102 protein-coding genes, 2 tRNA genes and 1 pseudogene (2 of these 105 running past the window's edge) are annotated in these 114,209 nt (G+C 57.3%); 53 read left to right on the forward strand and 52 right to left on the reverse strand.

Annotation, left to right across the window (positions count from 1 at the left end):
* From JTM80_RS20960 to JTM80_RS20970, 3 genes are all read right to left on the reverse strand, one after another.
* A protein-coding gene (locus JTM80_RS20960; protein ID WP_172354404.1) for a spermidine/putrescine ABC transporter substrate-binding protein crosses the window boundary here: on the reverse strand, positions 1–188 show its start. The gene continues 928 nt to the left of window position 1, outside the view; only the first 188 of its 1,116 coding nucleotides appear in the window; its start codon is at positions 186–188; its stop codon lies beyond the left edge, outside the window.
* A 136-nt stretch (positions 189–324) separates the two neighbouring features.
* Positions 325–411 (reverse strand) — tRNA-Ser (locus JTM80_RS20965).
* Positions 412–447: 36 nt separating this feature from the next.
* Entirely contained in the window at positions 448–1,671 is a 1,224-nt protein-coding gene (locus JTM80_RS20970; RefSeq protein WP_205370246.1) for a ComEC/Rec2 family competence protein, read from the reverse strand.
* Positions 1,672–1,875: 204 nt separating this feature from the next.
* Between JTM80_RS20970 and JTM80_RS20975 the strand changes: the two genes are divergently transcribed.
* From JTM80_RS20975 to JTM80_RS20990, 4 genes are all read left to right on the forward strand, one after another.
* A complete protein-coding gene (locus JTM80_RS20975) occupies positions 1,876–2,283 on the forward strand; it encodes a DUF3110 domain-containing protein (RefSeq protein WP_172353335.1) in 408 nt (135 codons plus the stop codon).
* Between the two features lie 130 nt (positions 2,284–2,413).
* The gene (gene murQ / locus JTM80_RS20980) at positions 2,414–3,394 is read left to right on the forward strand and encodes an N-acetylmuramic acid 6-phosphate etherase (RefSeq protein WP_172353336.1); all 981 of its coding nucleotides are present in this window, start codon (positions 2,414–2,416) and stop codon (positions 3,392–3,394) included.
* A 221-nt stretch (positions 3,395–3,615) separates the two neighbouring features.
* On the forward strand, positions 3,616–5,139 hold the full coding sequence (locus JTM80_RS20985; RefSeq protein WP_172353337.1) for a site-2 protease family protein: 1,524 nt from the start codon (positions 3,616–3,618) through the stop codon (positions 5,137–5,139).
* A gap of 3 nt (positions 5,140–5,142) precedes the next feature.
* Positions 5,143–5,970: a PIN domain-containing protein gene (locus JTM80_RS20990; RefSeq protein ID WP_205370247.1), complete on the forward strand. Its 828-nt coding sequence runs from the start codon at positions 5,143–5,145 to the stop codon at positions 5,968–5,970.
* A 125-nt stretch (positions 5,971–6,095) separates the two neighbouring features.
* On the opposite strand, the gene JTM80_RS20995 is transcribed toward JTM80_RS20990, so the two are convergent.
* Positions 6,096–8,372 (reverse strand): bifunctional (p)ppGpp synthetase/guanosine-3',5'-bis(diphosphate) 3'-pyrophosphohydrolase, encoded by a 2,277-nt coding sequence (locus JTM80_RS20995; RefSeq protein ID WP_205370248.1) that lies wholly within the window; start codon positions 8,370–8,372, stop codon positions 6,096–6,098.
* Positions 8,373–8,963: 591 nt separating this feature from the next.
* Between JTM80_RS20995 and patD the strand changes: the two genes are divergently transcribed.
* From patD to JTM80_RS21020, 5 genes are all read left to right on the forward strand, one after another.
* The gene (gene patD / locus JTM80_RS21000; protein WP_172353340.1) at positions 8,964–9,335 is read left to right on the forward strand and encodes a heterocyst frequency control protein PatD; all 372 of its coding nucleotides are present in this window, start codon (positions 8,964–8,966) and stop codon (positions 9,333–9,335) included.
* The gene (locus JTM80_RS21005; protein ID WP_172353341.1) at positions 9,335–9,910 is read left to right on the forward strand and encodes a zf-TFIIB domain-containing protein; all 576 of its coding nucleotides are present in this window, start codon (positions 9,335–9,337) and stop codon (positions 9,908–9,910) included. The genes patD and JTM80_RS21005 overlap by 1 nt, the downstream gene beginning before the upstream one ends.
* A 4-nt stretch (positions 9,911–9,914) precedes the next feature.
* A complete protein-coding gene (locus JTM80_RS21010; protein ID WP_205370249.1) occupies positions 9,915–11,285 on the forward strand; it encodes a GH1 family beta-glucosidase in 1,371 nt (456 codons plus the stop codon).
* Between the two features lie 108 nt (positions 11,286–11,393).
* Positions 11,394–12,830, forward strand: a complete 1,437-nt coding sequence (murD, locus tag JTM80_RS21015; RefSeq protein WP_172358705.1) for a UDP-N-acetylmuramoyl-L-alanine--D-glutamate ligase — start codon at positions 11,394–11,396, stop codon at positions 12,828–12,830.
* A gap of 194 nt (positions 12,831–13,024) precedes the next feature.
* Positions 13,025–13,606, forward strand: coding sequence for a Uma2 family endonuclease (locus JTM80_RS21020; protein ID WP_172353343.1), 582 nt, complete (start codon positions 13,025–13,027; stop codon positions 13,604–13,606).
* Positions 13,607–13,742: 136 nt separating this feature from the next.
* Here JTM80_RS21020 and JTM80_RS21025 read toward each other — a convergent pair whose 3' ends face one another.
* Positions 13,743–15,446 carry an MBL fold metallo-hydrolase gene (locus JTM80_RS21025; protein ID WP_205370250.1) on the reverse strand — a complete coding sequence of 568 codons (1,704 nt, stop codon included), beginning with the start codon at positions 15,444–15,446 and terminating at the stop codon, positions 13,743–13,745.
* 561 nt (positions 15,447–16,007) lie between these two features.
* Between JTM80_RS21025 and JTM80_RS21030 the strand changes: the two genes are divergently transcribed.
* Complete coding sequence (locus JTM80_RS21030; protein WP_172358707.1) at positions 16,008–16,607, forward strand: DNA-3-methyladenine glycosylase; 600 nt, start codon at positions 16,008–16,010, stop codon at positions 16,605–16,607.
* Positions 16,608–16,817: 210 nt separating this feature from the next.
* On the opposite strand, the gene JTM80_RS21035 is transcribed toward JTM80_RS21030, so the two are convergent.
* The 3 genes from JTM80_RS21035 to JTM80_RS21045 all read right to left on the reverse strand — a co-directional run bounded on the left by JTM80_RS21035 (position 16,818) and on the right by JTM80_RS21045 (position 20,531).
* Complete coding sequence (locus JTM80_RS21035) at positions 16,818–18,866, reverse strand: ELWxxDGT repeat protein (protein WP_205370251.1); 2,049 nt, start codon at positions 18,864–18,866, stop codon at positions 16,818–16,820.
* 373 nt (positions 18,867–19,239) lie between these two features.
* Positions 19,240–19,740: an ATP-binding protein gene (locus JTM80_RS21040; protein ID WP_172353345.1), complete on the reverse strand. Its 501-nt coding sequence runs from the start codon at positions 19,738–19,740 to the stop codon at positions 19,240–19,242.
* Positions 19,741–19,889: 149 nt separating this feature from the next.
* Complete coding sequence (locus JTM80_RS21045) at positions 19,890–20,531, reverse strand: hypothetical protein (RefSeq protein WP_172353346.1); 642 nt, start codon at positions 20,529–20,531, stop codon at positions 19,890–19,892.
* A gap of 253 nt (positions 20,532–20,784) precedes the next feature.
* Here JTM80_RS21045 and JTM80_RS21050 point away from each other — a divergent pair, with 253 nt between their 5' ends.
* Both JTM80_RS21050 and JTM80_RS21055 read left to right on the forward strand, forming a co-directional pair.
* Positions 20,785–21,069 (forward strand): DUF4089 domain-containing protein, encoded by a 285-nt coding sequence (locus tag JTM80_RS21050; RefSeq protein WP_172353347.1) that lies wholly within the window; start codon positions 20,785–20,787, stop codon positions 21,067–21,069.
* Positions 21,070–21,131: 62 nt separating this feature from the next.
* Positions 21,132–22,526 (forward strand): AtzE family amidohydrolase, encoded by a 1,395-nt coding sequence (locus JTM80_RS21055; RefSeq protein ID WP_205370252.1) that lies wholly within the window; start codon positions 21,132–21,134, stop codon positions 22,524–22,526.
* Here JTM80_RS21055 and JTM80_RS21060 read toward each other — a convergent pair.
* Positions 22,432–23,007 (reverse strand): hypothetical protein, encoded by a 576-nt coding sequence (locus tag JTM80_RS21060; protein ID WP_205370253.1) that lies wholly within the window; start codon positions 23,005–23,007, stop codon positions 22,432–22,434. The two genes, JTM80_RS21055 and JTM80_RS21060, sit on opposite strands and share 95 nt — an antisense overlap.
* Before the next feature lie 408 nt (positions 23,008–23,415).
* Positions 23,416–23,489, reverse strand: a tRNA-Pro gene (locus JTM80_RS21065).
* Positions 23,490–23,763: 274 nt separating this feature from the next.
* On the opposite strand from JTM80_RS21065, the gene glyA reads away from it, so the two are divergent.
* Positions 23,764–25,047, forward strand: a complete 1,284-nt coding sequence (gene glyA, locus JTM80_RS21070; RefSeq protein WP_172353350.1) for a serine hydroxymethyltransferase — start codon at positions 23,764–23,766, stop codon at positions 25,045–25,047.
* A gap of 270 nt (positions 25,048–25,317) precedes the next feature.
* Positions 25,318–25,740, forward strand: a complete 423-nt coding sequence (locus JTM80_RS21075; protein WP_225906698.1) for a hypothetical protein — start codon at positions 25,318–25,320, stop codon at positions 25,738–25,740.
* 544 nt (positions 25,741–26,284) lie between these two features.
* Here JTM80_RS21075 and JTM80_RS21080 read toward each other — a convergent pair.
* Positions 26,285–26,497, reverse strand: a complete 213-nt coding sequence (locus JTM80_RS21080) for a hypothetical protein (protein ID WP_172353351.1) — start codon at positions 26,495–26,497, stop codon at positions 26,285–26,287.
* A gap of 56 nt (positions 26,498–26,553) precedes the next feature.
* Positions 26,554–27,294: a Coq4 family protein gene (locus JTM80_RS21085; RefSeq protein ID WP_172353352.1), complete on the reverse strand. Its 741-nt coding sequence runs from the start codon at positions 27,292–27,294 to the stop codon at positions 26,554–26,556.
* A gap of 227 nt (positions 27,295–27,521) precedes the next feature.
* Here JTM80_RS21085 and JTM80_RS21090 point away from each other — a divergent pair, with 227 nt between their 5' ends.
* A complete protein-coding gene (locus JTM80_RS21090) occupies positions 27,522–28,199 on the forward strand; it encodes a TetR/AcrR family transcriptional regulator (protein ID WP_225906699.1) in 678 nt (225 codons plus the stop codon).
* 53 nt (positions 28,200–28,252) lie between these two features.
* Here JTM80_RS21090 and JTM80_RS21095 read toward each other — a convergent pair whose 3' ends face one another.
* Positions 28,253–29,941 carry an ATP-binding protein gene (locus tag JTM80_RS21095; RefSeq protein ID WP_172353353.1) on the reverse strand — a complete coding sequence of 563 codons (1,689 nt, stop codon included), beginning with the start codon at positions 29,939–29,941 and terminating at the stop codon, positions 28,253–28,255.
* Positions 29,942–30,666: 725 nt separating this feature from the next.
* Between JTM80_RS21095 and JTM80_RS21100 the strand changes: the two genes are divergently transcribed.
* Positions 30,667–32,712, forward strand: coding sequence for an ATP-binding protein (locus JTM80_RS21100; protein WP_205370254.1), 2,046 nt, complete (start codon positions 30,667–30,669; stop codon positions 32,710–32,712).
* 249 nt (positions 32,713–32,961) lie between these two features.
* Positions 32,962–33,531, forward strand: a complete 570-nt coding sequence (locus JTM80_RS21105; RefSeq protein WP_205370256.1) for an SRPBCC family protein — start codon at positions 32,962–32,964, stop codon at positions 33,529–33,531.
* 34 nt (positions 33,532–33,565) lie between these two features.
* Here the strand turns inward: JTM80_RS21105 and JTM80_RS21110 are convergent, their stop codons facing one another.
* From JTM80_RS21110 to JTM80_RS21120, 3 genes are all read right to left on the reverse strand, one after another.
* On the reverse strand, positions 33,566–34,180 hold the full coding sequence (locus JTM80_RS21110; protein ID WP_172353355.1) for a hypothetical protein: 615 nt from the start codon (positions 34,178–34,180) through the stop codon (positions 33,566–33,568).
* Positions 34,181–34,326: 146 nt separating this feature from the next.
* Positions 34,327–34,593, reverse strand: a complete 267-nt coding sequence (locus JTM80_RS21115; protein WP_255548829.1) for a DUF6737 family protein — start codon at positions 34,591–34,593, stop codon at positions 34,327–34,329.
* A 27-nt stretch (positions 34,594–34,620) separates the two neighbouring features.
* Entirely contained in the window at positions 34,621–35,046 is a 426-nt protein-coding gene (locus JTM80_RS21120) for a hypothetical protein (RefSeq protein WP_225906700.1), read from the reverse strand.
* Positions 35,047–35,424: 378 nt separating this feature from the next.
* On the opposite strand from JTM80_RS21120, the gene JTM80_RS21125 reads away from it, so the two are divergent.
* Both JTM80_RS21125 and JTM80_RS21130 read left to right on the forward strand, forming a co-directional pair.
* Positions 35,425–35,919, forward strand: a complete 495-nt coding sequence (locus JTM80_RS21125; protein ID WP_172353357.1) for a sterol desaturase family protein — start codon at positions 35,425–35,427, stop codon at positions 35,917–35,919.
* A 480-nt stretch (positions 35,920–36,399) separates the two neighbouring features.
* Positions 36,400–37,977: a B12-binding domain-containing radical SAM protein gene (locus tag JTM80_RS21130; protein ID WP_172353358.1), complete on the forward strand. Its 1,578-nt coding sequence runs from the start codon at positions 36,400–36,402 to the stop codon at positions 37,975–37,977.
* Between the two features lie 143 nt (positions 37,978–38,120).
* Here the strand turns inward: JTM80_RS21130 and JTM80_RS21135 are convergent, their stop codons facing one another.
* Positions 38,121–38,864: a DUF561 domain-containing protein gene (locus JTM80_RS21135; RefSeq protein ID WP_172353359.1), complete on the reverse strand. Its 744-nt coding sequence runs from the start codon at positions 38,862–38,864 to the stop codon at positions 38,121–38,123.
* Between the two features lie 97 nt (positions 38,865–38,961).
* Entirely contained in the window at positions 38,962–39,609 is a 648-nt protein-coding gene (locus JTM80_RS21140; RefSeq protein ID WP_205370257.1) for a phycobiliprotein lyase, read from the reverse strand.
* 718 nt (positions 39,610–40,327) lie between these two features.
* Here JTM80_RS21140 and JTM80_RS21145 point away from each other — a divergent pair.
* A complete protein-coding gene (locus tag JTM80_RS21145; protein ID WP_172353361.1) occupies positions 40,328–40,702 on the forward strand; it encodes a hypothetical protein in 375 nt (124 codons plus the stop codon).
* 93 nt (positions 40,703–40,795) lie between these two features.
* On the opposite strand, the gene JTM80_RS21150 is transcribed toward JTM80_RS21145, so the two are convergent.
* The gene (locus tag JTM80_RS21150; RefSeq protein ID WP_172353362.1) at positions 40,796–41,068 is read right to left on the reverse strand and encodes a hypothetical protein; all 273 of its coding nucleotides are present in this window, start codon (positions 41,066–41,068) and stop codon (positions 40,796–40,798) included.
* A complete protein-coding gene (locus JTM80_RS21155) occupies positions 41,031–41,483 on the reverse strand; it encodes a VOC family protein (protein ID WP_172353363.1) in 453 nt (150 codons plus the stop codon). Before JTM80_RS21155 ends, JTM80_RS21150 begins: the two co-directional genes overlap by 38 nt.
* A gap of 331 nt (positions 41,484–41,814) precedes the next feature.
* On the opposite strand from JTM80_RS21155, the gene JTM80_RS21160 reads away from it, so the two are divergent.
* Positions 41,815–43,035: an MFS transporter gene (locus JTM80_RS21160; RefSeq protein ID WP_172353364.1), complete on the forward strand. Its 1,221-nt coding sequence runs from the start codon at positions 41,815–41,817 to the stop codon at positions 43,033–43,035.
* A 189-nt stretch (positions 43,036–43,224) separates the two neighbouring features.
* On the forward strand, positions 43,225–43,440 hold the full coding sequence (locus JTM80_RS21165) for a DUF4278 domain-containing protein (RefSeq protein ID WP_172353365.1): 216 nt from the start codon (positions 43,225–43,227) through the stop codon (positions 43,438–43,440).
* 61 nt (positions 43,441–43,501) lie between these two features.
* Here JTM80_RS21165 and JTM80_RS21170 read toward each other — a convergent pair.
* From JTM80_RS21170 to JTM80_RS21180, 3 genes and pseudogenes are all read right to left on the reverse strand, one after another.
* Positions 43,502–44,206, reverse strand: a pseudogene (locus JTM80_RS21170) (Uma2 family endonuclease).
* Between the two features lie 284 nt (positions 44,207–44,490).
* Entirely contained in the window at positions 44,491–45,621 is a 1,131-nt protein-coding gene (gene cobT, locus JTM80_RS21175; protein ID WP_172353366.1) for a nicotinate mononucleotide-dependent phosphoribosyltransferase CobT, read from the reverse strand.
* Between the two features lie 229 nt (positions 45,622–45,850).
* A complete protein-coding gene (locus JTM80_RS21180; protein ID WP_172353367.1) occupies positions 45,851–46,645 on the reverse strand; it encodes a PD-(D/E)XK nuclease family protein in 795 nt (264 codons plus the stop codon).
* A gap of 146 nt (positions 46,646–46,791) precedes the next feature.
* Here JTM80_RS21180 and JTM80_RS21185 point away from each other — a divergent pair, with 146 nt between their 5' ends.
* Both JTM80_RS21185 and JTM80_RS21190 read left to right on the forward strand, forming a co-directional pair.
* Complete coding sequence (locus JTM80_RS21185; RefSeq protein ID WP_205370258.1) at positions 46,792–47,697, forward strand: DMT family transporter; 906 nt, start codon at positions 46,792–46,794, stop codon at positions 47,695–47,697.
* The gene (locus JTM80_RS21190) at positions 47,694–48,299 is read left to right on the forward strand and encodes an ACP phosphodiesterase (RefSeq protein ID WP_172353369.1); all 606 of its coding nucleotides are present in this window, start codon (positions 47,694–47,696) and stop codon (positions 48,297–48,299) included. The genes JTM80_RS21185 and JTM80_RS21190 overlap by 4 nt, the downstream gene beginning before the upstream one ends.
* A 71-nt stretch (positions 48,300–48,370) precedes the next feature.
* On the opposite strand, the gene JTM80_RS21195 is transcribed toward JTM80_RS21190, so the two are convergent.
* The gene (locus JTM80_RS21195; protein ID WP_205371491.1) at positions 48,371–50,692 is read right to left on the reverse strand and encodes a Tex family protein; all 2,322 of its coding nucleotides are present in this window, start codon (positions 50,690–50,692) and stop codon (positions 48,371–48,373) included.
* Positions 50,693–50,728: 36 nt separating this feature from the next.
* Positions 50,729–50,986 carry a hypothetical protein gene (locus tag JTM80_RS21200; RefSeq protein WP_205370259.1) on the reverse strand — a complete coding sequence of 86 codons (258 nt, stop codon included), beginning with the start codon at positions 50,984–50,986 and terminating at the stop codon, positions 50,729–50,731.
* Between the two features lie 124 nt (positions 50,987–51,110).
* On the opposite strand from JTM80_RS21200, the gene glmU reads away from it, so the two are divergent.
* On the forward strand, positions 51,111–52,439 hold the full coding sequence (glmU, locus tag JTM80_RS21205) for a bifunctional UDP-N-acetylglucosamine diphosphorylase/glucosamine-1-phosphate N-acetyltransferase GlmU (protein WP_390819790.1): 1,329 nt from the start codon (positions 51,111–51,113) through the stop codon (positions 52,437–52,439).
* A gap of 227 nt (positions 52,440–52,666) precedes the next feature.
* The gene (locus JTM80_RS21210) at positions 52,667–54,403 is read left to right on the forward strand and encodes a hypothetical protein (RefSeq protein ID WP_172353372.1); all 1,737 of its coding nucleotides are present in this window, start codon (positions 52,667–52,669) and stop codon (positions 54,401–54,403) included.
* 284 nt (positions 54,404–54,687) lie between these two features.
* Here JTM80_RS21210 and mnmE read toward each other — a convergent pair whose 3' ends face one another.
* From mnmE to JTM80_RS21230, 4 genes are all read right to left on the reverse strand, one after another.
* Positions 54,688–56,100 (reverse strand): tRNA uridine-5-carboxymethylaminomethyl(34) synthesis GTPase MnmE, encoded by a 1,413-nt coding sequence (mnmE, locus tag JTM80_RS21215; protein ID WP_172353373.1) that lies wholly within the window; start codon positions 56,098–56,100, stop codon positions 54,688–54,690.
* 244 nt (positions 56,101–56,344) lie between these two features.
* Positions 56,345–57,211, reverse strand: coding sequence for a DUF6671 family protein (locus JTM80_RS21220; RefSeq protein WP_172353374.1), 867 nt, complete (start codon positions 57,209–57,211; stop codon positions 56,345–56,347).
* 92 nt (positions 57,212–57,303) lie between these two features.
* Positions 57,304–57,774 (reverse strand): hypothetical protein, encoded by a 471-nt coding sequence (locus tag JTM80_RS21225; RefSeq protein WP_172353375.1) that lies wholly within the window; start codon positions 57,772–57,774, stop codon positions 57,304–57,306.
* On the reverse strand, positions 57,746–58,975 hold the full coding sequence (locus tag JTM80_RS21230; protein ID WP_172353376.1) for a sulfite exporter TauE/SafE family protein: 1,230 nt from the start codon (positions 58,973–58,975) through the stop codon (positions 57,746–57,748). The genes JTM80_RS21225 and JTM80_RS21230 overlap by 29 nt, the downstream gene beginning before the upstream one ends.
* A gap of 372 nt (positions 58,976–59,347) precedes the next feature.
* Between JTM80_RS21230 and grxC the strand changes: the two genes are divergently transcribed.
* From grxC to JTM80_RS21255, 5 genes are all read left to right on the forward strand, one after another.
* Positions 59,348–59,611 carry a glutaredoxin 3 gene (grxC, locus tag JTM80_RS21235; RefSeq protein ID WP_068509172.1) on the forward strand — a complete coding sequence of 88 codons (264 nt, stop codon included), beginning with the start codon at positions 59,348–59,350 and terminating at the stop codon, positions 59,609–59,611.
* A 164-nt stretch (positions 59,612–59,775) separates the two neighbouring features.
* A complete protein-coding gene (gene gshB, locus JTM80_RS21240; protein WP_172353378.1) occupies positions 59,776–60,750 on the forward strand; it encodes a glutathione synthase in 975 nt (324 codons plus the stop codon).
* A 487-nt stretch (positions 60,751–61,237) separates the two neighbouring features.
* Entirely contained in the window at positions 61,238–62,332 is a 1,095-nt protein-coding gene (locus tag JTM80_RS21245; protein ID WP_172353379.1) for an ABC transporter substrate-binding protein, read from the forward strand.
* A gap of 126 nt (positions 62,333–62,458) precedes the next feature.
* Positions 62,459–63,268 (forward strand): ABC transporter ATP-binding protein, encoded by an 810-nt coding sequence (locus JTM80_RS21250; RefSeq protein WP_205370260.1) that lies wholly within the window; start codon positions 62,459–62,461, stop codon positions 63,266–63,268.
* Between the two features lie 208 nt (positions 63,269–63,476).
* The gene (locus JTM80_RS21255; protein ID WP_225906896.1) at positions 63,477–64,232 is read left to right on the forward strand and encodes an ABC transporter permease; all 756 of its coding nucleotides are present in this window, start codon (positions 63,477–63,479) and stop codon (positions 64,230–64,232) included.
* Here JTM80_RS21255 and JTM80_RS21260 read toward each other — a convergent pair.
* Positions 64,229–64,516 carry a DUF2087 domain-containing protein gene (locus tag JTM80_RS21260; protein WP_172353382.1) on the reverse strand — a complete coding sequence of 96 codons (288 nt, stop codon included), beginning with the start codon at positions 64,514–64,516 and terminating at the stop codon, positions 64,229–64,231. The genes JTM80_RS21255 and JTM80_RS21260 overlap by 4 nt on opposite strands.
* A gap of 112 nt (positions 64,517–64,628) precedes the next feature.
* On the opposite strand from JTM80_RS21260, the gene JTM80_RS21265 reads away from it, so the two are divergent.
* On the forward strand, positions 64,629–66,047 hold the full coding sequence (locus tag JTM80_RS21265; protein WP_172353383.1) for a cytosine deaminase: 1,419 nt from the start codon (positions 64,629–64,631) through the stop codon (positions 66,045–66,047).
* Positions 66,048–66,339: 292 nt separating this feature from the next.
* The gene (locus JTM80_RS21270; protein WP_172353384.1) at positions 66,340–67,368 is read left to right on the forward strand and encodes an aromatic ring-hydroxylating dioxygenase subunit alpha; all 1,029 of its coding nucleotides are present in this window, start codon (positions 66,340–66,342) and stop codon (positions 67,366–67,368) included.
* Positions 67,369–67,399: 31 nt separating this feature from the next.
* Here JTM80_RS21270 and JTM80_RS21275 read toward each other — a convergent pair whose 3' ends face one another.
* Complete coding sequence (locus tag JTM80_RS21275; RefSeq protein ID WP_205371494.1) at positions 67,400–69,046, reverse strand: acetolactate synthase large subunit; 1,647 nt, start codon at positions 69,044–69,046, stop codon at positions 67,400–67,402.
* Between the two features lie 141 nt (positions 69,047–69,187).
* A complete protein-coding gene (locus JTM80_RS21280; protein ID WP_172353385.1) occupies positions 69,188–70,579 on the reverse strand; it encodes an NAD-dependent succinate-semialdehyde dehydrogenase in 1,392 nt (463 codons plus the stop codon).
* A 454-nt stretch (positions 70,580–71,033) separates the two neighbouring features.
* On the opposite strand from JTM80_RS21280, the gene JTM80_RS21285 reads away from it, so the two are divergent.
* The 4 genes from JTM80_RS21285 to JTM80_RS21300 all read left to right on the forward strand — a co-directional run bounded on the left by JTM80_RS21285 (position 71,034) and on the right by JTM80_RS21300 (position 74,723).
* Positions 71,034–71,960 (forward strand): LysR family transcriptional regulator, encoded by a 927-nt coding sequence (locus JTM80_RS21285; RefSeq protein WP_172353386.1) that lies wholly within the window; start codon positions 71,034–71,036, stop codon positions 71,958–71,960.
* Between the two features lie 275 nt (positions 71,961–72,235).
* Positions 72,236–73,099 carry a bifunctional methylenetetrahydrofolate dehydrogenase/methenyltetrahydrofolate cyclohydrolase FolD gene (folD, locus tag JTM80_RS21290; RefSeq protein WP_172353387.1) on the forward strand — a complete coding sequence of 288 codons (864 nt, stop codon included), beginning with the start codon at positions 72,236–72,238 and terminating at the stop codon, positions 73,097–73,099.
* Positions 73,100–73,357: 258 nt separating this feature from the next.
* Positions 73,358–74,257, forward strand: coding sequence for a geranylgeranyl diphosphate synthase CrtE (gene crtE / locus JTM80_RS21295; protein ID WP_172353388.1), 900 nt, complete (start codon positions 73,358–73,360; stop codon positions 74,255–74,257).
* Between the two features lie 13 nt (positions 74,258–74,270).
* Positions 74,271–74,723, forward strand: a complete 453-nt coding sequence (locus tag JTM80_RS21300; RefSeq protein WP_172353389.1) for a divergent PAP2 family protein — start codon at positions 74,271–74,273, stop codon at positions 74,721–74,723.
* A 250-nt stretch (positions 74,724–74,973) separates the two neighbouring features.
* On the opposite strand, the gene JTM80_RS21305 is transcribed toward JTM80_RS21300, so the two are convergent.
* Positions 74,974–75,624 (reverse strand): hypothetical protein, encoded by a 651-nt coding sequence (locus JTM80_RS21305; RefSeq protein ID WP_205370261.1) that lies wholly within the window; start codon positions 75,622–75,624, stop codon positions 74,974–74,976.
* A gap of 136 nt (positions 75,625–75,760) precedes the next feature.
* Between JTM80_RS21305 and JTM80_RS21310 the strand changes: the two genes are divergently transcribed.
* From JTM80_RS21310 to JTM80_RS21335, 6 genes are all read left to right on the forward strand, one after another.
* The gene (locus tag JTM80_RS21310; RefSeq protein WP_172353391.1) at positions 75,761–76,408 is read left to right on the forward strand and encodes a glutathione S-transferase family protein; all 648 of its coding nucleotides are present in this window, start codon (positions 75,761–75,763) and stop codon (positions 76,406–76,408) included.
* Positions 76,409–76,634: 226 nt separating this feature from the next.
* Positions 76,635–77,399, forward strand: a complete 765-nt coding sequence (locus JTM80_RS21315) for an HAD family hydrolase (RefSeq protein ID WP_225906701.1) — start codon at positions 76,635–76,637, stop codon at positions 77,397–77,399.
* Between the two features lie 149 nt (positions 77,400–77,548).
* Positions 77,549–78,043, forward strand: coding sequence for a Fe-S cluster assembly sulfur transfer protein SufU (gene sufU, locus JTM80_RS21320; RefSeq protein WP_172353393.1), 495 nt, complete (start codon positions 77,549–77,551; stop codon positions 78,041–78,043).
* 50 nt (positions 78,044–78,093) lie between these two features.
* Positions 78,094–78,534, forward strand: coding sequence for a peptidylprolyl isomerase (locus JTM80_RS21325; protein ID WP_172353394.1), 441 nt, complete (start codon positions 78,094–78,096; stop codon positions 78,532–78,534).
* A gap of 149 nt (positions 78,535–78,683) precedes the next feature.
* Positions 78,684–79,019: a hypothetical protein gene (locus JTM80_RS21330; protein ID WP_172353395.1), complete on the forward strand. Its 336-nt coding sequence runs from the start codon at positions 78,684–78,686 to the stop codon at positions 79,017–79,019.
* A 131-nt stretch (positions 79,020–79,150) separates the two neighbouring features.
* Entirely contained in the window at positions 79,151–80,269 is a 1,119-nt protein-coding gene (locus JTM80_RS21335) for a class I SAM-dependent methyltransferase (protein WP_172353396.1), read from the forward strand.
* Positions 80,270–80,568: 299 nt separating this feature from the next.
* Here JTM80_RS21335 and JTM80_RS23265 read toward each other — a convergent pair whose 3' ends face one another.
* Complete coding sequence (locus JTM80_RS23265; protein ID WP_255548835.1) at positions 80,569–80,691, reverse strand: hypothetical protein; 123 nt, start codon at positions 80,689–80,691, stop codon at positions 80,569–80,571.
* Positions 80,692–81,187: 496 nt separating this feature from the next.
* On the opposite strand from JTM80_RS23265, the gene JTM80_RS21340 reads away from it, so the two are divergent.
* Positions 81,188–82,900, forward strand: a complete 1,713-nt coding sequence (locus tag JTM80_RS21340; RefSeq protein ID WP_172353397.1) for a tetratricopeptide repeat protein — start codon at positions 81,188–81,190, stop codon at positions 82,898–82,900.
* A gap of 175 nt (positions 82,901–83,075) precedes the next feature.
* Here the strand turns inward: JTM80_RS21340 and JTM80_RS23370 are convergent, their stop codons facing one another.
* Entirely contained in the window at positions 83,076–83,609 is a 534-nt protein-coding gene (locus JTM80_RS23370) for a serine O-acetyltransferase (protein ID WP_172358714.1), read from the reverse strand.
* 1,261 nt (positions 83,610–84,870) lie between these two features.
* On the opposite strand from JTM80_RS23370, the gene JTM80_RS21350 reads away from it, so the two are divergent.
* Together JTM80_RS21350 and ftnA are read left to right on the forward strand one after the other, a co-directional pair.
* On the forward strand, positions 84,871–85,329 hold the full coding sequence (locus JTM80_RS21350; RefSeq protein ID WP_205370262.1) for a Crp/Fnr family transcriptional regulator: 459 nt from the start codon (positions 84,871–84,873) through the stop codon (positions 85,327–85,329).
* A 61-nt stretch (positions 85,330–85,390) separates the two neighbouring features.
* Positions 85,391–85,921 (forward strand): non-heme ferritin, encoded by a 531-nt coding sequence (ftnA, locus tag JTM80_RS21355; protein WP_172353399.1) that lies wholly within the window; start codon positions 85,391–85,393, stop codon positions 85,919–85,921.
* Between the two features lie 333 nt (positions 85,922–86,254).
* On the opposite strand, the gene JTM80_RS21360 is transcribed toward ftnA, so the two are convergent.
* Both JTM80_RS21360 and JTM80_RS21365 read right to left on the reverse strand, forming a co-directional pair.
* Positions 86,255–87,025 (reverse strand): hypothetical protein, encoded by a 771-nt coding sequence (locus JTM80_RS21360; protein WP_172353400.1) that lies wholly within the window; start codon positions 87,023–87,025, stop codon positions 86,255–86,257.
* Positions 87,026–87,085: 60 nt separating this feature from the next.
* On the reverse strand, positions 87,086–88,645 hold the full coding sequence (locus tag JTM80_RS21365) for an AMP-binding protein (protein ID WP_205370263.1): 1,560 nt from the start codon (positions 88,643–88,645) through the stop codon (positions 87,086–87,088).
* A gap of 209 nt (positions 88,646–88,854) precedes the next feature.
* Between JTM80_RS21365 and JTM80_RS21370 the strand changes: the two genes are divergently transcribed.
* The gene (locus JTM80_RS21370; RefSeq protein WP_172353402.1) at positions 88,855–89,067 is read left to right on the forward strand and encodes a hypothetical protein; all 213 of its coding nucleotides are present in this window, start codon (positions 88,855–88,857) and stop codon (positions 89,065–89,067) included.
* 382 nt (positions 89,068–89,449) lie between these two features.
* Here the strand turns inward: JTM80_RS21370 and JTM80_RS21375 are convergent, their stop codons facing one another.
* The 5 genes from JTM80_RS21375 to JTM80_RS21395 form a co-directional block, all read right to left on the reverse strand.
* On the reverse strand, positions 89,450–89,746 hold the full coding sequence (locus tag JTM80_RS21375) for a hypothetical protein (protein WP_225906703.1): 297 nt from the start codon (positions 89,744–89,746) through the stop codon (positions 89,450–89,452).
* Positions 89,747–90,201: 455 nt separating this feature from the next.
* Positions 90,202–90,834: a Crp/Fnr family transcriptional regulator gene (locus tag JTM80_RS21380; RefSeq protein ID WP_172353403.1), complete on the reverse strand. Its 633-nt coding sequence runs from the start codon at positions 90,832–90,834 to the stop codon at positions 90,202–90,204.
* 519 nt (positions 90,835–91,353) lie between these two features.
* On the reverse strand, positions 91,354–92,691 hold the full coding sequence (locus tag JTM80_RS21385) for an ATP-binding protein (RefSeq protein ID WP_172353404.1): 1,338 nt from the start codon (positions 92,689–92,691) through the stop codon (positions 91,354–91,356).
* A gap of 318 nt (positions 92,692–93,009) precedes the next feature.
* A complete protein-coding gene (locus tag JTM80_RS21390) occupies positions 93,010–93,963 on the reverse strand; it encodes an SPFH domain-containing protein (protein WP_172353405.1) in 954 nt (317 codons plus the stop codon).
* Positions 93,964–94,122: 159 nt separating this feature from the next.
* On the reverse strand, positions 94,123–94,554 hold the full coding sequence (locus JTM80_RS21395) for an NfeD family protein (RefSeq protein ID WP_172353406.1): 432 nt from the start codon (positions 94,552–94,554) through the stop codon (positions 94,123–94,125).
* A gap of 919 nt (positions 94,555–95,473) precedes the next feature.
* Between JTM80_RS21395 and JTM80_RS21400 the strand changes: the two genes are divergently transcribed.
* Together JTM80_RS21400 and JTM80_RS21405 are read left to right on the forward strand one after the other, a co-directional pair.
* The gene (locus tag JTM80_RS21400; protein ID WP_172353407.1) at positions 95,474–97,498 is read left to right on the forward strand and encodes a PP2C family serine/threonine-protein phosphatase; all 2,025 of its coding nucleotides are present in this window, start codon (positions 95,474–95,476) and stop codon (positions 97,496–97,498) included.
* A gap of 123 nt (positions 97,499–97,621) precedes the next feature.
* Positions 97,622–97,846: a ferredoxin-thioredoxin reductase variable chain gene (locus JTM80_RS21405; RefSeq protein ID WP_172353408.1), complete on the forward strand. Its 225-nt coding sequence runs from the start codon at positions 97,622–97,624 to the stop codon at positions 97,844–97,846.
* Here the strand turns inward: JTM80_RS21405 and JTM80_RS21410 are convergent.
* The 6 genes from JTM80_RS21410 to JTM80_RS21435 form a co-directional block, all read right to left on the reverse strand.
* The gene (locus JTM80_RS21410; protein WP_205370264.1) at positions 97,839–98,129 is read right to left on the reverse strand and encodes a hypothetical protein; all 291 of its coding nucleotides are present in this window, start codon (positions 98,127–98,129) and stop codon (positions 97,839–97,841) included. The two genes, JTM80_RS21405 and JTM80_RS21410, sit on opposite strands and share 8 nt — an antisense overlap.
* Positions 98,130–98,137: 8 nt before the next feature.
* Entirely contained in the window at positions 98,138–98,929 is a 792-nt protein-coding gene (locus JTM80_RS21415) for a YdcF family protein (RefSeq protein ID WP_172353409.1), read from the reverse strand.
* Between the two features lie 222 nt (positions 98,930–99,151).
* Positions 99,152–100,186: a glutaminase A gene (glsA, locus tag JTM80_RS21420; RefSeq protein ID WP_172353410.1), complete on the reverse strand. Its 1,035-nt coding sequence runs from the start codon at positions 100,184–100,186 to the stop codon at positions 99,152–99,154.
* Positions 100,187–100,354: 168 nt separating this feature from the next.
* Positions 100,355–101,116, reverse strand: a complete 762-nt coding sequence (locus JTM80_RS21425) for a MinD/ParA family protein (protein WP_205370266.1) — start codon at positions 101,114–101,116, stop codon at positions 100,355–100,357.
* A gap of 423 nt (positions 101,117–101,539) precedes the next feature.
* Positions 101,540–101,797, reverse strand: coding sequence for a hypothetical protein (locus tag JTM80_RS21430; protein ID WP_172353412.1), 258 nt, complete (start codon positions 101,795–101,797; stop codon positions 101,540–101,542).
* Positions 101,798–102,084: 287 nt separating this feature from the next.
* Entirely contained in the window at positions 102,085–103,761 is a 1,677-nt protein-coding gene (locus tag JTM80_RS21435) for a low-complexity tail membrane protein (RefSeq protein WP_205370267.1), read from the reverse strand.
* Positions 103,762–104,530: 769 nt separating this feature from the next.
* Between JTM80_RS21435 and moaA the strand changes: the two genes are divergently transcribed.
* Entirely contained in the window at positions 104,531–105,514 is a 984-nt protein-coding gene (gene moaA / locus JTM80_RS21440; RefSeq protein ID WP_172353413.1) for a GTP 3',8-cyclase MoaA, read from the forward strand.
* 64 nt (positions 105,515–105,578) lie between these two features.
* Here moaA and JTM80_RS21445 read toward each other — a convergent pair whose 3' ends face one another.
* Together JTM80_RS21445 and JTM80_RS21450 are read right to left on the reverse strand one after the other, a co-directional pair.
* Complete coding sequence (locus JTM80_RS21445; RefSeq protein ID WP_205370268.1) at positions 105,579–107,168, reverse strand: HEAT repeat domain-containing protein; 1,590 nt, start codon at positions 107,166–107,168, stop codon at positions 105,579–105,581.
* A gap of 530 nt (positions 107,169–107,698) precedes the next feature.
* A complete protein-coding gene (locus JTM80_RS21450) occupies positions 107,699–108,373 on the reverse strand; it encodes a YqiA/YcfP family alpha/beta fold hydrolase (RefSeq protein ID WP_172353415.1) in 675 nt (224 codons plus the stop codon).
* 181 nt (positions 108,374–108,554) lie between these two features.
* Between JTM80_RS21450 and JTM80_RS21455 the strand changes: the two genes are divergently transcribed.
* Both JTM80_RS21455 and JTM80_RS21460 read left to right on the forward strand, forming a co-directional pair.
* Complete coding sequence (locus tag JTM80_RS21455; RefSeq protein WP_172353416.1) at positions 108,555–109,778, forward strand: succinate--CoA ligase subunit beta; 1,224 nt, start codon at positions 108,555–108,557, stop codon at positions 109,776–109,778.
* A gap of 96 nt (positions 109,779–109,874) precedes the next feature.
* Complete coding sequence (locus tag JTM80_RS21460; protein WP_172353417.1) at positions 109,875–110,765, forward strand: CoA-binding protein; 891 nt, start codon at positions 109,875–109,877, stop codon at positions 110,763–110,765.
* Between the two features lie 193 nt (positions 110,766–110,958).
* On the opposite strand, the gene JTM80_RS21465 is transcribed toward JTM80_RS21460, so the two are convergent.
* Positions 110,959–111,312, reverse strand: coding sequence for a phenylpyruvate tautomerase MIF-related protein (locus JTM80_RS21465; protein ID WP_172353418.1), 354 nt, complete (start codon positions 111,310–111,312; stop codon positions 110,959–110,961).
* Between the two features lie 375 nt (positions 111,313–111,687).
* The gene (locus JTM80_RS21470; RefSeq protein ID WP_172353419.1) at positions 111,688–113,022 is read right to left on the reverse strand and encodes a lipopolysaccharide assembly protein LapB; all 1,335 of its coding nucleotides are present in this window, start codon (positions 113,020–113,022) and stop codon (positions 111,688–111,690) included.
* Positions 113,023–113,246: 224 nt separating this feature from the next.
* On the opposite strand from JTM80_RS21470, the gene purD reads away from it, so the two are divergent.
* On the forward strand, positions 113,247–114,209 hold the 5' portion of the coding sequence (gene purD / locus JTM80_RS21475; protein WP_172353420.1) for a phosphoribosylamine--glycine ligase. Its footprint extends 315 nt past the window's final position; the window shows 963 of its 1,278 coding nt (coding positions 1–963); the start codon lies at positions 113,247–113,249; the stop codon falls past the right edge of the window.

A 114,209-nucleotide genomic window follows, 5' to 3' on the forward strand; every position in this document is an offset into this window, starting at 1 on the left:
TCGTCAATATAGTTTGACCAGGTATAAATCCGCAGCGTATCACTGCCGCCCGCGCCGCCCTGCACGTTGCTATAGCCGCCCCGACAGCTTGCCAGCGCCACGGCTGACAGGGCCGCGCCTGCCCCCTGAAGAAACTGCCGACGGGTTTTGCGGCTAAACGGAGCGATTGGCCGATTGGGCTGAGTCATAGGTCTGGGATTGGGTTCTGGGATGGAGACGAGAACTTTCCCAATTATCCCCAGTTCTGACGCAAAAGCGACATTGTGTAGCCAGCGCTACATCTTGACCTGACAATCTGAATCGACCGGGCAACCTAAAGCAATACGGAGAGGGGGGGATTCGAACCCCCGTTGGGTGTGACCCCAAACTTGATTTCGAGTCAAGCGCATTCAACCACTCTGCCACCTCTCCAAAGGGGCATTATCGTATTTTACAGGACGAACGGCGCTAATCGACGGGGGCGATCGCCCGAAACCCTGTTTTTGGAGTCCACTGAATTGCGCCCTGCTGAGCGACCACATGCAGGGGAACGGTTTGGCTGCGGAACCAGGCTTCTGCGGCTTCGCTGGGCGGGCGAGTGGCGATCGCCTGCTGGGGGCGAATCGTGCTGAGCGCTTGGGCATCCAGCTTTATTCCGTCCCACCACAGCACGCTGGTCAGGGTCGCCAGTCGTGGCAGCACAAGTTCCAAAGGCACGGTTTTCGACTCGCGCAGCAGCAGCCAGATTTGGTCACCAATCTGAAATCGCAGCGCTAAGGGGTCTTGATTCACCTGCCGCACCGCCACATCGCCAAGCTGCACCGCCTGATCCAGCGGCAATGTGTAAATCCGGCCGCCCCCCGCCTGGAGTTGCTGAATGAGTTGCTGTTTGTCGGGGGGCTTTGGGGTTTCAGAGGGTTCACATGCTCCAGAAGAAAAATAGAAAGACTGAATCGGTAGATGTTGTGCAAGCTGCATCCAGCCTTCTGTGTGGCATTCGGTGAGGTCGGGGGCGATCGCCCAGGTCACCCGGTTCACCCCCTGCTGTCGCAAAAAGGGCAGCACGGTGAACTGCACGTCCTGGGGGCTGAAGCTGCCGATTAGCCCCACGCGGCTGCGGTGCTGCACGATCAGCATCGGCTCGTCGGCCGTGTCTAGCACGGTCACCGCCAGCCGCGACATCACCGCCGTCCCCGTCGGAATGGCCACCAGCCCAAGACACACGATCGCCGCCACCCACCAGCGCCGATGTAGCGCCGCCACGCCCCACACCAGCAGGTAGATGGCATACAGCGCGACCACCTGACTGGGCGCGATCGCCCCCGCTGCATAGGCATTGCCCGGAAGCTGGTTGGCAAATTCCACCAGCGCGATCAACAACTGGGTTGGCCACAGGAGCAACTGGGCGATCGCGCTGCCCACCGCAGGCACAACCAGCGCCGCCAGCGCACTGAGGCCGCTGCCCAGGCTGATGCCCGTAATCACCGGCGCAGTCAGGATATTGAGCGGCAGGCTGTAGGGCGACACCACGCCGAAGACGTGCAGTTGCAGCGGAAGCGTCCACACGAAGGCGGCGAGAGGCACGGCCACCAGCGGGGCGATCGCGCTGGGCAGCCAGTCCAGCCATTTCGTCAGCACGGGAGCCGTCACCAGCAGCCCCAGCGTCGCCAGCACGCTGAGCTGAAAGCCCAAATCCTAATATGCAAGGGCTGACATCATCGTGTCGGCTCTTTTTTTGCTTTTTTGTCGTTCGGCAAACAGAGTCTAGGGTCGGGAAAGCTGGGTAAATGAGTGCTGGACTGACCATCCGAGCATAGGATAGATCCAGGATTTACGCGCTGCGTCGATTCTGAACCCATCGTTTGTTTTTTCAGATCTCTGTTTTTTCAGATCTCCATGCAAGTTTACGTTTTGCTATTCAACGCCGGAACGGAGAATGAGGGTATCCACACGCTCAAAATCCAGGAGGGCGATCGCAACGTGGTGCTGATGTTTGAGTCGGAAGACGACGCGACGCGCTACGGGCTGATGTTAGAAGCGCAGGATTTCCTCAGTCCAGCGGTGGAATGCTTTGAGTCGGAAGAAATCGAGGAATTCTGCGAAGGGGCGCATTACGAATGTGTGCTAGTTCCCGAAGGGACGCTGGCGCTGCCGCCAGAGACGAATGTGGAAGAACTAGACTGGAATCCGGAAGACGATGGGCGATCGCCCCATCCCAAGTCCCCCGATTCCGAAACATCGTTAAGCACCCTCTCCGATGCTGAGCTAGAGCGGATTCGACGGCAGCTTGAGGGCCTGCTGTAAGAGGGAACATTGAGCGGCCCGAGATAAGCGGTTTACGAGCCTTGGTTAATTCGCCTCCGTCGATGAGGCTTGGCCAATTCGCCTCGGCGATCGCCCGTTATGTGCTGAACGTTTATTTGAGTTTGCTGATATGACCGATTCCCCACCCTCCCAAAGTATTCCATCTGGCGATAGTATTCCGTCTGACGATTCACAAAGCGATCCCTACGGAAATCGGGGCCACCTGCTGACCGAGCAGGCCAACCCCGCCAGCCACTCCCTCGATCAGCTCAGCACGGGCGAGATCGTAGACCTGTTTAACCAAGAAGATGCGCGGGCGATCGCCGCTGTAGCTGGGGCACGAGAAGCGCTAGCAGCAGCAATTGACTGTGCGGCGGCGCGGCTGCGACAGGGTGGGCGGCTGTTTTATGTGGGCGCGGGCACGAGTGGACGACTGGGCGTGCTGGATGCGGCGGAGTGTCCGCCCACGTTTTGCACCCCACCGGAGCTAGTTCAGGGCATCATCGCAGGGGGAGCAGGGGCGCTGATTCGTAGTTCCGAAGACCTGGAAGATCGGGCGGAAGATGGCGCAGCGGCAATCGCCCATCACCAGATTCACGCCCAGGATGTGGTCGTGGGCATTACCGCAGGCGGCACCACGCCCTACGTCCACGGCGCACTCCGAGCAGCACGACAGCGGGGCGCGGCCACGGTATTTTTGGCCTGCGTCCCTGCGGAACAGGTCAGCGCAGAAGTGGATATTGACATTCGCCTGATCACCGGGCCCGAAATTCTGGCTGGCTCAACCCGGCTGAAGGCGGGCACGGCCACCAAACTGGCGCTGAATATCCTCTCGACGGGCGTAATGGTGAAGCTGGGCAAGGTCTATGGCAACCGCATGGTGGACGTGGCAGTGACCAACAAAAAGCTGCACGACCGGGCCCTGCGGATTCTTACTGATCTCACGGGGCTGAGCCGTCCCGACGCGGCGCTGCTGCTAGAAAACAGCGGTCGTCGCGTGAAGTTGGCGCTGCTGATGCACTGGGCAGGCGTAGATGCTGAAACGGGCGATCGCCTGCTGATGGAGCATGGCGGGAATTTACGGATGGCGGTGGCGAGTGTAGCGGAGTGAACGTGAGTTGCAGGTCAGGAGGATGCCGCATGTTCTGAGAGGGTCAGAAACGCGCCGCCGTGAAGAGATCTGCCGTGAAGAGACAGGGGTTTCTTGCCAGTCCGCATCGCTCACTCGCTTCAAAAACGCTGTAGGGTGATTAAATAAGCAAAATCGCCTAGCAAAATTGCTTAGTAAAATCGCTAGTTGAGCGTTCTATCCCTCATTCCTAAAGTCTGAAAATGCCTCTCACTGCGCTTATTCTGACGGCGGCGATCGCCATCCTCGGCTGGGGCTTTTATCGCGCTCGTCCGATGGGACAGGTCGGCATTCTGGCCTGGCTGCAATCTCTGGTGCTGATGCTACCCTGGCTGCTGTTTTTTGGGCTATTTACTGTCGGCGTGTATCTCAATCTGGCGGCGGTGCTGCTGCTGATCGTAGCTTCTACAGGACTCTACATTTTCCTGGGACGACGGCTGCGAACCCTGGCAGCACAGCAAAAGCGGGCACAGGGCGAGGCAAATGCCGCCGCAGAAGCGCGATCGCCCCACCTCTCCTCGAACCCCGCAGAATCCTCCCGCACTGACGAGGATACCCAGGCCACAACCGCTGAACCCCAAGCGCCCCCTTCCGCAACGGACACTGCCGAACCCGCCAAACTCCCCCCAGAAGACCTGGCCGCCATCCGCGAGATTTTCGGCATCGACACGTTTTTTGCGACGGAAACCGTGCCCTATTTAGACGGCGCAATTTTTAAGGGAAACCTCCGGGGTGAGGTCGCAGAAAGCCATGCAAAGCTGTCGGAACGACTGAAGGCGCGAGTGGGCGATCGCTATCGGCTGTTTTTGCTGAGTGGGCCCGATGATCGCCCCACAGTGGTAGTTCTCCCGGCTACGGCCGATCCCAGCCCCACCACCCCGCTCCAGTTTGGGCTGGCGGGTGTGTTGGCGATCGCCACGGTTCTCACCTGTTTAGAAACCGCTGGACTGCTGCAAAGCTTTGACCTATTTGCAGACTGGTCAAAGTTTGGGCAAGCCCTCCCCATCGCGCTGGGGTTGCTGCTCATCCTTGGAGTTCACGAACTCGGTCATCGTGTTGTAGCCCGTCGTTTGGGAATCCGCCTCGGCCCGCCGTTCTTCATTCCCGCGCTCCAACTCGGCTCCTTTGGCAGCATCACCCGATTTGCGTCGCTGCTGCCCAATCGCAAAGCCCTGTTCGATATTGCTGTGGCTGGCCCGCTGGCAGGCGGTCTGCTCTCGTTTACAATCCTGATTCTTGGTCTATCATTATCCCATCAGGGTAGCGTCTTCCAAATTCCATCCGAGTTCTTCCAGGGTTCCATCCTGGTAGGCACGCTGGCACGAGTCGTTCTGGGCACAACCCTTCAGCAATCTCTGGTAGATGTACATCCGCTAGTGATTGTTGGATGGATCGGGCTGGTGATCACGGCAATTAACCTGATGCCTGCTGGGCAACTGGATGGCGGTCGCATTGTGCAGTCGATCTACGGGCGCAAAACGGCTGGACGCGCTACGGTAGCAACCTTAGTGTTGCTGGGCTTAGTGTCTCTCACAAACCCCCTGGCGCTGTATTGGGCCGTGCTGATTTTGTTTTTGCAGCGCGAGCTAGAGCGCCCCGCCCTCGAAGATCTATCGGAACCGGATGATGCGCGGGCGGCATTGGGTTTGCTGGTTTTGTTTTTAATGGCGGCAACATTGCTGCCCCTTACGCCAGGATTGGCAGGTCGTCTGGGCATTGGAGGCTAACGCATGTCATTGACCCCCCCAGTTTTGCTGGTTCTCGATATCAGTGCGCTAGCCAGCAGCACTCCCAAGGAGTGGATTGAGTTTTCGCGCATTGGCTCTACGTATATTCCTCAGGCCGTCTATGAGGAAATGAAGCTGCTGTTCGATCGCTCTCCTGATCCTGATCTGGAGGAGCTTTGCAAATCTTTCAATCATTTTTATCCCCATAGCGGCTGGACGATTACTGAAGCCCATGCACACCATCCATCACTGGCGGCGGCCGGGCAGGCGTTGACTCGACGGGCCCGCATTACGCTGTCCTCTGCCCGCTGCGCCTATGCTTTGGCGCTGTCTTCGCCGGGGCATTTGGCGGTGCTGGTCACAAATGATCAGTCATCGCTTCAGCGGATCTATCAGTTGCCTTCGACCAATTTATGCGCGATCCGCACATCGGAGTTGCTGCAGTGGTGTCGGGCGGGGCAACGCCCGGTGATGGTCAGCCAAAAGATGCAGCAGCTTCGGGCAACCAGTAGTGTCGCGGCCGCAGTGACCACCAACAGCGGTTCTATGCGAACCAGCCCGACCCGAGTTCACCCTGGCACTTTGAGTACCCCGCCGCGATCGCCCTCCATGACCGCCCGCCGCTACGCCCAGCCGCCCTCCCGCCCCTCTCGCAGCAGAGTTCGAGCCGACAACAGCCTGCCCGACTGGATTACGCAATTGCTCTCACTAGTCCTCGCCTTTGGCGGGCTTGCTCTGGCCGCCTGGATTATGTGGAGCGTCATCCACAATACCGAGTGGCTGGCTCCGCTGCGGCAGCCGCTCGACCCGACGCAGCCCACGCCTCAGTAAGCTGCTTAAGCTTGCAGAATCCGCAAAACCTGGCCGGTTTTAGAGCATCGTACCCCTGTCTGACCTCCTAGTCTGCTCCTTTCAATCTGCTCCTTTCAATCTGCTCCTGGAGCCTTAACCGAAAATCAGCCCGTCTCGGCATCGTTGACGCGGCGAAGTTGCACCACGTCGCTCATTTTGCGGATCTGGGTAAAGGTGCGCTCTAGCTGGTTGTGGTCGCGAATGTCGATACCGAGGTTGATCACCGCCGTCTGGCCAGGGAAGGTTTTCACCTGAGCATTGCGAACGTTGATGTTGTAGTCGCTGAGGCGCGAGAGGATATCCTTTAGCACGCCTACCCGGTCGATGACTTCTAGCTGAATTTGTACTGGATAGGTCTGGGCGCGGCTGCTGGTGGTTTCGGCTGCGTTCCAACTGACGGGAATGAGGCGATCGCCCGGTACGCTGTCTGTATTCGTGCAGCCCTGACGGTGAATCGAGATGCCCCGGCTGCCCTGCGTCACCACCCCAATAATCGGCTCCCCTGGAATCGGCGTACAGCAGCCCGCCAGATGATACAGCAGCCCTTCCACTCCTTGAATCGGAGAGTCATGCGTTTTGGGTGCGGGGCGCGGGGGCTGCGGCGGCGGATTGAGCAGCAACGCCTCTTCCTGCGCTGTCATAGCCACCGGAGCCACAGGCTGGAGTGCCTTGGTAGCATCCCGCAGCCGATTCAGCACATGATTAATCGTTACCTCGCCATAGCCCACGGCCGCCAGCAGGTCTTCCGGCGTTTGATAGTTGCAGCGCACGGCTGTCACCTGCATTTGCTCCGACTTCAGCAGCGCCTCAAACCCCTTCTTGCCCAGTTCCCGCTCCAGCATGTCGCGCCCGCGCTGCACGTTCTCCTCCCGATTCGACCGCTTATACCACTGGCGAATCTTGTTGCGGGCCCCCGGCGTTACTACAAAATTCAGCCAGTCCAGCGACGGATGGGCATTTTTCTGGGTAATGATTTCCACAATGTCGCCATTCCGCAGCACCGTATCCAGCGGCACTATACGACCGTTGATCTTCGACCCAGCGCAGCGATTGCCCACTTCGGTATGAATCCGATAAGCAAAGTCTACCGGCGTGGATCGCTGCGCCAGAGGAATCACGTCGCCCTGCGGCGTAAACACATACACATCATCGTCAAACAGGTTGGTGCGGACGCTTTCTAGGTATTCCTGCGCGTCCTTGAGGTCGTTTTGCCAATCCAGCAGTTGCCGCAGCCAGGTCAGCTTTTCGTCGTCGGGGCTGAAGCGCGTCGCCGTAGATTTGCCCGTTTCCTTATACTTCCAGTGGGCAGCAATCCCGTATTCCGCAATGTGGTGCATTTCTACGGTGCGGATTTGAACCTCGACGGGGCGGCCGCCATGACCAATTACAACGGTGTGCAATGACTGGTAGCGGTTGGGCTTGGGCAGGCCGATGTAGTCTTTGAAGCGACCAGGGATTGGACGAAACAGGTTGTGAACCACGGCCAGGCTGCGATAGCACTCGTCAATCGTGTTAACGATAATGCGAACCGCCGTGATATCAAAAATTTCGTGGAATTCCTTCTGCTGCCGCTGCATCTTTTGGTAGATGCCGTAGAGATGCTTGGGGCGACCTTTGAGTTCGACGCAGTGAATGCCCGACCGCGTTAGCTCTTGGCGCACGTCCTCTACTGTTGTTTCCAAATAAGACTCGCGATCGCCCCGTTTTTCGCTCACCAGCGCCTGCATGTCGCGATAGGCTTCCGGCTCCAGATACTTGAAGGCGAGATCTTCTAACTCCCACTTAAAGCGCCCGATCCCCAAGCGATTTGCCAGCGGCGCAAAGATTTCGCGGGTTTCCAGAGCAATCTGGCGGCGTTTGGCATCGGGCAAATGCTCCAGGGTTCGCATGTTGTGGAGGCGATCGGCCAGCTTCACCACGATCACCCGGATATCCTGTGCCATCGCCATGAACATGCGGCGAAAGTTTTCGGCCTGGCGCTCGGTTTTGCTCTCAAAGTTAAACTTCGACAGTTTGGTTACGCCCTCCACCAGGCGGCTCACTTCGCTGCCAAAGCGTTCCTCCAGTTCTTCAACCGTAACCTCTGTGTCTTCGACCACATCGTGCAGGAACCCGGCAGCGATGACAGCGCTACTGCCTCCCAGATCGCGCAACAGCCCTGCAACAGCGATGGGATGGGCAATGTAGGGTTCGCCGGAGGCCCGCTTCTGTCCCTCATGAAGCTGGTAGGCAAAATTGAACGCATCGCAGACGACCGACGCATCCGAGCGGGGATTGTCGGAACAGTCGCCTGTGACCGGGCAGGCATGAGAAATCAGGCATTCTCGGAGCCAGTCGGGCAGTTCAACGTCGGTGGGTAGCGTGAGGGTTGTGGCGTTCATGAGGCAACTCCTGACAGGAGAAAGGGAGTGTGGATACGATTCAATCGCCCTGGCTAGGGGAAAGTGCTGGAGGCTAGGAGCCTGAAAACTCCCTGTGCGATGCGATGGATTTTAGCTATTAAACTGTTCGAGGGGAACTTTTGGGAAGAGATCTGGCAATTGAAACCGTAAATGGGGTGTCTCTCGGTTGAACTTTCTGCTGAGCGCTTGAGATAAATTGCCAGAGAAGTTGTTAGAAGTCGTTAGAAGTGGTTCAGTCCTGATTTCCTAAGCTAGCCCCCTAAGTTGCACAAATACTTCACCAGCTAAGGTGTTTGCGAGGCGGCACTTACTTATTAGTTACGTTTATTAACGAGATAGACCGGACTAATAAAAGCGTTTCGGTGGAGATCAGGTGAAAGATTTATGAGAGATTCTAAAAGCTTGCAGATATGAGGAAAATACTGTCAGATTGAGGCGCAAGTTCGCTCAAGTGCACCACTTGGCTTAAGGTTGTGAGCAAAGGTGGTGAGTTTGAGTGGGCTATTTCTCTACTATATACAGAATTCTTAACATTCGTTTAAGAATTCTGGTAGGAGTTGCTACATTGTCATGGCTTTATCAGAATGGGAGTCTTGCCGTCCAGTTTACGAAACCCTGCGATCGCTCTCTTCCTCTATGCTGGCACAGGTTTCGGGCGCTGCGGAGTCCCCTGCGGGGGTGGCTGATTTGCGCTTGTTATTCCAACAATTACAGACGCAATTTCAGCAGCAGGTTTTGACGCTGGATACGAGCAGGCTAGATGGGGCGATTCCCTCCCTCCACACCGAAATGGCAAAGCAACTGCGGCTATTGAACATGGACCTGATGTTTTTGCAAACGGCGCGGCAGCCCGAAACCGCACGGCAGCGAACCGAGCAAATGGGCGATCGCCTGCGCCTGCTGATGCGCTATTGTGATGCTGTTTTGGGAGAGGAGGCGTGATGGACTGCCTGAAGGATCGGGGCGTGCAACTGGTAGATGTGGTGCTGCGGGGAAACCTGCCCGCTCAGCAATGCCCCGTGTGCGAGGGCTGCTGGATTGCGCCAGAGGATTATCACGACTGGAAGCAGGGTCAGCCCCAGCCCCTACCCGAAACCGTGAACCTGGAGGCCGCCGCCAACCATCCACCCGCCCCGCTGGACGTGCGGACTGCCCTCTGTCCCGACTGCGGCGGTTTTCTGTCGCGGGTGAAAACGGGCGCAACGATGAACCCGTTTTACGTCGAGCGGTGTCCCCAGTGTGGCGGCATCTGGTGCGATCGCGGCGAATGGGACGCACTCTCCGCAATGGGCATCAGCGCCATCATCGACCAGTTGTTTTCTAGCGATTGGCAAGGCCGAATGCGAACCCGCGAGATGCTGCACCGAGAGCGCCTGGCCATGATCGACAAACTGGGCGAAGACCTAGCGCTACAAGTCTTCGCTCTGGCCGAGCAGCTTGAGCATCACCCCAATGGAGATTTTGGAGTGGCGTATCTGATGCGGCGGATTGGGGGCAGCGAGGCGGGGCTGGAGTGAGCGCATGACCTACGCCTTTCCCAACTCCTTTTTCTGGGGCGCTGCGACCTCGTCTTATCAAATCGAAGGGGCGATCGCCGCTGAGGGCCGCAAGCCCAGCGTGTGGGATAGGTTCGCCGCAACGCCGGGGCGCGTGCTGAACGGGGATACGGGGGCGATCGCCTGCGACCATTACCACCGCTTTCGGGAAGACGTGGCGCTGATGGCAGACCTGGGAATCAGGCACTATCGCTTTAGCATCGCCTGGCCCAGAGTGATCCCCAATGGACGCGGCGCGGTAAACGAAGCAGGCGTGGACTTTTATCGGCGGCTGGTGGATTGTTTGCAGGAACAGGGGATCACGCCCTACGCAACCCTGTTTCATTGGGACAGCCCCCAGGCGCTAGAAGACCGCTACGGCTCTTGGCGCAGCCGCGAAATGGCACAGGACTTTGCAGAGTATGTGGCGGCGGTGGTGGAACGGCTGGGCGATCGCATTTCCCACTGGATCACCCTGAACGAAATTGCCTGCTTCACGCACCTGGGCTATGGCGTGGGCCAGATTCCTCCCCACGCGCCGGGAACCGTCGTCGCCACGCCAAAAGACGTGTGGCAGACCTCACACCATGCGCTGCTGGGGCACGGGCTGGCCTGTCAAGCCATCCGCGCCGCCTCGCCCATTCCCTGCACCGTTGCGCTAGTGGATAACTACGCCGTCACCGTGCCACTTGCCGAAACGCCAGAACACATCACCGCCGCCCAAGTCGCCTTTCACACCGCCTGGGCCAACGGCGGCATTCTTTTTCCAGCGCTCACCGGAGCCTATAGCCCCCTGCTTCTGGAGAAACTGGGAGCCGACGCGCCCGATATCCAGGACGGCGATTTGCAAACCATCTGCCAACCGCTAGATGTTCTGGGGCTGAATGTCTACTCCGGCAGCTACGTGCGGGCGGCGGATAACGCCGACGGGTTCGAGACGCTGCCCTTTCCCGCCAGCTATCCCCGGCTGCACATGCCCTGGCTATGGGTCGTGCCCGACGCGCTCTATTGGGGCGTGCGCCACGTCAGCGAGGTGCTGGGGCATCGCCAACTGTCCATGTGGGTGACGGAAAACGGCTGCGCGGTGGAAGACGTGCTGACAGAGCAGGGAGAGGTGCTGGACTGCGATCGCATTCTGTACCTGCGGCAACACCTGCAAGCCGCCCACCGCGCCGTGTCCGAGGGCTATCCCCTGGGCGGCTACTTTGTCTGGAGCCTGCTGGATAACTTTGAGTGGGCCTGGGGCTATGATCGCCGCTTTGGGCTGACCTATGTGGATTTTGACACCCAGCAGCGCATCCCCAAAGCCAGCGCCCGCTGGTATGCCGAGTGCATCCGGCAAAATCGGGTGGTCTAGGCAGGGTAAAATCATCTTTTGCAAATCTGCCTTGCAACCGGGCACAAGATTCGGGTAAAAGAGCCGAATGTCGCCCACCCACAAGCGCAGGATTCGGACACGCTGCCTATGCCGTCGGCTTATGTCATTGGGTTGGGGAAATCGGGCATTGCCGCCGCTCGGCTGCTGCATCGGCAGGGCTGGCAGGTGACAGTCAGCGACTCCGGCAGTTCCGATGCCCTCCGGTCGATGCAGCAAACCCTCCAGGCAGAGGGCATTGCCGTTCTGCTGGGGCATCGCCTAGAGCCAGACCCCATCCAGATGCAGCAGATCGTCGTCAGCCCCGGCGTGCGGTGGGATCTGCCCGCGCTGGAAACCGCCCGCGCCCTTGGCATCGAAACCATCGGGGAAATGGAACTGGCGTGGCGATCGCTCTCCAGCATTCCCTGGGTCGCCATCACAGGCACCAACGGCAAAACCACCACCACCGCCCTCACCGCCGCCATCTTCCAAACTGCTGGGCTAAACGCGCCCGCCTGTGGCAATATCGGCTACGCAGCCTGCGAGGTCGCGCTAAATCTCGCAGGGGAAACGGACAGCGCCCCCCTCGATCATCCCTCCAACCCAAGCTCCCAACATCCAATATCCAACATCCAAAATCCAAAATCCCCCGACTGGATCATCGCCGAAATCAGCAGCTACCAAATCGAGTCCTCCTCTACCCTCGCGCCGCGCATTGCCCTGTGGACAACCTTCACGCCCGACCACCTCAGCCGCCACTATACGCTAGAGAACTACTACAGCATCAAGGCTTCGCTGCTGGCGCGATCGCCTTTGCAAATTTTCAACGGCGATGATCCCTACCTCCGCAGCACCGCCGACCGCTGGCCCAACGCCTGCTGGACGAGCGCGGCAGGCAAGGCGCATCTGCTGGGCGATCCCACGCGGGGAGCCTATGTAGAAGACGGCTGGGCGATCGCCCTGGGAGAGCGCATCGTTCCCATAGACGCGCTGAACATGGTGGGCCCCCACAACACCCAAAACCTGCTGATGGCGGTGCTGGCGGCGCGGCTGGCGGGTATCGAGAAGGGGGCGATCGCCCACGCGGTTGAAACCTTTCCCGGTGTACCCCACCGCCTAGAACACATCTGCAACTGGCGGGGCATCGACTTTATCAACGACAGCAAGGCCACCAACTACGACGCGGCCCAAGTGGGACTGGCAGCCGTGCCCGCGCCCGCCATCCTGATTGCAGGCGGCGAAGCCAAAGACGGCGACGACACCGCATGGCTATCCACGATTCAGCAAAAAGCCGCCGCCGTTTTGCTCATCGGCAGCGCCGCCGAAGCCTTTGCAAAACGCCTGGACAGCATTGGCTACTCGGACTACGAAATCGTCGAAACGCTGGATCGCGCCGTAGAGCGCAGCGCCGAACTGGGTCAAGCGCTGAATGCCCAGACCGGACTCCGCACTGTCCTGTTTTCGCCCGCCTGCGCCAGCTTTGACCAATATCCCAACTTCGAGGCACGGGGCGACCACTTCCGCACGCTGTGTCTGGCGCTGTAGCTCTGGTTAGAGGATCACTAGATGACATGGGGGACGCTGACTTGATGATCGCGACTATATTTGAACGCTAAAAGCACGGTGGCTGGCTTGGCGATCGCCCCCCAGCCCCGTCGTCTATTCAAGAGAGTCCTGGCAGATCTAGACAGGGCCTAAAATGAAGCCAGGATCGATTTGCTCCCTGCCGCTTACAATCCATGATTCAGACCCGGCCCCGGTTTCTCAGCTTTGAAGAGTATCTGTCCTACGACGACGGAACGGAGAAGCTGTACGAGCTATTTAATGGAGAGCTAGTCGAAGTGCCGCCAGAGTCCGGAGAAAACGTTCAAATTGCGAATCGGCTTTTTCTCGCGTTTGCAATACTCCTAGGCACAGATCGAGTCCGCGGGCACGGGCTGGAACTGGAAGTGCGCGGGGAGCCTAAGAATCGCTATCCTGACTTGACCATTCTTCGAGAAGAACACATTCAGCTTCTCAAAATCCGCAACACGATTCGGCTGAACATGGCTCCGCCGCTGCTGGTGGTGGAAGTCGTCAGCCCCGGAGACTTGCAGCGCGATCGCGATTACGTTGCCAAGCGATCGCAATATCAGGACATCGGCATTCCTGAGTATTGGATTGTCGATCCACAGGACAACACGGTCACGGTTCTGACGCTGCTGGAGACTACCTATTCCCAGGTGGAACGCTTTCAGGGAGAAGAGGTTGTGCGATCGCCCCAATTCCCTGACCTGCAAATCACCAGTGCACAAATCTTTGGCTCTAGAGCCGATGGCTGAGCAATCTACCGATGGCTGAGTAACCTGGGAAATTAAGTAAAGCGCGAGTCAGGCACGAGTGAAGTGCGATCGCCCTAGGGAACCGATTCAGTGGATTCAGTGGACGCGCTGAACCGTTATCCCTCTGCAACCTCCTCTACTCATCGGGTTCTCGCTCGATGGGGTTCGTAGAAAAATCCATTGGTTCTGCATCGGGATCGGGCGGCACCGGGCTGAATGCAGGACAATAGCCTTCTGGTGTGACTTTGAAGCCAAAGAGGGATGAGGCCTGGCTCCAGCAGCGCTGCCCCCGATAGTGGATGCAGTTGCCGCAGCATTCGGTTCCTGGCAAAATGTCCGGCTCGTCGCCGCGATTCAACAACTCTCGCTGAGACACGCCCCGCAGCACCAGGCTGTCGCCCTGCCAGCGCACTTCCACGATGCCCGTGTCGGCAAAGGACTGCCAGCGCGGGTCGGTGAGCAGCACCGGGGGCAGCGTCACCAGTGCGCCGTCTTCGTACTCGGTTAGTTCGCCTTCATACTGCGTTTCGGGCGCGGCGGGCTGAAGGAAAGTTTCGCCCACAGGCAGATCGACGCGCATTCCGGCCAGCGGCGTGTGCAGGTGATAGCGGTTTTGCAGCTCCTCCAGGCTGGCCAGGTCAGCCAGATAGTTGGCCGGGCCATGCACCAGAACGACGTGCTGGGGCCGCAGGTTGTGGATCAGTTGGGTAGTGCCGATGCCGTCGCAGTGTTCGCCTAGCAGGTAGGTGTCGAGAGTAAGGCGACCCGATTTGAGGAGCGATCGCAGCGATTTGGAGGCTTGAATGCGCTGCTCGGTGAGCGTGTCGATCGCCCCTTCGCGGCCTGGCTGCTGGGGCACGAGCAATAGCCAGGGCAGCAGACTAGCGTGGACGTATTGGCTGAGTTCGGTGTCGTAGTGAGTCAGCACGATGGCAGGCGTGGGGCCCGACAGAGCGATTTGCCGCAGCCCCGGATCGAGCGGCAGCCGTCGCACATGGGGGCGAATGCGTTCATCCCAAAATAGGGACTGGTGTCGCGCAAAGTTTTGTACACTGCTGGGGAAGTGATGCAGCAGTTCCAAATAGGCATCGCATCCGGCGGCAATGCGCTCGTCTACCCAGATGTCGATCGCCTGTCCGGTGAAGTGGTGATGGCTGCGGAGGAGGATCAGCAGTTCCTGCCCCAGTCCCAGCGCAGGCACGGGAAACAGGACGGATTGCGAAGCGGCGATCGCCTGATGGATGCGCTCTGCAAGCTGGTTTTCCTGCTGGCGGCGGTGGGGAAAGCGGGCCGTGCCATAGCTGCCCTCGGCAATCAGCACATCGGGCTTGAGGCCGCGCAGTTCCTCCAGCGGCAGCCCCTCCGCCAGCCGCGAGTTGGACAGTAGAAAATCGCCCGTATAGAAGACGGTGTAAGTGCGCTCTGAGGTGGCGTAGGTGAGCAGGAGCGCTGCGGCCCCTGGCAGGTGTCCAGCAGGAATCAGTTCGGCGCTGAGGCCATCGGCAAATTCGACGGGCGATCGCCAGGGCAGCGCATGACAAAAGTCTGGCACGTCTGGTTCATCCAGCCAGTTCAGCGGCAGCAGTTGGGCCGTCACCTCGCTGGCATACACGGGCAAATGGGGAAACGCCCGATGCAGCGCTAGCAATCCCCGCGCATGGTCGCCGTGGGCGTGAGTACACAGCACCAAATCCGCAGGCGGCTCTGCTTCTGCCGTCAGCGCATCAATCTGTTCTAATCCACAGTCCAATAAAATCCGATGAGGCCCCATCCGAACCAGCAGACAGACCCCTTCATCGGTGTTTCCTACACCATAGGGCAAGCATTCAAGTTCAGTCACGGCTTCAGCGGGTCGCGTTTCTTGCTCATGAGGAAACCGCAACGCGGCCAGGCAACGTGCGGGGCTGGGGGGAGCCAAGAGAGCGGGAGCAGCGCTCCGAGAGTGCGGTCAGGGTGCGACTTAGTGTGCAGAGCCGTTGCCGTGATAGTTGTCTGAATCGTAGAAGCCGTTGCGGGTGCCGAAGAAGAGACAGGCCGCAATAAAGACCGGCGTAATTCCCAGAAGAATGAGTTTAACGTCCATTTTTTTTAAACCTCGTTTGCGGTCTAGTATAAGGCTGAGACGAATGAAATCAAGGGTTGTTAGAGTTTGTTTAAGGTTGCTGGCTGGGTTGGGGAGGCACGCCCGTTTGCCCCCAAACCCCCCATTTGCCCCAGATCCTCCGCTGAGCGGTGCAACCCTTAGCCAGATTCCGTGGGGTTTCGCCAGCCTATTTTCATCCTACTGTTTAGCACCTGTTTAGTGCGAGTTAGTGCTAGTGCGAGTTAGTGTTAGTGCGAGTTAGTGCGAGACAAACTGCCTGTGCGATCGCCCTCTTCTGCCCCTCTCAAATCGTCCCAGTTGCCCGCCGTGATCACCCCCGACTGGCTGAGCCGCTGCGCCACCCAGGTCGCGCCCGATCTGCTGGGCTGTGTGCTGGTGCGCCAGTTGCCCAGCGGGGAAATCCTGCGCGGCGTAATCGTGGAAACTGAAGCCTACACCCCCGGCGACCCCGCCTGCCACGCCTATCGCCGCCGCACGCCCCGCAATGCCGTCATGTTTGGCCCGGCGGGCTGGGCCTATGTGTATCTCATCTATGGCATGTATCACTGCTTCAATGTGGTTACCGATCTGGATGGCGTGCCCAGTGCGGTGCTGGTGCGGGCGCTGGAGCTAGACCGCCTGCCGCCCGGCCTCGACCTTGGTCGCCACAAACTGCACCGCGTGGCGGCGGGGCCGGGTAAGCTCTGCCGCGCTCTGCAAATCGACCTCAGCCTGACGGTAACGCCGCTGGCTCCGGGGCAGGGGCTATGGCTGGAGGGGCGATCGCCCACATTCCAGACCCAGCTTGATGCAGGACAAATCTCCTTCGTGCAAACCACGCGCATTGGGCTGACGCAAGGTGCAGACCGCCCCTGGCGCTGGTACGTTGCCGAAAGCAAAGCCGTATCGCGGCGATAGGAAGCTAATCCCAGAAAAACCCAAATACCCCAAATAAAAAATCCGCTGGAGATGTCTGAACAGAAATTTCCCCAGCGGCAAACCCTTAGCTAATTTTTAGATTTTGGATCGGCGATTTTGGATCGCCGGTTTTGGTGGGTCAATCCAGAGTTTTGCTAGGCTTTTGGCGATCGCAAGTCAAGCCTTATTCAAGAGAATTTAGCTCAGCCGTTAGGCAAAATCCGCCGCTGTAATTAGGCTTCTTTGCACCCCAACCAGAATCGCCAGCACGTCGTTTGTGCCCCGCTGCTGAATCAGCGTATTGCCCGCTTCGTCTCCCTTGCCCCGCACCATCCGCACCTGGCTAAAGTTAATCCCCCCTGCCAGCCGCAGCTTGTCGATGCCGTCTTCAAAGTCCATAATCCGGTCTACATCTGGCCCCCTCCGCAGCACGAAGACATCTGCACCGGAGCCGCCCACCAGCGTATCGTTCCCCTTGCTGCCATCCAGCAAATCCTTGCCGTCATTGCCGATCAGGAAATCGTTGCCGCCCTTGCCCAGCAGGGTATCGTCGCCCGCGCCGCCGATCAGCGTATCAGCAGTTCGCTTGCCGTTTAGGACTTGTCCAGGTGTAGGGCTGCCGGGGCCACCCGGACCGCCAGGACCACCCGAACCGCCGGGGCTGCCACTTGCAGGACGAACCAGAACGTAGACCATTGCTGTATCTGCTAGCCCTGTGCCGTCTGTCAGGGTGTAGGTGAATCGGGCCAGACCGCTAAAGCCCGCTGTCGGCGTAAAGACGACGGTTCCGGCAGTCGCGTTGAAGGCAGCCGTGCCATTCACCACGCCGCTGACCTGGGTAACGCTGAGGGAACTGTCGTCTGGGTCGGTGTCATTGGCCAGCAATTGGCTGACGTTGATCGTCAGCGGTGTGCCAAAATTCGTCTCAAAGCTGTCGCTCTGGGCCTTGGGTGGGTTGCCCTGCAACGCAAACAATTCAAAACCGAAGCCGCCGTTGGTTCCTCCAAAAACCAGCTTGCTCCCAAAAACCTCAAAGTCGCTATTGAAAGGATCCAAACCGCTACTTGCTCCCGGATTGAGATCGGTCACCAGTTTTGTGCCTGCTGCCGTGCCATCGGTCATCCACAGTTCCCGCCCGTGGGTTCCGTCGGTTGCGGAGAAAAACAGCTTGTTATCAAAAATCGTGAAGCTGAAGGGGGAGGAACTGCCAATACCAGGGTTAATATCCTTTAGCAACATCGTGCCCGCAGCCGTGCCGTCCGTAATCCATAGCTCATAGCCATTGGTGCCATCGTCTGCGGCAAAGACTAACTTGTTGTTAAAGACGATGAAGTTGTAAGGATCAGAGCTACCGCTGCCGGGGTTGATATCTCTGAGCAACGTGGTGCCCGCAGCCGTGCCGTCGGTGACCCAAAGCTCACGACCATTCGTGCTATTTCCTGCTGCAAAGAACAGCTTGTTATTGAAAACCGTAAAATTGTCAGGTAAGGAAGAACTAGCGCCAGGGTTAATATTTGCAAAAAGCTGGGTGCCCGTAGCTGTGCCATCTGTTACCCAAAGCTCATAGCCATTGATGCCATCCTCTGCCGTAAAGAACAGCTTGTTATTGAAAACCGTAAAATTGCCAGGTGAGGAAGAACTAGCGCCAGGGTTAATATTTGCAAAAAGCTGAGTCCCTGCGGTTGTGCCATCTGTTACCCAAAGCTCATAGCCATTGGTGCCATCCTCTGCCGTAAAAAACAGCTTGTTGTTGAAAACTGCGAAATTAGTAGGCGAGGAAGAACTAAGACCAGGGTTAATATTTGCAAAAAGCTGAGTCCCTGCGGTCGTGCCATCTGTTACCCAAAGCTCGTAGCCATTGATGCCATCCCCTGCCGTAAAAAACAGCTTGTTGTTGAAAACCGTGAAATTGTAGGGGAAGGAAGAATTAGCGCCAGGGTAAATGTCCTTCAGGAGCGTCGTGCCCGCAGCCGTGCCGTCGGTGATCCAAAGCTCACAACCATTGGTGTCATTATTTGCCGTAAACAGCAGCTTGTTGTTGAGGACGTTGAAATAGTAGGGGTAGGAATCGCCACTAATGTTGATGTTTGCAAAAAGCTGGGTGCCCGCAGTTGTGCCGTCAGTGACCCAAAGCTCACGACCACTGGTGCTGTTCTCCGCTGAAAAGAACAGCTTATTGTTGAAGACTGTGAATTCGTAGGGAAAGGAGTTGTTTGTCCCAAGGTAAATATCTTTCAGTAGAGAAACTGAGTAACTCATAATCTGTCCTCTCAGGCGCAGTAATTGGGGGGCTTGCCTGCGGTTTCCTGCAACTTTTAGAGATTGGCGTGTGTCGTAAATAACATCAGAGTCATCAGGACACACAGCCCTATCGCACAAGGCGCAGGAAGAGCCTTGCTCCAGTAACCGGGGGGGCATAACCTATCCGAATTTTCACGCAGCAGGTTTTTCCCTCCGGAGGAATTCCGGAGGGGTGATTGTATATTTTTGTGTTAGCCGTACTGACGATTTCCCGTATACTCAACGGGTTCTGGCAGGCAGTGAGGCGGTGATGGGTTCTCTCCTGCGTTTTATGCCTGATTCGGTGGGCGAGTATATCTACTGAGCAGTCTTGATACTAGAAAAACGTAAGCTACAAGACATCCCGATGGACAACCTCAATCCAGAAGCCCTCGTCAACTGATGGTGGCTGAAAAAAACTAGTTACATGGTGAAAAACGTCTTCTGTATCAAACTGTGACCGCTCTGGATTGGTTTCCCTCCGCTTCCTAATTCCCTCTAGGCAAGTCTCGTCATCAACATCAAGGTATATCAACTTATGAGGTATGTTTTCAGATAAAAGGATCTCTTTGAACCATGCTCTTTGATTGACTGTGTTTGCTGGGAAGTCCATTACTACAGAAATTCCAGCCTTAATTATGCTTCTTACATGATTCTTCAACACGGATCTTAGCCGCCTTGAGTATTTTACATAATCATCAAAAATTTTTATTTCTTCAGGATAAATAGTTGATAGCCACTCATCCTCCGACAACAAAATGGCGTTTAGTTCTTTAGCAATTTTGCAAGATAGGGTGGATTTACCAGACCCCATTTTTCCGCAGAAGAATATCAAAGTTCCCATCTGGTTCATTTCTTCTTCCTCGCATAACGGTGAAGGGTCGTCCTAATTTGGGCACCTCGAAAAATTCAATCTTGATTGAGAATGACAAGGATATTTCAACGATTTACGTCCCAAAGATTCGCAACAAGGCAATTAATTGAGGTGCCTACATCAACAGCCTAATTCGCAACAGAGTCCGGCGGACATAGCCCTCTGCCTTCCTCGATGGCGGTGTAGACGCAGCCTGCGTATTGACCGGCGGGCGTGCCCGATGGCGTGAACACCATAATCGCAGCGGAACCGGAAGCGTCGCCATGCTTCACTAGCAGGTCATTCCCCAAGTAGCCGATGTTGATCAAATCCCGCATCGGGTAGGTGGTGAACTCATCCTGCAACACCCGCTCGCCTGGAACCTGCACCCGGTAGAGGGCGTGGCCCCCGCCTTGCGGGTCAATCACAAACACAGCGCTGAGCTGCGTTTCGACGCATTCTTGCAGAATTACGCCGACGGCTACGTTGCCCGTTTGGGGGTCAATGCCAACAGAGGGATGGAATCGTTGCCCGTTCAGCGTTTGCTCTGGCTCAATTTGCAGCTTTTCGCAGTTCACGCCGTCCAGAACGCGCACGTTCATGCTGTTTGCCGAAATGGTTTGCGATCGCCCTTCCGAGGTGAGCCGGAGCTGAGTGCCGTCTTCGCTAATGCGAACGCGAGTGCCGCCGCGCTGCCCGCCTGCGATGGACATCTGGGGCAACGCCAGGGCGATCGCCCCTGCGCCAGCCACCAACCCCGCCGCCATCGTCATCCAAAAAACCTTTTTCATCAGGAACTTCCTTTTTCAGAAACACACCAGAGAAATAGACACAATCTGCCTGACGTAAGTTGCGGAAAATCCGAAATATTTTGTGGCGATATGTTTCAGCATCCGTTTCAACACCCATACAACTTCAGCATTCAGCATCCATACAACCTCGGACTTGCAGCGCTAATTTTGGGCAGCCAAGGCGCAAGGCTTGATTCTAGGGAACCTAGCCCCTAGACTGAGTGGGACTGCATCCCCTATCTGCCTCCCAGCCATGTCCTCTGCCGATTCTGCTAACTCTGCCGATTCTGCCAACTCTGCCGATTCTGCCAACTCTGCCGACTCTGCCAACTCTGTTGACCTGGAACGCTATGCCGAACAGGCAGCCGCCCTGATTGGCCTGCCCATTCCCCCCGACTGTAAACCTGGCGTGATCGCCAATCTAGAACGCACCGCAGCGATCGCCCAGTTGGTCTTAGAGTTTTCCCTACCGCCAGAGGCAGAGAGTGCGGCGGTGTTTGTGCCGATTGGAGGCGGGCCGGGTGGCGTGACGGGGTAATGGTGTGACGGAGCCACCTGGCAACCCCAACATCCTGTCCCCCAAGCCCTCTAAAATCACCTATGTTCGACCTTTTCGATGCTGATGCAACTGCGATCGCCGCTGCGGTTCGTGCCAAAAAAATCACTGCCGAGACTGTGGTGACGGCTGCGCTGGCGCAAATTGATGCGCTGGATGGCAAGCTGAATACTTTTACCAACGTGCTGCGGGAGCGGGCGCTGCAAGATGCGGCGGCGGTGGATCGGGCGATCGCCGCTGGGCAAGATCCGGGGCCCCTGGCAGGCGTGCCCTTTGCGGTCAAAAACCTGCTGGACATTGCGGGCGTAGTTACGCTGGCAGGCTCCAAAATCAACCGCGACAATCCCCCAGCCTCGACGGACGCGGCAACTGTGGCCGCCCTGCGAAAGGCAGGGGCCGTGCTGCTGGGCGGGCTGAATATGGACGAATACGCCTATGGGTTTGTGACGGAAAACAGCCACTACGGCGCAACGCACAATCCTCACGACCTGAGCCGGGTAGCAGGCGGATCGTCTGGCGGGTCGGCGGCGGCGGTGGCGGGCGGGCTCGTGCCCCTCGCGCTGGGGTCAGATACAAACGGATCAATCCGAGTTCCGGCAGCGTTTTGCGGCATTTTTGGGCTAAAGCCGACCTATGGACGAGTGTCCCGCGCTGGTTCTGCCCTATTCTGCGCCAGTCTCGACCACATCGGCCCGTTTGCTCGCTCGGTGCGCGATATTGCCCTCAGCTTTGATCTGATGCACGGGCCCGATTCCCGCGATCCGGTGTGCAGTCCTCGACCCCCTGAGCCAACCTTGCCGCAACTGGGCCAGGGCATCGACGGATTGCGGATTGCCGTTGCCGACGGCTATTTCGCCACGGGCGGACAGCCAGAAGTGTTTGCGGCGGTGGAAACGGTCGCCCAGGCTCTTGGCGCAACGAAGCGCGTTCTCTTACCTGAAGCTCATCGCGCCCGCGCCGCTGCCTATCTAATTACCACCTGCGAAGGCAGCAATCTGCACCTGCCGAACCTAAAGACGCGCCCCCACGACTTTGACCCTGCCACGCGCGATCGCTTTTTGTCCGGTGCGCTTATCCCTACCAGTTGGTATCTCCAGGCGCAGCGGTTTCGACGCTGGTATGGCGATCGCCTTGCGGAACTCTTTCAGCACGTCGATCTAATCCTTGCACCCAGCACTCCCTGTGCCGCGCCGCTCATTGGGCAAGAAACCATGACGATTGGCGGGCAAGAAATGCTCACCCGCCCCAACTTGGGATTGTATACACAACCGCTTTCTTTCATTGGGCTGCCGATCTTATCTGTTCCCGTGCAGCAGTCGGGCGGGCTGCCTCTCGGCGTGCAGATTATCGCCGCACCCTACAATGAATCACTGGTGCTCCGAGCAGGCGCGTTTTTGGAACAGGCTGGTGTGGTAGCGGCTCCGGTGGCACGGGTTTGAGGAAGCTTACCCAATCTGCAAAAAGTGGATCAAATCGGTTGTTGCCATTGCCGCCATCGAGTGTGGAGTTCGATAGCGCAATTCCTGTACTGCTGGGATTAGGAATGCGCTCTGTGATAAAACTCCGGGCAGCAATGGTGAAGGTGTCGTCGCCCTCGCCGCCGTGCAGCGAGCTAAAGCGCACCCCATTGGCTATCGAAAAAATCCCATTGGCAGCAGCGGACACCTCCAGGCGATCGCCCCCTGCACCGAGTAAAATTCCGCTATTCAGCACGCCACCTGCGGTAGGATTGCCCGCCGGGTTTGTGACGATCGTTTGTGCTGTTACCGTATCATTGCCGTCAAAGGTTTCGATCCGAGCGCGGGCGATCGCGGTTCCAGTCGTTTCGGTTTCACCTGGATCAACCGTCTCCAGCGCTACACCCGCCGCGAACACATCATCAAACGCCGTTCCCAGTAGCAGCCCCGTGAGCTGACCCATACCAGCACCTCAGGTAAGGATAAAAATAAGTGATCCGAGATTGCGAACTCTAGAAATAGGTTCGGTCTTGAGAATATGCGCCACAAAAACCGCCAGAGCGCAAGCTCCCCTATATTCTTTCCTAAACTGCTATTTTGGCTACAAAATCGTCGTATTTCTTTACCAGCCTGTGTTTCAGAACACAAGACGGGCAAAAACGCAGGTGGAGAAAATCTGAAGAGCGGCAAACTCATTCGCCTATTGCCCGCCTATTGCCGATTTAGCGACCCGTCATCGTTTCAGATAAGCCAGCATAGAGTCGCCTTCTATGCTCTTTATCCCAAGTAAGGACGTTAATGGTTTAGGGTAGAAGTTTAAAACAGAAATTTAAAACAATAAAACCCCGCATTGCTGCGAGGTTTCATCTGATCGGAGCGGCGGGATTCGAACCCACGACCCCTACTACCCCAAAGTAGTGCGCTACCAAGCTGCGCTACGCCCCGATACAGTTTGAGGGGATACGCGAAACGCGCTTAACAAATATAGCACGGGAAGTGGGGATGGGTGCAAAGGGCTTTTGGGGCAATTGGGTCAAAATTTTTGGGACAACCTTGGGCGCGACAGGCATCCCGCCTTGAAAATCGCCGCAGATCGGGTGAATCCGTCTCCTGCGGAACAGCGGTATGATCAAAACTCTGGGAAAGCAGGACGACCCTCTCACCCCCCGGCCTTCTTGACCGTGATGCAACAACCTAAAACAACCTTGGGAGCGTGCGTGTGACTCAAACAAACTGGGATCTTTTAGTAGAAACCGATCCGCTAGTGGCAGGCTTGATTCAAAAAGAGCTAAAGCGCCAGCAAGACCATCTAGAGCTAATCGCCAGCGAAAACTTCACTTCAGCGGCAGTGCTGGCGGCACAGGGGTCTGTATTGACAAATAAGTATGCCGAAGGGCTGCCGGGCAAGCGCTATTACGGCGGCTGCGAGTTTGTGGACGAAGTGGAGCAGTTGGCCATCGATCGGGCAAAGCAGCTTTTTGGCGCGGCCCATGCCAACGTGCAGCCGCACTCGGGCGCACAGGCGAATATGGCGGTGTTTCTGACGCTGCTGGAACCGGGCGACACGTTTATGGGCATGGATCTGTCTCACGGCGGACACCTGACCCACGGTTCGCCTGTGAACGTGTCGGGCAAGTGGTTTAAGGCGTGTCACTATGGCGTAAACCGCGACACCGAGCAGCTTGATTTTGACGAAATCCGGGAGGTGGCGCTGCACCATCGTCCCAAGCTAATTATTTGCGGCTATTCGGCCTATCCCCGCGTGATTGATTTTGAGAAATTCCGGGCGATCGCCGATGAAGTGGGAGCCTACCTCCTAGCCGATATTGCCCACATCGCCGGCCTCGTTGCCACGGGCCATCACCCCAGCCCCATTCCCTACTGCGATGTTGTCACCACTACAACACACAAAACCCTGCGCGGCCCCCGTGGCGGCCTCATCCTCACCCGAGACGCGGATCTGGGCAAAAAGCTGGACAAGTCTGTTTTTCCGGGAACCCAGGGCGGACCGCTGGAACATGTCATTGCGGGCAAAGCTGTGGCCTTTGGCGAAGCGCTCCAGCCCAGCTTCAGCACCTATTCAGGGCAGGTGATTCAAAATGCTAAGGCAATGGCCGCCCAACTCCAGGCACGGGGACTGAAACTGGTGTCGAACGGCACGGACAACCACCTGATGCTGGTTGATCTGCGCTCAATTGGCATGACGGGTAAAGTGGCCGACCAACTAGTGAGCGGTGTCCGCATTACCGCCAACAAAAACACCGTCCCCTTCGACCCCGAATCGCCCTTTGTCACTAGCGGTCTGCGGCTGGGTTCCCCCGCCATGACCACTCGCGGCATGGGCACGGCAGAATTCACCGAGATTGCCAATATTATCAGCGATCGCCTCTTACACCCAGAGGACGAAAGCGTAGCCCAAACCTGCCGCGATCGCATCGCTGCTTTGTGCAGCCGCTTCCCGCTTTACCCCCATCTCAGCGCTCCAGTGCCCGCCTTGGTGTAACCCTATTCATGAAATACCCGGCTGCTTAACACCAAATCGAAGCTTAATGCTAAATCAAAACGGAGGTGAGTGGTGATACTTGCCTCCGTTTTTGATGCCCCTTTTTGAAGTTTGATATTTGCTTGATTCACCCGATCATTTGCAGGCGTTCGGCACTCCATCGGGCGTATTTGACTGGATTGAGTCTGACTGCCTGACACAAGTGGGCAAAAGGCTTGAAATCTCGTGAAGGTGAGTGGGAAAGGGTGAGCTGATATAAGACGCTGAAATTTGCGTGGCATCAAGGAACCGTGGGCCGTCATCACCGATGAGCCATCTTCCCTCGATCCCCTCTGGCAATATGCCCTGCGGTTCCGAATCGAGGAGCTATTTCTGGATTCAAAATCCGGGGTCTTTGAACTAGAAGCCTCCGGTATCCGCTCTGCTCAAGCGCTAGAACGCCTTTACCTAGTTGCGGCTGTCGCCATCCTCTATGGCATTACCCAAGGCATGGCTATTCAACTCGACGGTCTCCGCACTCAGGTTGACCCTCATTGGAGTCGGGGCATTAGCTATCTCAAAATCGGTCTCCGCTGGCTCAAGGGGGTGGTCAACAAAGGGCGACCACTGCTCACGCCGATTGCCCTCTTTAGCATTGACCCTGAACCCTGTTTTGCTTCTAACCTGAACCCTGTTTTGCTTCTAAGTAGATAGACCAGATTAAAAAACAGATCCTGAACCCTGCGCCGCCCGCTACGCGGGCGGCGCAGGTTTTTTGGGTTTTATATTTATTAATGTCCACCTACTTAAACCAGATGAAGCCCAGTATTATGGCCGTATCTGGTTCTCTAGAATCCAGTCCATGTGCTGTCAATTACCCCCCTGGGAGGCTGCCTAAAGATGTGTCAGGCAGGCAGGTTCGAGGCTACTTGCCGCTGCACAACTTCACCGTTAGCCCTCAGCGCCCTGGTTCTGTCAGCTTGTCGGTAGGTAGGCGATTCGCCCCCTAAATTGCGAAGGTTCAGTCCTTCGAGATCTGGAGATCTGGGTCAAGCCGCACACTCCCAGCCGCTTTCGGGTCAGTTGCAAAGGTTGGGCAGCGATAGATTTCGGTTAGTGTGCAATACCTCAAAAGGTATGCGGGGGCGATCGCCGAAAGGTGCGGGTGCTGAGAGATGAGGGCGATCGCCGAAAGGTGCGGGTGCTGAGAGATGAGGGCGATCGCCCTTCCTGGGGTCTGCGTGCGTGAGCAGTAAGGCTATACCCAAAACTCAGGCTGCATCAGGTCGATGGCGATCGCCAGCAGGTTTGCAAAATCAATCCGCAGCCAGAGCCGCCACAGGCGCAGTCGTTCGCGCGATCGCCGCTCGTTGCCAATCCACAGCAGCCGGGTCAGTTGCAACAATAGCCCGCCCCAGGGATAGCTACTCCGAAGCACCCATAGCCAAAGACAGCACGAGGACGATTTCATAGTGGTCTCCCCAGGCCTGAAACCCTGCACCCCAAACCCTGGCTTATCGTCTACCTTCATCGCCCCAACACGCCCTCCAGCGGCAGCCCTAACTCTGCCCGCCACTGGCACACGGGCTTTTCCCATGCCTCCTCCCAGCGCTGAGCAAACAGAGGTTTGGCCTGTTCTCCCAGTTCCCAGCCGAGGGCGATCGCCCGCAGCAGGTCAGGCATGGCTTCGGGGGCCAGCAGCGTCGTGCCGATGAGCGCATTGGCGACTAGCATTCCCGCCAGCGGCAGCCGAAACTGTGCCAAATAGAAAGCTTGCAGCCCAATTTCGCTAATTTCATCTGTGCCAAAGCCTGTGACAACGTGCCAGAGGTCGTGGGTCTGCTGCCAGCGATATTCCACATAGGCCGTATCGGTGGTCAGATCCAGCGGCATCTCGATGCGCTCGAAACCGCTGTCTTGCAGCATCGCTGCGTAAACTTGCCCCAGCGAGCCGACTGGATAAGTAATCAAACGAGCGAGGTCGTGGGTGGGCGGCTGGTAGCGCTCCTGGATTAGCGCGGCAACGTCTGGATCGCGCTGCATCTCAGCCGCGGCCAGCCGATAGGCATCGCTATCGACCAGCGACAGGCTCAGTTCGTCCACGGCCGTCAGGTCAGCATCGGCATCGGCCGACAGCAGCGAAAAGAAAGCCTTGAGCATCGTCAAAAACTGGACATTGCGATCGCGCTCGCTGGACGGAAAAGGGTTGGTTGCCAGAGATTGACGGATCTCGGTGATCGATGGATACGCAGAGGTCAGCGGTTTCATAGGAAAACTCCTGGAAAAGGTCAATGTGGAGAGGTCAGGATCGCAAAGTCGGGATTGCAAAGTCGGGATTGCAAAGTCAGGATGGACGCTGCTTCAACAAAAAAGCGAGCAATATTCATGTTTATAAAATATGAACGATACTCATGTTTTATCAAGCCGTTGTCCCCTAAGATTTTGAAGGAGCGTTTCTCAAGCGCTGCTCTACTGTTGTCTCTCTCGGTCTTGCGATGACTGCCCTCCCGTCCGATGTGCCCCTGCCGGATATCCCGTCTGGCACCATGCGCCGCCAGCCCAAGCAGGCCCGCAGCCAGGAGCGGGTCAGCCAAATCTTGAACGCGGCTGAGGCACTGTTTATCGAGCAGGGCTATGAACAAACCACCACCAGGGCGATCGCCACTCGTGCCCAAGTTCCGGTCGGGTCGCTCTATCAGTTCTTTCCCGACAAAGCGGCGATTTTGAAGGCACTGGCCGATCGCTATATGCAGCAAGAATACGAACTCTTTGCCAGCCTCCATGCTGCCGTGCCAGAACCCATGCCCCTAGCGAATTATGTCGATCGTGTGGTAGAAGCGTTCGACCATTTCATGACCCACCAGCCGGGCTATCGAGCCGTGTTTGAGCAGGTGCTGGGGCTGATGACGGCGGGGGCGATCGCCGAAATGGACACCTACGAGGCCCGCATCGTAGATGACCTGGCAGACTTTTTGGGGCGGCTAGGGCCAGGGCTGGATGCAGCACAGCGGCGGGCGATCGCCCTGGTGGTGGTAGAGTCCGTCGGCAATTTGCTGTGGCTCTCGCTCAAGGCCGACGCACCCCTTCGCGCTCGCCTGATTGCTGAAACCAAGCGCCTGATGACCCACTATCTCGCCAGCTATTTTGGCAAAACGATTGGCAAAGCAGGATAAGGGGGCGTTAGCAAAGCGTTCCAAAGGAATCGCCCACTTCCCCCGAATCAATGCTAATCAATACTCACGCCGCGCACAGTCTTGGGGCGGCTGCGGGCGGCCAGCGGTGCTTGCTCGATTTCGCGGGCGCGGATCTGGTGCGCCTGGAAGTGCTGCTGCCAGAGGGCGGGCGCGTCTAGGGTTTCGCCGCCGTGGGTGGTATGGCGCGATCGCACGCGACACAGCACGGGCGTATTGACGCAGGCTCCCGACACGATCACCTGTCCCTTCGTCAGGGCGGGCAATTCCTTCAGCAGGTCGCGCCCCGCCGCCTCCACGCCATATTTCAGGCTGTCCTGATCCACCGGGTTGACAATCCGCATAATGAACTGGCTCATGCACTGCGACAGCACATCGGAATCCAGCTTGCCCGGTCGCTGCGTAATCAGCCCCACGCCCAGCCCAAACTTGCGCCCCTCGCTGAGGATCGTCCGCAAAATAGTTTTGCAGCGGGAAGGATCGTGGGCCGGGGCAAAGCGGTGCGCCTCTTCCAGCAGGATGAATACGGGGTAGGGCAAATAGTTCTCGTCGTCGGGGGCGAGGTTGCCCTTTTGCGTGTTCATGCGGGCGTGGTTGGCCTGCCGCAACACGGCGGCGCAAATGACCTGCTGCTCTTCCTGGCTGATTTCGTTCATTTGCAGCACGGTCACCTGGCCCGGCTGGAACAGGTCGCGGGGCGACAGATGCTGGTAGGTGTGGAAATAGGGCGATCGCGCCAGTTTTTCCAGCTTCCATTGCAGCGCCCCGGCAGAACTGCCGATTTTCGTATTGCCCTCTTCATCGGTGGCGGTGTCGGCCTGCTCTACGGCGGCGTAGAGGTCGTTGATCGTCCAGCGATAGTCGCCCTTGCGGTGGCTATGCAGCAGCGAAAACGCTTTGCTGAGAATGGCCTGCTGGCGATCGCTCATCTCCGGCAGCAGCGCCAGGATGTCGTAATAATCCAGCGACGACACCCGAATCCGCACATCATCCGGGGTCAACACCCGCACCTTGGGCGCGTAGCCGTCTTCGTCGGCAAATTGGCTATGCCCCTGCATTTCAGCCAGGGTGCTGTATTCTCCGTGGGGATCAAAAATCAGCACTGCGGCCCGGTTTTGCGGCGACAGCAGTTCTTCGACCAGCACCCCCGCCAGATAAGACTTGCCCGACCCTGTGCCCGCCAGAATTGCCATGTGGGTGCTAACCAGTTCCTTCACATCCACCACCACGGGCACTGCTCCCGACTCGCGCAGCAGCAGTGATCCCAAATGCGCCGCGCCCACGTCGCCAAGCTGCTTTTTGTTCAGCACTTGCCGCAAACATTCGTCGCTGGCAAGGTAGACTTTTGCGCCGGGATCGGGAGCCTGTCGCGGGTTGATGAAGCCAAGCGCTTTGTGAAAGTAGCCAATGACCTCGACGGTGACTTCGTAAATTTCGGGATTAGTGTAGGAAAACCCGACTAGCGCGGCGATCGCCTCTGGGCTGATTTCGGTATCGGCAAAAATGCGGTCGGGCAGATGGTCGATCAGGCGGCGGTCGGAGATTTTGCCCAAAATTTGCAGCCTTGCCCCCTCATCGGCGATCGCCTCATAAAACACAAACTCGCCCACTTTGACAAAGCGATTGTCGGCCGTGATAAACACGTATTGCGTCGATGCCTCACCTGGGCCCTTGACCGTACCAATTGCTTGAAGCGCAGAAAAGCAGAGTTGTGCAAATGTCATGGGGGGAAGAAGGAAGAACGAAGAGGGAAGAACGAAGAACGAAGAAGGGATCGGGTCAAAGTGGGGTGTTGATGAAGCGTCCTAGAGACATTCTACGGAGATACATGTGTTCTAGCATACTGCTTTCGCAATCCTGACCCTTGGCCTGACCATTGGATTTATACGACCTGTGGGCGATCGCCCTGAATCGTAGGGAAATCACGGATTCTGCTGTTCTATCCAGCGTGTAATGTGGAACAAGCCACCACGTTTTAGCAGCCCGTTAGTGATTGTTCTCATTCTGTCTAAATTTCTCTGATTTTCTAAGTTTTTCTTGAATGGGTAAGTGGCTTGATCCTATGACGGTTTATCTCGGCATCTGCCCCTTTCGTATCTTCGTAGTCTAAAAATTATCTAAATGTTTGGTTCTGGTGGGTTCATCAGAGCTAAAGCGTTAGGTAATTTATGACGAATGGATAGAGTTGTAAACCGCTCAGAAGACCGATAAAAATTGATCAAGGTCAGGCAACCTCGATCAACTGGGTTCCCTCGTTCTATCCGGGCTGCATTTCTGCACGGTAATTTTTCAAAAGGTGGCTGAATTGACGATGGCGAAGCGTTTCCCGCTATCCCAACATGACGATGCTCCAACCACAGCATCCTTCGAGTCAGCTTCTCCTTGCGATTCGCAAAGCGATCCCTGGGGGAATTGCCCAGATGCAGCACCAGACTGTCTCCAACTGTTGGTGGACAGTGCCTCCTCCGAGGTGGCGCTTGGTCAATTGCTGACGATTCTCGCCCAGCGGCTTGGCGCAAGTGCCTGTGCGGTCGGCATACTGAGCCGCAGCCAGGGCTTGACCCAAGCCGTCTACTGGCAGCCGGGACATTCCCCCACGTTGTCTCGTTCGCTGCGGCCGTTGCTGGATCTGCTGGAACTGCCCGCCGTGCGATCGCCCCTCGCCAGAACGGAACTCCTGTCGATTTCAAATTTCTCAACCCTCAAGCAAGCTTCTACCCTGCCCCTCCCCCTAGATGCCGAGGACGAGTCCGGCGACCTCCTGTATCAATGGCTGCCCCAATTTCCAGCTCCTGTGCAGGAAAGCACTAGGGATCTTTCGGCTCCTATCGCGGCTGATCCAGATCGCCTGGTGAATTGGTCTAATCCTGGATCGATCCTCGTCAGCAAAATCCGGTTTCAGGGATGGACGAATGGCGTACTCGTCGCCCTGAAATCACAGCCTTACGTGTGGACGGAGTTAGACATGCAGCTACTCAGAGCGGTTTCTAGCCAGGTTTCTGTCGCCATCTCTCAGATCCAACTCCAGCAGCAGGTACAGCAGCAGCTTCAGGCTCAAACGCTGGTTGAGCGGCTCACCAGCGCAGTTCGCAATGCTTGGGCTACCGAGCGAATTTTTCAACTGGCGCTGGAAGGGGCGATCGCCACGTTGCAGGTCGAACGAGGTCTGGTGGCACTTTATAAGTACAAAGACCCGCTCCACAGGGGCCGTGCCAACTCTCATCGGTCGGGTGTGCGAATCACGGTGGAAAGCCTGTTTCCGGTGCCCCCATCCACTGCGCCAGCGCCCTCGGCTTCTGTGACATCTTCTAGAGCTTCGGCAGAGGAAGAAGTTCCCGCCAAACCCTCATTTCAGCTATCGGACTGCGGGCTGTGTCAACAGGTGTTTGCCCATCCCGATCTGGCGATCGCCCTGCCCAACTATTCCGAATCGCAGTGCGGCGTGGCCAATTTGGCAGAGCCGATTCGGGCAGCGGATGTGTTTGACCTGGCCACCCTGCCCAGCGTTTTGCTCGTCCCGCTAGAAAACCAGGGCACGGTCTTGGGCATTTTGGTGGTGCAGCAGCGCCAGCCCCGCTACTGGCTGCCAGAGGAGGTGGCTTTTCTGCGGATGGTGGCGGCCCAGCTCAGCACAGCGATTATCCAAACGCGCACCCTGCGCCAGGTTAACTCGCTGGTAGACGAGCGCACGGCCCAGCTTCAGCGCAGTCTGGACGTGCAGGCCAAGCTCTACGAAAAGACGCGCCAGCAGGTCGAGCAACTGCGGCGGCTGAATCAGGTGATGGAGGAATTTCTCAGCACCGTTAGCCACGAACTGCTGACTCCACTGACTAGCATGAAAGTGGCGATTCGGATGCTGCGGGAGGCAAATTTGGCTCCGGAGCAGCGCGATCGCTACCTGGAGATCTTAGAAGCCCAGTGCGCTCAGGAAACACGCCTGATTAACGACTTGCTGACCCTGCAAAAGCTGGAGTCGCAGTCCGCTATGGCGCAGTTTCAGCAGCTTGATTTGCAATATGTCCTGCGCGATTTGCAGGAAGCCTGGGCAGATAGCCTGGCCGAACAGCAAATGACGCTAGAGGCAGAGGTTCCGGGGCGATCGCTGATGATTCGCACCGACCCCGACAGCCTGCACCGCATCCTGACGGAACTGCTGACCAATGCCAAAAAATATGGCGAGGCCGGCAGCAAGATCCTCCTCAAAGCCAGCCTAGAAGTTGTCGAATCGGTGCCCCAAATCGTGGTCAGCCTGACCAACACGGGCGCAGGTATCGCACCAGAGGAAATTCCGGTGATTTTTGAAAAATTTCGCCGGGGCCAGGGCGCAACGCAAAAGGCGATTCCCGGCATTGGGCTAGGGCTGGCGCTGGTCAAGGGGTTGGCGGCTCACCTCAGCGGGGCGATCGCCGTCACCAGCCAGCCGCTCTCTGGAGCCGATCTCTGGAAAACCTGCTTTACGCTCACCCTGCCCCAATCTCCTGACCTGAGCCGTTAAGAACCCATCGGGTTGCCCACTCCATAGCCACACTCAAACCACACTCAAATAGGACTTATGCACTTGCCATTAAACTTTCTGAGTTTTGGAGGATTTCTAGCGGGCTGCGCTCGTGAGAAATCGTCTAACTGCGTAAGTCCTAATCAAAGACGGATCAAATCCCTGACAAATCCTTGATAAGATGCGACCAGGATTTTGTCTGTGCCACCTGGAGCCTGCATCGTCCTCTCGCCGCGAAGTACACCCGCCATGTCTAACGCCGATCTCGACCTGGAAACCCTCGATCTGGAGGACGAAAGCCTCGATCTGGAGCCATCGCTGTGCAGCGCGGTGGCGGTCGAGGTGGTGCCCGTGGGCGATCGCACTCGGCAGATTTCGGCGACCATCCAGATTCCTCAGCCGAGCGATCGCATCTGGCAGGTATTGACCGATTATGAGCATCTGTCGGACTTTATTCCCAACCTCCAGGAGAGCCGCCGCATCCCCCATCCCGACGGCGGCATTCGTATAGAGCAGGTCGGCGCACAGTCGCTCTGGAAGCTAAAGCTCAAGTTTTGCGCCCGCGTCGTGCTGGATATGGTGGAGAACTTTCCCCGCGAACTGCGTTTTCAAATGGTAGAAGGGGACTTTAAGGAATTCTTTGGCGCTTGGACGCTCCAGCCCATCACCGACAGCAGCACCAATTTAACTTACACGCTGATGGTACAGCCCTCTCGCATGATGCCCGTTGGCTTGATTGAGAAGCGCCTGCGCCGTGACCTGGAAGTGAACCTGGCCGCCATTTATCAGCGTGTCGAGGCGACCGCCCGCCAGTCCTGATGTTTTTGATGTTTTCGCTTCTGGGCGATTAGCGCTAGAACCGATGCCCGATGCCCAGTTGCATCTGCATATTTTCCGTTGCAGCGGCCGGGCCAGGGCGATAGCGCACGTCGCCATACACCACCACGCGCCGACCCACCGAGGCTTCAACGCCAGTGGTAATCACCACACCGTCGCGATCGCCCAGCGGCGTTTGGGCTCCCGGACGCACGATGGCAAAGCCCGCCCCAGCGTAGACGTTTGCCGCGTTGCCGAGGGGCAGGTCATAGGTGAGGCTGGGCATGACGGCCTCAATATCTTGGTTCAAAACCAGCGTGCCCCGTAGGGAAATGGGCGAATTGGGCAAGTCGAGCCGCCCGTGAAACTGAGTATCGGGGGCGGTGGTCTGTCCTGGTGCGGGTCGGCCGGCGTTCATGGCTTGCTCCATCAGCCAGGCCGCCGAACCGCCCGACAGCACCACCGACTGGAGGCTCGATTCAAATTCGCTGGGGTTCACCACCGACCCCACATAGCTCCCCGCAAAGCCCCTGGGATTTGCCCAAGCCGGGGTATGTGCCACTAGGAGCGGCGCGATCGCCCCGCAGAGACTCGCCACCCAAAGCCGCGTCGCCCAAGATCGAGTCGCCCCAGACCGAGTTGAAAGGTTCATGCGTTTAACCTGGAGAGCCTTCGAGAAAATTATGCGCGATAACTGCTGTCTTGCATTTCTGTCTTGCTTTTACGGCCGCAGAAACCGTTTCTCCGGGAATCTCTGGAAAATTTTTGACTAAAAACTTTTTGACCTAGGGGCGATCGCTAAACGCCAGATTCCGTCTCTCCGTGATCCTGCACTGCCTCCGCCCAGAGCCGGGGATACACCAGCACAAAAAAGCCCATCCACGCCAGCACGGGCATAGCCACCAGCCCCGTCAGCCAGACGCGATGCAGCAATAGCCAGCTTCCGCCGATCAGCCCCGTACCCGTCAGCACGATCGACCACGGCTGACACCACCAGGGCTTGACCTGCCACACGCTTTGGGGAGCCGTCATGGAACCTATCGGAGAGTTGGGGGAATTGTTCATCGCTGCGCCTCTGCTAGTTTTGCTCCACTAGTTTTGCTCCATTTGGCGTTCGATCCGCTGCTTTGCCGACTGCTCAAACCAGGCAACGACCTGGGGCACGGTCAGGGTTTCGATGGGCTGGTCGGCTTCGGCGGCGATCTGGTGCAGTGGCTTGAGCGAAGAAATGACCAGCCGCCCAAAAAACACCTTAAAGGCATCGTCGAAGCCTTTTTCGGGCGAGAGGCTGGGGTCTTGCTCAACCCAGTTGGCAACTTGCTGGGGGCTGAGGTCGGCGATCGCCCTGTGGCTCTGCTGCGCGATCTGCTGGAGGCAGCGGAGCGAATAAATTGCCACGCGGGCCGAAAAGCGATCGCTCGCGGTCATCATGGCACGGTCTACTTCGGCGCATTCCTCTGGCGTGAGGAACTGATCAACGGGTTGAGCCGGATCGGGAGTTGGCGTTTGATCGGACACAATCAACGGGCAAAAATCGTCTCTCCCATTATGTCTGCTGAATCCGGTTTGGTGGGCAGGGTTTCGGTGGGCGATCGCCCTCGATCGTTGCTTTCGCCTCAGCTTGAAACTGAGACTTCAGCCCTTCCAGGGGTTTCGGTGGGCGATCGCCCTCGATCGTTGCTTTGCCAAGGCTAGTTGCTTTGCCAAGGCTAGTTGGCTCATTGCCCTCTTGTGGCAAGATTCACCCAAACTCACCGCCCGTCATCCCCCGCAACGTATCCGAAAACCGTCCACTCCCCGCCCGCAAACCGTCACAGGGACAACCCCCGAAAATCTGGCACGCATGGCACACTAAAAAACGTGGTGTGGAGTCTTTACTGTTCTTAACGAGTTGCTATGAGCGCGATCGCCCTTGCTATTGCTTTTCTAACCGCCTTTATCTTTGCCAGCTTCGTTGAATACTGGGTTCACCGCCTGATGCACTTCAAGCCCAACAGCGTCGGCAAGCGCCACGTTGATCATCATCGCCGCAATGAAGGGCAGGGCGTAGTTTGGGAGTTTTTGGATTATGTGAAAGGCAGTGCGATCGCCATGATCGTGCCTTTCTTCTTTTCAGCCGCTTGGGCCCCCGGCTGGGTCGCGGGCGCACTCGCCTTCGCCGCATTTTCTGCCTACGCCCACCAGCTTCAGCACGAAAACCCCACCAAGGTGTTCTGGATGAAGATGCCTGTCCACTATGTTCATCATAAGTATGGCCAATGGAACCACAACTTCGGGCTAGCCGTCGATTGGTGGGATCACATCTTCCGCACCTACAAGCCCACCGAGTGGCTGACCAAAGAAGAACTGAGCCGTCCTGAAAGAAACTACCTGCAACTCCGCTGGTGGTAACAATTTGGGATTCTTTACAGGATTTTGCTAACCCCCTTCCATTCCGGTTCAGGCTCAGCACGGTTTTAGCAATCTGAGCCTCGAACCTGTTTTTGCTATTTGCTAGAGGTTTCTCATCGGACAGGTTTAACCAGGACAAAAAGACAGCAGGCGGATCAACTGTCCACTATCCCTCACTCCAGCCCAAACTCTGTGGTAATGTGTGCTGCAAGCTCTTAATGAGTGCTTCAAGTTACTTAGGCTAAAGACACTCTGAAGATTTTCTAAGCAGTCACCGCCTCCTGGCAGAATAGCGAGACATTCTTTCTAGACATTCTTTTTCCTAGACATTCTTTCGCAAACAGTCTTCCTAGAAACTTTCTAGCCAGTCTTCCTAGGCACTTTCTAGAGAGTTGCTGAGGAATGATCTGTGGTTTTCGTCTGAACAACCACTGGTAAATTTCCTTCTTTAAAAATTGGCGGTGTGAGGTCACTACCCCTATGCGTGTTCTGCTCCTATATCCCACGTTCCCAAAAAGCTTCTGGTCTTTCGAGAAAGCGCTGGCCCTCGTCGATCGCAAGGCACTCCTGCCGCCGCTGGGGCTGATTACCGTCGCCGCCATTTTGCCGCAAGACTGGGAATTTAAGCTGGTCGATCGCAACGTCCGCCCCGTCACCGAGGCAGAGTGGGATTGGGCAGAGATGGTGATTATCTCCGGCATGATTGTCCAGGCAGACGACATGATGGATCAAATCCGCGAAGCCAAGCGGCGCGGCAAATCGGTCGCAGTGGGCGGCCCCTACGCCACGTCGCTGCCCCACGAGCCGCAGGGCGCAGGCGCGGACTTTTTGATCTTGGACGAGGGCGAAATTACGCTGCCGATGTTTGTGGAGGCGGTGCAGCGGGGCGACACCCAGGGCGTGTTTCGTGCCAATGGCGAGAAGCCAGATGTCACGACTACGCCGATTCCCCGGTTTGAACTGCTGGATCTGGATGCCTATGACAATATGTCGGTGCAGTTTTCACGCGGCTGCCCGTTTCAGTGCGAGTTTTGCGACATCATTGTGCTGTATGGCCGCAAGCCGCGAACCAAGGAACCCCAGCAGCTTTTGGCAGAACTGGAGCGTCTGTATGAACTGGGCTGGCGACGCACGGTGTTCCTGGTGGATGACAACTTCATTGGCAATAAGCGCAACGTGAAGCTGCTGCTCAAGGAGTTGAAAGTATGGATGCAGGAGCATCAGTATCCGTTCCACTTCAACACAGAAGCATCGGTGGATCTGGCCAAAGACCCCGAACTCATGGAAATGATGGTGGACTGCAACTTTAACGCTGTCTTCCTGGGAGTGGAAACGCCGGATGAAGACAGCCTCGCCCTGACGCAAAAGTTCCAAAACACCCGCGATTCGCTGTCGGATGCTGTGGATGCGATTATCGCGGCAGGGCTGCGGGTGATGGCAGGTTTTATTATCGGGTTTGATGGCGAAAAGCCAGGAGCGGGCGATCGCATCGTTCGGTTTGTGGAAAAAACCGCCGTGCCTACGGCCCTGTTCAGCATGTTGCAGGCGCTTCCTGATACGGCCCTGTGGCATCGGCTGGAAAAAGAAGGGCGGCTGCGGGGCAAAGTGGCGAATATCAACCAGACCACGCTGATGAACTTTGTGCCGACGCGCCCCCTGGAGGAAATCACGCGGGAATACGTGAATGCCTTTTGGGAACTCTATGACCCGATGACCTATCTAAACCGCACCTATCGTCACTTTCTAAAGCTGGGCACACCGAAGCACAAGTCCAAGCTGCGCTCGGTGTCGTGGACGGTGATTCGAGCCATGCTGATCGTGTTCTGGCGGCAGGGCGTGGTTCGCAAGACGCGCTTCCGCTTCTGGGCAAACCTGATCGGCATCTTCCGCCACAACCCCCGCGTGTGGGATCACTATCTATCAATCTGTGCGCTCAATGAACATTTCCTGGAATATCGCCAGATTGTCAAGGACGAGATCGAGTCGCAGCTTGCGGAGTTTTTGGCCGAAGAAGCCCGGATTCAGGCAGAGCAGGCAAGACAAACCGCAGCCGCATAGCGTTCGACAATGACGCATCTTGGCGGCTACAGGCTATGGCGTGATGAGGAATGGAAAAGCGGATGCGACTCTCCTACCCCATCACGCCTACCCCATCACGCTGTTACAAGCTGATTGCCGTTCTACCGACCTGATTCCGCAGGCTATTGACGGACGTTGACCGGGGTGGCAATCGCCTCCACGATACTCCGCACCGCAGCGACCATCGCCACTTCGCTATTGAGCTGGTTGATGGCAGACCCCACGCCCACGCCCGATGCCCCTGCGGCGATCGCCAGTGGAGCCGTCACGCTCGACAGCCCCGACGCACACAGCACGGGCACACTCACCGCTTTGGAGATTTCGTAGGCGGCGGCAAGCGTCGGGGCTGCTTTTTCCATCAGACCCAGCGTGCCGGGGTGGGTAGGCTGGCTGCTGGTGCCGCCTTCGGTCTGGATCAGGTCGGCTCCAGCGTTGACCAGTTCTTCCGCCAGTTGTACCTGCTGATCCAGCGTCAGGATATGGGGCACAGTGACGGAGAGCGTGACCTGGGGCAGCAGGGCGCGGGTGCGGCGGGTCAGCTCCAACACTTCTGCTGCTTCAAACCGACGACCCTGGGCATAAAAAGCATCGAAGTTGCCGATTTCGATCAGGTCGGCTCCGGCTTCGACACAGGGCACAAAAGCTTCGGGATCAACAGCGGACACGCACACGGGCAGCGAGATCAGCCCTTTGACTCGGCGTACCAAATCGGCACTGGCGGCAATATCCACAAACGTTGCGCCGCCCTGCTCTGCTGCACGCACGATAGCACAGACGCGATCGCCCTCAAAGTTGGTCAGTCCGCTAATTACCTTCAGCGCCGTCCGCTGCTGGAGCGCCGTTTGAAGCGTGGCATTCATGGTCATAAAGTCTCTCTATTTCGGCAAACAGTACGGTTTATTGTGCCACAGGTGGGGGATCGGCGGAGCGCTGGTCTATTGGCTTTGGGCAATGCTGCTTGGTCTAGCTTTTGCGCTCTACGCCAAAGCCAATCAGGTCAATCACGGTCGGCGTTTCGCCTGCGGGCGGACGCTGATAGGTGACAATGGTTCGCATCCGCACGTCTGGCGCAATAAACCGCATTTGATCCACCGCCACAGAGCGGCTATAAAACGTCGTCATTTCTAGGGTCTGGCGAATGGGCTGATAGGTAAATCGGCCGGCGATCGCCCCCGCCTCAGAATAGCCCTCATCCCGCAGATAAAAGCCCTGAATCACCTCGCTCTCTGGAGCCGTAGACACTTGCGCCGCCGCGGGCAGCGCCAATCCCTGGTAGCGCTCGTCGGCATGAAGCACCAGTGCATCAGGCACAAACAGCGCCTTCAGGCTCATCGACACCTTTTCGCCCCGTTCCGATTCCGTATCAAAGGAAATGGCAAAGCCAGGACAGTTGTGACTCAGGGCTGCCTGATCGAGATCCAGCCGAATTCCAGCCAATTCACCCGATGGCGAAGCCGTTTTGAGCATTTGCTGCTTTTGCGCTGCATCGAGAGAGTCTGCCCGAAACTCTGTATAGGAGCGTTCAATATCGCCCTTCAGCAGGAAATGATAAATCCGTTCCGTCTTCCAAAATCCAGCGCAGTTTGTAAAGAAGTCTTGAAAATTCAACATACGCGGTCAGCCACACTATTCAAATTCAACACTTAATTTCGAGGCTTATTTAACGCTCAGTTTAGGCTCAGTTTAATCTGAAATGCTGACCCTGAATGGGACTGCTATCCCAGATAGGGGCATATTACTGAACATCTGGACATTGAATCTAGGCACGGAATCTGGGCATTGGATCTGGGCACGGAATCTGGGCGCTGAATCTAGGCATTGGATAACAAAGGGCGATCGCCTCTAATTGCAAAGAAGTCGAAGGAAGCCGTTCGATTCTCAATGCAACATCTTCAACAATCAGCGCACAATCGAGGAATTCCAGGAATATTCCCGCATATTCGCTGCATATTCGCCGCATGTGAGCTGCGGATTCGCTACACACTCGCTACATATTTTCTAAGCCATATTTTCTAAACCATACTTCTGATGATTTCTCAGCAATTCTTAAGGCAATCTAAAGCGAGAAACCCGTCAGCGATTCGACGATTTTCCGCCTCCTGGCGTAAACATTTCTGCACAAGTTGCTGTTAAGCCTAGAACTCATGCGGGCAAGGGCAATTGTTATCAAGACTACGACCACAGAAATCGCTGAAACCCTTGAGTCTCCGTAGGAAGACCCTTGATTGATGAATTTTCCAAACGTTAAATGATTCAGGAATAAATGGAACCTATAGACAAGCCTTTCATAAGATAGACTCATACTCAGTAAAAGGGAACAGGCGTCATTATGGACTCTTTCCAGGAACAAATTGTCGAGCTGAATGCAAAGGTTGACGCGCTGCACCAGGTTATCGAGCAGTTGAGCAACAGAATCACAGAAGTTTTTTCGGAAGTGCTGCTGGTCGATCGCAATCAGCGATCGTCCTCAGGAACGACTTCAGCACGTCAGTCCTATAATCAGCGCTATGGCTTAGAAACAGAAATGGATCATAAAGACGTGCTGTCGGATGACGATTTTCTGGAGTCGGATAGCCATAGCGGAGAGCGATCGCTCTCTCCGGAGGTGCAAATTCAGCGACTCACGGCGCAACTCACAGCCGCGTATAATCGCATCGCTGCCCTCGAAGAGCAACTGCTGTCTCAGCGCATCCATCAGGCTTGAGGATAAGCTAGGCTTGGGGATGAGCGTTTGTTGAGCATAGGTTCAGAGCATAGGTTCAGAACATAGCTTCCAGATTTCATAACTTCCAGATTTTTAGCTGCGAATCGAAAGAGGCAAATCAGGACTGAATGTGTGAGCAATTGGGTCAGTGCTGCTTTGCCAAACTAGCTCCGAGTGAAAGGTTTTTTTGGGCGATTCAGCGGGCGCAATCTGGATCTGTGCTAGGTGGTTGAGCAGAGAAGGCATTTTGTAGAGCGCGATTGCGGCAGGAAGCTGAAGCAAGACTTGCTCCAGGGTACGGCGATCGCCCAGATGCTCTAGCGGCAGGTCAGGACGTGCGGGTGATTGGGCAGGTATCACTGCCACAGGCAAAAAAAACAGCGGCAACTCCACTGCACCGGGGGGCGTAAAGATTGGCAGCGTTGCACCGGAAGGCAAACAAGGGGGCTGCATAGCTCCAGGTTTCCGAAGACCGCGTGTCCAGTGTGCCTGCCTTCAGCCGCAAGCTAATGCCGAAGGGGCAGGCTCCGGTTTGCTGCCAGTGCAGCCGTTCCCACAGCCGCAGTGGGGCCACAAGGGGCGATCGCACCTCCGCCTGATCATGAAGCCCCAGCAATTCTAGATAGGCATTGTCAAAGAAAAAGCAGACGTCTTCTGTACCCTGGCCCGCATGGATGCGCGATCGCCCCGGCTGCAACCCAAACTCCACCAAGCGCTGGGCATCTGCCGCAAGGGACGGCATGCAGACAAAGATATGATCTAGCTCCAGTTCTGCGTTCATCTCCAGGCTGCCTGCCCGATCAGTGCCCCATTTTAGCGGCTATAAGGGATACAGGAGCGGCGCATCCTAGATATGCAAGTTTGCCCTCATCCCCCAGCCCCTTCTCCCAAAAAGGGAGAAGAGGAGCCGGATTGGAAGTCCCTCTCCCGCTTTAGGAGAGGGATTTAGGGTGAGGGTTACAAAAGTGGGATACACCTACAGGAGCGGCGACTAGATCTGGCGGCTAGGGATCTGGCGGCTAGATCTGACAGCTAGATCAATTGCTTATTTGTACCAGTGCCGTCGGCATGTTGCGGCCCTTACGTTTCCTTGTTTCGATTAAACAAAGTTATTGCTGAACCGTCTGACCGAATCTTCTCCTAAAACCTGGCTCTGGTCGTTTTGTATCTGCGCCGGAATGCTGGTGTATTTTACTCAAGTGACGGTGCTATTTCCGGTACTGCCGCTGTATGTGACCCAGCGCTGGCAGGATGCGGGCGTGGGGTTTGTGGTTGGGGCGATGGCGGCGGGGCTGCTGCTGTTTCGTCCGCTGATTGGCTGGCTGATTGATCACTGGGGACGGAAGCCAGTCCTCTGGCTGGGACTGGGGCTGATGGTGGTGGTCTTGCCGCTGTATGGGTGGTCGCCCGATCCTGCCTGGTTGATGGGGGTGCGCGTGCTGCACGGCATCAGTCAGGCGGCCTTCGCCACCGCCTCGCAAACGCTGCTGGTGGATGTGGTGCCGACCCATCGCCGCACGGCGCTGCTGGGCTATCTGGCTATGTCGAATACGATCGGATTTTCGCTAGGGCCAATGCTGGGGGCGATCGCCTTTGCACGCGCAGGCTTTGTGCCCGTGATTGGAGCAATGGCGGGGCTGACGCTGCTGGGATTTGTGCTAACCCTGCCGCTGCCCTGGAAGACGACTGCAAGTTCAGAGGTATCATCCGCTGCCGTCTCAAGTAAATCAAGCGAATCAAATAAATCAAATAAATCAAGCGAGCTTGCTCCAGAAAAGGCAGCCTTTCCGTGGAACGTGATTTTGCAGTTTCCGGTGCGCGATGCCACGCTGCTGTTCTTCATCGGGTCATTTTTGCATGGTGCAGTGGTCACGTTTTTGCCGCTGCTGGTGTCCGACGCGGCCGTATTTTATAGCCTAAACGCGCTGGTGGCGGTGTTGGTGCGGTTTGCGCTGGGGCGCTGGGGCAACCGCGTGTCGCCGCGCTGGGTGGTGAGTGTGGGAATTCTGTGTTCTGGGGTAGGGCTGGTGGGCGTGGCGATCGCCCCCACCTTGCTGCTCCTCTGGTCAGTCGTATACGGCTTGGGATTCGGCTCGCTCTTCCCGGTGCTGTCTTCCATCGTGTCCTTTGCAGCACCGCTCACAGTGCGAGGGCGAGTCTACAGCGTTTTCCTGGCGGGGTTTGATAGCGGTATGACCTTGGGTGGAGCAGGGGTTCAGCCGCTGTCTCAGATCTTTCCGCTAAGCGTTCTGTTTCTGATGCTGGGGGGACTGGGTTGCAGCATCAGCGGACTTGCATTTCGCCAGTTCTCTAGACCGATTGAGCGAATCTAGAACACATCACCCCAACATTCCAATCATAATTCAAGATGTGATTCACCCCTTTTGCCAGCTAAATACAGAGTTGAAAAGTTAAGCAGAGTTAAGGTTGGCGAAATTCCATAACTTTTCTATATCGCGCCTCTAGGGGCGATCGCCCTATAACAGAGACATCAAAGCCCCCATTTCACACCAAGGACACCCATGATGCAACTGACCTATCGCGGCATTCGCTACACGCCCTGCACAAAACTCCCCACCACTAAAACGATCAAAGGCAGCTATCGCGGTATCCCCATGACGCTATATTACTCGTCTGTCATGCCGATCCAGCCGTTTATCAACTTGAGATATCGCGGTGTAAGCTATCGTCCAGTGCTGGTGATGCCGCTCAGGCGGGCGAAGAGCATTGCTCTATAGTCACCAAAAGCGAATCCAAACGTCCTAAATTAACCCTCTGCAAGAGGAGCAATAGCAACCGTTAGCCGACCATCTGTTGACGCAGGCTTCGCAGCGCAGCACCCGTCCCCTGCGTCGCAGCAGCCTCCAGAACCTGAGTCAATAATGCAGGTAAGTCAATTGTCGGAAAATAGCGGCTGTGGGATTGCAGTTCATAGCTTTCCGCTTGCAGGGCGTAAATCTTTAGGCCGCCTTTTTTGAATAGCCACTAGAGGAGTTTACGCAGGTATACCGTGTTGGAAAAGGCGTAAATCTTTAGGCCGCCTTTTTTGAATAGCCACACTTCGGGGACGCTATAGGGCGCGTAATCCTCGGCAGCGGTGTAGGTGGTCACGTCAATTTCGATTACTAGGTCAGGCGGTGGATCAGGTTGCCAATTGATGCGGTCTTTGCCTGCTGCCGCCTGCCAGTGGTCGATATAGAAGCAATAGTCGGGTTCAATCGCACCCGATTCAGGAATATCCATCGTAATGGGCGTAAAGGCCTCGTAGTTGCGCTCTTCGCTATCCAGGAGAACTTTAACAACATCTGCCAGAATATTGGCTTCGCGGCCGTGGCGGGGTAAAGGACTCATCAGCAAGATTTCTCCATTACGAAACTTGATGCGGGGGATAGAGCCATCGCTCCGGCTTTCGCGCAGGGCGCAATAGTCTTGCCAAGTTCCGGGCATCCGCACCACGCTACCGGGAGGGAGGTGTATCTTTTCACGGGAGATGACAGCATACATAGGGCAATTCCAGGGCTAGTTCCAGGAGACGTTCCAACCAGGGTTCAAAAACTTGTCAAGCGGGCAGATCGACTCTGGCAATCTAGCCTTGACGAAGGCACTAATATACTTCACGCAGCAATTTCAGCCCTCACCCTAAATCCCTCTCCCGCTCTGGGAGAGGGACTTCAAACCTATGTCTAGCTCTCCTTCTCCCCACTTGGGAGAAGGGGTTGGGGGATGAGGGCAGTAAGGTTGCTGTCTCAAGTATGTCAGTGCCTTGACGAATGGGTTGATTCCTTATTCTAGGTTGCTTTTCCGGCGCGGTGCAGCAGGGATTCCACGGCGCTGAGCAAGTCGGCATTGTGCCAGCCCAGCAGGTGAGCGGCGATCGCACATCCCCCGGCTCCCACTCCTTCTTTGACATAGCCCTGCTCGTAGGCCCGCAGGCTAGCATAGCGCGAGGCGGCAAAGCTCAGCGGCGTGGCCAGCAGCGGCGCATTCAGGTCAGCGGCGAGTCCTGCTGTGTCGCCTGTGGGGTCTTCGGCCACCCAGCGCGTCGTGCCCACTGCTACCCGTTCTGCGGGCCAGTCTAGCCCATGATGGTGCTGGAGCGATCGCATCAGCGCGTAGACCGCTAGCATTTGCGTACCGCCTGCCAGCAAGACTCCGGTGACTCGACTAGCGGCGATCGCCATCCCTGCGACGGCAATCTGCATCGGGTCGCCCACGGCCGCCACCACAGCTAGCGGGTCGGGATTATCTGGTGCGAGCGTTCCCTGTTCCAATGCCCGACTTAATCCAGCGGATACGATATTCCACTTTTGGGCATGGTTGCAGGCAGGATGGCTGCTGTTGACCTTACCTGCGGCGGCCCAGCCCAGTCCAGTAAGTAAGGAAAGGGCTGTAGTCGTGCCGCCGACGACGCATTCGCCAATCAGCAAGTAAGCATCGGGTTGTGCTTGAGCGAGGCGAGCGCCCCAGTCTAGTCCCGCTTGCAGCAGCCGCAGCACCGTTGGTAAATCCAGCGCCGCACCAGTCGATACGCAGCGGGCCGGCGTGCCGCCCAAGTCGATGCAGGGAACGGTCGGCGCATGGCGCAGTCCGGCGTTGAGCAAGTGCAGCGGCACGTGAAAGCCTTCTACTACCGCCCGCGAAATCAGCGTTGGCGATGCGCCCGCCGTCAGGGGTGGCAGCGGAAACTGGGGATTGGGCTGAGGCCCGTGGTAGAGAAATTCGGCATCGGCGATCGCCGTCCATTCTCGATCGGCGGGTGTAGCTCCCGCAGCGGAAATGCCCGGAATCAGACCCGTCTCGGTAAACCCCAGCACGCAGGCAAACTGCGATCGCGCTCCCTGAAACTGCCGAAGCCAGCGATCGCCCTGCGCGATGTTTCCGTAGCAGCGCGGCCAGGTCAACTCAACGCCCAAGGTCATAGGCTCTGAACCAATTTTGAATTTTAGATTTTAGGATTGGTGATTTCGGAAGGCTACCCAGAACTTCTGCCCTGCTTTTAGCTTACGGCCACAGGCTGTGCTTTTCAGAGACACCGGGCAGGAAGTGCAACTTGCTCTCCCCGGAGGAAACTGAGAAGGCAGGACTCCCCCTGTGCTTTTCAGAGACACCGGGCAGGAAGTGCAGCCATTCCTAACCTGTGCTGAGACCTCACAGGCTTAGCACAAGCTGCAACCCCCGCTCTGGCTGGGCCTCTTCGGGCAGCGGTTCGGGATTGGCGCGGGCGGCGGGGCAATAGCGGGCATAGGCGCAGCGATCGCACTGTTCACCTGGAAACGGAGTCCAGGAACGGTCTTGCCGCAATTGCAGCGCTAGTTCGCCGATAATCGACTCCACCTGCTGGCGATGGTCGGGCGTGACTGTGTAGCTAACCTTCTCGCCTGTCCGCAGATACAATAAGCTAAGTTGCTTCAGGTGCTTTTGATAGCGCTGCTCCAGTGCCAAGTAATATAACCCAATTTGCAAATCGATTTCATCGGGCAATAGCGCCTCACTATCCTTGCTGGATTTATAGTCGATTAGCTCCAGCCCGTCCTCCAGCCAGTCGATTCGGTCATAGCGACCCGACAGCGTAAATTCTAAATCCTGCACCCGCAGCGTCCCCTGAATGCGCCCTTCTACCCCTAGCGGCCGCCGAATTGCGCTTTGATTTGCAATAAAGCCGTTATAGTAGCGTTGCAGGATGCGCCGACCTTCGCTCACCTGAGTTGGCGTGAGTCCGCTGCTGTGCTGATTCCAGCAATATTCCACCCAGTCCAAGCGGGGAATCGGGTCTTGATAATGCCAGTCGTCGTAAATCTGAGCCAGCGCCTGATGCAGCGACGTTCCCAGCGCTGCGGAGCTAAAAAACGCCGCCCCCGGCAGCTTACGCTCATAGCGAAAGTAGTAGGCGAGTGGACAGCGGTAGTAGCTTTGCAGCTTGGCAGCGGAGAGCGAGTAGGTCATGCGGACTGTAGAAATGCAACAGAAACTCAACAGACCCAGAGGGTTTTTATATGGTGACACTAGATATGGATTTTAGGTAGAGTTCGGATGCACTAGGGATAGAGTAGAGGAGGTAGGGTAGGGGTAGAGGGGGGAGTTCGTTGGTCATGCCAAGGATGCCAAAGGTAACGGCTCGGCAGTGGAGCATTTTTATTCTGGTGCTATCAAATGTCATCTGGGGTTCTACCTTTCCGCTGATTAAGACTTCGCTGGGGACGCTATCGCCGTCGGTGCTAGTGATGGCGCGGTTTGTGGTGGCGGCGATCGCCCTCTTGCCCGTTGTTGGAATGCGCCTGCGTCCCGTGTCGCTGCCAGTCGCTCCAGTGGGCCCCTCATCGCACCTCAGCAAAGGACTGATTCTGGACGGCATCGGGGTGAGCGTCCTCATGTTTAGTGCAGTTTTGACGCAGGCAATCGGGCTGGAAACGGCTCCGGCCAATCGGGCCGCGTTCATTACCAGCCTGAATGTGATTTTGGTGCCGATTTTTGCGCGGCTGCTGGGGCGCAAGATTTCGATACGGGTGGCGATCGCCGCAGGACTGGCGCTGGCTGGCGTAGGGCTGTTGTCCTGGGAGGGTGGGGCGCTGGGGGTGGGCGATCTGTGGGTGCTGCTCTGCGCGGCCTGCTGGGCGGTGTATATTTTGCAAATGGAGCGAATTGTGCAGCGCTACAGCGCGACAGCCTTGACGACGGTGCAAGTGGTGGCGATCGCCCTCCTGAGTCTACTGTGGGCCGCCCCGCACATCGCTTCGCAAACCGCCGCCCTCATCGTCAGCGCCGCCGTGGTGCTGTACCTAGGACTCTTCGCCACCGCCCTTACCACCTGGACTCAGGCCAGCGCCCAGCGCCACCTCTCCGCCACCGAAGCCGCTATTCTCTACACGCTAGAACCCGTCTTTGCGTCGCTGTTTGCCTTCTGGTGGCTGGGCGAACGCTGGGGCCTGCGCGGCTGGCTAGGGGGTGGGGTGATTTTGGCGGCCACGCTGCTGAGCCAATTGCGCTCTAGAACATGAACTACCTCGCCCACCTGCTGCTCTCCGAACCCGACCCGCTGGCCCGTCTCGGCAACCTGGCGGGCGACTTCCTCAAAGGAGCAGACGTGCGATCGCTCCATTCCACGATTCAGCGGGGCATTGCGCTCCATCGCCAGATCGACACCTACACCGATTGCCACCCTATCGTCCGCCAGAGCAAGGCGCGGGTAGAGCCGCCCTACTGCCGACTGGCGGGGGTGCTGGTGGATGTGTTCTACGACCATTTCCTAGCGGTTCACTGGCAAACCTATGGGGTAGGGACGCTGGAAGAGTTTGTGCAGGGGGTCTACGCCGACTTGCAGCACTATCAAGCGCTGCTGCCGCCGTCGCTCCAGTGGGCGCTGCCGTTTATGGTGACAGGCGACTGGCTAACTGCCTATCGGCAAGTATCGGGTATCGAGATGATTTTGGAGCGCATGGCAGCGCGATCGCGGCGATCGCCCCTCCTCGCCTCTAGCATTTGCGTATTGCACCATCATTACTCTGCCCTAGAGCAAGAATTTCACCAATTTTTCCCGGCGCTCAAGGTCTATGTCTACAATCAGGTTGCAATCCTGGTTGCCAAAGGCTCTGGTTTCTGAGCAATGAAAAATTGAATCCGTACCTATCAGACCGGGCGAATCTGGCTAGGACAGGGGCTTTCAGGTATGGTCTACCGCTTGCGGCCGAATTTCGCTTTCAAGTCGTCTAGCGTTGCTGCTGTGGAGGGGCGATCGCCCGAAGCTGAGAGATGGGGTTTGCTGGACTGGGCAACGGGCTTCGGCCTTTGGGATTTAGCGCTCTCCTGCGATCGCTCAGTTTGCTGGGTTGCCTTGTCGTTTACCTCGGAACGCATCGACAGGCTAATGCGCTTCAGCGCTTCGTTCACCTCCAGCACGCGCACGGTGACGATCTGCCCCACTTTCACGACTTCTTTCGGGTCTTTGACAAACCGATCGGCTAGCTGCGAGATGTGAATTAGACCGTCTTGATGAACGCCGATATCCACAAATGCGCCAAAGTTTGCGACGTTGGTGATCACGCCTTCGAGCGTCATGCCGACCTTGAGATCGCCGATTTCCTGAATATCTTCGCGAAAGGTGGCGTAGGTGAATTGGGCACGCGGATCGCGGCCAGGTTTTTCTAACTCTGCAAGGATGTCGCGCAGGGTAGGTTCGCCGATGGTGTCGGTAACGTAACGCTGGAGAGAGAGGGTTTTCAGCCGTTCTCCTGCCTTGGTCACTTGATCTAGCGGGATGCCGAGATCCTTGGCGATCGCCTCTACAACACCGTAACTTTCAGGATGGACGGCCGTATTGTCCAACGGATTATCGCCATTGCGGATGCGGAGAAATCCGGCTGCCTGCTCAAACGCTTTGGGGCCCAGTTTAGAGACTTTTAGCAGTTCGCGGCGATTGCGAAACGCGCCGTTTTGGTTGCGATATTGCACGATATTGTTGGCAACAGCGCTGGAAATGCCGGAGACGTAGCTCAGCAGTTCTTTTGACGCAGTATTCAGGTCTACGCCTACGTAGTTGACGCAACTTTCGACCGTTTCATCCAGCTTTTTCTTGAGCAGCTTTTGATCCACATCATGCTGATATTGCCCAACGCCGATAGACTTGGGGTCGATCTTCACCAGTTCTGCTAGGGGATCTTGCAATCGGCGGCCGATGCTGACGGCTCCACGCACGGTCAGATCCAGGTCGGGAAATTCGGCGATCGCCACTTGACTAGCAGAGTAAATCGATGCGCCAGCTTCGTTCACAATTACTTTCACGGGTTTGTGATCAAGCGACTTCACCACTTCATTCACAAACGTATCCGTTTCGCGGCTAGCGGTGCCGTTGCCAATGGCGATTAGCTCAATCTGGTATTTGCGAATCAGGTCAAGGAGCGATCGCCCTGCTTTTTCCCGCTGCCCCTCGCCCGTGTGGGGAAAGATGGTCTGATATTCCAGAAACTTACCCGTCTGGTCAATCACCGCCACCTTACAGCCTGTGCGAAAGCCGGGGTCAATAGCCAGCGTCGGCTTCATGCCCGCTGGAGCCGCCAGCAGCAGTTCCCGCAGATTTGCCTCAAAGGTTTTAATCGACTCGATATCGGCCCACTGCTTCTTCTCGGCAATCACTTCGCTGATCAGGGACGTTTTCATCAGCCGCGCAAAGGCATCCCGCAGCATCGCTTGATAAAACTCGCGCACGGGCTTGGCCTTGGTGCGAATCACCTCGCGTTCCAGGTAGCTCTGCACTTCGTCCTCGTCAAACGTCAGCGCCAGCGTCAAAACCTCTTCGCCTTCGCCCCGCAGCAGCGCCAATAGGTTGTGCGGCTGGATCTTACTCACAGGTGCGGTGTAGGTACGATACATCTCGAACTTGGTCGTACCCTCTGGAAAGTCGGGCTTGATGCGCGACTCGAAGCTGCCGGAATTTAGGAAAAATTGTCGCAGGTGCGATCGCAGTTCTGCCCGGTCGGCCACTGCCTCTGCCAGGATGTCCGACGCGCCCTGCAAAGCCTCGTGGGCCGTTTTCACGCCTTTGTCCCCATCGACGTATTTCGCGGCTTCGACAGCTAAATCTGCCTGGGGCGCGTTGGGCTGATTCAACGACTCAATCCACTGGGCTAACGGCTCTAGCCCTTTCTCACGGGCAATGGTGGCTCGGGTGCGGCGCTTGGGGCGATAGGGCAAGTACAGGTCTTCTAGCTCGGTTTTCGATAAGCACTGCTCGATTTGCGCCTGGAGATCGTCGGTGAGTTTGCCCTGGTCGGCGATCGCCTTTAGCACCGTCTGCTTGCGTTCCTCCAGTTCCGTTAGGTAGGCATGGCGATCGGCCAGATCCCTGAGCTGAATCTCGTTCAGTTCGCCCGTGCGCTCCTTGCGATATCGCGCCACAAAGGGAATGGTCGCCCCTTCTGCAAACAGCGCCAGCGCATTTTCCACCTGAAACGGCTTGAGCGATAGCTCCTGGGCGAGCAGTTTGGGAATGTCGATCATGGGTGAACCGTGGAGAAACGCAACGTGCATTTTTCACTATACCGAAGTCTTGAACAGAGGCAGGAGTGGGGATTTTGGATTGGGGATTTTGGATTGGGGGTTTGGCAGTAGGGCGATCGCCCTCATCTGGAAGCACCGACTCTGGGCGATCGCGCTTTTGCGGTCTGTCGAGAGCCAGATCGACACAGCGTGATTCAGGTCGTCTGTCTCCTCATCTGTCTCCTCAATAGTGCTTGAGGGAGTTCTCAGAAATACGCCGAGAAATACACCGACCGAAGCGCGGTATACTCCCACTGTGGGATTGGGAAGCTGGATTCCAGTTGATGAAGGCTGAATCACACAGGTGACAAGCAGAGACTACAGAAAGCTAGGCAGCATGTTAGCGGTAGCAATTTTGGCAGCAGGACGGGGAACGCGAATGAAGTCAGACCTTCCGAAGGTGCTGCATGATTTGGGCGGGCGATCGCTCGTCGAGCGGGTGTTGGACAGTTTGGCAGCGGTGCGGCCCGATCGCCAGTTGGTGATTGTAGGCTATGGGGGCGATCGCGTGCAGAAGGCTCTCAGCGCGATTGCAGGGGTGGAGTTTGTAGAGCAGCGGGAACAGTTGGGCACTGGCCATGCGGTGCAGCAGATCATTCCCCATCTCGACGGCTTTGCAGGCGATGTGCTGGTGCTGAATGGCGACGTACCGCTGCTGCGCCCGGAAACGCTGAAGAACCTGCTGGACACCCATCGCTCAGCAGGCAACGCGGCTACGCTGCTGACGGCGCATCTGCCAGAACCGAAAGGCTATGGTCGCGTATTTTGCGATGGCAGCAACCGCGTGACGCAAATTGTAGAAGATCGGGACTGTACGGCTGCCCAAAAGCAAAACCGCCGCATCAATGCCGGGGTCTACTGTTTTCGCTGGGCAGACCTCGCAGAAGCGCTGCCCAAGCTGACCGCTGATAACGATCAGCAGGAATATTATCTGACAGATGTGGTGAGTATGATGTCACCCGTCATGGCTGTGGATGTAGACGATTATCAGGAAATCTTGGGGATTAACGATCGACGGCAGTTGTCCGCTGCTTATGACATTTTGCAAACGCGAGTAAAGAATGCCTGGATGATGCAGGGCGTGACGCTGATTGACCCAGCCAGTATCACGATTGATGATACCGTCACCCTTGGTTCAGATGTCGTTATTGAACCCCAGTGTCACCTGCGCGGTAAGACGGCCATTGGTGCGGGCAGCCACATTGGCCCCGGTAGTCTGATCGAAAACAGCACGCTGGGCGATCGCGTCACGGTGCTATATTCCGTTGTGTCGGATAGCACCGTGCAAGCAGACACCCGCATTGGCCCCTACGCGCACCTGCGGGGACAGGTACAGGTAGGCAACGGCTGCCGCATTGGAAACTTTGTGGAGCTAAAAAAATCTACGCTGGGCGATCGCACGAATGTCGCGCATTTATCTTATTTGGGTGACGCAACGCTAGGTACGAAAGTGAACATTGGCGCAGGGACGATCACCGCTAACTACGACGGCGTAAAGAAGCATCCGACGGTCATTGGCGATCGCACAAAAACTGGGTCAAACAGCGTCTTGGTTGCGCCTGTGACGGTGGGAGCCGATGTGACCATTGCCGCTGGATCGGTGATCACCGAAGATTTGCCGGACGATTGTCTGGCGATCGCCCGATCGCGGCAGGTGGTGAAACCGGGCTGGCGGCTCACGGTTGTCTCGGATGTGGCAGCACCCTGAGCTAGGGAATCCCAAGATTCTGCGCCGTGAATGATCCGGAGGCGCAATCGCTGGGAAGAATATCTGTATAAACCCTGGATAAACCTTGGATAAGCCCTAGTGGCAGGTGGAAACCCTGGCATGGGTTTGTCCACTGTTTTCACTAGAACCAGTTTCCGCTAGGAACACAGGGTTTCTCCAGGCAACCCATCCAAGCAACCTATTCAGGCCACCTAATGCAGGCGACTATGCAGGCGACACTTTCCCCCAGCGATCGCACGACCGACCCGTCCGCAGCCGAGTTATCCCTCTCTGTCGAAGAGCTAGGACGCACGCTGGAAGCCTTTTTCCGCCAGCGCCAGTTGGCAGTTGCGGTGCGCTGTGCCCTCCAGGGCGATCGCCTGCTGGTGGTGGGCAACCACCGCACCGATATGTCGCTCAACCCGCGGCAGGTGTTGCAGCTTCTCGAAGCCCGCATCCACGCGCTCCAGATCCGCTCGATTCAGCAAGTGGGGCTATACCTGCGGATTGTCGGTCAGCCCAAGCCCTACGTGCGCCGCCAGTTTTCGCTCAACCAGACACCGCCAAAGCCGGTGCTATCGGGGGTTGCCGCCAGCGCCATTGCGGGAACCGGGGCAATTGCTCCACCCGCCACTATTCCCATTCCCAAGCCTGCATCTGTCGCGCCGTCTGCCCGCACCAAGGCTCAGCCGATCCCGCCAACCACCAGCAGACCCCCTGTTCAATCTGTTCAAGCTGTTCAAAAAGCGGTTCCACAAGCCCCCAAATCTGCCCAGACTCCTCACCAAAATCCTCAGAAGAGTGTCGAGGCAGGAGCAGATCATCGCCTTCTGATAGCGGGCATTGGAGCCGTCGGGCTGGCTCTGGGCAGCTACGTGCTGACGCAGCCCTGCACCTTCGGCGCGTGCCCCCAGTTGGAAACGGCAAAATCTCTGGGCAGCAAGTCGTTTACCGTCGTGACACAGGCTCCTGCTGCGCCCGACCTGACCGCCGCCCAGCAGTACCTCACTGGGGCGATCGACCTGCTGGACACCGTACCCATTTGGTCGCGCCATCGGTCAACATCCAATGAATTGCGCCAGCAATATCAGCAGCAAAACGAGGTGCTGAATGGGTTGAGGCAAGCCGAGCAGTGGGCGATCGCCGCTACCCAGGCCAGCGAGGCTCCGGTTCTCAACCTCCAGACCTGGCAGTTGATTCGGAACCAGTGGGAAGCCGCGATTCAGCAGCTTGAGGCTGTACCCGTTGCCAGCCCGTTTTATGCGACAGCCACCGCCAAACTCCAAGACTACCGAGATCAGCTAGCCTTAGTGCAAGCCCGGCTTCAGCAAGAAGAGGCAGCCGGACAGCGCCTCAGCGAAGCCAAGCAGTTGTTCAAGCTAGCCTGGGAGCGGCAGCAGCACGCCATTCGTCAGAAGCGCCCTGACCTGTCCGAAGCAGTAGTCGCCACCTGGGAAGCAGGCCTGGCGCGGTTGCAGCAGGTGCCACCCAACACCAGCGCCATGTTTGAAGCAGAACGCCTGTTAGCGCTGTATGAGCCACGGGTAGAGAAGATCAAAACTGACCTAGAAGCAGCGATCGCCCAGGCCGCCAATCAGCCCGCCCAGCCCATGCTCCAAATTGCAGACCCCTCTGCCGCGCCCGACACCCAGCCCGTCGCGCAGCCCATGCAGGCGATCGCCCCGCAAGCCATTCCACAACCGATCCCACAGCCAGTTCCGCAACAGATTCGACCGCAGGCGCTCTCTCCCCAGCAAATGGCGCAATACCAAATGGCCCAGCAGCAGATGGCGCAACAGCGGATGATGCAGCAGCAAATGCTCCAACAACCCCTGCGACAACAACCCCTGCGCCAACAACCCATGTCCCAGCGACAACTCCTGCAACAGCAAATGCTCCAGCAGCACATTATGCAGCAGATGCAGGGACAGCCCATGCCCCCGGTGCAAACGGTTGGACAGTAGTAGGGCTAAGCAGTTGGACGATTTCTCGCGGGCTGCGCCCGCGAGAAATCGTTCAGAACCTGGGAAATTTATCGCAAGTGCGTAAGTCCTAAGTAGGCTGGACAGTAGGCTGAACAGTAGGCGTTTCAGGAACTTTGGATTGCCGCAGGACACTGGAAATGAGCCGCAAGCGTGACGCTGCGGCTGAAATTCTTGGAAGCCCCACAGACGATTGACCGGCGATCCAAAATCGCAAATCCAGAATCCAAAACCCAAACTCCAAAACCCAAACTCCAAAATCAATCTCACTTACCAATGCAAAAGCGGCTAAAGATGCGATCGAGGACAGATTCGGTCACATCTTCGCCCGTGATTTCACCCAAAGACTGGATGGCGCTCCGTAGGTCAATACTCCAAAAGTCCAGCGGGAGCTGCTGAGCAATGGTGTCTTGCACGTGCTGGAGGGCAGTTTTGGCGCGGGTGAGCGCGGCAGACTGGCGCTGGTTGATGGCTAGGTCGAGGTTCGCAGCCGTCAGCTTGCCGGCCTGGGCAATGGTCAGAATTGCTTGCTCCAGGGCTTCGATGCCGTGATTTTGGGCGGCAGCAGTGTACACCGTTGGCAAAGCGAGCGGAGGAGGTGGGACAGCGCCATCGCTTCCCCACGCCGCCACACCGCCATTCCCAGCCACCAGATCAACCTTGTTCACCACCAAAATTAGCGATCGCCCCTTGACCTGCTCATAGATTTCCTGGTCTGCGTCCGTCCAGCCCTGGGCAGCGTCGATGGTGAGCAACACCAGATCGGCGGCTTGGGCGGCCTGGCGCGATCGCGCGACCCCAATTTGCTCAACCACATCTTCGGCCTCGCGGATGCCAGCGGTGTCAAGCACCTGGATGGGGATGCCGCCGACCACGAGCTGCGATTCAACCACGTCGCGGGTCGTCCCCGGAAGCGCTGTCACAATAGCGCGATCGCTCCGGCTCCAGGCATTCAGCAGGCTAGATTTGCCGACATTTGGGCGACCGACAATCGCCACTTTTAGCCCGCTCCGCAACAGTTCGCCCCGGTCTGCCGTGTCGAGGAGCGCCGTCACTTGGGCGAGAACTTGCGACAGTTGGGTTTTGATCAGGGCTTCATCCAGCGGTGGCAGGTCGTCTTCAAAGTCGATACGGGCTTCCACTTCGGACAGAATATCGAGGCAGATAGCCCGAAGCTGGCGGATGGGCTGGGCAAGCTTTCCTTGCAGGCCGGCGAGAGCAGATTGGGCCGCTTGGGGCGATCGCGCTCCCACTAGATCGGCAATGCTCTCAGCTTGCGTTAGATCAATGCGCCCGTTGAGAAAGGCCCGCAGCGTGAATTCTCCCGGCTCTGCCAGCCGCGCCCCACAGTCCAGGCAAGCCTGCAACACCTGCTGCACCGCCATCATGCCGCCGTGACAGTGAAACTCCACCACGTCTTCACGGGTGTAGGAGCGCGGAGCCAGCATCAGCAACAGCAGCGCCTCGTCAATCACCGTCTGGGTTTGGGGCTGGCGCACATGGCCGTAGAGAATGCGGTGGCTGTCCCACACCTGTCGCCCTGGCGCGTGGAATAGGATACGGGCGATCGCCACGGCCTCAGCCCCCGACAGGCGCACAATGCCCACGCTGCCTTGAGCAGGAACGATTGCTGTGGCGATCGCCGCGATGGTGTCTTGTTTCAGAGCAGGAGCCGTCATGACGTGAAATCAAGGGACGCTCTCTTCAATCTACTGGCACTCGCCCCCAAACGCGCAAATGGGTGGATTAACCTGTGATGAACCGCTGTGATGCGCTACTCGCCCCCTATCGGCAGCTTGGCCCCCATCGGCAACCGGATGCAATGACATCACCCCTAAAGTTCGCTTTTAGAGGGCGATCGCACCATAAACGTCCAAATTCTCTTGCTATTGGACTGCTGGAATGATCACTGTTCCGCCCAAGCTAGGGGTTGCAGTAGGCACAGTGGGCCGGGTCGGCAAAGTCCTGACCGTCGGGATAGCGCACGGTTTCAGTAAAACCGCACTGGGCGCAGCGGTAGAGGGCGGCTAGCGTCAGGCTTGTGGGCGCGTGGCAAAGGGCGCAGGGCAATCCAGGCTGGCGATCGCCCACGTCGAAACCGGGCGCGTGGCACTGGGGGCAAGTCTGTTGCAGCTTGCGGATCAGGTCTTGCGTTGCGAGGGCGATCGCCTTCATCCGCGTGGGGTTCATCATGGCCCGCATGTCGGTTTCCAGATGGGCGCGGCCGTGGCGCTTGAGGGTCGCGGTCACGATTTCTCGGAACTGATCTTCCTGCGTGATGCCCTTGTGTATCTCCGTGGGGTCGCTGCCCTCTGCCGCAGGCATCACCACCAGCCCGTGACTGGGAAACCCTGCCGATTGGGCAAATTTCAGCGCCGCCTCCAGGCTGTCTACCTGCTGATGGCTATAGTTGGTGTCTGGCGTAGCGGCGTGGCCTGCGATCTCCAGCCCATGCCGCCGATCGACCAATAGCACCAGTTCTCGATTGAGCGGCACGTAGGGCATCAGCGGATGGGGCCCAAAGCTGCCCTCGCTGGCGATCGCCAACTCTGTTCCCAGCGCTGCCCCCAGATGTTCCAGCGCGTGCATTGCCTTGAGCCGCGCCGTCGCTAGCTGATCTGCCGGCCGCTTGATATCGCGGGTAAACGTACCAAACTGGTCGCTGTCAAACCCATCGGGAACCACGATTTCTAGCGCGAAGGCGGATGTGAGGAGGGGGGCGATCGCCGCCTCCTTGCGATGCATAGTCGCCAAAATAGCCGTGCGTCCGGCAAACCAGTAGGAAGACATCGGGAAGCATGAGAGAAGGAGTGAAGTCCTGAGGCATTATTTTACCTTACCTACCCTGCCATGACCGATCCCGCCAGTCCCCATTGTCCCCATTACCTTGCCACCGTCACCGGAAACCGCAGTTCAAACGGCGTAAACGTGCCCGACGTGACGGGGCGGCCGCGCAAGACTAGCTCGTAAGCGCCAGCGCGAGGGAAAGTGACGGTGGCTCCAGGAATGCCCTGGCGACCTTCGGCAGAAACGGCTTGCAGCGTGGGCGACAGAATGGGCGCATCCCCCTGGCGGCGCGGGCGGGCGTAAACCTCAAGCTGGCAGGTGCAGGCGGAGAGGGGAATCGTCTGGCCGCCACGTCGCGCCAGTGCAAACCAGACCTGGCTGGCAACTCCGGCGCGGGGATTGTCTCGCGGCTCGATATGCACCGTGCCGCCGACCTCGCCCGACACCTGCACCTGATGGGCACTGGCCGGATCGATGGGGGACAGACCAACCCTGCCTGCCGCCATCGACAGACCCAGCAGCGCCAGCAGGCTTGCATTACGAACGACGAGACGGAACTTCAGCATACCATTCCTCCTGACCAAACCACTTCCAGACCCAGCGGCCGCGCAGCAGCAAGACGCTGAGGGTTGCCCCACTGAGGGCGATCGCCCCTGCCCAGTGCCACCCCGTAGGCGACACGCCGAGGTAGGTAGAACCAATGGCAATCGCGTGAATCGTTGCCAGCAGCAGGGCAGGAACCGAAAGCAGGTGCAGCGGCCGCCAGGTTTCCCCCAGCCACTTTTGCGCCCGGTCGAAGCTTGTTAGGGCAGCGGGGAGCATCGCCAGCAGCGCGGCGGCTCCAGCGGCGATCGCCCCTTGGTGTTGTGGCAGCATGAAGGCGATCGCCTGCCAATTCCAGCCCCAGGTGTGTTCTGCCATGTGCAGCGTGTGCGCCGCCGCCAGCACAAACGCGCCTACCCCCAGCGCCCGCCGCACCCTCAGCAGCCCACTCCAGAGACGGCTGAGGGGCCGCGCTACCAGCGCCAGCATTAGGCAAAGCAAACTGGCGTGGCCAGTAAAGTCCGTCATCATGTCGCCCGTCCGCAGCAGCGTCAACAGACCAATGCTCAGCGTCACCCAGCCGCCCAGTCGATAAAACTGGCTGCGCTGATCGGCGCTCAGCCATGCCGCAGACGTGCCCACGCCCAGCATCGTCGGCAGCGTCCCCAGCCCAAAGGCCAGCATGGTGGCGCTGCCCAGCCAGGGATTGCCCGTGTCGGCTGCCTTGATCTGGGCTGCGTAGAGAAAGCCGCAGGGAAACAGACCCCAAACCGCGCCAAGCAGCAGGGGCGTAGCCACATGGGAGCGCTTGCCAAGTCTCTGAATCAGGCGACCGAGCCGCTCGTGCAGCCTGCCCGGCGCCAGCGGATGCAGCAGCGGCACCTTGGGTAGCCCGTTCGGCACAACCTGCACCAGCCCAAACCATACCAGCAGCCCGCCCGTCAGCAGCGCCATTAGCCGCCTCGCCAGACTACCTACGCCCGCGAATTGACCGCCAGCCAGCACAACCGAACCGACTGCACCGATTGCCAGACCCACCAGCGCGTAGCTGAGAACGCGCCCCATATTCAAGAGGACGTGAAAAATAAACTGCTGCCAGGGGGTCGGGGGCTTGTCCTGCACCTTTGCCAGGGAAAACGCCGCCGTCAACGGGCCGCACATTCCCACACAGTGTCCAAAACTCCCCAGAAATCCCAGGGTCATGACTAGCAGCAGATCCACCATGCCTGCTCAACGAAACCTGTATGCTGCAACGAAATACATTCCAAAGCGCTAGAAATTCTCAAGGCGCTAGAATTTCATGGCTCTAAACATGAGGGCTCTAGACGTGAGGACTCTAGACATAAGGCTGATGGCAGGTGAAAGTAGTCAGACGGCGCGATCGCCCTTGACGTTTCGAGGCTCCTCTACCCTAACGGCCGTCCCGTGGGATGTCAAAAGACGGGCTGTCAAAGTTAGACCGCTAGACGGTGGGGGAGAAATTAGCTGGGGCTATTCCCCGCCCAGCAACCGTAGTTAGGCTAAGGCCGCTGCGAGATATCTTCCTGCGGGTCGGCAGCGGTAAGATGAAGAAATATTGCTAACTTGAGGCAACCCATGACGGCGAACGTTGAAATTTACACTTGGAGTACCTGTCCGTTTTGCATTCGCGCCAAGGCTCTGCTGAATAAGAAGGGCGTGGACTTTACGGAATATTGTATTGACGGCGATGAAGCCGCCCGCGCCGAAATGGCAGATCGCGCCAACGGTCGCCGTTCCCTGCCGCAGATCTTTATTGATGGCGTTCATGTCGGTGGCTGCGACGACCTGCACGCGCTGGATCGACAGGGTAAGCTAGACGCGATGCTGGCAGGGGTCTGAGCAAGGGAAGCGGAGGGGCAAAGCGCTGGCTTGATTCTGGGCGATCGGCCACTTTGCTCTCTTGCGCTCTGCCGCTGCCTCGCGCTGTTCTGTTCTGCCCCTCGGTTCACGTCCTCAATCCCCGACTCTCCCGACTCTACTTCCCGACTCTCCCGACTCTATTTATGAAACTTGCCTTCATTATTGATCCGATCCACCGCCTCGATCCAGGCCACGATACCAGCGTGGCGCTGATGGAGGCGGCGCAGCAGATGGGGCATGAGGTGTGGATTACGGAGGCGAATCGGCTGTCGGTGGTGGGCGGCAGGGCCTATGCTCAGCTTCAGCCTGTGCGGTTGGTTCCGGTCGAACTGGTAGAAGGGCGCTGGGTGGCAGCGGAGGTGTGGTTTGAACTGGGCGATCGCCAGTTTTTGCCGCTAGACAGCCTGGATGCGGTGTTCATGCGGACTGATCCGCCTGTGGATATTCCCTATCTGTATGCCACCTACGTGCTGGACTATGTGAACCCAGATAGAACGCGGGTCATCAATGCTCCGGCGGGGCTGCGGGCGGCTAATGAAAAGATGTATGCGCTGCAATTTATGGGAGCAATTCCTGAAACCATCGTCACCGCAGACAAGCAGGTGATTCGCGAGTTTGTGGAGCGGCAGGGCGCAGCCGTGATGAAGCCCCTAGGCGGCAAGGCAGGCGAGGGGATTTTGTTTGCCGAACCGGGCGATCGCAATTTGAACTCCCTCATCGAAATCAGCACCCAGCAGTTTCGCGTGCCCATCATGGTGCAGGAGTATCTACCCGCGGCCAAAGACGGCGACAAGCGCGTGATCTTGCTAAACGGCGAACCCATCGGCGCGGTGAACCGCATCCCTACAGGCAAAGAGTTTCGCGGCAACATGGCGGTGGGCGGGCGCGTGGCGGCAGTGGAGATTACCGAGCGCGATCGCCAAATTTGCGCCCAGCTTGCCCCCACCCTGCGCCGCGACGGGCTGATTTTTGTCGGCATCGACATCATCGGTGGCTACCTCACCGAAGTCAACGTCACCAGCCCCACAGGCATTCGAGAAATCGATCGGCTTAACGATGTGCGCTTGGGGCAGCAGGTGATGGACTGGCTGAGCCAGTCGCAGGGAATAGAGCCGTAGCGTAGTTAATAGAGCCTCATCACTCAAATCCCACAATTTTTGCACTGCGGCACCCTCATCTCTCGTATCTCAAACTACAATCCAGGGTGATGCGTTCTAGTAGGGTCAAATATTGGGATTTGTAAAGACCCTGGCTCTGAGGCGTGTTTTAGAGCCTTTTGATCCCCCCTGGCCCCCCTTGTTAAGGGGGGAACCGGGCCGAGCCGCACCGGAAGTCCCCCTTGTTAAGGGGGAACCGGGCCGAGCCGCACCGGAAGTCCCCCTTGTTAAGGGGGATTTAGGGGGATCGACTCAGGGCAATTAACGGTTCAGAGAGTTTGAAAACACGGTCTAGAGGGCTGAATATCTTTAGAACCAGGGTCGCTTTTCGGAGTATGCAGAAACTACGTATTCAGAAACTACAGAGGCGATACAGGTCTTTACAGCACGCCTGCATCGGGCATTCTGTTTTCGTTCGCTCAATTTTGTTAGCAATGAGGTGAGTTGGATGAGTCAGTTGTGGTATCCATCGGGGCGATCGCCCCTGAAACGACGCAAGTTTTTACAATATGGGGCGATCGCCGCTGGCACGGGCCTCGTCGCAGCCTGCGCGTCTCAAGCACCAACCTCGACCGAAGCACCGGCTAGTCCTGCGGCTGGTGCTAGCCCTGCGTCCGGTGAGCTAACCAAAATCACCTACGGCACCAACTGGTACGCCCAGGCAGAACACGGCGGCTTCTATCAGGCGGTTGCCACGGGCTTATACAAAGATGCAGGGCTGGACGTGACCATTAGCATGGGCGGGCCCCAGGTCAACGGCACGCAGTTGCTCATGGGCGGCGCGATCGACTTTTTCATGGGCTACGCCGCCGATGCCATCAAGGCCGTCGAAGAGGGCATTCCCAAAGTCACCGTTGCCGCCATCTTCCAAAAAGACCCGCAAATCCTGATGGCGCACCCCGGCACGGCCGACTCGCTTGAAGACCTGAAGGGTCGCCCCATTTTTATCTCCTCTTCGGCAAACGTGACCTATTGGCCGTTTTTGAGAGCCAAGTTTGGGTTCACCGACGACCAGAAGCGACCCTACAACTTCAACCCTGGCCCATTTTTGCAAGACAAGCAAACCGCGCAGCAAGGCTATCTCAGTTCCGAGCCGCTGGCGATTAAAAAAGAAGGCGGCTTCGACCCCGTGGTATTTCTGATGGCAGACTACGGCTACGAACCGTATTCCACAACCATCGAGTGCAAGCGTGAACTGGTCGAAAGCAACCCCGACTTGGTGCAGCGGTTTGTGGATGCCTCCATCAAGGGCTGGTACAGCTATCTCTACGGCGATCCTTCGCCGGGTAACGAGCTCATCAAGAAAGACAACCCGGAGATGACCGACGAGCAAATAGCCTATGGCATCGAGAAGATGAAGGAATACGGCATTGTCGATTCGGGCGACGCACAGGTGAAAGGCATCGGCGCAATGACCGAGGAACGCTGGAAATCCTTCTATGACACGATGGCGGCAGAGGGCGTGTTTAAGCCGGAAACCGACTATACCCAGGCCTACACGCTCCAGTTTGTCAACAAAGGCCCGGATGCGTATAAGGTCTAAGTCGAGTACGGTGTAAATGAAGCGCAGCCGGTGTAGCGGAATTGGCGCAACTGATTCCGCTGCCCCGCTGCCGAACTAGGCCTATGTAACTAGTCTCGCTCCACTAGCTTTAAGGAACCCCATCGCATGAACACCCCAGCGGCGTTTACGCTCAGCGATGTCAGCAAAGTCTACTCCAATGGCACAGTGGCGCTGCAAAACCTCGACCTGACGGTGCATGAGGGGCAGTTTGTCAGCCTGTTGGGCCCGTCGGGCTGCGGCAAAAGCACCGTGCTGCGGATGGTAGCAGGGCTGGGCAAGATGAGTTCGGGCAACCTGTATTGGGGCAGCAGTTCTCAGCGGAAGTTGGCCTACGTCTTTCAAGAGGCGGCGCTGATGCCTTGGGCGACGGTGGAAGACAACGTGGCGCTGCCGCTGAAGCTGGCAGGCCTGTCGAAGAGCGCGGCGCGGGAGGCGGTGCAGGAGGCGATCGCCCTCGTTGCGCTGCAAGGCTTTGAAAAGACCTACCCGCGAGAACTCTCCGGCGGGATGCGGATGCGCGTCTCCATCGCCCGCGCCCTGGTGACAAAGCCAGAAATCTTGCTGATGGACGAACCCTTTGGGGCGCTGGACGAAATGACCCGCAGCAAGCTCAACAGCGACCTGCTGAACCTCTGGGGGCAGAAGCAGTGGACGGTGGTGTTTGTCACCCACAATATCTACGAAGCGGTGTACCTGTCGAATCGTGTGGTGGTGATGGCGGCGCGTCCGGGGCGCGTGGTGGCGGATGTGGCGATCGCCGCTCCCTACCCCCGCACTGAGGAGTTTCGCACCACGCCACTGTTTAACGACTACTGTCGCGACATTTCCAACAGCCTGTCTCGCGCCGCTGGGCAGACGGCTGCATTACACCCCAGCGACAGCGTTTCCGCCAGCGTCGTAAACCAGCCCGCATAGCGCCAACCCGATTTCGCGCCAACTCGATTTCGCGCCAACTCGATTTCGCGCCAACCTGATGTCATAAGGCAGTATTCCGATGGACAATCTGTTTGACGTACCTCGCCAGCCCGAAGCCTCTGCCCCATCCTCGGAGTCTGGTCAACCGTCCCAACTGCAACGCCTGCTCTCGCCCGATATCCTGGCTCCGATTCTCGTGGGCCTGTTGATGCTGGCGCTGTGGGAACTTGGCGTGCGCCTGACCAACACCCCCCCCTACATCCTGCCGGGGCCGATTCTGGTGCTGCAAACGCTGGTGCGAGAATGGGGGACGCTGTTCCCCTCGCTGCTGATCACGATGAAAATCACGCTGTTTGCCTTCCTGGCGGCGGTGGTGTCGGGCCTGCTGGTTTCTGTGCTGTTTACCCAGAGCAAGTGGATCGAGCGCAGTTTCTTTCCCTACGCGGTGATTTTGCAGACGACCCCGATTGTGGCGATCGCCCCCCTGATCATCCTCTGGGTGCGGCAGTTGGTTCCGGGTACTGCGTCTACCTTTGTGTCACTGGTCATCTGCGCCTGGCTGGTGGCCTTTTTCCCTATCCTGTCCAACACGACTCTGGGCCTCAACAGCGCCGACCATAACCTAATTAACCTGTTTCAGCTTTATCGCGCTTCCCGCTGGCAAACCCTGCGCTACCTGCGGCTGCCCAGCGCCTTGCCCTATTTCCTGGGCGGCTTGCGAATTAGCGGCGGGCTAGCGCTGATCGGCGCAGTCGTGGCGGAATTCGTCGCGGGCACAGGCGGCACCAGTTCTGGGCTGGCCTACCAAATCCTGATCTCCAGCTTCAACCTCCAGATTCCCCGCATGTTTGCTGCCCTCTTGCTGACCACCGTACTGGGCATCCTGATTTTTGTCTTGCTGACGATGCTCTCCGACCGCCTCCTGCGCCACTGGCACGAAAGCGCCGTCCGCCGAGAAAATTAAGCTGATTCCTTGGGTGGCAGCCAGTAGGCAGAGCCGTTTCGTTCCCGCTGGAGCAGGCCGTGTTCAAACAGTTCGCGGCGGAGTAGAGCCGGGTCGCAGAACGTGTGATGTTCATTGAGGAGCTGGTTTACCTCGCGTTCGGTGTAGGTTTTGCCCGCAGCGAATTTTTCAGCCAGGTACCACAACACCAGCGTTTGCACCCGCGCTCGATTGCGCTTGGACGGCCAGCGCGTCACCCGGCCCTGGTCATCCAGGTAGGGCTGGAGTTCTGTAAAGTCGATCATTTCACCCCGCTCCTCCGTCTAATTTGGGATTTTGGATTCGTGATTTTGGCTCACGATCTGAGGTAGGTTTGCAAAGTGCCAACCTGAATCCCCGATTTCCAATTCCTACACTATGCCGCAACTCGATTTCGCCCGCCTGAATGAACCGCACTACTGGCTATGCAACGCCCATGTTCCCCGGCCGCTGCTGCCTGATTCGCTGGTGTTGCCTGAGTCGGCGGGCATTCTGGCGCAGGATAACCTGGCGCAGGTGGATCTGGAAATTTTAGATGGCGCAATTCGCAGGATTTGCCCCAGTGCGGATGCGGCGGGTGAGGCAGGAGGAGAACCCGTGCCGACGGTTGACCTGAAGGGCGGCATGGTGTGGGCTGGGCTGGTCGATTTGCATACGCATCTGGATAAGGGGCACGTTTGGGGGCGATCGCCCAACTATTCTGCAACCTTTGAGGAAGCGCTGGAGACGATCCGCGCAGATGCCAGCAAACACTGGGATGCAGAGGATGTCTATCGCCGCATGGAGTTTGGGCTAAAGTGCAGCTATGCCCACGGCACGACTGCCCTCCGCACCCATATAGATTCCTTTGGCGACCAAGCGGCGGTGAGTTGGAGCGTGTTTAATGCGCTTCAGCAAGACTGGAGCGATCGCCTCGCGCTAAAAGCCGTTTCCCTGGTAACACTGGACTATTACCAAACTCCAGAGGGCGAAATCTTGGCCGATCTAGTTGCCGAGATGGGCGGCATTCTGGGCGGCGTGACGGAAATGGGCCCCCATTTGGAAGCCCAGCTTGATCGCCTGTTTACCCTGGCCATTGATCGGGGCCTCGACATCGATCTGCACACCGACGAAAGCGGCGACCCCAACGACATTACCCTGCGCTACGTGGCCGAGGCCGCCCTGCGCCGCGATTTTCGCGGGCAGATTGTCTGCGGCCACTGTTGCAGCCTGGCCGTGCAGTCTGACGACGAAGCCCAGAAAACCATCGATCTGGTGAAAGCTGCCCGCATCGGCGTGGTCAGCCTGCCCATGTGCAATCTGTATCTGCAAGACCGAAATCAGCGCTCGGCCCTCAGGGGGCAGGTGGCGGCGGCTCACCCAGGCACTCACCCACCCGCCCTGCGACAGACACCCACCCGCACCCCCCGCTGGCGCGGCATTACGCTGCTGCACGAACTGAAACATGCGGGCGTTCCGGTGGCGATCGCCAGCGACAACTGCCGCGATCCGTTCTATGGCTTTGGCGACCACGACGGGCTGGAGGTGTTCACCCAGGGCGTACGGATTGCCCAGCTCGATGCGCCCTATGGCGACTGGAGCCGGGTCGTGACGACCACACCGGCCGACCTGATGGGCCTGCCCACCGTGGGCCGCATTGCGCCAGGGCTACCCGCCGATCTGATTCTCTGCGCGGCTCGCTACTTCAGCGAACTGCTGGCCCGTCCCCAAGGCGATCGCACGGTATTGCGCCAGGGCAAACCTATCGACACAACCCTGCCCGACTACGCAGAGCTAGACGATCTGCTGCTGAAGTAGCGCTGAACTAGATTGCCCAGGGCAGCACTAACACCGGAACTGACGCAGTGGACTGGTTTCCCGCGAGTACCGCCTGCAAGCTGCGAACCATACTTCTGATTTAGGACTTACGCAGTTGGACGATTTCTGGCAAGTGCGTAAGTCCTGTGATTTTTCAATACTAAAAACTTATCGCCTGGGGAAAGGGCTTGCCTGTAGTAGAGGGGGATACAGTTCTCAGCCGTCTGTCCGTCTTAGCATCGGCTAGGATCTCGACCGCTCAAGCACCTACAGGTTTTTCCTTCAAATTCCTATGACTGCCATTTTCACCCTGCCTCGGGATTGCACCTTCAGCCCTTCTGATTGGGAAGTGCTTGCCCCATTTTGGTATCCCGTTGCCTTTGCCCACGACGTTACCGATAAGCCCGTGGGGGTGCGCCTGCTCGACGAGCGGCTAGTGCTTTACCGGGCGGGCGACGGCGGCGTAATAGCAGCAAAAGACCTCTGCCTGCATCGCGGCGCTCCCCTCAGCATGGGCTGGGTTGAAGATGGCGAACTGGTCTGCGCCTACCACGGCGTTCGGTATACCCAGGACGGCCAATGCGTCTGCATTCCGGCTGCCCCCGATGCCGCAATTCCCAAGCGTCTCCGCCTCACGACCTACCCGGTGCGAGAGCAGTACGGACTGATCTGGGTACGGCTGGTGGACAATGGCCCGGTTCCCTTTCCCGAATTTGATGCGTGGGATAACCCCGACTACATCCAGATCATTCCCGATTCGGTTTATCTAGATGCGGCGGCGGGTCGTCAAATCGAGGGCTTTCTGGATGTCAGCCACTTTGCCTTTGTCCACAAAGACTCCTTTGGGGAGCGGGATAATCCTGAAGTGCCCGACTATCCCGTGACCTTCACCGAGGGCGGATTTACGGCGGACTACGTGAGTTCCGTCAGCAATCTGCCCCACGGCTACAAACACCTCAGCCCGCCAGGGTTTCAGTGGCGGCGGCTGTTTCAGGCCTGGCTGCCGTTCACGGTCAAGCTCTCGGTCACATTCCCCAACGGAATGCTGCATATTCTGAATGCGGCCAGCCCCATTTCAGCCCGCAAGACCCGCGTATTTTCGCCCCTCTGCCGCAACTTTGATAAAGACGCGCCTCTGGAAGAAACGCTGGCCTTCAACCACCAGGTTTTTGGCGAAGATAAGGAAATTGTCGAGGAACTCTGGCCTGAGGATTTGCCGATTAACCTGGCGGATGAAGTCCACATCGCGGGCGACAAAAGCTCCATTACCTACCGCAAGCTGCTGGCCAAGCTGGGACTGGGGCGATCGTTTACGAGCTAATTGATTCGCAAATGCACTTGCGTAAATCGCGCTAAATCGCGCAAGTCAGATCGCCGGCCCGCTGGCTGAAGCGGAGGTTTTCGCTATAGTCGATGGGGCAATCGATGATGGCAGGTACGTCTTGCGCTAGGGCTTCCTTGAGCGTAGGGATAAAGTCGGTAGTGGCGGAGATACGATAGCCTTTCAGCCCCATACTTTCCGCTAGTTTCACAAAGTCGGGATTGGTGAACTTGATAAACGCCGACTCGCCGAAGTGGTTGTGCTGCTTCCATTCGATCAGCCCGTAGCCGCCATCGTTGAAGATAATGGTGACGAACGGCGTGCCGATGCGGAGCGCGGTTTCTAGCTCCTGATTGTTCATCATGAAGCCGCCATCCCCCGTCACGGCGACCACCTTGCGGTTTGGGGCGACCAGCTTGGCGGCGATCGCCCCTGGTATAGCAATCCCCATTGCCGCGAAACCGTTGGAGATAATGCAGGTGTTGGGGCGATCGCAGTGATAGTGTCTCGCCATCCACATCTTGTGCGCTCCCACGTCCGAAATGACGATATCTTCTGGCCCCATCACCGTTCGCAGATCATAGATTAATTTTTGTGGCTTGACGGGAAAGCTATCGTCCTTGGCGTGCTCCTCATAGTCAGCCAAGATATCTTTTCGCAGGTGAATGGCGTAGGGTTCGGGCTTGTCTTGGCGATCGCTCCGCCGCAGAATTTCCTCTAGCGAATCGGAGATATCGCCAATCACTTCTGCCAGCGGAATATAGCTGCTGTCGATTTCCGCAGGGGTGGCGTTGATGTGAATAATCGGGATCTCCCCCGTCGGATTCCAGCGCTTGGGCGAATACTCGATCAGGTCGTAGCCGATGGCAATCACCAGGTCAGTATTGTCAAACCCGCAGCTAATGAAGTCACGCTGCTGCAAGCCCACCGTCCACAGGGCCAGGCGATCGGTGTAGGGAATCACGCCCTTGCCCATGAAGGTATTGGCGACGGGAATATTGAGCGATCGCGCAAAGTGGGTCACCGCATCACTGGCATGGGAGCGAATTGCGCCATTCCCCACCAGGATGATGGGATTCTGGGCTTGCGAAATGGCAGCGGCCGCCCGTTCAATGCTGTTGAACGATGCATACACTTTTTCGATCGCCTCTTTTCGCAGTGGCGTTCCCTCCACCGTCATTGCCGCGATATTTTCCGGGAGGTCAATGTGTACGGCACCGGGTTTTTCGCTTTGTGCAATCTTGAACGCCTTGCGGACAATTTCTGGGGTAATGCTTGGTCGCACGATTTGCGCGTTCCATTTCGTGACGGGTGAAAACATGGCGACCAGATCGAGATACTGATGCGATTCAATATGCATCCGATCCGTACCCACTTGTCCGGTAATGGCCACCAGCGGCGCACGGTCTAGATTGGCATCCGCTACGCCCGTCATCAGGTTCGTCGCGCCGGGCCCCAGCGTAGACAAACACACGCCCGCCTTGCCCGTCAGCCGCCCATACACATCCGCCATAAACGCCGCACCCTGTTCATGTCGCGTGGTGATGAAGCGGATTGACGAGTGCTTCAGCGCCTCCAAGACATGCAGGTTTTCCTCACCTGGCAAACCAAAGATGTATTCCACACCTTCGTTTTCCAGACATTTCACAAGCAGTTCGGCGGTGTTGAGAGAGGTCATGCGAGAGGTCATACGGGTTTCCTGTAGGTTGATAGGTTGAGGGACTGGATGCGGATGCGAATCAGAAAAAGGCCATGAGGCGTGTTATTGGGCGGGTAGGTATTTAGAGAACTTAGAGAATTAGAGAACTAATTCGTCCCCTTACTTAACCCAGACAGTTTTGACGTTGACGAATTCCAGAATGCCTTCGCGGCCGAGTTCGCGGCCATAGCCAGAGCGCTTGATGCCACCAAAAGGCAGGCGCGGATCCGATTTCACCATGCCGTTGAGGAAGACGCTGCCTGCTTCCAGTTCTGCGATGAGGCGATCGCCCTCTTCAGGAATTTGCGTCCAGGCGCTCGCACCCAGCCCAAAGGGGGTGCTGTTAGCAAGACGAATGGCAGCCTCCAGGTCGGGCACACGGAAGACCGTGGCGACGGGGCCAAAGATTTCTTCCTGGGCAATGGGGGCATCGGGCGGCACATCGACGATAATCGTCGGCGGGTAAAAATTGCCCTGGCTCAGTTTGGCATCAGCTTTGGTGGGCACGTCATCCGGGTCGCCGCCGATCAGCACCCTGCCGCCCGCCTCGATGCAGGCTTCTACTTGGTGGTGAACTTCGTGCAAAATGGCAGGCGTGGCCAGCGGCCCAATCTGGGTTTCGGGCAAAAGCGGATTGCCAATTTTCAGGGCTTTGTATTTCTCGACTAAGGCATTGAGAAACGCATCGGCGATCGCCTCTTGTACGATAAAGCGCTTGGCCGCAATGCAGGACTGACCATTGTTAATCATGCGGGCCGTCACAGCAGTAGACACGGCTAAGTCTAGATCAGCGCTGGCCATGACGACGAACGGATCGCTGCCGCCCAGCTCCAGCACGGTTTTCTTGAGAGACTTCCCCGCAGTAGAGGCGAGGCTGGCTCCGGCGGGTTCGCTGCCCGTCAGCGTGGCGGCCTTGATGCGATCGTCCGCAACGATTTGCGCTACCTTATCCGCGCCAATCAGCAGCGTTTGAAAGGCCCCTTTGGGAAAACCGCCCCGTTCTAAAATGTCCTGAATTGCCAGGGCCGACTGGGGCACGTTGGAGGCATGTTTCAGCAGACCGACGTTGCCCGCCATCAGCGCCGGAGCCGCAAACCGAAACACCTGCCAGAAGGGAAAATTCCACGGCATCACCGCCAGCACAATCCCCAGCGGCTGATACATGACGTAGCTACGGCTGGCATCGGTTTCGATGGGCACGGGCGCGAGGAATTTCTCGGCGTTTTCGGCATAAAAGCGGCAGACCCAGGCGGATTTTTCCACTTCGGCAACCGACGGGCCGATGGGCTTGCCCATCTCCAGGGTCATTAATTTGCCAAATTCTGCTTTTTCCTGTTCTAGAATTTCGGCAGCGGCGTAGAGCCACTGGGCCCGCTGGGCCAAGGGGGTGTGGCGATAAGACTCGAACATGTGTTGGGCTGCGTCGATGGCGCGGGCGATCGCCCCATCGGTCAGTGCGTCAAATGTTTGTAGCGTTTCGCCAGTCGCCGGGTTTACTGTAGCGATTCCCATGACTAAACCTCCTTTCATTGCAAGGAGCGGACGCGCAAGCGCCTTAACCTTCTCAACTCTAACGTGCTGATTTTGCAAGGCTCGACGGAATTGTCTCAACTTGTTGCGATTTGGTGACAGGGCGATCGCCCCTTCCAGCCGCTTGCTCAGCGCCGAACCCTGCCCAGATCCCTAGCTCAACCGGGCTTCTTCCTTTCTAGTCTTCCAAGAAAAATCGGCGGTAGACGCAGAACGTTGGAAATATTGACAAAGTGTGACGAATTTAACAATTTGAGCCGCGCCAGTCGATCGTTCTAGTCACAGCCTAAAGCCAGCGCAGAAATCCATAGAAAAAATGCTTTTCTTGGCAACCTTGTAATAGACTAGAGTCTATAAGAATTCGGAATGATCTTGTCCTATCGACGTATCCCTTCATCTGCGCTCTTGACCGCGCTTTCTTTACGAGGAGGCTCTTGTGATTCACGCGACGCTGCATCAGCTCAAGGTCTTTGAGGCAACGGCCCGGCACGGCAGCTTTACGCGGGCGGCGGAGGAGCTATTTCTGACCCAGCCCACCGTGTCCATGCAGGTAAAGCAGCTAACCAAGGCAATCGGCCTGCCCCTGTTCGAGCAAGTCGGCAAACGACTGTTTTTGACCGATGCAGGACGGGAGCTATTTTCCACCTGTCAGGAGATTTTTGGCAAGCTGGAACAGTTGGAAATGAGCATTGCCGACCTGAAAGGCATGAAGCAGGGCCGGCTGCGGCTAGCGGTCATCACGACGGCAAAATACTTTCTGCCGCGCCTGCTCGGCCCCTTTTGCCAAAAATATCCCGGCGTCGATATTTCCCTCACGGTCACCAACCATGAACGTGTGATCGAGCGCCTGGGCAACAACCAGGACGACCTCTACGTGATGAGCCAGTTGCCGGAAAATCTGGACATCGTGGCCCACCCGTTTTTGGATAACCCGCTGGTGGTGATTGGCCCCAAAACCCATCCCCTGGCAAAAGAAAAGAACATTTCCCTAGAGCGGCTGGCAGAAGAAACTTTCATTATGCGGGAGCCGGGATCGGGCACACGCCGCGCCTTTCAGAAGTTGCTGGATGACCACGACCTGTCGGTGCGGGTGCGGCTGGAATTGGGCAGCAATGAGGCCATTAAGCAGGCGATCGCCGGAGGGCTGGGGCTGGCAGTTCTGTCGTCGCACACCATCGCTCACGACGGCTCGATGGGCGAACTGATGGCCTTCGATGTCGAAGGTTTCCCAATTCCCCGCAAGTGGTACGTCGTCCACCTGTCGGGCAAGCAGCTTTCGGTCGTCGCCTCCACCTTCCTCGACTACCTGCAAGTCGCCGCCGCCCAAATGGAAGAAACAGGCGTAATTCCCACGCTAGTTTAGGCTTCCTGCACCTGCCGTTTAGCCTCATCAGCCTCTCTGCGAACTGGATAAACGGCGTAGTTTTCACGCTAGTTTAGGCTTCTTGCACCTGCCCAGTTTCCAAGCATCAGCCTTCTTAAGCAGCGGGTCAACCTGCAAACTTGCCCAGCCCCAAACCCAATCCAGGGTCTAAATCCAAAATCTAAAATCCAAAATCTAAAATCCCCACCCCAAAATCCCACGCAACGCCCACCCCGGATTAAAATCAAGCTTGCTCTTCATCTCCCCTGGTGCGTATGGCGGACATTTTGGATGGCAAGGCGCTGGCTCAAACACTTCAGACAGACCTGGCGCAGCAAATCGCAAAGATCAAAGCGGCAGGAGGGCGATCGCCCGGTCTAGCCGTCCTCATGGTGGGCGACAACCCCGCCAGCGCCGCCTACGTCCGCAACAAAGAACGCGCCTGCGAGAAACTGGGCATGGTGTCCTTGGGCAAGCATTTTCCCGCCAATACGACTCAAGCAGAACTGTCGCAGGTCATCGACGAACTCAACCACGATGATCGCGTAGACGGCATCCTGGTGCAGCTTCCTCTGCCCGATCACCTGGATTCCGTCGCCCTGCTCAACCAAATTCACCCCGACAAAGATGCCGACGGGCTGCACCCCATGAACTTGGGTCGCTTGGTGCGCGGCGAAGTGGGGCTACAAAGCTGCACCCCCGCAGGCGTGATGAAGCTGCTGGAGGAATATCACATCGACCCCAGGGGCAAACATGCTGTCGTCATCGGGCGCAGCATCCTGGTCGGCAAGCCCCTCGGCCTGATGCTGCTAGCCCAAGATGCCACCGTCACGATGGCCCATTCCCGCACCCCCGACCTGCCTGCTGTTGCCCGCTCTGCCGATATCCTGGTCGCCGCCGTGGGCCGCCCCAACCTGATCACTGCCGATATGGTGAAGCCCGGAGCCGTTGTGATTGATGTGGGCATCAACCGCATCACCGACGACGGCGGCGGCCGTTTGGTGGGCGACGTAGACTTTGCATCGGTCAAAGACGTGGCCTCCTGGATCACGCCCGTCCCCGGCGGCGTTGGGCCGATGACCGTAACGATGCTGATGGCAAATACGGTGTGGAGTTATTTAAGGAGAGTGGCGGGGTGACGGACGGAAAAAACGAAAAACGGAACTTCTTCGTTCTTCGTTCTTCTCTCTTCGTTCTTCTCTTTTCCCTTACACCAACACTCCATCACCCCTATCCCCTGACCCCTGACCCCTAATCCTTGGCCCCTAATCTGTACATTCCGACCCTCATCCGGGGTACATTGGATTGCGTCTAGATTAATGTGCTAGATCCGTTCAGTTGGCCGAAGATTGGCCAATTTATCACCCTGACTGAGGGCAGAATTCCAGGAAATTGGCATGGTGGCGACTCAAGTTTTTGATTTATCGGGTTATTTGGCAGAACGACAGGCGATCGTAGAAGCGGCGCTGGATCAATCCCTTCCGGTGGTCTATCCCGAAACGATCTACGAGTCGATGCGCTATTCCCTGATGGCGGGGGGCAAGCGGCTGCGGCCGATTTTGTGCCTGGCGACTTGCGAGATGTTGGGCGGCACGGTAGAAATGGCGCTGCCGACGGCCTGTGCGCTAGAGATGATTCATACCATGTCGCTGATTCACGATGATCTGCCTGCGATGGACAACGACGACTATCGCCGGGGCAAACTCACGAATCATAAGGTTTACGGCGAGGACATCGCGATTCTGGCGGGCGATGGCCTTTTGACCTATGCATTTGAATACATTGCTGCAAGAACGACGGGCGTGCCGAGCGATCGCACGCTTCAGGTGATTGTCCACCTCAGTCGGGCAGTCGGCGCGGCGGGTCTGGTGGGCGGACAGGTTGTAGATCTGGAGTCGGAAGGGAAGCCGGACGTGACCCTGGAAACGCTGACCTGGATTCATCGCCACAAGACCGGGGCGCTGCTAGAAGCATCGGTCGTCTGTGGGGCGATCCTGGCAGGCGCTTCGGCAGAAGATCAGCAGCGGCTATCTAGATATTCGCAAGATATTGGGCTGGCGTTCCAGATTGTGGATGACGTGCTGGATTTGACCGCTACGCCGGAGGAATTGGGGAAATCTGTTGGCAAAGACCTACAGGCTCAAAAGGCAACTTATCCCAGTTTTTGGGACATTGAAGAATCGAAGCGGCAGGCGGCGCAACTGATCGCCAGCGCCAAGGCAGAACTGTCTCCCTATGGCACTCGTGCCCAGCCGCTTTTGGCGATCGCCGACTATATCACTGCCCGAACGCACTAGGGGGAGCAACCTCATGCAGGATTTTGGTCAGGTCTTTCAAAACGTCGTGCTGTGGGTTGCAGTAGCGGCCTGCCTCATTGCCCAAGTGCTGAAGCTAATCGTGGAACTGGCCCGTAACGGCAAGGTCAGCTTTCGCACGGTTGTCAACACGGGCGGAATGCCCAGCGCCCATTCTGCATTCGTCACGGCGCTCGCCTGTGGCGTGGGGCAATCTTCCGGCTGGGAGAGTCCTGAGTTTGCGGTGGCGGTGGTGTTTGCCATTATCGTTATGTACGACGCGGCAGGGGTGCGGCAGGCGGCAGGCAAGCAGGCCCGCGTGCTGAACAAAATCGTGGGCGAGTTTTTTGAAGATGCCGAATTTCACGAAGAGCGGCTCAAGGAACTGCTCGGACACACGCCCGTTCAGGTGATTGCGGGCTGTGCCCTGGGCGTTGTGGTCTCCTGGCTGGCGGCAAAAGCCTATTGAATCCTGCTGATTCTTGATTTTGGATCTGCGATTTTGGATTCTGGATTTGCGATTTTGGACTGCCTGTCAAGTATTTGCAGGGTTTCCAGCAATTGCATTTACAGCGCCACTAAATTTGTAGTGCCAATAATTTGTAGTGCCACTAAAGCGCCACTAAAGCACCACTAACTCATAGCGCTACTAACTTGTAGCGCCCCTAATCGTAACTCCACTAACTGATAACGCCTAACGCTACTGAAGAGAGTTGAGGCTATCCGCCGACCGGCCGGAGTCCTGCAATTTGGCGACCATCGACAATCAGGGTGACAAAGCCGCGATCGCTCAAGTCTCGTAGCAATCCAGCGGCGATCGCCCAGTCGTTGGTGCTGGTTACCAGCAGATGCGGGCGCTGGTCGTAGGTGACAACCGTGACGCGGCGACCCGTGACCTGCTGCACCTGATCCAGCAAATCCAGGCGATTGTAATGATTCACCAGCACGGCGTAGCTGATGGGGCCTGGCTGCGGCGTGGGGTTGGGCGCAGTGGCCACGGTGGTAAAGGCACGATAGCCAAACGCTCGATTCAGGTAATCCGCCCAGTCGCGGGCCAGAGCAGGCGTAGCAAAGCCGCCAATGCGGGTGACGTTTAGCCCCAAATAATCGCAAACCGTCAGGCTGGCGTTGCGTGGCACGACAGACCGCAGTTGCTCCAGCGTGTTGGGGGTCTGATTTAGCACCATCACCAGCGTTTCGCTAGACTGGGGCGGCAGGCAGGCGGGCAGTCCTTGGGCGATTCGCGAAGCAATCCCTATGGGAATCGCCCCCGACGGCACTAGACGAGCCTGCGCCCAAGCCCCCGCACTGGCATTGCCCAAAATTGCTAAACTGCATAGCGCCGCCGTTCCCCAGCCCCAATCCCGCATAACCCGCTCAATCCTTACGCTGCAACGCTAATCTACTACAGCAGCATAGCCCGCTCCAACCGGATTTTTTTAAACTAAGCCTGCTTCATTGCCTGCTTTATCTCCGTGCAGATAAATCTTTTTCTCCCGTTTGCCCATGCTTCCCCTCACGCTCATCATCGGCAACAAAAACTACTCCTCTTGGTCTTTGCGGCCGTGGCTGGCGATGCACCAAATGGCCGTGCCCTTTACCGAAATTCGGCTACCGCTAGATACGCCAGAGTTTCACGCGCAGATCGAGCGCTACTCGCCATCGCGGCGGGTTCCTGCGCTGCGGCAGGGCGATTGGGTCATTTGGGAATCGCTGGCGATTTGTGAGTATGTTGCAGAACTGTTTCCCGATCGCCCTTGGTATCCCGCCGATCCTCAGGTGAGGGCGATCGCCCGCGCAGTGAGCCACGAAATGCACGCTGGCTTTGCCAAACTGCGGACTCATATGCCGATGGACGTGCGATCGCGCTATCCAGGCAAAGGCCGCGCTCCAGGCGTGCAGGCTGATATCGACCGCATCACATCCCTGTGGCGCGAATGCCGCAGCACCTACGGCAGCGGGGGTGAGTTTCCGTTTGGTGGCTTCGGCATTGCCGATGCAATGTATGCCCCGGTAGTATCGCGCTTTGTCACCTATGGAGTGGCGCTTGACCCGGTATGCCAAGCCTATGCCGATGCCGTGTGGGCGCTGCCGAGTATGCAGGCATGGATTACAGACGCTCAACAAGAAACAGAAGTCCTGACTCACCCATAAGCAGCACGCAACAGAGATGACTCCTTCGCTAGGATGAGGCAGTGTAGAACCCCAGACAGGGCGTTTCATCTCCAGGGCGGACTAAAATCATAAGCAAATCTGATATTCTTCAGGGATTCTTCGATTGACGACTTATAATTTTGACTGTTACTGTAAAGAAAAAGTTAAAGAAAACATAGACTCCTTCATACTTATGGTTGCCCAACGGGTCACCCGATCTGGGCGCTTGACCTCCATTCAAGGACTCTTCGCAATGCGATCGCTCTCCGGACTCACCCTCTTCTGCGACTTTGACGGCCCCATCATCGACGTTTCCGACCGCTACTACGAAACGTATCTCCTGGGTCTGTCAGATGTGCAAACCCTGTATCAAACTCGCGGCATTACGGTGCCTGTGCATCGCCTCAGCAAGGCCCAGTTCTGGGACATGAAGCAAAACCGCGTGCCCGATGTAGAAATTGCCCTGCGATCGGGGCTGCGGGGCGACCAGATCGAGGTGTTCCTCAAGCGCGTGGTGGAAATTGTGAACCGTCCCGACTTGCTGCAAAAAGACACTCTCCAGCCAGGGGCGCGGTGGGCACTGTCCCTGCTGCGGGCACAGGGGGCGCGGCTGGTGTTGGTGACGCTGCGCTGCCGCGACCAGGCAACGCAAGTTTTGGAAAGCCACGGACTGCTTGACCTGTTCAACGGCATTTGGGGAATGCAGGATGCGGGCGCGGCCTACGCAAACCAGGCAGAACACAAGACGGGGCTATTGGCAGAGGCGATCGCCACGATGGGCAGCGGCTCCACGGCTTGGATGGTGGGCGACACCGAAGCAGACGTGATCGCCGGACAAGCTGCGGGCATTGCCACAATCGCCCTCACCTGCGGCATTCGCAGTCAGTCCTACCTGAAAAAGTTTGAACCCACCCGTCTGCACAGCGACCTGCTTTCTGCGGTTCACTACCTGGTCTATCAGAGCGAAAACTGCTCGATGTCGGTCGCCTAGAGCATTGGAGCAGACCTTCGCGGGCAGTCCTTCATGGGCCTTCACGGGTAGTTCCTCACGGGCGATCCCTCCGCAGGGAACTTCAGGCACAGCATTGGCGCAGAATTTCGCTAGGATCGACTTGGCTGCGTATCTTTACCTAACGAACCATGTCTCTCGACAATCTGCGCGATCTCTACCAGCAGGTCATCCTGGAGCGCTACAAAAAGCCACGCTATAAGGGCAAAACCGACCCTATTGACCGCTACCAGAAGGGGCACAATCCGTCTTGCGGCGATACGATCGAACTCACGCTCCACCTAGAGGACGATCCGCAGGGTGATCCTTCGGTGAAGCGCATTTCAGACGTGAAATTTGAAGGGGAAGGCTGCGCGATTTCCATGGCCTCGGCCGATCTGATGGCCGAAGCACTGCGCGGCAAGACCACAGACGAAGCGCTGGAGATGGTGCAAAAGTTTCAAGCCATGATGCGCGGCGAGGCCGAGTTTCCCGCCGATCTCCGCAAGCTCAACGTCATGCAGGGCGTTGCCCAATTTCCCGTGCGGATCAAGTGCGCGAACCTCTCCTGGCATACGCTAAAAGCCGCACTGGAAGCCGCTCAGAGCGAACAGCCCGAATTTGTCAGCAACGAGGCCGAGGGCTAAGGGAACTGAGGAAGGCACGGCTAATCTTCTAGCGGGCGATCGCCCGCTGGGTGAAGCTGCAAAAGTTTAAGCAAGCCCAGTGGCAGCATAAGCTCGACCACTACTTCTTGCAGTGCAAAACGCAGCTTGATCAGGTGATTTACTCGCTGATTCGGACTCAGGATGCCGACCTGACCAACGAGCTATATTTTCGTCTGCTAGAAGGTGAGCAGTCTTTCGCAGAACTGGCCGCGCAATATTCCCAGGGACCGGAGGCGGCAAAAGGCGGGCTGGTTGGCCCGGTAGAAATCGGCGCTTATTATCCCAGCTTTGCCCATGTCTTGACGACCCACGCACCGGGCGACCTGCTTACGCCGCTGCCGTTAGAAGATTGCGTGGTGATCATTCGCATCGAGCAAAAGATTCCCGCCCGATTTGACGAAGCGACGCAGCAGCGCCTGCTGGATGAACTGTTTGCTGCGTGGATGGATGCAGAACTGCGGGCCAGCTAGATACTTTACCGGATCGCCCTGGGAGCGCTTTTGGAACGGAATGGGAGCGCCTGCTTCGATAGCTTAGAAACAGAGCAGGGGAGATACCCGACTCAACTCAAACTTAAGTAAGCCACACCATATCTTATCACCTTATCAAAGGAAGCGCCATGCTGATCAAACTCTCATACTTTTTGCAAAGCGTGCTACTGACGGGCGCACTGATGACCACGGCGATCGCCCCGCCCAGCCCAAGCCTGACAACCGCAATTCAGATTGCTCAAGATTGCGTGGCATTCGGTGGTACTTATCATACTTTGGCTGCGGGGCACTGGATTTGTTTGTATCCGACTCCCGATCAGACCGGAGCGCTGGGACTGTATTGCAATGTCGTGCAGACGTGCGATCGCCTGATGGAGACTCGCCGCCCAGACCACACCGCCAGCCCGTTGTGGGAACCTATGGTTCCAACTGAACGCATTGATGACGGAACGATGACGGAATAATGACGGAACGATTTCACGATTCATTTTGCCATTCGCTTATCCAACCTGCTGTAGCGAGTGAGAGGCGCTCTGCGGAGTCGCCACCCCTCGGCTCGTTACAACACACCCCTACAAACCTTGAGGATACTTCCATGACGACGCTACAACCAATTGAGCAATCCCGATGCGACTCGCCCGAACTCGACCTGCCCCGATTCGACCCAGCTAAAGCCGAAGCTTTTGCCGAAACCCTGGTGGGCACGCTGAACAGCGGCGCACTGGCGCTGATGATTTCCATCGGACATCGGACTGAACTGTTTGACACTCTGGCAGAACTGCCGCCCGCCACCAGCCAGCAAATTGCTGATGCAGCGGGGCTGAACGAGCGCTATGTGCGGGAGTGGCTGGGCGCAATGGTGACGGGTCGCGTGGTGGACTATGACTCGGTTACTCAGACCTATAGCCTACCTGCGGAACACGCTGCATTTCTGACGCGGGCCGCCGGATCAGACAATATTGCCGTTTTCGCGCAATATATTCCCCTGCTGGGCGCTGTTGAGGATGCGGTGCTGGAATGCTTCTATAAAGGCGGCGGCGTTCCCTATTCTGCTTACAAGCGCTTTCATGCCGTCATGGCCGAAGACAGCGCACAGAGCGTAGTGTCGGCGCTGTTTGACCATGTGCTGCCGCTGGTGCCAGGGCTGATGGAGGATCTGGAGCGCGGCATCGACGTGCTGGATGTGGGCTGTGGCAGCGGTCGCGCTCTGATCCGCATGGCGCAGGCATATCCCAATAGCCGCTTTACTGGATATGACTTTTCTCCGGAGGCGATCGCCATTGCGAATGCAGCCGCACAGCGATATCTCCTGTCAAACATCCAGTTTCAAGTACAGGATGCGGCACAGATCGATGAGAGCGATCGCTACGATCTGATTACCACCTTTGATGCAATTCATGATCAGGCGCACCCCGACCGGGTTCTCCACAATATTCACCGTGCGCTTCGTTCGACGGGCACGTACCTGATGCAGGATATTCACGCCGCTACGGACGTGGGTGGGAATCTAGAGCATCCAGTGGGAATACTGCTGTATACCATCTCTTGCCTACACTGCATGTCCGTTTCTCTTGCCTATGGCGGCATAGGTTTGGGCGCAATGTGGGGACAGGATCAGGCCCTGCAAATGCTGGCAGAGGCCGGATTTGAAACGGTGGAAATCAAGCGACTGGCGCACGACTTCCAGAACGACTACTACATCGTTCGCAAGTAGGTTCCTAGTTTGCAAGTAAGTTCCTAATTCCTCACTCTTATGTGTACCCTTTGCTCGATGGCGGCACGGTTTCAGCGTGCTGATGGAGAGGCTTTGTCTCGGTTCAACGTGGCTCAGTTTTCAGCAGCATTGCACCCTTCGCAAAACGGACGCAGTGCTGCTGAAGCCCTCCCTAAACCAGAAGCCTCCTCCAAACGCGCAAGCACGCGATTCTCCCAGCCAATTTACGCATCTAAAACCATCCTGCTCTCGCCCTTGAAAGCCCAATCTGGAGATAGTCAACCATGAAACTTTACCTGCTAAATGTCCAGTCCTACGAACATCTGCTGAACGCAACCAGGACTGCCAAACGGCAAACAAACGCGCACCGCTGGCTGAAGACAGTTGGGCGGGCGATCGCCCAGACCTTTTCCCACAGCCATGATCCCAAGATATGTAAGATCTGTACCGTTGAGACACGCGCTGGGCAAACAATCTGGCAAGTTTACGATCCAATCACCAACCACAGAATCCGGTTCGATATCGAAGCCGAGGTGCGAATTTGGTTGGATCAGCGCTTCCGGACTTAGCCCCTGCACGAGATGGTGTTCTTGCAACGTGCGATCGCACTGCCCCCAATCGCGCAGATTGAAAAATCTCAAGACTAGGACAATGCTCGCAAAGAATTGACTACCATCGATTCTAGCCACTTTAAGAACACCCAAATCTCCACACGGGTTGCGTAGCTGTCTGCATCGTTCTACATCATTCTGCATCATTATTCCACATCATTAGGACTTACGCAGTTGGACGATTTCTCGTGGGTGCAGCCCACGAGAAATCGTCCAAAACCCAGACAACTTATCGCAAGTGCGTAAGTCCTGATCATTTTGGATCAAGTCATCTCTTCAGGTCTTTAGAACTTCGGAGGCAAGTTCGATGAACCGGATCAAACTCTTTCGCGCCATGCTGTTTGTTGCAACGCTCATTCTTGCACTGAGCTTTCCTGTCCACGGAACGGGTGCAGGAACGGCGATCGCCCATACAGAACACCTCATCCAGGAACCAATCGCAATCGCCCCCCCATCCCCCACGGCTCCCCTATTTGACAATTTGGGCAATCACCATCATCCCGTGTCTACCCGCAATCCCCTGGCACAGCGCTATTTTGACCAGGGACTCATTCTGGCCTACGGATTCAACCATGCCGAGGCGCTGCGATCCTTTCAGCAGGCTGCCGAACTCGACCCCACCTGCGCCCTCTGCTACTGGGGCATGGCCTACGTGCTGGGGCCCAATATCAACGCCGCGATGGAAGATAGCGACGTGCCGACGGCCTGGGCGGCTATTCAAAAAGCCGTGCAACTGGGGGGCAATGCGAGCGATCGCGAACGCGCCTATATCCACGCCCTCGCCACCCGCTATGCGCCAGAACCCGTAGAAGACCGCACCGAACTCAACCGGGCCTATGCCAACGCCATGCGCGATGTGGCGCAGCGCTATCCCAATGACCCAGACGCGGGCACGCTGTTTGCCGAAGCGCTGATGGACACGACTCCCTGGGACTATTGGGACGAGTCGGGCAATCCCACCGATGCAGGCGCAGAAATTATCGCCACGCTGGAATCGGTGCTGGAGCGGTTCCCCAACCACGTCGGCGCATTGCACCTCTACATTCACGCAGTGGAGGCGCAGCGGCCAGAACTGGCAGCCGACGTAGCAGATCGCCTGCGGGATTTGAATATCCAAACCAGCCACCTGCTCCACATGCCTGCTCACATCTACCTGCGGGTGGGGCGCTATCACGATGCGGTGGTGGCCAATCAGCAGGCTACTGCCAACGACCGGGAATATACCCAGGCGCATCACCCCGACGGCATTTTCCGCATTGCCTACATGCCACACAATCACCATTTCCTCTGGTATGCGGCGATGATGGCTGGTCAGCGGCGAGAGGCGGTGGAGGCGGCGCGAAACACGGCCCATCTAGTGGAGCGATCGCTCTGGAAAGAACCGGGTTACGGTACGCTGCAACACTACGCCGTGATTCCGCTCTATACCTACGTCAAGTTTGGCCTGTGGGATGACATTCTGGCAGAACCCAAGCCAGAGGCGGATCTGGTCTATCCAACGGGCGTGTGGCACTTTGCACGAGGCATGGCGCTGGCCGCGAAGGGCGAGGGGCAAGCAGCCGCGCAAGAACTGAAAGCACTGAAGGCGATCGCCGCTGACCCAGCCCTGGACGGGGTGACCATTTGGGACATCAACTCGACGGCAGATTTGCTGAAGATTGGCGTGGAGGTGCTGTCGGGCGAACTGGCCGCCAAGCGGGGCGATGTTTACGGGGCGATCGCCCATCTAGAAGCGGGCGTGGCGCTACAAGACCAGCTCAACTATGACGAACCCGCGCCCTGGTATTCGCCCGTGCGCCAAAACCTGGGAGCGATGCTACTGCAAGCGGGCCGCCCTGCGGAGGCAGAGCAGGTGTTCCGCGATGACCTGGCGATTTATCCCAACAACGGCTGGTCGCTCTATGGCCTGGCGCAAAGCCTGGAGGCTCAGGGCAAAACAGACGAAGCCCGACAGGCCCGCGCCCAGTTTCGCTCGGCATGGCAACACGCTGATGTGACGCTGACCGCTGCCCGGTTCTAGCTGGATTTGCGATTTTAGATTCGTGATTTTGGATTCGTGATTTTGGATGCCTGGTCAAGCCTCTGCGAGGCTTATGGCCCTTGCACACGCAGCGCCCCTTCAGAAGACTGCCACCTGGAAGCTGCCATCTGGAAACTGCCATCTGGAGGAAGTGCAAGGGCAGCTTTGGGAACCGCTAACGGGTTGCGCCGATCAGGTTGGAGGACTTGATTTCTCTGGCGGGAATGCCCACTACCGTCGCACCGGGGCGAATGTCTTTCGTGACTACGGCATTGGCTCCGATGCGAGCGCGATCGCCAATCGTCACCGGCCGGATAATCTTTGCGCCCGCGCCAATATCCACCCCGTTGCCCACCTTCACCCCTGCCACCAGCGTCACTTGCTGCAAAATCAGGCAGTTTGCACCCACCTCTGCATCGGGATGAATAATCACGCCGTTGGGATGCGTCAGCAGCAGCCCACCACCCAGCTTGCAGGTGAGGTGAATTTCCGAAGCAGACACCACGCTCCAAAAGCGGTAGTGCAGCACAGCGACCTTGCTGCCCAATAGCCCCAGCAATCCACCGCGTCGCTTCCAGGTTTGATAGCGACGAATAGAGCGCAAAAGCTGCCGACCGGGGTCCCACCAGCGTTTTAGCTGCTCTCGACTCCAGTCGGGCTGGGCAATGGTTAACTCTGCATCCCTGAATTCGTTCCTGAATTCGTCCATGAATTGAACGGTTCCCCTTGACGCAACGTTCTGGTAGCGGCTGGCGAGCGATCGCCGATCGAGGGTAGCTCCCCTCAGCATCCGTTGACGCTCCCTTACAGCGTAGAAACACTGAGACGCAAAGATACTACCACAGTTCAATCGGGGGAACCGTTTTCCCTGCAACTCCTGTGCAACGACCTTTTCCCAAGAACAGCTGCTATTCCGCCAGTTGTTTGAAGATATCCTGCATTTTAGGAATGCCCTGCGCGTCAAAGCTAATGGAGTTGGTATTGAGTGCAGCCATTTGGGGTCGTTTTCCTAGTCTGCTGTGGATTTGGCTGGATGGGGGAAATAGCGGAAGAGAGTTTGCCGATTGGGTGTTGCAGAGCGACCACTAGATTTTGCGCGTGGTGCGTCGCCCTCAGCAGACTAAAGGTAGAGATGTATCCACGATGTATCAACAATCGGCATCAACAATCGGCAATTGATTCAGTGAGGGCGATCACCTGCTCAGAAAGCACAGAGGGCGATCGCCCTTCCATCAGTGCGTCAGTCTTTCCTCATCGGCGGACAGGCACATAGGGTAGACTGTTGCCCTGCTCTTGTCCCAGTTTTTTTCCTGAGGTTTCTTTGCAAGCCTGGATCTCTATTGCTTGACTTATTGAGAATTTATATCAATAATAAGATAGCAGTTCATGCCTAACTCTCGACTGGGCGTGACCTGCCTACCCAGGCACATTGCTCGATTTCACAAGCCCCACGAAGGTTAAACAGCCCATGAGCCAGTGTCTTTGCTGCAATGCAAGCCTATTGCGCCATTTTCGTAGTTCAGGGATGTATTGGTTTTGTCCCAGTTGCCGACAAGAAATGCCGAGCTTTGCCCCAGCCGTTGAGAATCCTGCCCAAGGTGCGCGATCGCCCCGCACCATAGGGTGTGAAACAGGTGCAAGCTCATTGAGCAGAGTTCCATAGCAGAACCGCTTGAACAGGCAGTTGCCTGCTGAATCGTTCGACCCCAGCCTGCATATCTTTGACCCCAACCATGCTAAGAGCTAATTTATGAAGCAAATCTTAAGAAGCCTGAAACTCTTGGCATGTGTGGCTTTGAGGTCATGTTTGCCCAGGAAAAGCGGTTTCTCGGAAATCCTTGATTAACAAGGCTTTCAGGCTCCTTTACAAATTAGCTCTAAAGCTTAATCCGGCTACCAAGCGCTCATTCAAACGTCGGGAGTCCCTCCCCGCCTACCCGCAGCACCTTTGGCTGATAGAAAGCGGTGCGGTGCGAGCCTATACGCTGATGGAAGACGGCACGATTGTCGGTTTGGGATTTTGGGGAGTAGGCGATCAGGTTGGACAACATCTGACCTGCATTCAGCCCTATGAGTTGGAGTGTCTGACTGAGGTGCAAGCCAGGGCGATCGCCCTAGATGACTGCGTGGACTTGTCTCAGACGCTGCTTTCCCATCTTTATCAAGCACAAGAGTTAGTTGGCATTCGCAGTGGACAAGTTCCCCTAAGGCTTCAGCGTCTGCTAGAGTGGCTCTCAAATCAATTTGGAGAAACACACGAGCAAGGGAAACTAATTAATCTGCGACTGACCCATCAAGACATAGCCGATGCACTGGGCACAACGCGGGTAACGGTGACTCGCTTACTCAATCAGTTTGAGCGAGAGCGTCGAATTTGCTGGATAGAGCAGTATCTCCTGCTGCCCCAGAGTAGCCATAGCCATACGTAAAGATAAGCCAGTTGCCTCAAAATAGCCTCGAATCATGATGACTTAGGAGTGTTGAAAAGCAGTGCTATCACCAAACATGATCAATCGCTTGAATGAGCAAATCAACCTGGAAATGTTTTCTTCTCATCTCTATCTACAGATGAGTTCCTGGTGTGCCTACAGAGCATTGGACGGCTGTGCATCATTTCTCAATCAGCACGCTGATGAAGAAATGATGCACATGCGTCGCCTCATTACCTATCTTCAAGAAACGGGCGCGTTGGCGATTCTTGGAAGTATGGAAGCCCCTGCTCATGACTTTCAATCGTTGACTGAGATGTTTGAGAAGATTTATGCTCATGAGCAATTCATCACGAGTAAAATCAACGACTTGGTGCATCTGGCTAATACTGAACCTGACTATCCAACGCTACAGTTCTTGCAATGGTATGTTGCGGAGCAACATCAAGAAGAATTTTTATTCAAGAGCATCTTAGATAAGATTCATCTGATTGGTACTGAAGGACAGGGATTGTTCTTTATCGATCGAGAAATTGGCGGTTTGGCAGCTGCGGCAACTTCTGCGGCAACTTCAGAGCCTGCGCGTGCATAAAGACCTGAAAACCTGGCTGCCTGACACATCTCGCTGACACATCTCTGGGAACTCCTGATTTTCTCTGGGAACTCCTGATTTCTCGTAGGAGACGCTGGCCCAAAAGCCTCTTCGACCAAGCCTTCCGGCTCCAGATCAGAGGCTATGGGCTTCGACTCCCAGACGACATATTTTCAGGGCTTTTGGGACTTGTAAGTAGATAGACCAGATTAAAAAAACAGATCCCGAACCCTGTGCCGCCCGCTGCGCGGGCGGCACAGGGTATTTGGGTTTTATATTTGTATTTGGGTTTTATATTTATTAATGTCCACCTACTTATCAGGCAACTAGGCTCTAGCGACAGCGCAAGGACTCATAGACCTGCTGCGCCGTCTTTTTCGCATCCTGCCCAATTGCCATCAAGATAATCGAGTGGTTTTGCCCGTCTAGCTCAATAGTGGCTTCATAGCGAATGGCGGGAACTGGACGAGGCGAGTCTATCAGCAGCGCCCGGCCTGATTCGATGTTAATCACAGTGGGCACCTCGCAGAGAAATCCGGGCTGGTCACGGCTGGTGGTGGGCTGAAATTCGCCTTGGATTTCGTAGGAAATAGACACACCGGGCAGCGACAGCAGGCTAAAGTCAGACTCGCCGTTTGTGTGGTTCATTCGAGAGCGGGCGCTGAGGGGGGCACGGGCGATTAGCAGTTCAACCCGCGTGCGATCGCCCGGATGGGTTTGTGATGCATCTGCTAATCCCATTGGAACGCTGGAAGATCGATTAGAAGACCCATCGGGTGGCACAGAAGGGTCCACGCTTGATGGCACAGTGGGCTGAACGCTGGATAGCACGTTAGACGATTCAGCAGGCGGCGCATTTGTTACCACGCCCATCTTGACGCTGCCAATGTTGATGCCAAATAGTCCATGCACCTGTCCGGGAATGCGATAGTCCATGATGCTGCGGGCGATCGCCTCGGCCCGCGCCGGATCAGTCGCATTGCGAATCGCCTTATCGCCCAGCCCCACGATGCCGCCCAAAATTACCAGCAGCCCGCCCAGGGCGATCGCCCCACCTTCGCGCAGGCTCATCCGGTAGTCCGTTGGAGAAGTGGGTTCGTTCATCGGGGCACAGGCATCGGATCACGGGCATTTGGGCACGGGCATCGGGGCACGGGCATCGGATCACAGGCGGTCGAGCAGTCGTTGCAGAGCGGGGTAATCTACCTTGGCGTTGTGGCGCTTGTCTACCGGAATCTGACAGAGGTGGAACTGGTGAATTTGGGCCCAGGCCAGTGCCGTTTGCAAGTCCTGTAGCGCGGGCGATCGCGCTGCTTTGGGAAAATGCTCTGCCCATTCTATTAGTAGCACCCGCCGACCCCGATGCGCCACCAGCGCCGATCGATGAATGCCTTGTTGTGCCTGGGCTGCCGCTTCTACTGCAAAGGGATAAATCGTGCCCCAGGTGTCCGTCAGCTTGGCACTGCATCGCCCCAACAGCCATAGCCGACCCTGCTCGTCCAAATAGCCCGCATCGCCCGTGCGGTGCCAGGGAACGCCGTCTACTCGAAACTTGGTTTCCGCGTCGCCCTGGCCGTGCAAATATCCAGGCAGCACATGGTCGCCGCTGACGACAATTTCGCCGACTGCACCCGCTGGCAGGGTTTGGGCGTGCAGTTCGGCAGTGGTCAGGGTCGGTATAGGCTGGCCCCAGCGATCGCCCAAAATTCGCAGCGCAATTTCCGGCACCGGATAGCCCGCCAACAGCCCCTTTCCCTGGGTCATGCGGGCTAGGTCGTTGGGCTGAATCTCATGATAGGCAACGTGGGCAATGGGTTCCGCTTCGGTGGAGCCATAGACGGCGGTGACTTCGGCCTGGGGGGCGATCGCCGCTAGCCGTTGCAGCAGCCCCGGAAACACTGGCGCACCGCCCGTAAAAATACGGCGGAATTCGGGCAGCGTCTGCCCCGTCGCCTCGCATTCCGTCGCCAATCGCCCCAACAGCGCCGGAGACGCAGCCGTACTCGTTGGTCGGTAGCGTCGGATATCCCGCAGCAGCCGTCTGGCGTTGACCTTGCCGGGATAGCGCAAGTCTACATTGGGCAGCAGACTGGCGACACCGGACGCGAGGTTTGCCAGCACGAAAATGGGCAGCGTTGATAAATCGATCTCGCCTGGAGCCAGGTGCAGGCTGTGGGCCAGGGCGCGGTGCTGGGCCAGCAGAAAGCCGTGGGTGCGGAGGGCGGCTTTGGGCTGGCCCGTGCTGCCGCTGGTGAAGGTGAGCAGGGCAGGGGTGGCAGCGGGAAGCGCGGGCGGGGAGGCAGGATCTAGCGGGGCCGTGGCAGAAAAGAGGCGGTGAGTTGAGAACTTTAGGGGAATGCGGCGGAGGGCAGCAGATTTTAGCTGGAGCAGGTGTGCTTTGGGCGTGGCGATCAGGGCGCGGGGCGGGTGCAAGGTGCAGCAGCGTTCTAGGTGGTCGAGTCCGGCGGCAGGGTCGATGAACTGGGCGATCGCCCCCAGCCGAAACAGCGCCAGCAGCACCGCATACAGCCTCGCCGACACAGGCACCAGCACCAGCGCCGCCTCGCCTGCCTGCAACCCTGCCCGCTGCAACTGCTCCGCAATCTGCACCGACTGTCGCTCTAGCACTGCAAAAGACACTGTTTCCCGCGTCTTCCCGTCGATAATCGCGGGCGCATCGGGACGTTCGGCAGCCTGTTGATGGAGCAGGAGGGCGATCGCCATTTGGAAGGTGTTAGAGCGTCAGCGTCTAGAGCTGGATATCAGATCATTTTGAGATAAGGCTACACCTTGAGCAGCCCCCTTCATCAAGAGAACCTTCTGAACGCCAACCCAAACAGCTCAGATTCAGGCCCAGGCACGAGCGATCGCCCTTTATCTCCCAACACCACAACTTCTCGGCGATCGCCCTTCATTTCACAGCACCGACATCTTTGGGCGATCGCCCTTCATCTGGCAGCACCGACACCTTTGGGCGATCGCCCCCCCAGATACTTTTGGGGCATTGCACACTGACCGAAGTCTATCGCTACTCCACCTCTGCGGCCGACCCGAAAGCGGCTGGGAGTGTGCAGCTTGACCCAGACCTCGAAGAACTGAACCTTCGCAATTTGGGGGGCGAATCGCTGACCCCCACCGGAAGCTGACAGAACCAGGGCGCTGAGGGCTAACAATATTATTAGACGGAAAGTTTCTGGATAACTGCCCATCTGGGGGTGTTATACGGAAACCGTCGGGTTATTCCGGATGTTGGGGAATTAAACCGAAACTTGCCGTATAACATCCGCCCCAGGGCAATTAAACCGACATTTTCCGTATGTTTTCAGAATCACGGCAAAGACCGTGAGGAATTTATACCCGTACACTGAATCGGGGTGGACGAGAGGTACGGAGTCCGTTGGATGGGTGAGTGCAGGAGAGGGCTTTAGGGGTGTTTGGACGGGTTGAGTTTTGGAGTGGGGATTTTGGATTTTGGAGTGAGGGGATGCCCTGCTAAAATCCAAAACCCAAAATCCTCCTTATCTGTTCTTACTCGTTTGCACCAGGATTGCTGCGGATTTCACGATGGAGGTAGCGCAGCACTTCGCCAGGGCGACCGTCGAGGACGATGCCGTGGGGCGGGAAATCCAGGGCGTGCGTCCACTCGAAGCGTTCGGCATAGCGGAGCAGGTGGAGCCGGTCAATCGCCATCTGGGCATCTTCAGGGAGGCCGATGATGCAGTGGCGCAGGCGGCGACGGTGGGGCAGTTCGCAGGTGAGCGGGGGCAGCGAAAACTGGGTCGCCTCCGAGCGTGGGGACGACCAGGTGTATTGAATTGTCAGCATTTGGGGTTTCCTCCTGGAAACGAGTGGGGTAGGAAACCCCGAAATGTTGGCCGCCCACGGACGTGAAGCGCTGGGACAGGGCGGCCTACAATGGACGCAGCCCTGAGACAGGCACAGACTGTCGAGGGGTCAGGTGTTGGTAGATGTTTGCCGCATCTACCGACACCGTAGGTGACTAAACGACCAAAATTTCGGGGGAAAGTGAGCTGCGTCGAAGGGAACCAACGGGCAGCTTGATGGACGATTGTACTGGATGCGATCGCCCCCGTCAATTGCCCTGATGAGTTGTGCTGGCGACCCTATCCATCGTGCGATCGCCCCTGCTTACGCTAGGGCCCAGGTTTTTCTTATCCCAGAGTCGGTAAAGATATATTAAGGTATTATATTAAGGTATATTCCAAAACCCAAGCCCCCTCGCGCTAGAACGGCGGAGCAACTAGTTCAGCGCCGGACGATTACACGTTGGCGTAGGGCAGCAAGACGATGTGGCGATCGCGATCGATCAAGAGCCAGCCCTCTTCCCGCAGTTGGCTGATCAGGCGCGTAACTGTGACGCGAGTCGTGCCAATGGCGTTGGCAAGCTGCTGATGGGTCAGGCGGACGCTCAGGCGGGTTCCCTCCGGAGTAGGCTGTCCCACTTCCCGCTTTAGCAGCACCAGCAAATGCCGCAGCCGATCTTCGACTCGACGATAGCCCACCATTGCCAGCACGGCCTCCGTTTGCCGCAGCCGCCGCGCCATGTGTTGAAAAATGCCCTGCGCCAGCATAGGAGACTGTTCCACTTCCGACCAAGTGAGGCGCATTAAGTCTACATCCGACAGCGCGGTGGCGTGATAGGGACGAATCAGCGTCAGCGGCAGCCCAAACGGCATCGAAGCGGAAGCCAGCCCCAGCAGCGCCTCGTCCCCTGTGTCATAAAACGTACCCAACTGCACTACGCCCCGGCAAACCACCCAGACTTCATGTGGCGTGAGCGGGATGTCTTGCCCTGCGCGGAAGGACTGCAAGCTTCTGCCCTGATAAAGTTTCTCCAACAACAAGCGCAAATCTGACTGGCTGGGAACTTCCAGGGCGAATGACTGAAGCATATTGAACTCCCTTGTGTGAGCGTGCCCTCTCAATCTAGAATCTGGACCTAAAGACAGGGTAATTCTCTGGTTTAGAGAAGGTTAAGATCCCGTATGCTCACGGATACGCAATCATTTGCAAATTTACGCAAGAATTCACGGATTTACCCATAGATCCATCTATAAAAATGCTGTTTAGAATTGTGCTGGCTGCCCGGAAGTAGCCTTTTTAGTAAAGCAGTTGAGGATACATGTTCAAGATCCCTACGCCTCAGTTGCGCTATGCGTGTTTTCAAACCCTTTGCTCCCCCCTTTAGCCCCCTTAAAGATCCCCTCTAGCCCCCCTTAAAAAAGGGGGGAACCGAGCCGAGCCGCTCCGGAGGTTCCCCTTAACAAGGGGGATTTAGGGGGATCGACTCAAGGCAGTCAACGACCTAGAAAGTTTTAAGACATTGCCTAGGAATGAGAATGCTAGAGGCTCTGCAAATGCTCGACAGGCAATCCAAAATCGCAAATCTAAAATCTAAAACCCACATCACTTTATGCTTTCTGGGAACCCGTTTCAACGGACAGCAGGCTAGTGCTGCGAACCCAATCGACAAACTGGCGGGCCGTGCGGCCCGATCGCCCATTTTGCTGGGTTGCCCATTGGAGGGCTTGAAATTCCAGCGTTTTGGGGTCGAGCGGGAGGTCATTTTGGCGGGCAAGATGGCGCACAATTTCTAAGTAGGTGTCCTGGTCGGCGGGTTCAAAGGTGAGCGTCAGCCCAAAGCGATCGCCAAAGGACAGCTTTTCTTGCACCGTGTCCCAACTGTAGATTTCGTCGGCATCGCTGGGACGGGGGCGATCGCCAAAAAACTCGCGGATCAGGTGGCGACGGTTGGAGGTGGCGTAGACCACGACATTGGGCGATCGCGCGACTACGCTGCCCTCTAGCACGACCTTTAGCGCCTTGAAGGCTTCGTCATCTTCTTCAAAAGATAGGTCATCAACGAAGAGAATAAACGCCTGCGGCACATCGCGCAGCAGCGGCAAAATGTCCGGCAAGTTCGCCAGTTCTGCCTTGCTGACTTCGATGAGTCGCAAGCCGCGATCGCCATACTGATTCAGCAGCGCCTTCACCAGCGACGACTTGCCCGTGCCCCGGCTGCCATAGAGCAACACGTTCAGCGCCGGAGCGCCTGCTAGCAGCGCCTCAGTATTTTGCAAAAGCTGCTGTTTTTGCCGCTCATAGCCCACCAGCGCATTGAGCGAAATCGGGTCGGGATGGGGGATGCCCTCTAGCCGACCACCTTGCCAGCGAAAGGCACGATAGCGGGCATAGTCGCCCACGCCCGCGCTGCGGTAGTGTTGCGCCAAATCGGGCAATAGGCTGGCCCAATCGGCGGCGGCTTGAAACTGGGCGCGAATGGTTTGGGTTTGCGGGCTGGCGGATGCTTTGGGGTCGTCGGCTGCGCCCCAACTGACGGGCGGCAGGGACAGCCCTGCGGCGATCGCCAGCCATTGCCCCAGGCGATCGCCCGTGCAGGTGGTATAAAGCGCCTGGAGCGATCGCAGGTCGGCGGCGGCGGCGGCCACTAGGGGTTGCGGCAGGTCGCTTAGGTCGGTTCGCTGAGTCGCCTGGGTAAAGGGGTTGTCGTCTAGCAAAATCTGATCCAGCAGGTGCGATTGCCAGCTTTGCTGACGAGTCGCCAGCGTATAAAACCAGTCGCCATAGGCCCTCAGGAGGTCTACCCGGTCGGCGGGCGATCGCCCCAGCGCCGCCAACAGCCGCAGCAACGCCTGCCCTGGCTCTTGCCGCAGCACCGATGGGTAAACCAGCAGCGAGGCGGCCTGCTGATGGAGGAGGTGAATTTGCTTTAAAACCTGGGCATCCATGCGGCGATCGCGCGTTTGAGAAAACGGATTTCGGGTCAGGGGTCAGGGGTCAAAGCGAGGAATCCTGCACTTTAATCCTGCACTTTATTCTTTATTAGGATAGGTTTTACAGGATATGCGAGCGCTGGGGAAATGCATCAACGCCCGACGGAGCGAGTGCGTTGCGGCTACACCCAGCAGCACCCTACAATACAGCCGACTTGCTACAGCCTATCTATAATTGCTAGAGCCTATTTGCTACAGCCTATTTGCTACAGCCTATTTGATGCCGGTTGATGCCGTTCAGCACAAGGCGGCTGCCCCCCAAACCCTGAATCCCTAGCCCTCTTTCTCGTCCACCATCGACAACATGCCTTGCAGCGCGGCGGGGATGCTCTTGGGGTCCATGAACATCACCTTGCTGCTGTCGCTCTTGCCGATGGTGTTGCCCATATCGAGATAGCCCAGCGCCAGCAGAACCTGTCCCGCTTCCATCGCGCGGGGGTCGTTTTTCAAGGCTTGCGTGACGATGCCGATGGCTTCGGCGGTGGCCTGAGCCTTTAGCACGGCGGCCTGGCGCTCGGCCTGGGCCTTCAGCACAGCCGCTTTTTGGTCGGCTTCGGCTCGCAGCACGACGGCTTTCTGGTTTGCCTCTGCTTCAAGAACCTGCGCGTCCGCCTTGCCTCGGGCAGTGTTCACGGCTGCTTCTCGATCGCCCTCCGAGGTCAAAATCGCCGCCCGCTTGCGTCGCTCAGCGGACATTTGCAGTTCCATCGACTCTTGCACCGCTTTCGACGGCACGATGTCGCGCAGTTCCACGCGAGTCACCTTCACACCCCAAGGGTCGGTGGCGGTGTCTAGCTCTCGCAGCAGGATTTCATTAATCTGCGATCGCGCGGTAAAGGTTTCGTCTAGCTCCAGCTTGCCCATCTCGGCGCGAATCTGGGTTAGCACCAGGTTCACCATTGCCGCCTGGAGATTTTGCACCTTGTAATAGGCCTTTTCCATGTCCACAATCCGCCAATAGACCACCGCATCCACCGTAATCGAAACGTTGTCCTTGGTAATCGACGGCTGGGGCGGAACATCCAGCACCTTTTCCCGAATCGTTTCCTGAAACGCGATGCGATCGGCAAAGGGCAGGATAAAGTTCAAACCGGGCTTCAGCTTTTTGTTGTAGCTGCCGAGGCGTTCGACCAGGGCTTCGTTCCCCTGGTTCACAATTTTGACAGAGCTAGACAGCCCAGCCGTACCCAACACCAGCGCAATCAGAGCGGCGAAAAAACTTTCCATGCAAAACCTCCAAAATCCAATGTGAATCTGATGTGAATCCAAATGTGATTAGAGAAACCAATCCGCGGCTTACCCGCAGCGATTCATCCGCAGCGACTTGCCCTCAGCGATTTATCCTCAAGCGACTTGCCCTCAAGCGACTTGCCCAATGACTTGACCTCATTGGCGCACCAGATGCTCTGGCAACACGATGAGCGTCGTGCCCCGACGCTCCACCACCACCACTTTTTGATCGGCGGCGATCGCCAGATTTTCGTCCTCACACCGGGCCTGCCAGGAGTTGCCTTCGTAGATCACCCGCCCCGTTTCGCCAGGGGGAATCGAGGTCAGCGTCCGCGCTTCGTGAGAATCTTCGATCAAGCGCGATCGCCGCTGCGGGATGAATCGGCGCGACAGCACCACCAGCAACACCGACAGCACCAGCCAGAGAATTACCTGAAGGCTAACCTGCGGCACCGACAGCGCCACAAAGGCAACAATCAGCGCACTAATTCCCATCACAAATTCCACGAACGCGGTCGGCAGGACGACCTCCATCATGCAGAGGACGATGCCTGCAATTAGCCAAATCACGCTAGGACTCATGGTCATCAGCCGTTATCCGAGAGAGAAGGACAAACGATACAAGAAGAAAGCCAGGAGAACGCTTGGTTGAGAGACTTTTCAACAAGACTCTGTGGACGAAAAGACTCTGTTGACGAAGAGGACTATGTTTCTAGGAGCAGAGGGTTATGCAGAGGACATGAATGCAAGGAATGCAACCGTCCCCGCTTAAATCCAACACGTCGCTGTCACGGGTTCATTACGACACTTTCGATACTACGGATAGCTACAAAAAACGCTGGCAATATTCCAGATGGACGGCCGTTGAACGAGCCGCTGGGTTCAGACTGCGGGTGGCAATGTTTCAGCCGGTTCTGCGTGAAATCTGGGTAACGTCTGCACAAACCCTGGGACGCGCTCGGATTGGGGGATTGGTTTGCGGGTTTGAGCGTCTGCCTGTTTGAACCCAGCCGCTTGAATCTAGCTGCTTGAATTCAGCCGCTTGAATCTAGCCGCTTGAATCTAGGGCGTGTTTTAAAACCCTTTGATCCCCCCCGCCCCCCTTAAAAAAGGGGGAACTGAGCCGAACCACTCCGCAAGTCCCCCTTAACAAGGGGGATTTAGGGGGATCGACTCAAGGCAATCAACGACCTAGAAAGTTTTAAGACACTGCCTAGCCACGTTTGCAACATTCGACCGGAGTTGTCGCGTTTTTTGGAATTGGCGCTATCTTTGGCTAGTTAAGGGCTGCCCTAGTCGGGCTTGCTGAGATGCCTTTCACTCCCCTTCTATCCTGACTTATTCCATCTTGAACGACCCCGTTCCAAAATCAGAAGATTTGAATGATGGCTTAACGATTGGTCGGGAATTTAGAGGATCGTGCCCGATGGGCAAGGCATTCACAATCCGTCGCCCAGTCTGATAGACCCTGTTAATTAGCTCAGCGTCGAACGCCTCTATCACGCTTATGATCTCCTCTTCACCTCCTTCGCGTCGTCCGACGGCGCTGCTGTCCACCCGCATCCAGTGTGCCCAGGCAGATTGTCAACACGACAATCCTGCGGATCAATCGCTGTGTGAACGCTGTGGGCGGCCGCTGACCTATCGCTATCTCTGGGTTGTCGGGCAGAGCGAGGGGGTGAATCCGGCCCATGTGTCTCCGTCGGGACGCTATCGAGCCGTGTCTCCGAGGGTGTGGCTAGATACGCAGCCCGCCGCTGCGCCCGACCTGCCGCAGCCCTGGCCCGAGGAGGCGCTGCCCTATTTCCACCTGTTTCCCCATCGGCTGCATGTGCCCGTGCTGTTTGGCTTTGGCTGGCACGGGGGGCAACGGCTGATGCTGCTGGAAAATGGGCCCATCGACGGGGCCGGAAAACTGCTTCCGGCGATCGCCCCCAGTTTTGCGGCTGCGTCTCCGACTCGTCAGGTCTACTGGCTGTGGCAAATCCTCGACCTGTGGGCCCCGCTGCGCGACTATGGCGTGGCGGCCAGTCTGCTGATGCCGGACAACTTGCGGGTGGAGGGGTGGCGGGTACGCCTGCGGGAGCTAATTCCCGATCGGCTGCATCCGGGGGGTCAGCCGTCCTTGGCGGATCTGGCGGCGTGCTGGCTGGGTTGGCTGGGGGCTCTGCAAATCCAGGTGGCAGACTCCGTGCGATCGCTCTGTGAGCAAATGCAGCAGCCCATTGCCGACACGCCAGAGGGACTGCGGGCGATCGCCCTCCAGCTCAACGACCTGCTGCTGCAACAATCGACCCAACTGGCGCTGAAGCTGGCGGTGGCCGGTGGCACGACGGCAGGCCCTCAGCGGGCCCACAACGAAGATGCCTGCTATCCGCCAGCCCAGCACTCGGCAGAAACCAGCCTCACCTGGCTCCAGAGTCCGCCCGATTTGCTCTCTGGGCTGGGCATTGTCTGCGACGGCATTGGCGGCCACGCGGGCGGCGAGGTGGCTAGCCAGATGGCTGTGCGATCGCTCGTGATGCAACTGCGGGCGCTGCTGTATGAAGTGGCCGAGGAAACCACTGTGCTGTCGCCAGACGTGGTGATGCAGCAGCTAGAGGCGATCGCCCGCGTGGTGAACAACCTCATCGCCAGCCAAAACGACAGCCAGCAGCGCCAGTCGCGCCAGCGCATGGGCACGACCCTCACCCTGGCCCTGCATCTGCCCCAGCGGATCAACGGTGGCACTGCCCAGGAGCTTTATCTGCTCAATGTGGGCGATAGCCGCGCCTACTGGATTACGCCGGAGCGCTGCCAGTTGCTCACGCTAGACGATGACCTGGCTGGGCGGGAGGTGCGCCTGTCTCGCGCCACCCATGCCGAAGCCCGCAAGTATCCCAACGCAGGCGCTCTGACGCAGGCCGTAGGGATTCATGAAGGCGATCGCCTCTATCCCACGGTGCAGCGTTTCATGATTGACGAAGACGGCGTGCTGCTGCTGTGTACCGACGGCCTCAGCGACCACGGCTGGGTCGAAGCCCTGGGGCCAGAAGTGACGCAACTGCTGTTCAATGACCAACTTACGCCGCAACAGGCCGTGCAAACCTGGCTGGAACACGCCAACCAGCGCAACGGCCACGACAACGCCTCGGTGGTGGTGATGCGCTGCCGCGTGACGGCGCAGGCTCCAAAACTGTTCGACCCGACGGTGTTCGACCCGACGGTGTTCGACCCGACGATGACGGAGCGGGCGATCGCCACCGCCATGCCCCAGCCCGCCCCGGATGCCGATGTGGAGCTATCTCAGGCTTCGCGGGCCCTGCTGTTTGACAACACCCTCGACGCGCCAACTCCAGCAAAACCGCGTCCTAAGGGCGATCGCTGGATCACGGTGCTGCTGCTGGGCATCACGCTGCTGACGCTGGGAGCCGCAGGTGTGCAAATCTGGCGGCAGATGCACACTCGCCAAACGCCGCGCCTCTGGCCCAGCGCCCCGGTCGATCAGCCTGCAACCCGCGACCCAATGGATTCCATCAACACCCAGCCTTAGGCTGAAGGATCATCCTGTGAGATGATGAGAGATGCTGTTTTGCTAAGCACCTCTCAGAAATTGCTGGCTTGTTACAAGTCAGCCTGCTTTGTATAAGACACTCTTTGAAACCCTTGGAACACTATGAAGGCTGGCGATCGCGTCCGGGTGACTGAATCAGTCATTGTTTACCACCATCCCGAACATCGCAACGAACCCTTTGACCTCAAAGGGCAGGAGGGTGAAGTTGTCGGACTGGCCAATACTTGGCAGGGCAAAGCCATCAGCGCCAACTTCCCAGTCCTGGTTCAGTTCACCAAAAAATTCAAAGCCCATCTGCGCGAAACGGAGCTGGAGGTCATCAGCTAGCATCCAAGCCTAAGTCGTAGACTTCCGTTTCAGGCTCAGGGAAGGTAGGCTTGTCCGACCGTCGGTTCAGCCATCCAAAGAAATTTAGCTCCCGCTGCATCTGGGCAAGATCCCGCTGATTTTCGGCAGCCGTTTCGGCGTACCACTGGCAATACTGCTCAAAGGCCTCGCGATAGCGCACCTCGCGATAGAACTCGTAGGCTGCGTAGTGGCTTTGCAGGATTTCCTGCGCCTCGGTTTCAGGGGGCGGCAGAATGCGGCGGTAGAAGATGGGTTCCGGCATGGTCACTCCTAGAGCCACCCCCGCAGTCGGTAGACCAGCAGCCCAATATATTCCTTGAGGGCGCGGGTGGTTTGCTGGAGACGGTCGGCATCGGGCATGACATTAAGAATCATCGCCTGCCAAGAGTTATCGACTTCTTCGAGTTCCTGATTGCTGACAAAGAAGTCGGTGGGTGCAGGAATTGCGTCAATGCCCAGCTTTTGGAAAATTTTGAGCGATCGCGGCATATGCATCGCCGACGTGACCAGCAAGATCTGCTGAATGCCCCGCTCTTGCAAAATCTTTTTCACATTCACGGCGTTTTCGTAGGTGTTGAGCGAGGTCTGATCTTCCAGAATGGCATAGGAGGGAACGCCCAAATCCTGCGCCAGCTTTGCCATGTCGCTCGATTCGGGTGGGCCGCCGCCTTTCCAATAAATTCGCCCGCCGCTCATAATCACCAGCGGCGCTTTGCCCTGGCGATATAGCTCGGCTCCATACAAGACGCGATCGCCCGGCTCCATCACATCAATCGACGGGCGCGGCGGAATATGCGGCTTCAGGCTGCCCCCCAGCACCACGATCGCCCCAGCACGCGGCAACTCTCCTTCAGGAATATGCTGCCACTCCAGGGATTGTGTCAGCGCGTTGGACAGCCGCAGATTGCTGCCCAAGAGCAGGCTGGCCAGCGCCAGCACCAGAGACACTGCGGCCAGCCGCGGCCGCTTCCACAGCGTTGCCAGGGCCACCAGCATCAGCACACACGCCAGCCCAACTGGGTAAATGAACAGCGGCAGGAGTTTGGAAAGAAACAGGAACATGAGCGGTTTGGGATTGGGACACAGAGGGGAAACGAGGGGTTGGAGATTGCTGGATGGCTCCATCACGCCATCACTTCACCACACCATACGCCATCACCCACTACTCTAATGCCCTCGCTCCTGTCCTGGCTGCTCAAGTCACGCTCTGTCTGAGATATCTAACGGCCTAAATACCTAACCCTCTAAATAGCTAACCCTCAATGACCAGCTAGCCGCCAAGAGTTACCAGCCGTCTGGCACGTCGCGGCTCTCGATCCAGTCGTAGAGATCGCGCTCTGCCTTGGCGACGTTAAATAAGTGCAGCCCAAAGTCGCGGGACAGGTCTTCGCAGGCTTTGATACCCCGGACGCTGTTGCCCTTCTCGTCGAGCAGGGGCGAAAAAGTGCCGATGCCCAGCTTTCCGGGCACGACCGCAGTGATGCCACCGCCGACCCCGCTCTTGGCAGGCATCCCCACGCGATAGGCCCACTCGCCGGAATAGTCGTACATGCCGCAGGTCAGCATGACGCTAATCACGTCCTGCACATAATGCTCATCGATCGCGCGATCGCCCGTGATTGGGTTCACGCCCCCGTTGGCCAGCGTAGCCGACATCATCGCCAGGTCGCGGGCGCTGATCAAGATGGAACACTGCTGAAAGTACAGATCGAGCGTTTCATCAATGCGATCGGTCACCATGCCAAAGTTCAGCATCAGGTAGGAAATCGCCCGATTGCGGTGTCCGGTTGCTTTTTCAGACAGAAACACGGGCACGTTGATGTCGATTTCTTTGCGTCCGGTGTAGCGCAGGAACATATCCAGAATTCGCTTGAGCCGATCGGTGGCGCTGTCTCCCTTGATCAGGTCAGTGGTGGCGATCGCCCCCGCATTCACCATCGGGTTATAGGGGCGATTCGTCTTTTCGTCCAGCACAATCGCATTAAACGCCTCACCCGTCGGCTCCACGCTTACCTTGCTGTTGACATACTCCCGGCCGTGATCTTCCAGCGCCAGACCATAGACAAACGCCTTGGAGATGGACTGAATCGTAAACACCTGATCGCAGTCGCCCACATCAAACACGCGCCCGTCCGTTGTGACGACACAGATGCCAAACCACTCCGGTCTAGCCTGGGTCAGTTCTGGAATATAGTCTGCAACCTTTCCGGTGTTGAGAGGCTTGTATTTTGCGTGCAAATCGCTCAGATAAGCCCGAAATGGCGATGCCACAGCCTGAATCGAGTTTGCTAGCGATTTCAAGTCTCCGATATTCACCATAGTTGCCTCAACATAGTTGCCTCAAACAGTGACCTCAAATAAACCTGGGGACGAATCTTGGCACAAGGAGCGACTCTTAATTGAACATGAGGGAGTATAGAAGCGATTCGTCCAGCATTCGCAACATTGATAGGATTTGCGGATTGACCGCAACACCGAATCCACGCGCTAATCCGTATCCTGGATCTGCTGTGCCAATCGCTGAAACTCTTGGCTCACCGGATGCTCTGGAAACTTCATGCAAAACACGCCCTCGCTAGCAAGCTGCACCACATCTTCAGACAGCGGAAAGATGCCCGCCACCGGAGCATCGTAGGTTTCTTCGATCTTCTGCTTCAGCGCTTCAAAGTTGAGGCGGCTATGTACCTTGTTGATGGCCAGCAGCATCTTGCGGACGCGCAACTGTCGGGCCACGTCCACCGCCACCGCCGTTCCCTGATAGTCTTGTTTGTCGGGGCGCAGCAGCAGGATCAGCACATGGGAAATGGCGATCGACAAAAAGGTTTCCTTCGATAGCCCCGGATGCGTATCGATGAACAGGTAGTCAAGCTGGAGGTTTTTGACCAGGCTGCGGAAACCGTCGTTGAGCAGCTTTACGTCGTAGCCTTCCTTAAGGATGCGGGCAATGTCGTCTGCTTTGACGCTGGAGGGCACCAGCAGCACCTTTCCGTCGCCAGACAGGCCTGCATTGGCGCTCACGTCGTAGGCGGCTTCCTCAATCGGCGCTTCTCCCCAGAGATAGCTGTTAAGCGTCTTGGTCATGGCATCGGGTTCCAGGCTGAAGATGTTGTGAATGCCCGGAGAGGGTACGTCGGTATCTACCACGCCCACCCGGTTTCCCTGCATCGCCAGCGCGGCTGCCAGGTTTGCCGTGAAATTAGATTTGCCAGTGCCACCCCGATAGGAGTGGATCGAGACGACTTTAGGCATTGGAGGCTTGTGAAAGCATATAACTTTCAGTAGATAGAAGTGCAGTCAAACAAGGTGTGCCTTGCAATACAAATTTGCTTTAATTTTGCTTTAATTGCAGATTTTTTCCTTAATCTAGCTAGTATCTGGCCAAAGATATCAGTCCTTTTTACCGTTTTTCCACCGCTATCGACCGAGTTCGTTACTATTCAGTACAACAGGACACAAATTCCAAAGAAATGATTAACAAACACGGGGATTGCCCAAGATTCCTGGCACGATCAATACAAGTTCAAATGAGGTCAGCTTAATAAAGACCTTAACCATAAACTACTGTTATCAATGGCAATAAGCGCCAATTACCGTGTCCGGTATTTGGCGCTTTTTAGGGTTTACATCGCTCTAGATAAGCCCTAGATAAGCTCTAGAAGTTTACTCAGAAAGTCAATAGGCAAGCGTTTCTAGCGTTTCTCGTAGGTAGCGACGAACACGCTGATCTAGGGGTAAGGTGCTGAGTTCGCCTGCAACTGGCGGATCGCCCGCTGCGAATTCAGCCGCTGACTGTTCGTCGCTACGCTCAAGCTGCCAGCGCTGGAAACCAGAGCTAGAGGCGATCGCCTGCTTCAGGCTTTCCCAAATGGTTTCGTCATTTGAGACTGAGGGATTTGGCAGCGAGTTGGAAGACGTGGATGAGCTGGTCATAGGATCTCAGTAATGCCTCAAACGTTAGATCAGCAATCAATCAACCGAGCAGAACACAGCGAACGATCAAGAGACTTAATCTCAAAGATACGAAGCTAAAGAGAGAAAGCTAGGTAACCGCAATGCAAACGCATACAAAAGCAGCACAAGGATTCAGGATTAAACCTGTTCCTTTTCTCACCATAGCGTACTCTTTGGGGCGAGTTGTGCTTTGAAGCACGGTCGCTGTGCCGGATCAAGCTTCGACCCGCCCAAGTTTTAAGTCTTTACTCAAATCTTGCAGCAGCCTACGGGTTCTCGGCGGGGGGGCGCTCTGGCGACTCGAATTCGGACGCTGCATCGTCGGTCAGGCTGACATCGGTCAGCGGATCGGGTAGCTCACGCAACAGCTCGGCATCTACCGCTTCCAGGGCCTCTGCGACTAGCGCTTCTACGTCCACGCTGGGTGTGTCTGCGGAGAGGGGGTCTGAGGCCAGGGAATTTTGCTCATGGGCGATCGCCCCCTCAGTGGTTTCCTCTGTTTTCTCTATCGACTGATTTGCCAACAGAGCGCTGGCATCGACAATTTCCAGGGTTTGGGGTTCTGCGGAGTCGCGGGTCAATTCTGGGGTTAATTCTGTCGCGCTGGCATCAATAAGTTCTCGGTGTTCTGGGAGTTCTGGGGTGGAATCCGACGCGTCTAGGGAATCCAGAGCGTCTAGCCCAGCAGCGACACCGCCCCCAAAATCGTCTCCAAGATCCAGGCCAGGGTTGAGAGTTTCGGTGTCCAGAATCGTGGCTTCTGCTGGGGGGGGTTCGGGAGCCTGGGCAATCAGGTCTGCTGCCTGGGCAATCGCCCCCGCCATCGCGTCTATCTCTGCCATGCCCTCGTCTGCGTCTGAAGGCGCTGCGGCCCCGTCTGGCGGCTTTGCGGAAACCCGCACTTCTGAAACGATCGTCTCTGAAACCACGGCTGCGGCATCTGACAGGGGTGCGGACGAAGCTTGTGCGTCTGAAATGGCTTCCGAAACAACACTCGTGGGCTGGAAGCACTCAGGCGAGTCCTCTCTCTCAGGCGGGTTCTCTGCTTGGAACGCTTCAGAAAACGGCTCAGGCAGAGTGGTGGAAGTTTCCAGCGACGGTTCTGGGGTTGCAGGTTCTGGGGTTGCAGGTTCTGGGGTTGCAGGTTCCGGGATTGCAAGGTCGGGAGTGCCAGAGTCTGGGGTCAGTTCCGGCGCGAGAGGCTGCGACCCTGAAGGCTCAGATTCGTCCCAGGGCGACTCGTTCAGCGCTTCGTCAACCACCAACGGTGCAGCGGAGGGCGGCTGGGGGCGATTCCCGTAGGGATTGCTTCGCGAATCGCGCTTGATTGCAGGCGGAACGCGGGGCGCAGCGGCGACCAAATCGGGCACAATTTGCTTAACCCGAAAGCCGGGAATCGTGAAGGATTTCGCCACTTCGTCCGGCGTATAGGGTGCAAACTGGGCGATCGCCGCATCGCTCGACAGCAGCGCCCGAATCACGCTCAGCGGCACTTGCACAAACAGGTTGCACAGCAAAAACGCGATGGCTGCAATGAGCAGGCCCAGCGCCCGGTTTTGGGGCAGGGTTGCGGCGGCTTCCGTCGCCACGGGCGCAAAGCGAAACAGTTGCCAGAGCAAGAGAAACAGGGCGATCGCTGCCGACCCCGCCAACGCCTGCACTTCGGTTCCCTTAAACAAATGCAGCATCCGTCGCCGATCGTCCGACAGCGCATCGGGGCGCAGCGCCAGCGGGGTCAGGCTAAAAATACAAAACGGTCGCTTCCACTGCATCCACAGCACGGGCGCAATGCCCACCACCGCTACCAGCAACACCTCCAGCCACACGGGCAGCCACGGATCACCCACCGCCAATCCCACCAGGCACACCTCCACCAGCAGGGGCACTGCCGCCAGACCTGCAAGATGAACCCAGAGATATGGATCAGACCAGAAGGATCGCATAAGGCTTACCGGAGTATTCGCCGTGATAGCAGCGAGTGTTACAGCAAAAATTAGAGCCTGGGGCTGTGTTCTTTGACCTACTTTTGTGATCCTAATCCAACCCGCGTGCGATCGCGCTTTTTCCGCAGCACAACGTTCCCTATAGAACCGGTTGCGCCAGCCCACCATCCGCCGCAGCTCCGACCCCGCTGTAGATGTAGAGGATCGCCCCAGACTTTTCTAATCCCCAACATCCCGCTTACATCCCTTAACATGGTCAATAAGCTTAAAAGGCGAGGCTCGATATTGCTTAATATTGCTCGATATTGTTGGGGCAGGACTTTCGCACTAGTGGATGTCAACCCTGATCCCCCCTCGCCCCCTTAATGCCCTTAATCAAGGCTACTGTGTACACACAAGTCTTCTAGGCTTGCGCGGCGATGCTTTGATCCCCCCTGACCCCCTTGAAGAATGGGGAACTGATCCGTCCTTCCCTCCTTAAATGACGATGCTTTGATCCCCCCTGACCCCCTTGAACAAGGGGGGAACTGATCCCCTCTTAAGTAAGGGGTGAGGCGTGACCTACCGCAGGGAGAACTGGCTCGGAAGTCCCCCTTCTTAAGGGGGATTCAGGGGGATCTTTCGCAACAGAGAGAACTGAATCGAAAGTCCCCCTTCTTAAGGGGGATTTAGGGGGATCTCTCGGAGCGTGACGCAAAAAATCGAAACGTGTGTACACAGGAGCTTAATCAAGGGGAGTTCCAGCAGGATTAATTTTTCAGGATTTTGGATGACGCTGGATCGCTTTGGTCGCAACATCAACTACCTCCGCATCTCCCTCACCGATCGGTGCAATCTGCGCTGCGTTTACTGTATGCCCGTCAATATGACGTTTCGCCCACGGGCAGAACTGCTGCAAGACGCAGAGCTATATCAACTGCTGCCGATTTTTGCCAAGCTGCTGGGCTTCAACAAGTTTCGGCTGACGGGCGGCGAACCCACCCTGCGAGAAAATATCGTCGAAATCGTCCGCTTTATCGCCGACCTACCCGATGCGCCAGAGGTCGCCATGACCACCAACGGCGTGCTGCTGGGGCAACTGGCTGCGCCCCTGGCTGCGGCCGGGCTGCGCCGCGTCAACATCAGCATTGACACGCTCAATCCAGAGAAATTTCAGCAGATTACGCGCTGGGGAAAGCTGGACGACGTATGGCGCGGAATGCAGGCGGCGGCCGATGCGGGGCTGCGGGTGAAGCTGAATGCCGTTGTGGTGCGCGGCTTTAACGATCAGCAGGACGTGGTAGACCTAGCGCGGCTGACCTACGAATTTCCCTGGCAGGTGCGGTTTATCGAGATGATGCCCTTTGGGGAAGTGTCGGATTTTCAGCAGCAAAACACAGTCAGCGAGGACGAGTTGCTGGGCGTGATCGGGCAACACCTGCAACCGCCAGACCTGCTGAACCAAGGAGAACTGGATGGCGAGGCACGGCTCTATCAACTGCCCGGAGCGCTGGGCACGCTGGGGTTTATTAGCTCCGTGACGAAGCCGTTTTGTGCAGGCTGCAATCGGGCGCGGCTGACGGCAGACGGGCGGCTGCGGCTCTGCCTGCTGCGGGAAAAGGAACTGGACTTGCTGACCCCGCTGCGCCGGGGAGCCAGCGTGGATGACCTAAAGGCGTTGATTGAAAAGAGCATCTGGTGGAAGCCGTGGGGCCACGGGCTGGCAGATCAGGACGTGCCGATGAATCGGGTGATGTCGGAGATTGGGGGCTAGGCGCTGGGACTTCGGGCGTGAATCTTCTCGAATCTTCTCGATACCAGTGAATTTGAAAGCTTGTCTAGTCTGTTTGAGTGCCTGTGCTGCCGTTCAAGTCTGAGCGCGATCGCCCCCGCGACAACTGGGCGATCGCCCAACGCGCCGTCGTCTGCACCTCTGGGTCGGGGTCGTTCGCGGCATGGCTGAGCAGGTCGCTCATCTGCATTACCACGTCATACATGCGCGTCACGTCTCGAATCGCGTTTTTGCGAACATCGGCATTGCTGTCGCGCAGGGAGGTGAGCAGGGCTTGTTTCATCGGCTTGAGCGTCCGCAGGGCAATCTCCGACAGCGTTGCCAAAATCAGGCTGCACTGCTGCGAATCGGCATCTACCAGCAGATCGACTAGCGGCTGCACTGCCCGCGAATCGCCCGCCTGACCCAGTTCCCAAATGGCCTTGCGGCGAGTCGCCGGGTCGGGGCTGTGCAGTTCTTCCAGCAGCTTATCCACAATACTGATGCGCTGGAGCCGGGTGGTTTCTGTGAGGACGGTTTCTAGGGAGGTTTCAGGATTTGAGTCGGGTGCGGCGTGGGCTAGAGAATCCACAGACTGGGGCGATCGCGCTGGCGTAGGAATCAACGCCTGGGAGGAACTGGTCGTCGCAATCGGGCCCACCGTTTCCCACAGCATATTGGGCTTTGGATCAGGCTGTGGGGAGGGTTCAGCGCGGGTCACGCGGGTCACGACCTCAGAAGTCGCAGGTGGAGCCTGTGGCGGTGCATCGCCATTCCCTATGGCGGCATGACCCGTAGCGGCCTGACCTGTGGCGAGGTTGCTTGGGGCGGCCGACTCTGCCGCTGCCCGCGACCAGCCTGGATTGAGCGGCGGCTCTAACGGCACGCCTACCCCTGAGCCGCCGGCCCCGTCGAGCACAGGCCCGCCGTCTGTTTCCAGCGTCCCCAGCCGACTCTGGCGCAACTGGCTGTAGATGACCCCAATGGCGATCGCCAGCCCCACCAGCAGTCCTGCCCAGCCAATCCAGTCTGCGGATTCGCCCGTCTCTGGCCCCGATTCTGCTAGCTCACTCGGCGGCGCTTCAGCAACTTCGCCAGACTCACCCACTGGCAACTCTGACGGTTCCACACCCGCCTCATCTGGGCCTATTTCACCAGCAGGCACGTCTGTCCCACCAAACAGCGGCGCTTCATCACCCAACAGTTCCACTCGGGCCTGCCGCAGTCTGGCGCGGGTGGGGTCGTCTAGTTCGCCCGTCGCCACCAGCCCCGATTCTTTCTGAAAGGTCAGCAGCGCAGTCTGCGTTTCTTTGCCAAACTCGCCATTGATTGCGCCATAGTAATAGCCCAGCCGATTGAGCGTGGTTTGCAACTCCTGCACTGCCGCACCTCGGCTGCCCAAGCCCAGTAGCTCTGGCGGCGAGGGCGAAGGAGTGCTAGAGGGGTCGGCAGGTTGGCTGGATTGGGCAAGGGAAAATGCAGGGGCGATTCCCACAGGGATCGCTTCGCGAATCGCTTGGTCAGCCTGCGCCTTTTCCACACCAGAGCGGGCTGCTGCAACAGAACCCCAAGGCAAGCTAGCAGAAACCCCTCGCAAATCGGCGGCGAGTCCCACAGAAGAAATCACAGTCAGCAGCAGAACCGCAGAGCAGCGCATGAAACTCCAGGTCAAGATTGCAGACTGAGACACCGTAGCCCAGCGGAGAATACCATCACGCCCGTTTTCACCTCAGTAACTCTAGGTTATAAATGCCCATCGAACACCCATTTCATCGACCCATTTCATCTAGTACAGGACTTACACACTTGCGATCAGTCTTCTGGGCTTTGGAGGATTTCTTGCGGGCTGCGCCCGCGAGAAATCCTCCAACTGCGTAAGTCCTATAGTAGTCAGGATTTTAGAGTGAATTTACGCTACTAGATGCGCGGCGCGGATTTCCCCCTAAGATGGGCACTAACATACTTCACGCAGCAATTTCAGCCCTCACCCTAAATCCCTCTCCTGCTCCGGGAGAGGGACTTCAAACCTATGTCTGGCTCCCCTTCTCCCTGCTTGGGAGAAAGGGTTGGGGGATGAGGGCAGTAAGTTTGCTGTTTCAAGTATGTCAGTGCCCTAAGATGACTATTTTTCAATTCTAGGCAGCTTGAGCGGCTCTAGCATTCAGGCACGAGGGGCAACACCCCCCACTAGCTTAGTTCTAAATCAATTTCACAGAATGTTTGGACGGCCTGCCAAATGGCATCCTGTTGGTCGGTCAGCGCATGGTCACTATCCAGTTCCAGTAGCGTAACCCAGGGGCGAGTTGCGGCGTAATCTCGGCTGGACTGGACTGGAATTACGTCATCCCGTATCCCGTGCAAAATCAGCGTGGGCACTGGCCGCTTCAGCGTGGAGTGATCATACATCACTGCATCCGAGACAAATCCATAATGCAGCGGCCGCATTGCCTGATCGCCATAATGATAAACCGACAGAAAGCCTGTCTCTTGCCACTGCGCTACCTGCTCCGTCCCTAGGCGAGGCAGCCAGTGATCGAGAAACCCAAATGCCGGAGCCAGCAGCACCAGTTTTTGCACCTGGGGATGGCGATTCCCGCAGGGATCGCTTTGCAAATCGCCCAGCCAGGCCGCCGTTAGCCCGCCAAGGCTCGACCCAATCAGCACCACAGGCTCCGGCGGGGGCGGCAGTAGCGCTTCGACCTGGGCAATTTGACGACTGAGCGTCAGGTGGGCAAAGTCATTTTGGTTCAAATCGGGGATGACTAGAGACAGCCCAGCCGCCCGAAAGCGATCGCCCAAATCCCGCGCCTTGGCAGAATTAGGACTCGACGCAAACCCATGTAAGTAGCAGTAGAACACCATTGCTCAGCCGTTTTCTGGTCTATATTTAGATCTCTCTTGCAATCTTCTTTCTTGCAATCTTTCCTGAGATTATGCGATTGGCCGTCTTGGGGGCACAAGGGAGTGTTCAAGCCGTCAGCAACTAACCTCCCTCCCTCACCTCCTTCCTTCCTCAACCTTTTCTTTCCCCTTTCTCTCCTCTATGGATCTCCTCGAATATCAGGCAAAGGATCTATTTCAGAAAGTTGGCATTCCCATCCTGCCGTCGCAGCGGATTGACCATCCTAAGGACTTGAAACAGTTGCGGATTCCCTATCCCATTGTGCTGAAGTCGCAGGTGTATGCGGGGGGGCGTGGTAAGGCAGGCGGCGTGCGCTTTGCAGAAAACACAATTGATGCGGTGGCGGCGGCTCAGGCGATTTTCTACCTGCCGATTTTAGGGCAATATCCAGAAGTGCTGCTGGCGGAGGCAAAGTATGAGCCAGACCAGGAACTCTATCTGGCAGTGGTGCTTGATCCATCGCTGCGGCGGCCGCTGCTGCTGGGGTCGCGGGAAGGGGGCATGGCGCTGGAGGCAACCTCGCGACAAATTCAGCAGGTGCTGGTGGATGGAGAGTTTTCGCCCTTTTATGCGCGGCGATTGGCGATCAATATGGGGCTATCGGGTGGGCTAATCGAGTCCGTCAGCGCGATCGTCGAGAAAATGTATCGCCTGTTTTTGACCTATGACCTGGATCTGGTCGAGATCAACCCCCTGGCGGTCAATCCGGCTGGGGAAGTCATGGCACTGGATGGCAAGGTCGCTGTGAACGATGCAGCACTGGAGCGACATCCAGATTTACCGGTGATGCAGTCGGTGGGGGGCCGCAGGGATCACTCCGCGCATCGTCCCTCCCACTCCACCCTGGCAATGGGCCCAACCTGTAGCGGACTGGCCGCCAGCGCCTTTGATCTGCCCAACTTGAATCCCATGCTGTTTCCTGGCAGCCTGGGCATCTTGTGCAACGGGGCGGGGCTGACGATGGCGACACTCGATCTGGTCGATCGGGCGGGTGGACAGCCGTCGGCCTGTCTGAACTTGGGGGGAGAGTCGTCCTATCGGCTGCCGCCCGATACGCTATGCGATCGCCTAGAAAAAGGGCTGGACTGGATCTTGCAGACCCAGCGGCTGCGGAGCGTATTGCTCAACTTGCTGGGCGGCGCAGAAACCTGCAATGCGGTTGCCGGGGCGATCGCCCGCTACCTGAAGCAGCAGCGCCAGCCCGTCAGCGTTCCCCTTGTTGTGCGGCTGGGCGGGGCCCATGCGGCAGCAGCCCGTGAGCAACTCGCTGCCCTAGACTTGTCAATGCTGTTTGTTCTGGATTCGCTGGATGAGGCCCTCACCAAAGCGATCGCCCTCAGTGAGGGAGCCGGAGTCGGGCGGTAGGGTTGCCTCTGGGCAGGCGTTTCGCATTTTGCCCGTCTCTTCTCAAGGCTCAAGTTTCACAAATCCTAACTCTCAAACCCAAACGCTCTATCAGACATGGATTTATCGGCAAGAAGTAAAGTTCTGGTGCAAGGCATTGCGGGCGCTCTGGGAAGCCTCTACACGACGCGAATGCGGGCCTATGGCACGTCGATCGTGGCTGGGGTGTCGCCGGGGCACGGTGGGCAAGTGCTAGAGGGTGTGCCTGTGTTCGACTTGGTGGAACAGGCCTTAGCAACCGCTGGCCCGATGGATGTGACAGTAATCCTGATGGAGCCGTATCGGATGCTGGATGCGGCGCTGGAGGCGATCGCCGCTGGGATTCGGCATCTGGTGCTGGTGACGGAGGGCGTGCCGCCGCTGGACATGGTGAAGCTGCTGCATATTGCTGAGCGCACCGATACGCTGGTCGTCGGGCCCGATAGCCCCGGCATTATCCTCCCTGGCAAGATTTTGTTAGGCACGTACCCTGCCGAGTTGTATTCTCCCGGACGTATCGGGCTGATCAGCCGCAGCGGCACGCTCACCCACGAAATCGCGCTGCATCTGACACAGGCGGAACTGGGCCAGTCGATTGCAGTAGGTATTGGGGGCGATCGCATCGTTGGCTCTTCCTTTCAGCAGTGGCTGCAAATTCTGGACGAAGACGACCAGACCGAGGCGATCGTGCTAGTGGGCGAAATTGGGGGCAACAGTGAAGAAGAAGCAGCCCGCTACATCGTCGAGGCGATCGATAAACCCGTAATCGCCTACATTGCCGGACGCACCGCGCCCAAGAATCATCGCATGGGCCACGCTGGGGCTATCATTGCCTCCCTGGTGGCGGGCTGGGGCAGCGAAATCGGCACACCTGACAGCAAAGTAACCGCCTTCCAAAAAGCAGGCGTTCCCGTTGCCGATCGCCCGTCCGATATTCCCAGCTTGCTAAAACAGGCCTTGCGGATTTGAGGGACGCACTTCAGATTCTAGGCAGGGTCTTAAAACTTCCTGGGTCACTGATTGCCCTGAGTCGATCCCCCTTAAATCCCCCTTAGTAAGGGGGACTTCCGGAGCATCTCAGCCCGGTTTCCCCGTTTTCAGGGGCCCTAGATTCGGCAGGTTGGGTTCAGCGGGCTGATTCCGGTCAGCGGCAGGGCGGGCATCAGCCAAAGGTCGCCCCGTTCCAGCCCCAGAGATAGCCCTTGGCCTCAGAAAACTCAATATAGGTGCGGTTTCCAGGCACGCCCAGCGTCGCACTGATAATCTGGCAAAACTCCTGGCTCATGGACTTGGTTTGGGCGGGGTTAAAGGAACCCACACTTTTCACTTCCACATAGCAAACCGGATCGAGCGTGCCCCCAAAGGTCATGGGCACATCCGACTCAAACGCAGTCATTACATAGGATTCGGGCTTGCCTGTGTGCTTTGCCAGACTGTCTGACAGGGTCTTCAACAGTTCTTCCACTTCGGTCAACGTAGGACAAGACACGGAGGTTTGGATCTTGATCAAGGGCATGGCAGTTACGCTGTGGCAGTTCTAAAGGGCAAGCTGGGTTCAGACTTTCGACAAGGACGTTCGACAAGCTCAATGACTTTCTCGATGCGCTGCTAGTGTGTACACCCAAGTCTTGTTTGAGCGGCGATGCTTTGATCCCCCCTAGCCCCCCTTGAGCAAGGGGGGGGATCGGAAGTCCTCCCTGATAAGGGGGATTTAGGGGGATCTTTCGGAGCCTGACGCAACCAATCGAGATCTGTGTACACAGTAGAGCTACACGCTGAACTCTATGCTGACTCAAAGATATCCTCAAAGATATCTCAGTAACAGCCGCAGTTTTTAATGACAAACCGTTTAACGACCGTTTAACGGATGACTCAAGAGATTGAACTGATGTTAGCTGCCGCTGAGGGTTTGAATTTGAGCGGTGTAGGCGCTAACGCGGCTGGCATAGTCGAGCTGCTGCGCCAGAGAAAGGGCGGACTGATAAGCAGCGATCGCCTCTGCGGTTTCGCCCTGGGCCTGGTGCAATTGGGCAATTTTTTCGTAGGCGGTCATGATGCCGTAGGTGTTGTAGGACTGCTGCTCGACTTGAATCAGCGTTTGATAGACCAGTAGCGCATCTGCGGGACGATTTAGCCCCTCATATAGCACTGCTAGATGCACCAGTGCCTCGCTAGAGTAGCCATACTGCTGCTGCGCCTGGGCCTGGGTAAAGGCTTCCTGGTAGGTGGTCGCAGCCAGTCCCGCGCGGCCGATCGCCCGGTAATTGTCCCCCAGCGCAATCTTGAGCGGCGGGATCAGCAGCGGCAGGGGCAGGGCTTCGTATCGCTGCATCAGTTCTTGCTGAATCGGGATAGCGCGGTCGGGCATTTTGCCCTGCTGGTAAATATAGGCAAGCTGCTGTAGATACTCCAATTCGCGAATGCCGTCGCTGCGCGATCGCGCTAGGTTGAGCAAATCTGTATAGGCGATCGCCGCCTTTTCGTAGTCAAACCAGGCCAGGTGCAGTTGCCCCAAGGAAGTTAGCACCAACTGTTCAACGGCACTGTTGCGCTCGGCCCGCGCCTGGGTCAAAAGCTGGTCATAGAGGGTGACGGCTAGCGGCAGTGCCCGCATTTTTTCATAGCCCTGGGCGATGCTGAGCAGGAGGCTATAGTCTGGCGGAGCGATTGCCTGCTGCTCTTGCTCGATTTGCTCCAGGCGGGCGGTGATGATTCGCGTATCGGTGCGGCGGTTTTCGCGCCACGCAACTTCCCCCACGCGCCCCAGCGCCGACACTTCTTCTGACAGACCCAGCACCCGCCGCAGCCGCAGCTCGCGATACCAGATTTCAAACGCAGCATTCGTTTGGCCCAGCGCATACCGCGCTTCCGCCTGCCGCTGCAAGTCCTCTACCCCCAGCCGCAGGAAGTAAATTTCCAGCGGGCTGAGGGGCCGATCCACGACTGGGCTAGGCAACAGAGGATCGGGTTCCGTCATCTCTAGCGGGTTGGGCGGTGTTCGGAGCAGTTCCTCTTGCGAGGATGGGTTCTCGGAGGGCGACGGCGCAACCGGGGGCGGCAGGGGCACGATTTGGGCCACCGTTTCTGCGGTCTGAGCCGTTGTGGGCAGCGATTGCAGCGTGGCCCACAGACCGCCACAACCGAGCATCAGCGCGATCGCTCTCCATTGAGTCTGGTGATGAGTCTTGTGCGTTTTGGCTCTAGAACCGGGCATAGAAACAGGCATGATCTCACTCGTCACAGCAAAATAGCGAAGAAATCGGGCGTTCGACAGCCGTTGCATCGAATTTTCGCCGCCTTCTTTACCTTACGCCGAAGCCAGAGGTTTTCCGCCAGACTTTTAACGCTTTGCGAGAGTTTTATCGGCATCAGGAGATTGGTGGCATCAGGGTGCATAATGGAGGATGTTTTGAGACGCAACAGGTAACATTCGTAACGGTTGGTGAGGGTGTGGTTAAAGTTCTGGTAGTGGGAAACGGCGGCAGAGAACATGCGATCGCCACTTCTCTATTGCAGTCTCCCAGCGTGCAGGAGGTCGTGTGCGTTCCTGGCAATGGCGGTACTGCAACCCTTCCCCGTTGCCGCAATCTGGGGCTTTCGGTCAAGGACTTTGAAGGCATTGCTCGATTTTCCCTGGTCAATAACTTTAGTCTGATTGCGGTGGGGCCAGAAGTGCCCCTGGCCAATGGCATTGCCGACTATTTGAAAGAGCAGGGATTGCAAGTCTTTGGCCCGACCCAGGCGGGGGCCCAGATCGAAGCCAGCAAAGCTTGGGCAAAGGATCTGATGAAAGCGGCCGGCATTCCCACCGCAAACGCAGCCGTGTTTAGCGATGCCACAGCGGCGATCGCCCAGGTTCGCAAACAGGGTGCGCCGATTGTGGTGAAAGCAGACGGGCTGGCGGCAGGCAAGGGCGTGACGGTGGCCATGACCGAAACAGAGGCGATCGCCGCCATCGAAGCCGCCTTCGGGGGGCAGTTTGGCGAAGCGGGCAGCCGTGTGGTGCTGGAGGAATACCTGACGGGCGAAGAAGCCTCCGTGCTAGCGGTGACGGATGGACTCACCATTCGACCCTTGCTGCCCGCTCAGGATCATAAGCGCATTGGCGAGGGCGACACGGGCGAAAACACAGGCGGCATGGGAGCCTACGCCCCGGCCCCGGTGGTTACGCCAGAGCTAATGACACGCATCCAGACTGAGATTCTGGAACCGGCGATCGCCACCCTGCGCGATCGCGGCATCGACTATCGCGGAGTCCTTTATGCAGGGCTGATGATTACACCCCAGGGCGATCCCAAAGTCATCGAGTTTAACTGTCGTTTTGGCGATCCCGAAACCCAGGTCGTGCTGCCGCTGCTAGAAACGCCGCTCGATCAGCTAATGTTGGCCTGCACCCAACAAACCCTGGCCGAC

Origin of the sequence: Thermoleptolyngbya sp. PKUAC-SCTB121, assembly GCF_016919485.1 — a bacterium.
GTDB classification, from domain to species: domain Bacteria; phylum Cyanobacteriota; class Cyanobacteriia; order Elainellales; family Elainellaceae; genus Thermoleptolyngbya; species Thermoleptolyngbya sichuanensis.

What these genes read in the sequence shown, in the direction of transcription:
- JTM80_RS21010 (WP_205370249.1), top strand. Translation starts at nt 9,915, where the DNA reads ATGACCTACGCCTTTCCCAACTCCTTTTTCTGGGGCGCTGCGACCTCG.
- JTM80_RS21260 (WP_172353382.1), bottom strand. Translation starts at nt 64,516, where the DNA reads ATGATCGACTTTACAGAACTCCAGCCCTACCTGGATGACCAGGGCCGG.
- JTM80_RS21055 (WP_205370252.1), top strand. Translation starts at nt 21,132, where the DNA reads ATGTTCGACCTTTTCGATGCTGATGCAACTGCGATCGCCGCTGCGGTT.
- JTM80_RS21415 (WP_172353409.1), bottom strand. Translation starts at nt 98,929, where the DNA reads ATGTTCCTGTTTCTTTCCAAACTCCTGCCGCTGTTCATTTACCCAGTT.
- JTM80_RS20990 (WP_205370247.1), top strand. Translation starts at nt 5,143, where the DNA reads ATGTCATTGACCCCCCCAGTTTTGCTGGTTCTCGATATCAGTGCGCTA.
- JTM80_RS21310 (WP_172353391.1), top strand. Translation starts at nt 75,761, where the DNA reads ATGCTTCCCCTCACGCTCATCATCGGCAACAAAAACTACTCCTCTTGG.
- JTM80_RS21460 (WP_172353417.1), top strand. Translation starts at nt 109,875, where the DNA reads ATGGATTTATCGGCAAGAAGTAAAGTTCTGGTGCAAGGCATTGCGGGC.
- gshB (WP_172353378.1), top strand. Translation starts at nt 59,776, where the DNA reads ATGAAACTTGCCTTCATTATTGATCCGATCCACCGCCTCGATCCAGGC.
- JTM80_RS21190 (WP_172353369.1), top strand. Translation starts at nt 47,694, where the DNA reads ATGAACTACCTCGCCCACCTGCTGCTCTCCGAACCCGACCCGCTGGCC.
- JTM80_RS21060 (WP_205370253.1), bottom strand. Translation starts at nt 23,007, where the DNA reads ATGGGTCAGCTCACGGGGCTGCTACTGGGAACGGCGTTTGATGATGTG.
- JTM80_RS21155 (WP_172353363.1), bottom strand. Translation starts at nt 41,483, where the DNA reads ATGAACGCAGAACTGGAGCTAGATCATATCTTTGTCTGCATGCCGTCC.
- JTM80_RS20985 (WP_172353337.1), top strand. Translation starts at nt 3,616, where the DNA reads ATGCCTCTCACTGCGCTTATTCTGACGGCGGCGATCGCCATCCTCGGC.
- JTM80_RS21340 (WP_172353397.1), top strand. Translation starts at nt 81,188, where the DNA reads ATGAACCGGATCAAACTCTTTCGCGCCATGCTGTTTGTTGCAACGCTC.
- JTM80_RS21050 (WP_172353347.1), top strand. Translation starts at nt 20,785, where the DNA reads ATGTCCTCTGCCGATTCTGCTAACTCTGCCGATTCTGCCAACTCTGCC.
- JTM80_RS21210 (WP_172353372.1), top strand. Translation starts at nt 52,667, where the DNA reads ATGCAGGCGACACTTTCCCCCAGCGATCGCACGACCGACCCGTCCGCA.
- JTM80_RS21020 (WP_172353343.1), top strand. Translation starts at nt 13,025, where the DNA reads ATGATTCAGACCCGGCCCCGGTTTCTCAGCTTTGAAGAGTATCTGTCC.
- cobT (WP_172353366.1), bottom strand. Translation starts at nt 45,621, where the DNA reads ATGACCTTGGGCGTTGAGTTGACCTGGCCGCGCTGCTACGGAAACATC.
- patD (WP_172353340.1), top strand. Translation starts at nt 8,964, where the DNA reads ATGGCTTTATCAGAATGGGAGTCTTGCCGTCCAGTTTACGAAACCCTG.
- JTM80_RS21195 (WP_205371491.1), bottom strand. Translation starts at nt 50,692, where the DNA reads ATGATCGACATTCCCAAACTGCTCGCCCAGGAGCTATCGCTCAAGCCG.
- JTM80_RS21400 (WP_172353407.1), top strand. Translation starts at nt 95,474, where the DNA reads ATGATCTCCTCTTCACCTCCTTCGCGTCGTCCGACGGCGCTGCTGTCC.
- JTM80_RS20995 (WP_205370248.1), bottom strand. Translation starts at nt 8,372, where the DNA reads ATGAACGCCACAACCCTCACGCTACCCACCGACGTTGAACTGCCCGAC.
- JTM80_RS21105 (WP_205370256.1), top strand. Translation starts at nt 32,962, where the DNA reads ATGTCTAACGCCGATCTCGACCTGGAAACCCTCGATCTGGAGGACGAA.
- JTM80_RS21405 (WP_172353408.1), top strand. Translation starts at nt 97,622, where the DNA reads ATGAAGGCTGGCGATCGCGTCCGGGTGACTGAATCAGTCATTGTTTAC.
- JTM80_RS21375 (WP_225906703.1), bottom strand. Translation starts at nt 89,746, where the DNA reads ATGCTGACAATTCAATACACCTGGTCGTCCCCACGCTCGGAGGCGACC.
- JTM80_RS21305 (WP_205370261.1), bottom strand. Translation starts at nt 75,624, where the DNA reads ATGCGGGATTGGGGCTGGGGAACGGCGGCGCTATGCAGTTTAGCAATT.
- JTM80_RS21095 (WP_172353353.1), bottom strand. Translation starts at nt 29,941, where the DNA reads ATGACATTTGCACAACTCTGCTTTTCTGCGCTTCAAGCAATTGGTACG.
- glmU (WP_390819790.1), top strand. Translation starts at nt 51,111, where the DNA reads ATGAAGTCAGACCTTCCGAAGGTGCTGCATGATTTGGGCGGGCGATCG.
- JTM80_RS21180 (WP_172353367.1), bottom strand. Translation starts at nt 46,645, where the DNA reads ATGACCTACTCGCTCTCCGCTGCCAAGCTGCAAAGCTACTACCGCTGT.
- folD (WP_172353387.1), top strand. Translation starts at nt 72,236, where the DNA reads ATGGCGGACATTTTGGATGGCAAGGCGCTGGCTCAAACACTTCAGACA.
- mnmE (WP_172353373.1), bottom strand. Translation starts at nt 56,100, where the DNA reads ATGACGGCTCCTGCTCTGAAACAAGACACCATCGCGGCGATCGCCACA.
- JTM80_RS21110 (WP_172353355.1), bottom strand. Translation starts at nt 34,180, where the DNA reads ATGAACCTTTCAACTCGGTCTGGGGCGACTCGATCTTGGGCGACGCGG.
- JTM80_RS21115 (WP_255548829.1), bottom strand. Translation starts at nt 34,593, where the DNA reads ATGAACAATTCCCCCAACTCTCCGATAGGTTCCATGACGGCTCCCCAA.
- JTM80_RS21165 (WP_172353365.1), top strand. Translation starts at nt 43,225, where the DNA reads ATGATGCAACTGACCTATCGCGGCATTCGCTACACGCCCTGCACAAAA.
- murQ (WP_172353336.1), top strand. Translation starts at nt 2,414, where the DNA reads ATGACCGATTCCCCACCCTCCCAAAGTATTCCATCTGGCGATAGTATT.
- JTM80_RS21250 (WP_205370260.1), top strand. Translation starts at nt 62,459, where the DNA reads ATGAACACCCCAGCGGCGTTTACGCTCAGCGATGTCAGCAAAGTCTAC.
- JTM80_RS21185 (WP_205370258.1), top strand. Translation starts at nt 46,792, where the DNA reads ATGCCAAGGATGCCAAAGGTAACGGCTCGGCAGTGGAGCATTTTTATT.
- JTM80_RS21335 (WP_172353396.1), top strand. Translation starts at nt 79,151, where the DNA reads ATGACGACGCTACAACCAATTGAGCAATCCCGATGCGACTCGCCCGAA.
- JTM80_RS21425 (WP_205370266.1), bottom strand. Translation starts at nt 101,116, where the DNA reads ATGCCTAAAGTCGTCTCGATCCACTCCTATCGGGGTGGCACTGGCAAA.
- JTM80_RS21145 (WP_172353361.1), top strand. Translation starts at nt 40,328, where the DNA reads ATGGACTCTTTCCAGGAACAAATTGTCGAGCTGAATGCAAAGGTTGAC.
- JTM80_RS21470 (WP_172353419.1), bottom strand. Translation starts at nt 113,022, where the DNA reads ATGCCTGTTTCTATGCCCGGTTCTAGAGCCAAAACGCACAAGACTCAT.
- JTM80_RS21435 (WP_205370267.1), bottom strand. Translation starts at nt 103,761, where the DNA reads ATGCGATCCTTCTGGTCTGATCCATATCTCTGGGTTCATCTTGCAGGT.
- JTM80_RS21395 (WP_172353406.1), bottom strand. Translation starts at nt 94,554, where the DNA reads ATGACCATGAGTCCTAGCGTGATTTGGCTAATTGCAGGCATCGTCCTC.
- moaA (WP_172353413.1), top strand. Translation starts at nt 104,531, where the DNA reads ATGACGCTGGATCGCTTTGGTCGCAACATCAACTACCTCCGCATCTCC.
- JTM80_RS21140 (WP_205370257.1), bottom strand. Translation starts at nt 39,609, where the DNA reads ATGTTGAATTTTCAAGACTTCTTTACAAACTGCGCTGGATTTTGGAAG.
- JTM80_RS21410 (WP_205370264.1), bottom strand. Translation starts at nt 98,129, where the DNA reads ATGCCGGAACCCATCTTCTACCGCCGCATTCTGCCGCCCCCTGAAACC.
- JTM80_RS21430 (WP_172353412.1), bottom strand. Translation starts at nt 101,797, where the DNA reads ATGACCAGCTCATCCACGTCTTCCAACTCGCTGCCAAATCCCTCAGTC.
- JTM80_RS21275 (WP_205371494.1), bottom strand. Translation starts at nt 69,046, where the DNA reads ATGACCTCTCTCAACACCGCCGAACTGCTTGTGAAATGTCTGGAAAAC.
- JTM80_RS21280 (WP_172353385.1), bottom strand. Translation starts at nt 70,579, where the DNA reads ATGGGAATCGCTACAGTAAACCCGGCGACTGGCGAAACGCTACAAACA.
- JTM80_RS20975 (WP_172353335.1), top strand. Translation starts at nt 1,876, where the DNA reads ATGCAAGTTTACGTTTTGCTATTCAACGCCGGAACGGAGAATGAGGGT.
- JTM80_RS21035 (WP_205370251.1), bottom strand. Translation starts at nt 18,866, where the DNA reads ATGAGTTACTCAGTTTCTCTACTGAAAGATATTTACCTTGGGACAAAC.
- JTM80_RS21045 (WP_172353346.1), bottom strand. Translation starts at nt 20,531, where the DNA reads ATGAAAAAGGTTTTTTGGATGACGATGGCGGCGGGGTTGGTGGCTGGC.
- JTM80_RS21455 (WP_172353416.1), top strand. Translation starts at nt 108,555, where the DNA reads ATGGATCTCCTCGAATATCAGGCAAAGGATCTATTTCAGAAAGTTGGC.
- JTM80_RS21300 (WP_172353389.1), top strand. Translation starts at nt 74,271, where the DNA reads ATGCAGGATTTTGGTCAGGTCTTTCAAAACGTCGTGCTGTGGGTTGCA.
- JTM80_RS21385 (WP_172353404.1), bottom strand. Translation starts at nt 92,691, where the DNA reads ATGGATGCCCAGGTTTTAAAGCAAATTCACCTCCTCCATCAGCAGGCC.
- JTM80_RS21135 (WP_172353359.1), bottom strand. Translation starts at nt 38,864, where the DNA reads ATGACCATGAATGCCACGCTTCAAACGGCGCTCCAGCAGCGGACGGCG.
- JTM80_RS21360 (WP_172353400.1), bottom strand. Translation starts at nt 87,025, where the DNA reads ATGAACGAACCCACTTCTCCAACGGACTACCGGATGAGCCTGCGCGAA.
- JTM80_RS21085 (WP_172353352.1), bottom strand. Translation starts at nt 27,294, where the DNA reads ATGAAACCGCTGACCTCTGCGTATCCATCGATCACCGAGATCCGTCAA.
- JTM80_RS21330 (WP_172353395.1), top strand. Translation starts at nt 78,684, where the DNA reads ATGCTGATCAAACTCTCATACTTTTTGCAAAGCGTGCTACTGACGGGC.
- JTM80_RS21365 (WP_205370263.1), bottom strand. Translation starts at nt 88,645, where the DNA reads ATGGCGATCGCCCTCCTGCTCCATCAACAGGCTGCCGAACGTCCCGAT.
- JTM80_RS23370 (WP_172358714.1), bottom strand. Translation starts at nt 83,609, where the DNA reads ATGGACGAATTCAGGAACGAATTCAGGGATGCAGAGTTAACCATTGCC.
- JTM80_RS21130 (WP_172353358.1), top strand. Translation starts at nt 36,400, where the DNA reads ATGCGTGTTCTGCTCCTATATCCCACGTTCCCAAAAAGCTTCTGGTCT.
- glsA (WP_172353410.1), bottom strand. Translation starts at nt 100,186, where the DNA reads ATGGTGAATATCGGAGACTTGAAATCGCTAGCAAACTCGATTCAGGCT.
- grxC (WP_068509172.1), top strand. Translation starts at nt 59,348, where the DNA reads ATGACGGCGAACGTTGAAATTTACACTTGGAGTACCTGTCCGTTTTGC.
- JTM80_RS21270 (WP_172353384.1), top strand. Translation starts at nt 66,340, where the DNA reads ATGACTGCCATTTTCACCCTGCCTCGGGATTGCACCTTCAGCCCTTCT.
- JTM80_RS21220 (WP_172353374.1), bottom strand. Translation starts at nt 57,211, where the DNA reads ATGTCTTCCTACTGGTTTGCCGGACGCACGGCTATTTTGGCGACTATG.
- JTM80_RS21125 (WP_172353357.1), top strand. Translation starts at nt 35,425, where the DNA reads ATGAGCGCGATCGCCCTTGCTATTGCTTTTCTAACCGCCTTTATCTTT.
- JTM80_RS21465 (WP_172353418.1), bottom strand. Translation starts at nt 111,312, where the DNA reads ATGCCCTTGATCAAGATCCAAACCTCCGTGTCTTGTCCTACGTTGACC.
- JTM80_RS21040 (WP_172353345.1), bottom strand. Translation starts at nt 19,740, where the DNA reads ATGAACCAGATGGGAACTTTGATATTCTTCTGCGGAAAAATGGGGTCT.
- murD (WP_172358705.1), top strand. Translation starts at nt 11,394, where the DNA reads ATGCCGTCGGCTTATGTCATTGGGTTGGGGAAATCGGGCATTGCCGCC.
- JTM80_RS23265 (WP_255548835.1), bottom strand. Translation starts at nt 80,691, where the DNA reads ATGGCTGTGGGAAAAGGTCTGGGCGATCGCCCGCCCAACTGTCTTCAG.
- JTM80_RS21445 (WP_205370268.1), bottom strand. Translation starts at nt 107,168, where the DNA reads ATGCGCTGCTCTGCGGTTCTGCTGCTGACTGTGATTTCTTCTGTGGGA.
- JTM80_RS21005 (WP_172353341.1), top strand. Translation starts at nt 9,335, where the DNA reads ATGGACTGCCTGAAGGATCGGGGCGTGCAACTGGTAGATGTGGTGCTG.
- JTM80_RS21080 (WP_172353351.1), bottom strand. Translation starts at nt 26,497, where the DNA reads ATGAAATCGTCCTCGTGCTGTCTTTGGCTATGGGTGCTTCGGAGTAGC.
- JTM80_RS21380 (WP_172353403.1), bottom strand. Translation starts at nt 90,834, where the DNA reads ATGCTTCAGTCATTCGCCCTGGAAGTTCCCAGCCAGTCAGATTTGCGC.
- JTM80_RS21390 (WP_172353405.1), bottom strand. Translation starts at nt 93,963, where the DNA reads ATGGAAAGTTTTTTCGCCGCTCTGATTGCGCTGGTGTTGGGTACGGCT.
- JTM80_RS21265 (WP_172353383.1), top strand. Translation starts at nt 64,629, where the DNA reads ATGCCGCAACTCGATTTCGCCCGCCTGAATGAACCGCACTACTGGCTA.
- JTM80_RS21255 (WP_225906896.1), top strand. Translation starts at nt 63,477, where the DNA reads ATGCTGGCGCTGTGGGAACTTGGCGTGCGCCTGACCAACACCCCCCCC.
- crtE (WP_172353388.1), top strand. Translation starts at nt 73,358, where the DNA reads ATGGTGGCGACTCAAGTTTTTGATTTATCGGGTTATTTGGCAGAACGA.
- JTM80_RS21090 (WP_225906699.1), top strand. Translation starts at nt 27,522, where the DNA reads ATGACTGCCCTCCCGTCCGATGTGCCCCTGCCGGATATCCCGTCTGGC.
- JTM80_RS21225 (WP_172353375.1), bottom strand. Translation starts at nt 57,774, where the DNA reads ATGCTGAAGTTCCGTCTCGTCGTTCGTAATGCAAGCCTGCTGGCGCTG.
- JTM80_RS21245 (WP_172353379.1), top strand. Translation starts at nt 61,238, where the DNA reads ATGAGTCAGTTGTGGTATCCATCGGGGCGATCGCCCCTGAAACGACGC.
- sufU (WP_172353393.1), top strand. Translation starts at nt 77,549, where the DNA reads ATGTCTCTCGACAATCTGCGCGATCTCTACCAGCAGGTCATCCTGGAG.
- JTM80_RS21450 (WP_172353415.1), bottom strand. Translation starts at nt 108,373, where the DNA reads ATGGTGTTCTACTGCTACTTACATGGGTTTGCGTCGAGTCCTAATTCT.
- JTM80_RS21230 (WP_172353376.1), bottom strand. Translation starts at nt 58,975, where the DNA reads ATGGTGGATCTGCTGCTAGTCATGACCCTGGGATTTCTGGGGAGTTTT.